Annotated in this window: 105 protein-coding genes and 1 other RNA gene (2 of these 106 cut by a window edge); 69 read left to right on the top strand and 37 right to left on the bottom strand. The window is 61.0% G+C overall.

Going from position 1 to position 115,343, the window contains the following annotated elements; translation table 11 throughout:
- Both GTP58_RS21590 and prfH read left to right on the top strand, forming a co-directional pair.
- On the top strand, positions 1-2 hold a 2-nt sliver of the coding sequence (locus GTP58_RS21590) for an RNA ligase RtcB family protein (RefSeq protein WP_161079189.1). The gene continues 1,192 nt to the left of window position 1, outside the view; just 2 of its 1,194 coding nucleotides fall inside the window; its start codon lies off the left edge, out of view; its stop codon straddles the left edge of the window (only 2 of its three bases are visible, at positions 1-2).
- A complete protein-coding gene (prfH, locus tag GTP58_RS21585) occupies positions 2-637 on the top strand; it encodes a peptide chain release factor H (RefSeq protein ID WP_161079188.1) in 636 nt (211 codons plus the stop codon). The genes GTP58_RS21590 and prfH overlap by 1 nt, the downstream gene beginning before the upstream one ends.
- Here the strand turns inward: prfH and GTP58_RS21580 are convergent.
- The 3 genes from GTP58_RS21580 to GTP58_RS21570 all read right to left on the bottom strand — a co-directional run bounded on the left by GTP58_RS21580 (position 624) and on the right by GTP58_RS21570 (position 2,900).
- A complete protein-coding gene (locus tag GTP58_RS21580; protein WP_161079187.1) occupies positions 624-968 on the bottom strand; it encodes a YqjD family protein in 345 nt (114 codons plus the stop codon). The genes prfH and GTP58_RS21580 overlap by 14 nt on opposite strands.
- Positions 969-1,054: 86 nt before the next feature.
- On the bottom strand, positions 1,055-1,909 hold the full coding sequence (gene ubiA / locus GTP58_RS21575; protein WP_161079186.1) for a 4-hydroxybenzoate octaprenyltransferase: 855 nt from the start codon (positions 1,907-1,909) through the stop codon (positions 1,055-1,057).
- A gap of 55 nt (positions 1,910-1,964) precedes the next feature.
- Positions 1,965-2,900: a hydrogen peroxide-inducible genes activator gene (locus GTP58_RS21570; RefSeq protein WP_161079185.1), complete on the bottom strand. Its 936-nt coding sequence runs from the start codon at positions 2,898-2,900 to the stop codon at positions 1,965-1,967.
- Positions 2,901-3,011: 111 nt separating this feature from the next.
- On the opposite strand from GTP58_RS21570, the gene GTP58_RS21565 reads away from it, so the two are divergent.
- From GTP58_RS21565 to GTP58_RS21545, 5 genes are read left to right on the top strand one after another with little or no spacing between them, the layout of a single operon-like run.
- Complete coding sequence (locus tag GTP58_RS21565; protein ID WP_161079184.1) at positions 3,012-4,193, top strand: PilT/PilU family type 4a pilus ATPase; 1,182 nt, start codon at positions 3,012-3,014, stop codon at positions 4,191-4,193.
- Between the two features lie 11 nt (positions 4,194-4,204).
- On the top strand, positions 4,205-4,684 hold the full coding sequence (rfaE2, locus tag GTP58_RS21560; RefSeq protein ID WP_072785386.1) for a D-glycero-beta-D-manno-heptose 1-phosphate adenylyltransferase: 480 nt from the start codon (positions 4,205-4,207) through the stop codon (positions 4,682-4,684).
- The gene (locus GTP58_RS21555; protein WP_072785384.1) at positions 4,681-4,968 is read left to right on the top strand and encodes a hypothetical protein; all 288 of its coding nucleotides are present in this window, start codon (positions 4,681-4,683) and stop codon (positions 4,966-4,968) included. The genes rfaE2 and GTP58_RS21555 overlap by 4 nt, the downstream gene beginning before the upstream one ends.
- A gap of 19 nt (positions 4,969-4,987) precedes the next feature.
- Positions 4,988-5,725: an AraC family transcriptional regulator gene (locus GTP58_RS21550; RefSeq protein ID WP_161079183.1), complete on the top strand. Its 738-nt coding sequence runs from the start codon at positions 4,988-4,990 to the stop codon at positions 5,723-5,725.
- Between the two features lie 60 nt (positions 5,726-5,785).
- A complete protein-coding gene (locus GTP58_RS21545) occupies positions 5,786-6,823 on the top strand; it encodes a DMT family transporter (RefSeq protein ID WP_161079182.1) in 1,038 nt (345 codons plus the stop codon).
- On the opposite strand, the gene GTP58_RS21540 is transcribed toward GTP58_RS21545, so the two are convergent.
- The 5 genes from GTP58_RS21540 to GTP58_RS21520 all read right to left on the bottom strand — a co-directional run bounded on the left by GTP58_RS21540 (position 6,706) and on the right by GTP58_RS21520 (position 14,680).
- Entirely contained in the window at positions 6,706-7,929 is a 1,224-nt protein-coding gene (locus GTP58_RS21540) for a sensor histidine kinase (protein WP_161079181.1), read from the bottom strand. The two genes, GTP58_RS21545 and GTP58_RS21540, sit on opposite strands and share 118 nt — an antisense overlap.
- On the bottom strand, positions 7,922-9,616 hold the full coding sequence (locus GTP58_RS21535) for a chemotaxis protein CheB (RefSeq protein ID WP_161079180.1): 1,695 nt from the start codon (positions 9,614-9,616) through the stop codon (positions 7,922-7,924). The genes GTP58_RS21540 and GTP58_RS21535 overlap by 8 nt, the downstream gene beginning before the upstream one ends.
- Positions 9,613-13,284, bottom strand: coding sequence for a response regulator (locus tag GTP58_RS21530; RefSeq protein WP_161079179.1), 3,672 nt, complete (start codon positions 13,282-13,284; stop codon positions 9,613-9,615). The genes GTP58_RS21535 and GTP58_RS21530 overlap by 4 nt, the downstream gene beginning before the upstream one ends.
- A 116-nt stretch (positions 13,285-13,400) precedes the next feature.
- Positions 13,401-13,871 carry a tRNA (uridine(34)/cytosine(34)/5-carboxymethylaminomethyluridine(34)-2'-O)-methyltransferase TrmL gene (gene trmL, locus GTP58_RS21525; RefSeq protein WP_161079178.1) on the bottom strand — a complete coding sequence of 157 codons (471 nt, stop codon included), beginning with the start codon at positions 13,869-13,871 and terminating at the stop codon, positions 13,401-13,403.
- Positions 13,872-13,897: 26 nt separating this feature from the next.
- Positions 13,898-14,680 carry a ComF family protein gene (locus GTP58_RS21520; protein WP_161079177.1) on the bottom strand — a complete coding sequence of 261 codons (783 nt, stop codon included), beginning with the start codon at positions 14,678-14,680 and terminating at the stop codon, positions 13,898-13,900.
- Between the two features lie 96 nt (positions 14,681-14,776).
- On the opposite strand from GTP58_RS21520, the gene GTP58_RS21515 reads away from it, so the two are divergent.
- From GTP58_RS21515 to GTP58_RS21490, 6 genes are all read left to right on the top strand, one after another.
- Positions 14,777-15,700, top strand: coding sequence for a methyltransferase domain-containing protein (locus GTP58_RS21515; RefSeq protein WP_161079176.1), 924 nt, complete (start codon positions 14,777-14,779; stop codon positions 15,698-15,700).
- A 341-nt stretch (positions 15,701-16,041) separates the two neighbouring features.
- Positions 16,042-17,265 carry a cytochrome c oxidase subunit II gene (coxB, locus tag GTP58_RS21510; RefSeq protein WP_072785372.1) on the top strand — a complete coding sequence of 408 codons (1,224 nt, stop codon included), beginning with the start codon at positions 16,042-16,044 and terminating at the stop codon, positions 17,263-17,265.
- A 16-nt stretch (positions 17,266-17,281) separates the two neighbouring features.
- Positions 17,282-18,877 (top strand): cytochrome c oxidase subunit I, encoded by a 1,596-nt coding sequence (ctaD, locus tag GTP58_RS21505; RefSeq protein WP_072785370.1) that lies wholly within the window; start codon positions 17,282-17,284, stop codon positions 18,875-18,877.
- 111 nt (positions 18,878-18,988) lie between these two features.
- On the top strand, positions 18,989-19,531 hold the full coding sequence (locus GTP58_RS21500; protein WP_072785368.1) for a cytochrome c oxidase assembly protein: 543 nt from the start codon (positions 18,989-18,991) through the stop codon (positions 19,529-19,531).
- On the top strand, positions 19,531-19,725 hold the full coding sequence (locus GTP58_RS21495) for a DUF2970 domain-containing protein (RefSeq protein WP_072785366.1): 195 nt from the start codon (positions 19,531-19,533) through the stop codon (positions 19,723-19,725). Before GTP58_RS21500 ends, GTP58_RS21495 begins: the two co-directional genes overlap by 1 nt.
- Before the next feature lie 21 nt (positions 19,726-19,746).
- Positions 19,747-20,616 carry a cytochrome c oxidase subunit 3 gene (locus GTP58_RS21490; protein ID WP_161079175.1) on the top strand — a complete coding sequence of 290 codons (870 nt, stop codon included), beginning with the start codon at positions 19,747-19,749 and terminating at the stop codon, positions 20,614-20,616.
- A gap of 122 nt (positions 20,617-20,738) precedes the next feature.
- On the opposite strand, the gene GTP58_RS21485 is transcribed toward GTP58_RS21490, so the two are convergent.
- Positions 20,739-20,945, bottom strand: coding sequence for a twin transmembrane helix small protein (locus GTP58_RS21485; RefSeq protein ID WP_072785362.1), 207 nt, complete (start codon positions 20,943-20,945; stop codon positions 20,739-20,741).
- A gap of 32 nt (positions 20,946-20,977) precedes the next feature.
- Here GTP58_RS21485 and GTP58_RS21480 point away from each other — a divergent pair, with 32 nt between their 5' ends.
- The 11 genes from GTP58_RS21480 (at position 20,978) to GTP58_RS21430 (ending at position 29,810) form a co-directional block, all read left to right on the top strand.
- Positions 20,978-21,715: an SURF1 family protein gene (locus tag GTP58_RS21480; RefSeq protein ID WP_161079348.1), complete on the top strand. Its 738-nt coding sequence runs from the start codon at positions 20,978-20,980 to the stop codon at positions 21,713-21,715.
- On the top strand, positions 21,693-22,307 hold the full coding sequence (locus tag GTP58_RS21475) for a redoxin domain-containing protein (protein WP_161079174.1): 615 nt from the start codon (positions 21,693-21,695) through the stop codon (positions 22,305-22,307). The genes GTP58_RS21480 and GTP58_RS21475 overlap by 23 nt, the downstream gene beginning before the upstream one ends.
- A 16-nt stretch (positions 22,308-22,323) precedes the next feature.
- On the top strand, positions 22,324-23,478 hold the full coding sequence (locus tag GTP58_RS21470) for a heme A synthase (protein ID WP_229215685.1): 1,155 nt from the start codon (positions 22,324-22,326) through the stop codon (positions 23,476-23,478).
- A 13-nt stretch (positions 23,479-23,491) separates the two neighbouring features.
- Complete coding sequence (cyoE, locus tag GTP58_RS21465; protein ID WP_072785354.1) at positions 23,492-24,388, top strand: heme o synthase; 897 nt, start codon at positions 23,492-23,494, stop codon at positions 24,386-24,388.
- A 124-nt stretch (positions 24,389-24,512) separates the two neighbouring features.
- Positions 24,513-25,139 carry a hypothetical protein gene (locus GTP58_RS21460; protein ID WP_161079173.1) on the top strand — a complete coding sequence of 209 codons (627 nt, stop codon included), beginning with the start codon at positions 24,513-24,515 and terminating at the stop codon, positions 25,137-25,139.
- A 42-nt stretch (positions 25,140-25,181) separates the two neighbouring features.
- Positions 25,182-25,646 (top strand): hypothetical protein, encoded by a 465-nt coding sequence (locus GTP58_RS21455; protein ID WP_161079172.1) that lies wholly within the window; start codon positions 25,182-25,184, stop codon positions 25,644-25,646.
- Complete coding sequence (locus tag GTP58_RS21450; RefSeq protein ID WP_161079171.1) at positions 25,643-26,332, top strand: TonB family protein; 690 nt, start codon at positions 25,643-25,645, stop codon at positions 26,330-26,332. The genes GTP58_RS21455 and GTP58_RS21450 overlap by 4 nt, the downstream gene beginning before the upstream one ends.
- A 145-nt stretch (positions 26,333-26,477) precedes the next feature.
- Complete coding sequence (locus tag GTP58_RS21445) at positions 26,478-26,960, top strand: hypothetical protein (RefSeq protein ID WP_161079170.1); 483 nt, start codon at positions 26,478-26,480, stop codon at positions 26,958-26,960.
- Positions 26,961-27,732: 772 nt separating this feature from the next.
- On the top strand, positions 27,733-28,176 hold the full coding sequence (locus tag GTP58_RS21440; RefSeq protein WP_161079169.1) for an FKBP-type peptidyl-prolyl cis-trans isomerase: 444 nt from the start codon (positions 27,733-27,735) through the stop codon (positions 28,174-28,176).
- A gap of 3 nt (positions 28,177-28,179) precedes the next feature.
- Complete coding sequence (locus GTP58_RS21435; protein ID WP_161079168.1) at positions 28,180-28,761, top strand: SCO family protein; 582 nt, start codon at positions 28,180-28,182, stop codon at positions 28,759-28,761.
- An 11-nt stretch (positions 28,762-28,772) separates the two neighbouring features.
- Complete coding sequence (locus GTP58_RS21430) at positions 28,773-29,810, top strand: AI-2E family transporter (RefSeq protein ID WP_161079167.1); 1,038 nt, start codon at positions 28,773-28,775, stop codon at positions 29,808-29,810.
- Here the strand turns inward: GTP58_RS21430 and GTP58_RS21425 are convergent.
- The 3 genes from GTP58_RS21425 to GTP58_RS21415 all read right to left on the bottom strand — a co-directional run bounded on the left by GTP58_RS21425 (position 29,807) and on the right by GTP58_RS21415 (position 34,308).
- On the bottom strand, positions 29,807-30,601 hold the full coding sequence (locus tag GTP58_RS21425) for an ABC transporter substrate-binding protein (protein ID WP_161079166.1): 795 nt from the start codon (positions 30,599-30,601) through the stop codon (positions 29,807-29,809). The two genes, GTP58_RS21430 and GTP58_RS21425, sit on opposite strands and share 4 nt — an antisense overlap.
- A 30-nt stretch (positions 30,602-30,631) precedes the next feature.
- The gene (locus GTP58_RS21420; RefSeq protein WP_161079165.1) at positions 30,632-31,969 is read right to left on the bottom strand and encodes a hemolysin family protein; all 1,338 of its coding nucleotides are present in this window, start codon (positions 31,967-31,969) and stop codon (positions 30,632-30,634) included.
- 122 nt (positions 31,970-32,091) lie between these two features.
- Positions 32,092-34,308, bottom strand: a complete 2,217-nt coding sequence (locus GTP58_RS21415; protein WP_161079164.1) for an endonuclease/exonuclease/phosphatase family protein — start codon at positions 34,306-34,308, stop codon at positions 32,092-32,094.
- Positions 34,309-34,502: 194 nt separating this feature from the next.
- Here GTP58_RS21415 and GTP58_RS21410 point away from each other — a divergent pair, with 194 nt between their 5' ends.
- Positions 34,503-35,996: a sigma 54-interacting transcriptional regulator gene (locus GTP58_RS21410; protein WP_161079163.1), complete on the top strand. Its 1,494-nt coding sequence runs from the start codon at positions 34,503-34,505 to the stop codon at positions 35,994-35,996.
- On the opposite strand, the gene GTP58_RS21405 is transcribed toward GTP58_RS21410, so the two are convergent.
- The 3 genes from GTP58_RS21405 to nhaR form a co-directional block, all read right to left on the bottom strand.
- Positions 35,988-36,413, bottom strand: coding sequence for a hypothetical protein (locus GTP58_RS21405; protein WP_161079162.1), 426 nt, complete (start codon positions 36,411-36,413; stop codon positions 35,988-35,990). The two genes, GTP58_RS21410 and GTP58_RS21405, sit on opposite strands and share 9 nt — an antisense overlap.
- Positions 36,414-36,428: 15 nt before the next feature.
- On the bottom strand, positions 36,429-38,531 hold the full coding sequence (locus GTP58_RS21400; protein WP_161079161.1) for a serine/threonine-protein kinase: 2,103 nt from the start codon (positions 38,529-38,531) through the stop codon (positions 36,429-36,431).
- A gap of 99 nt (positions 38,532-38,630) precedes the next feature.
- The gene (gene nhaR, locus GTP58_RS21395) at positions 38,631-39,554 is read right to left on the bottom strand and encodes a transcriptional activator NhaR (protein WP_161079160.1); all 924 of its coding nucleotides are present in this window, start codon (positions 39,552-39,554) and stop codon (positions 38,631-38,633) included.
- A gap of 102 nt (positions 39,555-39,656) precedes the next feature.
- On the opposite strand from nhaR, the gene GTP58_RS21390 reads away from it, so the two are divergent.
- The 6 genes from GTP58_RS21390 (at position 39,657) to GTP58_RS21365 (ending at position 43,554) form a co-directional block, all read left to right on the top strand.
- Positions 39,657-40,712, top strand: coding sequence for a DUF475 domain-containing protein (locus GTP58_RS21390; protein ID WP_161079159.1), 1,056 nt, complete (start codon positions 39,657-39,659; stop codon positions 40,710-40,712).
- A gap of 85 nt (positions 40,713-40,797) precedes the next feature.
- Positions 40,798-41,373: a TerD family protein gene (locus GTP58_RS21385; protein ID WP_072785339.1), complete on the top strand. Its 576-nt coding sequence runs from the start codon at positions 40,798-40,800 to the stop codon at positions 41,371-41,373.
- 24 nt (positions 41,374-41,397) lie between these two features.
- Positions 41,398-42,096, top strand: a complete 699-nt coding sequence (locus GTP58_RS21380) for a TIGR00266 family protein (protein ID WP_161079158.1) — start codon at positions 41,398-41,400, stop codon at positions 42,094-42,096.
- A 9-nt stretch (positions 42,097-42,105) separates the two neighbouring features.
- Positions 42,106-42,687, top strand: a complete 582-nt coding sequence (locus tag GTP58_RS21375) for a TerD family protein (protein WP_072785335.1) — start codon at positions 42,106-42,108, stop codon at positions 42,685-42,687.
- A gap of 113 nt (positions 42,688-42,800) precedes the next feature.
- Positions 42,801-43,103: a hypothetical protein gene (locus GTP58_RS21370; protein ID WP_161079157.1), complete on the top strand. Its 303-nt coding sequence runs from the start codon at positions 42,801-42,803 to the stop codon at positions 43,101-43,103.
- A gap of 103 nt (positions 43,104-43,206) precedes the next feature.
- Positions 43,207-43,554, top strand: a complete 348-nt coding sequence (locus tag GTP58_RS21365; RefSeq protein WP_161079156.1) for a DUF4351 domain-containing protein — start codon at positions 43,207-43,209, stop codon at positions 43,552-43,554.
- Between the two features lie 6 nt (positions 43,555-43,560).
- Here GTP58_RS21365 and GTP58_RS21360 read toward each other — a convergent pair whose 3' ends face one another.
- Positions 43,561-44,850 (bottom strand): porin, encoded by a 1,290-nt coding sequence (locus GTP58_RS21360; RefSeq protein ID WP_229215684.1) that lies wholly within the window; start codon positions 44,848-44,850, stop codon positions 43,561-43,563.
- A 241-nt stretch (positions 44,851-45,091) separates the two neighbouring features.
- Here GTP58_RS21360 and GTP58_RS21355 point away from each other — a divergent pair, with 241 nt between their 5' ends.
- The 6 genes from GTP58_RS21355 to GTP58_RS21330 all read left to right on the top strand — a co-directional run bounded on the left by GTP58_RS21355 (position 45,092) and on the right by GTP58_RS21330 (position 51,804).
- Positions 45,092-46,510 carry an MFS transporter gene (locus GTP58_RS21355; protein WP_161079155.1) on the top strand — a complete coding sequence of 473 codons (1,419 nt, stop codon included), beginning with the start codon at positions 45,092-45,094 and terminating at the stop codon, positions 46,508-46,510.
- Between the two features lie 17 nt (positions 46,511-46,527).
- Entirely contained in the window at positions 46,528-47,346 is an 819-nt protein-coding gene (locus GTP58_RS21350) for an HDOD domain-containing protein (protein WP_161079154.1), read from the top strand.
- 130 nt (positions 47,347-47,476) lie between these two features.
- Complete coding sequence (locus GTP58_RS21345) at positions 47,477-48,235, top strand: FadR/GntR family transcriptional regulator (protein ID WP_072785327.1); 759 nt, start codon at positions 47,477-47,479, stop codon at positions 48,233-48,235.
- Between the two features lie 142 nt (positions 48,236-48,377).
- The gene (kdgD, locus tag GTP58_RS21340) at positions 48,378-49,289 is read left to right on the top strand and encodes a 5-dehydro-4-deoxyglucarate dehydratase (RefSeq protein ID WP_072785324.1); all 912 of its coding nucleotides are present in this window, start codon (positions 48,378-48,380) and stop codon (positions 49,287-49,289) included.
- Positions 49,290-49,360: 71 nt separating this feature from the next.
- Positions 49,361-50,938 (top strand): aldehyde dehydrogenase (NADP(+)), encoded by a 1,578-nt coding sequence (locus tag GTP58_RS21335; protein WP_161079153.1) that lies wholly within the window; start codon positions 49,361-49,363, stop codon positions 50,936-50,938.
- On the top strand, positions 50,926-51,804 hold the full coding sequence (locus tag GTP58_RS21330) for an SMP-30/gluconolactonase/LRE family protein (RefSeq protein ID WP_161079152.1): 879 nt from the start codon (positions 50,926-50,928) through the stop codon (positions 51,802-51,804). The genes GTP58_RS21335 and GTP58_RS21330 overlap by 13 nt, the downstream gene beginning before the upstream one ends.
- An 82-nt stretch (positions 51,805-51,886) precedes the next feature.
- Here the strand turns inward: GTP58_RS21330 and GTP58_RS21325 are convergent, their stop codons facing one another.
- From GTP58_RS21325 to GTP58_RS21300, 6 genes are all read right to left on the bottom strand, one after another.
- Entirely contained in the window at positions 51,887-52,378 is a 492-nt protein-coding gene (locus GTP58_RS21325; protein ID WP_161079151.1) for a hypothetical protein, read from the bottom strand.
- Positions 52,379-52,454: 76 nt separating this feature from the next.
- Positions 52,455-54,293, bottom strand: a complete 1,839-nt coding sequence (locus tag GTP58_RS21320) for a glycoside hydrolase family 28 protein (RefSeq protein WP_161079150.1) — start codon at positions 54,291-54,293, stop codon at positions 52,455-52,457.
- Positions 54,294-54,303: 10 nt separating this feature from the next.
- Positions 54,304-56,919: a pectinesterase family protein gene (locus GTP58_RS21315; protein WP_373924765.1), complete on the bottom strand. Its 2,616-nt coding sequence runs from the start codon at positions 56,917-56,919 to the stop codon at positions 54,304-54,306.
- Positions 56,916-57,692 (bottom strand): rhamnogalacturonan acetylesterase, encoded by a 777-nt coding sequence (locus GTP58_RS21310; protein ID WP_161079149.1) that lies wholly within the window; start codon positions 57,690-57,692, stop codon positions 56,916-56,918. Before GTP58_RS21310 ends, GTP58_RS21315 begins: the two co-directional genes overlap by 4 nt.
- A gap of 93 nt (positions 57,693-57,785) precedes the next feature.
- Positions 57,786-60,509: a TonB-dependent siderophore receptor gene (locus tag GTP58_RS21305; protein WP_202413805.1), complete on the bottom strand. Its 2,724-nt coding sequence runs from the start codon at positions 60,507-60,509 to the stop codon at positions 57,786-57,788.
- Positions 60,510-60,715: 206 nt separating this feature from the next.
- Positions 60,716-61,420: a FadR/GntR family transcriptional regulator gene (locus tag GTP58_RS21300; RefSeq protein ID WP_161079148.1), complete on the bottom strand. Its 705-nt coding sequence runs from the start codon at positions 61,418-61,420 to the stop codon at positions 60,716-60,718.
- 279 nt (positions 61,421-61,699) lie between these two features.
- On the opposite strand from GTP58_RS21300, the gene garD reads away from it, so the two are divergent.
- Both garD and GTP58_RS21290 read left to right on the top strand, forming a co-directional pair.
- On the top strand, positions 61,700-63,262 hold the full coding sequence (gene garD / locus GTP58_RS21295) for a galactarate dehydratase (protein ID WP_161079147.1): 1,563 nt from the start codon (positions 61,700-61,702) through the stop codon (positions 63,260-63,262).
- A gap of 21 nt (positions 63,263-63,283) precedes the next feature.
- On the top strand, positions 63,284-64,090 hold the full coding sequence (locus GTP58_RS21290; RefSeq protein ID WP_161079146.1) for an NAD(P)-dependent oxidoreductase: 807 nt from the start codon (positions 63,284-63,286) through the stop codon (positions 64,088-64,090).
- Here GTP58_RS21290 and GTP58_RS21285 read toward each other — a convergent pair.
- Positions 64,087-64,986, bottom strand: coding sequence for a LysR family transcriptional regulator (locus tag GTP58_RS21285; protein WP_161079145.1), 900 nt, complete (start codon positions 64,984-64,986; stop codon positions 64,087-64,089). The two genes, GTP58_RS21290 and GTP58_RS21285, sit on opposite strands and share 4 nt — an antisense overlap.
- A gap of 105 nt (positions 64,987-65,091) precedes the next feature.
- On the opposite strand from GTP58_RS21285, the gene GTP58_RS21280 reads away from it, so the two are divergent.
- Positions 65,092-65,481 (top strand): RidA family protein, encoded by a 390-nt coding sequence (locus GTP58_RS21280; protein ID WP_161079144.1) that lies wholly within the window; start codon positions 65,092-65,094, stop codon positions 65,479-65,481.
- On the opposite strand, the gene GTP58_RS21275 is transcribed toward GTP58_RS21280, so the two are convergent.
- The 12 genes from GTP58_RS21275 to GTP58_RS21220 form a co-directional block, all read right to left on the bottom strand.
- On the bottom strand, positions 65,478-66,476 hold the full coding sequence (locus tag GTP58_RS21275) for a GlxA family transcriptional regulator (protein WP_161079143.1): 999 nt from the start codon (positions 66,474-66,476) through the stop codon (positions 65,478-65,480). The two genes, GTP58_RS21280 and GTP58_RS21275, sit on opposite strands and share 4 nt — an antisense overlap.
- The gene (locus tag GTP58_RS21270; RefSeq protein ID WP_161079142.1) at positions 66,473-67,540 is read right to left on the bottom strand and encodes a DJ-1/PfpI family protein; all 1,068 of its coding nucleotides are present in this window, start codon (positions 67,538-67,540) and stop codon (positions 66,473-66,475) included. The genes GTP58_RS21275 and GTP58_RS21270 overlap by 4 nt, the downstream gene beginning before the upstream one ends.
- Before the next feature lie 70 nt (positions 67,541-67,610).
- Positions 67,611-69,896 carry a type II CAAX endopeptidase family protein gene (locus tag GTP58_RS21265; RefSeq protein ID WP_161079141.1) on the bottom strand — a complete coding sequence of 762 codons (2,286 nt, stop codon included), beginning with the start codon at positions 69,894-69,896 and terminating at the stop codon, positions 67,611-67,613.
- Positions 69,893-70,633 carry an ABC transporter ATP-binding protein gene (locus GTP58_RS21260; RefSeq protein WP_072785291.1) on the bottom strand — a complete coding sequence of 247 codons (741 nt, stop codon included), beginning with the start codon at positions 70,631-70,633 and terminating at the stop codon, positions 69,893-69,895. The genes GTP58_RS21265 and GTP58_RS21260 overlap by 4 nt, the downstream gene beginning before the upstream one ends.
- A gap of 60 nt (positions 70,634-70,693) precedes the next feature.
- Positions 70,694-71,371, bottom strand: a complete 678-nt coding sequence (gene lepB, locus GTP58_RS21255) for a signal peptidase I (protein ID WP_161079140.1) — start codon at positions 71,369-71,371, stop codon at positions 70,694-70,696.
- Between the two features lie 64 nt (positions 71,372-71,435).
- Positions 71,436-73,178, bottom strand: coding sequence for a gamma-glutamyltransferase (gene ggt, locus GTP58_RS21250; RefSeq protein ID WP_161079139.1), 1,743 nt, complete (start codon positions 73,176-73,178; stop codon positions 71,436-71,438).
- Positions 73,179-73,189: 11 nt separating this feature from the next.
- The gene (locus GTP58_RS21245; RefSeq protein WP_161079138.1) at positions 73,190-73,669 is read right to left on the bottom strand and encodes a hypothetical protein; all 480 of its coding nucleotides are present in this window, start codon (positions 73,667-73,669) and stop codon (positions 73,190-73,192) included.
- 152 nt (positions 73,670-73,821) lie between these two features.
- A complete protein-coding gene (gene rpoH, locus GTP58_RS21240; protein ID WP_371851446.1) occupies positions 73,822-74,709 on the bottom strand; it encodes an RNA polymerase sigma factor RpoH in 888 nt (295 codons plus the stop codon).
- 244 nt (positions 74,710-74,953) lie between these two features.
- Entirely contained in the window at positions 74,954-75,874 is a 921-nt protein-coding gene (ftsX, locus tag GTP58_RS21235) for a permease-like cell division protein FtsX (RefSeq protein ID WP_072785281.1), read from the bottom strand.
- Complete coding sequence (gene ftsE / locus GTP58_RS21230) at positions 75,871-76,527, bottom strand: cell division ATP-binding protein FtsE (protein ID WP_161079137.1); 657 nt, start codon at positions 76,525-76,527, stop codon at positions 75,871-75,873. Before ftsE ends, ftsX begins: the two co-directional genes overlap by 4 nt.
- 10 nt (positions 76,528-76,537) lie before the next feature.
- Positions 76,538-77,569, bottom strand: a complete 1,032-nt coding sequence (gene ftsY / locus GTP58_RS21225; protein WP_161079136.1) for a signal recognition particle-docking protein FtsY — start codon at positions 77,567-77,569, stop codon at positions 76,538-76,540.
- A 109-nt stretch (positions 77,570-77,678) separates the two neighbouring features.
- Positions 77,679-78,623, bottom strand: a complete 945-nt coding sequence (locus tag GTP58_RS21220; protein ID WP_161079135.1) for a MerR family transcriptional regulator — start codon at positions 78,621-78,623, stop codon at positions 77,679-77,681.
- Between the two features lie 1,083 nt (positions 78,624-79,706).
- Here GTP58_RS21220 and GTP58_RS21215 point away from each other — a divergent pair.
- Positions 79,707-80,780, top strand: coding sequence for a porin (locus GTP58_RS21215; RefSeq protein WP_072785272.1), 1,074 nt, complete (start codon positions 79,707-79,709; stop codon positions 80,778-80,780).
- A gap of 79 nt (positions 80,781-80,859) precedes the next feature.
- Positions 80,860-81,396 (top strand): hypothetical protein, encoded by a 537-nt coding sequence (locus GTP58_RS21210; protein ID WP_161079134.1) that lies wholly within the window; start codon positions 80,860-80,862, stop codon positions 81,394-81,396.
- Between the two features lie 14 nt (positions 81,397-81,410).
- Here the strand turns inward: GTP58_RS21210 and GTP58_RS21205 are convergent, their stop codons facing one another.
- On the bottom strand, positions 81,411-83,114 hold the full coding sequence (locus GTP58_RS21205; RefSeq protein WP_161079133.1) for a thiamine pyrophosphate-binding protein: 1,704 nt from the start codon (positions 83,112-83,114) through the stop codon (positions 81,411-81,413).
- 118 nt (positions 83,115-83,232) lie between these two features.
- Between GTP58_RS21205 and rnpB the strand changes: the two genes are divergently transcribed.
- The 27 genes from rnpB (at position 83,233) to GTP58_RS21070 (ending at position 114,519) form a co-directional block, all read left to right on the top strand.
- An RNA gene (gene rnpB / locus GTP58_RS21200) (RNase P RNA component class A) lies at positions 83,233-83,588 on the top strand.
- A gap of 59 nt (positions 83,589-83,647) precedes the next feature.
- Positions 83,648-85,132, top strand: a complete 1,485-nt coding sequence (gene glpK, locus GTP58_RS21195; protein ID WP_161079132.1) for a glycerol kinase GlpK — start codon at positions 83,648-83,650, stop codon at positions 85,130-85,132.
- On the top strand, positions 85,132-85,578 hold the full coding sequence (locus GTP58_RS21190; RefSeq protein WP_161079131.1) for a DUF4262 domain-containing protein: 447 nt from the start codon (positions 85,132-85,134) through the stop codon (positions 85,576-85,578). The genes glpK and GTP58_RS21190 overlap by 1 nt, the downstream gene beginning before the upstream one ends.
- A gap of 47 nt (positions 85,579-85,625) precedes the next feature.
- Positions 85,626-86,381, top strand: a complete 756-nt coding sequence (locus GTP58_RS21185; RefSeq protein WP_161079130.1) for an AraC family transcriptional regulator — start codon at positions 85,626-85,628, stop codon at positions 86,379-86,381.
- Positions 86,382-86,563: 182 nt separating this feature from the next.
- Complete coding sequence (locus GTP58_RS21180) at positions 86,564-88,810, top strand: M9 family metallopeptidase (protein ID WP_161079129.1); 2,247 nt, start codon at positions 86,564-86,566, stop codon at positions 88,808-88,810.
- 599 nt (positions 88,811-89,409) lie between these two features.
- On the top strand, positions 89,410-89,838 hold the full coding sequence (gene mraZ / locus GTP58_RS21175) for a division/cell wall cluster transcriptional repressor MraZ (protein WP_161079128.1): 429 nt from the start codon (positions 89,410-89,412) through the stop codon (positions 89,836-89,838).
- Between the two features lie 12 nt (positions 89,839-89,850).
- Positions 89,851-90,813, top strand: a complete 963-nt coding sequence (gene rsmH, locus GTP58_RS21170) for a 16S rRNA (cytosine(1402)-N(4))-methyltransferase RsmH (protein ID WP_161079127.1) — start codon at positions 89,851-89,853, stop codon at positions 90,811-90,813.
- Complete coding sequence (gene ftsL, locus GTP58_RS21165) at positions 90,810-91,085, top strand: cell division protein FtsL (RefSeq protein ID WP_161079126.1); 276 nt, start codon at positions 90,810-90,812, stop codon at positions 91,083-91,085. The genes rsmH and ftsL overlap by 4 nt, the downstream gene beginning before the upstream one ends.
- Positions 91,082-92,857, top strand: coding sequence for a penicillin-binding protein 2 (locus GTP58_RS21160; RefSeq protein WP_161079125.1), 1,776 nt, complete (start codon positions 91,082-91,084; stop codon positions 92,855-92,857). Before ftsL ends, GTP58_RS21160 begins: the two co-directional genes overlap by 4 nt.
- The gene (locus tag GTP58_RS21155) at positions 92,854-94,422 is read left to right on the top strand and encodes a UDP-N-acetylmuramoyl-L-alanyl-D-glutamate--2,6-diaminopimelate ligase (RefSeq protein ID WP_161079124.1); all 1,569 of its coding nucleotides are present in this window, start codon (positions 92,854-92,856) and stop codon (positions 94,420-94,422) included. Before GTP58_RS21160 ends, GTP58_RS21155 begins: the two co-directional genes overlap by 4 nt.
- The gene (gene murF / locus GTP58_RS21150) at positions 94,422-95,819 is read left to right on the top strand and encodes a UDP-N-acetylmuramoyl-tripeptide--D-alanyl-D-alanine ligase (RefSeq protein ID WP_161079123.1); all 1,398 of its coding nucleotides are present in this window, start codon (positions 94,422-94,424) and stop codon (positions 95,817-95,819) included. Before GTP58_RS21155 ends, murF begins: the two co-directional genes overlap by 1 nt.
- Positions 95,820-95,821: 2 nt before the next feature.
- Entirely contained in the window at positions 95,822-96,991 is a 1,170-nt protein-coding gene (gene mraY, locus GTP58_RS21145; protein WP_072785246.1) for a phospho-N-acetylmuramoyl-pentapeptide-transferase, read from the top strand.
- Complete coding sequence (gene murD, locus GTP58_RS21140) at positions 96,991-98,574, top strand: UDP-N-acetylmuramoyl-L-alanine--D-glutamate ligase (protein ID WP_161079122.1); 1,584 nt, start codon at positions 96,991-96,993, stop codon at positions 98,572-98,574. Before mraY ends, murD begins: the two co-directional genes overlap by 1 nt.
- The gene (gene ftsW / locus GTP58_RS21135; RefSeq protein WP_072785242.1) at positions 98,575-99,795 is read left to right on the top strand and encodes a putative lipid II flippase FtsW; all 1,221 of its coding nucleotides are present in this window, start codon (positions 98,575-98,577) and stop codon (positions 99,793-99,795) included.
- Complete coding sequence (gene murG, locus GTP58_RS21130; RefSeq protein ID WP_161079121.1) at positions 99,792-100,871, top strand: undecaprenyldiphospho-muramoylpentapeptide beta-N-acetylglucosaminyltransferase; 1,080 nt, start codon at positions 99,792-99,794, stop codon at positions 100,869-100,871. Before ftsW ends, murG begins: the two co-directional genes overlap by 4 nt.
- Positions 100,868-102,259: a UDP-N-acetylmuramate--L-alanine ligase gene (gene murC, locus GTP58_RS21125; RefSeq protein WP_072785238.1), complete on the top strand. Its 1,392-nt coding sequence runs from the start codon at positions 100,868-100,870 to the stop codon at positions 102,257-102,259. The genes murG and murC overlap by 4 nt, the downstream gene beginning before the upstream one ends.
- A gap of 3 nt (positions 102,260-102,262) precedes the next feature.
- Complete coding sequence (locus tag GTP58_RS21120; protein WP_161079120.1) at positions 102,263-103,222, top strand: D-alanine--D-alanine ligase; 960 nt, start codon at positions 102,263-102,265, stop codon at positions 103,220-103,222.
- A 7-nt stretch (positions 103,223-103,229) separates the two neighbouring features.
- On the top strand, positions 103,230-104,048 hold the full coding sequence (locus GTP58_RS21115) for a cell division protein FtsQ/DivIB (RefSeq protein ID WP_072785235.1): 819 nt from the start codon (positions 103,230-103,232) through the stop codon (positions 104,046-104,048).
- Between the two features lie 13 nt (positions 104,049-104,061).
- Positions 104,062-105,294: a cell division protein FtsA gene (gene ftsA, locus GTP58_RS21110; protein WP_072785234.1), complete on the top strand. Its 1,233-nt coding sequence runs from the start codon at positions 104,062-104,064 to the stop codon at positions 105,292-105,294.
- Positions 105,295-105,408: 114 nt separating this feature from the next.
- The gene (ftsZ, locus tag GTP58_RS21105) at positions 105,409-106,635 is read left to right on the top strand and encodes a cell division protein FtsZ (RefSeq protein ID WP_072785233.1); all 1,227 of its coding nucleotides are present in this window, start codon (positions 105,409-105,411) and stop codon (positions 106,633-106,635) included.
- An 80-nt stretch (positions 106,636-106,715) separates the two neighbouring features.
- Positions 106,716-107,219, top strand: coding sequence for a peroxiredoxin (locus GTP58_RS21100; RefSeq protein WP_161079119.1), 504 nt, complete (start codon positions 106,716-106,718; stop codon positions 107,217-107,219).
- A 324-nt stretch (positions 107,220-107,543) separates the two neighbouring features.
- Entirely contained in the window at positions 107,544-107,711 is a 168-nt protein-coding gene (locus tag GTP58_RS21095) for a hypothetical protein (protein WP_161079118.1), read from the top strand.
- Between the two features lie 68 nt (positions 107,712-107,779).
- Positions 107,780-108,841 carry a RimK family alpha-L-glutamate ligase gene (locus GTP58_RS21090; RefSeq protein WP_161079117.1) on the top strand — a complete coding sequence of 354 codons (1,062 nt, stop codon included), beginning with the start codon at positions 107,780-107,782 and terminating at the stop codon, positions 108,839-108,841.
- Positions 108,838-110,106 (top strand): HlyD family secretion protein, encoded by a 1,269-nt coding sequence (locus tag GTP58_RS21085; RefSeq protein WP_161079116.1) that lies wholly within the window; start codon positions 108,838-108,840, stop codon positions 110,104-110,106. Before GTP58_RS21090 ends, GTP58_RS21085 begins: the two co-directional genes overlap by 4 nt.
- Positions 110,107-110,108: 2 nt before the next feature.
- Positions 110,109-112,283, top strand: a complete 2,175-nt coding sequence (locus GTP58_RS21080) for a peptidase domain-containing ABC transporter (RefSeq protein ID WP_229215683.1) — start codon at positions 110,109-110,111, stop codon at positions 112,281-112,283.
- Entirely contained in the window at positions 112,283-113,191 is a 909-nt protein-coding gene (locus GTP58_RS21075) for a hypothetical protein (RefSeq protein WP_161079114.1), read from the top strand. The genes GTP58_RS21080 and GTP58_RS21075 overlap by 1 nt, the downstream gene beginning before the upstream one ends.
- Positions 113,192-113,250: 59 nt before the next feature.
- On the top strand, positions 113,251-114,519 hold the full coding sequence (locus GTP58_RS21070; protein ID WP_161079113.1) for a hypothetical protein: 1,269 nt from the start codon (positions 113,251-113,253) through the stop codon (positions 114,517-114,519).
- Between the two features lie 244 nt (positions 114,520-114,763).
- Here the strand turns inward: GTP58_RS21070 and GTP58_RS21065 are convergent, their stop codons facing one another.
- On the bottom strand, positions 114,764-115,343 hold the 3' portion of the coding sequence (locus GTP58_RS21065) for a class I SAM-dependent methyltransferase (protein ID WP_161079112.1). Its footprint extends 191 nt past the window's final position; only the last 580 of its 771 coding nucleotides appear in the window; its start codon lies beyond the right edge, outside the window; the stop codon is at positions 114,764-114,766.

Genomic DNA, 115,343 nt, shown 5'->3' with positions numbered 1-115,343 from the left:
GATGCTATATCTGCAATTGTCGGCCAACACGGGGCCGGTGGAATGCTGCCTTGGCGTCAGGCACGCGCTGGCGCGGCTGATGGAGGAAGCGCGCAGTATGAGTGTTGCGATCGTGATGATTGAGCAGACGCCCGGTCCGGTACCCGGCACGCTGCGCTCGGTGCTGCTGCAGCTGGAGGGGGCTGCGGCGCCCGTGCTGGCACAGCGCTGGCGTGGCAGAATCCTGTGGGTTTGCGATAGTCCTTATCGTCCACGGCACAAGCGCAAAAACTGGTTTCTGTATGGCGCCTTGCCGGCGCCGCCGGATTTACTGCCTGATGATGGCGAGATACGCTACGAAGCAACGCGGGCCTCGGGGCCCGGTGGCCAGCACGTCAACAAAACCGATAGCGCTATCCGCGCGACCCATGTTGCGACCGGCTTGTCCGTGAAGGTGCAGTCTGAGCGTAGCCAGCATGCCAACAAGCGGCTGGCGGCGCAGCTATTGGCAGTCAAGCTTGCCAGCCTGGCGGAAGCGGAGGGCGAGCGCGTGCGTAGCGAGCGTCATCAGCAGCACCGGCAAGCCGAACGTGGCAACGCCCAGCGCACCTTTGTCGGTCCCGGCTTCCTGGAAAGGAGAACTGCTACTTCCGGGTGATGAGAACGCCGACGAGGACGCCAAGCGCAGCGCCCAGGCCGACGGCTTTCCAGGGATTTTCCTGGACATAGGCATTGGTGCATTCTGCAGCGTTGCGGCCGTGGGCCAGCAGGCTGTCTTCGAGTTTGCGCAGGTCGTCCCTGGCGGTGTGCAGCGCTTCGTCGAAACGGGCGCGGGTGGCGGAGGCGGCTGCGCTGACTTCCTCGGCGTGTTCGCTCAGCCACTTCTCCGCTTCGCTGATGGTGTGGGTAAGCTCGTCCATGAGCTTGCCGCGTGCATTGCTGGCGGCGTTCTGGCTGGTGGAGATGGTGTCGTGTTCGGTGGATTCCATGGTGACCTCGTCTGTATTCACTGGTGGGAAGGGATGACCAGTGTAAGTATCGACGATGTCACCATTTTGTGCCCGCTCAATTGGGCTTAGCGTAGCGCGTAGTCCAGCACCACGCCCGCAAACACGGCAAAGCCCAGCCAGTTGTTGTGGCGGAAGGCGTAGAAGCAGCCGTCACGGTCGCGGTTGCGGATCAGCGTGTAGTGGTAGGCCGCAATGCCTGCCGCAACCAGCAGCCCGGCCACGAACCAGAAGCGCAGGCCCTGCTGCCAGCCGCACAGCAGCAACAGCACCAGGTGCAGCGCGTAGCAGACCATCACGATGGCGACGTCATAGCGGCCGAAGGTAATGGCGGAGGTCTTGATGCCGATTTTCAGGTCATCGTCGCGGTCGACCATGGCGTATTCGGTGTCGTAGGCCAGGGTCCAGAAGATATTCCCGACCAGCAGTACCCAGGCGGTCAGCGGCACCTGGTTTTGCACGGCCGCATACGCCATCGGAATGCCAAAGCCGAACGCAATGCCGAGGTAAGCCTGCGGTATCGCGAAGAAGCGTTTGAAGTAGGGGTAGGTGCCGGCAATGATGACGGCGGCAACCGACATCTGCTTGGTCAGCGTATTCAGCGGCAGGATCAGGCAGAACGCCACGATGGACAGCAGCGCGGCAATCGCCAGCGCTTCCTTGCCGCTGATGCGGCCGCTGGTGATGGGGCGCTGCGCGGTACGTTTGACGTGTTTGTCAAAATCCTGGTCGGCATAGTCGTTGATGGCGCAGCCGGCCGAGCGCATCAGGAAGGTGCCCAGCGTGAAGATGAGGATGAGTTTCCAGTCCGGCACGCCGTCCGCTGCCAGCCACATCGCGTACAGCGTGGGCCACAGCAGCAGAACGGTACCAATTGGTTTGTCCAGCCTGATCAGGCGAAAGTAGAGCGCCAGCTTGTTCATATGCGACTTCGGGTAACAGGAAAGCAATGATTATCGCAAATCCTGGGACAGGACGTCATTCGTCGGCGCAGAGCGTGGTGATGCCGGGCAGGTTGCAGGAGGCCACCACTTCGCACACGGCATCGATGGCGGCCTTGCGCGTGAAGCTTTTGCGCCACACGATGACCACGCGGCGCGAGGGCGCCGGATCGTCAAACGGGCGGAATTGCAGCATGCCATCCTTGGCGTCCAGGTCCGGCACCGAGGCGCGCGGCAGCACAGTCAGGCCGATGCCGCTGGCCACCATGTGACGGATGGTTTCAAGCGACGAGCCTTCAAACGTGCGCTGCATGCCATTGCCCGGCGCAGAGAAACGGGCCATTTCAGGACATACTTCCAGTACCTGGTCGCGGAAGCAGTGGCCGTTGCCCAGCAATAGCATGTTCTCGGTCTTGAGGTCGTCGGCGGGGATGGTTTTGCGTTTGGTCCACGGGTGCTGGGCCGGCATGGCCACCACGAATGGTTCGTCATACAACACTTGCATGGCCATACCGTGTTCCGGTAGCGGCAGCGCCATGATGGCGGCGTCCAGGTCGCCCTGGCGCAGCATTTCCAGCAGCTTGACGGTGAAATTTTCCTGCAGGATCAGCGGCATCTGCGGCACTTTGTCGATCATGCCCTTGACCAGCGGCGGCAGCAGGTAGGGGCCGATGGTGTAGATCACGCCCAGACGCAACGGGCCGGCCAGCGGATCCTTGTTCTGTTTGGCGAGTTCCTTGATGGCGGCCGTTTGCTCCAGCACGCGTTCCGCTTGCGCAACGATTTGCGCGCCCAGCGGTGTGACGGAAATCTCTGCGCCGCCCCGTTCAAACAGGACCACGCCCAATTCGTCTTCCAGCTTTTTGATGGCAACCGAAAGCGTCGGCTGAGCGACGTAACAGGCCTCGGCCGCGTGTCCGAAGTGCTTCGCCCTTGCAACGGCGACTATATATTTCAGTTCGGTCAGTGTCATGAATATATTTGAACACAGGCGATGCTGAGATGCAATGAATGAACGCCAAGTTGCGCTATTGTAGCGGAATGGTGTCGATATAATGCAGCGTATTCCTGAAAGGCGCGATGTATGTCTTCCACATTTGGTCCTGAAGAAGCGCAGGCTTACCTGCACAAGCTGCTCAAGGTCATGCACCATACGGGCGGCTCCGACTTGTTCATTTCGGCCGACTTCCCGCCGAGCATGAAATCGCAAGGCGCCATGAAACCGCTGAGCCAGCAGAAGCTGACCGGCAGCGTGACCCGGGCCCTGGCGCTGTCCATCATGAACGAGAAGCAGCAGCGCGAATTCGAGGCTGAACTGGAGTGCAACTTTGCCATCTCGCTACCGGAAGTATGCCGCTTCCGCGTCAACGTTTTCGTGCAGCAGCAGAATGTGGCGATGGTGATACGCACTATCGCCTCGGAAATTCCGACGCTGGAAAAGCTTGACCTGCCCGAAGTGCTCAAGGACATCATCATGACCAAGCGCGGCCTGGTGCTGGTGGTGGGTGGCACCGGTTCCGGCAAGTCGACCACGCTGGCGGCCATGATCGATTACCGCAACGCCAACTCGGCCGGCCACATCATCACGGTGGAAGACCCGGTGGAATATGTGCATAAAAATAAAGGCTGCCTGATTACGCACCGCGAAGTGGGCGTGGACACGCTGTCCTGGCACAATGCGCTCAAGAACACGCTGCGGCAGGCGCCGGATGTGATCCTGATTGGCGAAATCCGCGATACGGAAACCATGGAGCACGCGATCGCGTTTGCCGAAACCGGCCACCTGTGCCTGGGTACGCTGCATGCGAACAACGCCAACCAGACCATGGACCGCATCATCAACTTCTTCCCGGAAGAGCGGCGCAACCAGCTGTTGATGGATCTGTCCTCCAATCTGCGCGCCATCGTCTCGCAGCGGCTGATCCGTACCGAGGACGGCAAGGGACGCAAGGCGGCGATTGAAATTCTGCTCAACACGCCGACGATTGCCGAGATGATCTTCAAGGGTAACTTCCAGTCGATCAAGGAAATCATGCACAAGTCGCGCGAGCTGGGCATGTGCACGTTCGACCAGGCGCTGTATGAACTTTATAATAAGGGCTATATCGCCTACGAAGAGGCGCTGCGCAATGCCGATTCGGCCAACGGCCTGCGCCTGCAGATCAAGCTGCATGGCGGCCGGCCTGAACCGGGCGAGGGCGGTGGCGCCTTTGGTGCGCTGAGTATCGAGGAAGACAAGCCGGAAGATGAAGAACCCAAGACTTAACGAAAGAACGCATGCCTCAATTTGAAGACAAGATCTGCACCCGCGAACAACTGGCCGCCCGCGTGGCGGCGCTGCCCAAGCCGGTGGTGCTGACCAACGGTGTATTCGACATCCTGCACCGTGGCCACGTGACCTATCTGGCGCAGGCGCGCGCGCTGGGGGCCTCGCTGGTGGTGGCCGCCAATACCGACGCGTCCGTCAAGCGCCTGGGCAAGGGCGATGATCGTCCGCTCAACACCTGCGGCGACCGCATGGCGGTGCTGGCGTCGCTGGAGTCGGTGAGCCTGGTGGTGGACTTTGACGAAGACACGGCGCTGGAAGTGGTGCAGCAGGCGCGTCCGGAAATCTATGCCAAGGGCGGCGATTACCAGATGGATGCCATCCCCGAAGGCAAGGCCGTGATTGCGTATGGCGGCGAAGCGGTGGCCATCGATTTTGAGCACGACCGCTCGACCACCAAGCTGCTGGCCAAGGTGCGTTCGTTCAAATGAGGATCGTCCTGATCCTGGTGGCGGTGCTGGCGTTCCTGATCGCGTTATGGGGACCGCCGCTCATGGTGGCGCGCAAATTCTGGCTGCGCGAGAATCCATGGGCTTTCCGCAACCTGCGTTTCGTGCTGCCGGCGCAGCTGATTACGGCCGTGGTGCTGGCGTTTGCAGCCGAGTTCTCCGGCCTGCGCAACCCGGCGGCCATCATGGCTGGCACCACGGTGATGGTCGGCCTGCTGGGCGCGGGCTTGCTGGCGCTGTTGGCGGTCTGGGGCGCACGCCGCTGAATGGTTTACACTGGGCGCCATGAGCTCTACCGAAATCGATCTGCGCAGCTATGACGTTCCATTCTCGGACGCGCACGATTTCGCCCAGATGGTGCTGCCGCTCAGCGGCCGGCTGACGCTGGACATCAACGGCCAGGGCGCAGTGCTGCATCCGCTGCGCGCGGCCTTCATTGCACCGGGCCTGGTGCACACCCAGTTTTCCCACGAACCGAATGCCTCGCTGATACTGGACTTTGACCTGGCGTCGGTGCCGGCGGAAACCGCGGGCCTGCTGGCGGAACGGCCATTCGCACCGGTCAGCGCGGCCACCGCCAAGCTGGTCGATTTCATGGGCATGCTGCAGGAGCAGGGCGCTGCCAGCACCGGTGTCCTGGCCAACTGGACGCCCTTGCTGCTGGCGTCGCTGACCGCGCAGCCGATCCGCCCCGCCTCGCGCCTGCAGGCGGCATTGACGCGCTTTGAAGCGCAGCCCGCCCAGCCATGGGATACCGGCAGCATGGCCAAGGTGGCCTGTCTGAGCGTGAGCAGCCTGCACCGCGTATTCCGCGAGGAGCTGGACACCACGCCGCTGGCCTGGCTCAACGCGATGCGCCTGCGCTTTGTGTGCCGCCAGCTGGTGGAATCGTCCTTGCCGATTGCACAACTGGCGACGCTGGCCGGTTACGCCGACCAGAGCGCGCTGACCCACGCCATGCGCCGCGCCATGGACATCACTCCGCTGGCCTACCGCAAGCAGAATCAGACAAAAATCCGCTAGTCCCACACAATCCTTGTGGCCCGCGACGGGCCAGAATGTGTGCCTCAAAAGGAGGCAAGTATGTGGTATGGCGTTTTATGCGGTCTGGCGGCCGGTGCGTTCTGGGGCATGATTTTCGTGATGCCGCGCTGGCTGGCGGAGTTCTCGCCGATGGAGCTGGCGCTGGGGCGCTATCTGGCCTACGGGCTGATTACCTTGCTGTTGCTGCTGCCGCGTCTGAGCGGCCTGCTGCGCCGGCTGACGCGTGCCGATGGCTGGATGCTGCTGCGCCATGCGCTGGCCGGGAATATCGTCTACTACCTGCTGCTGTCTAACGGCGTGCAACTGGCCGGCGTGGCGGCGGCGTCGCTGATTATCGGCCTGCTGCCGTTGAGTGTGACGCTGCTGGGCCGGCGCGACCACGGCGCGCTGCCCTTGCGGCAGCTGGCGTGGCCGTTGGTGCTGGTGGTGGCCGGCATCGTCTGCATCAACGTCGATGTATTCCTGCACGCGGCTGCGCAAAGCAAGCCCTGGCCACTGGTCGCGCTGGGTATGCTGTGCGCGTTTGGCGCGCTGCTGTGCTGGACCTGGTACGCGGTCGATAATGCGCGTTTTCTGAAAAGTAATCCGCGCTACAGCGGCGCCGAATGGGCCGGCTTGTATGGCCTCAGCACGGGTGTGGTGGCGCTGGTGATGGGCGTGGTGGTGCTGGCGCTGGGCGGGGCAGGCGGTCCGGACGCGCACGGCGTGGCACGCGACTGGCTGCGTTTCTGGAGCGTGGTGTCGGTAGTGGCGCTGGGCGCTTCGGTGATCGGCAACCAGTTATGGAATATCGCCAGCCGCCGCGTGCCGGTGACGCTGTCCGGCCAGCTGCTGTTGTTTGAAACCCTGTTTGGACTGCTGTATGGCTACATCTACCAGCAGCAGGCACCACGCCCGCTGGAGCTGGCGGCAATCGTGCTGCTGATTGCCGGTGTCGCCGGTTCGGTATGGCGCCACGCTCAGGGCGATGCCGCCAGCGGCGCCTTGCGTGCCAGGAGAATCGTGAACAGCGAACCGGACGGCTCGCCGTCGGCGACTTCAATGGTGCCGCCCAATAAACCCGTCACCAGGTTGTAGCAGATGCTCATGCCCAGGCCGCTGCCGCCTTTGCCCAGGCGCGTGGTGAAGAAGGGATCGAACACGTGCTGCTTGACTTCGTCGCTCATGCCGCAGCCATCGTCGTGGTACAGCAGGCGGATGTAGTCGCCATCTTCCTGCGCTTCAATCGAGATCAGGCCTTCTTTGCGGCCTTCAAAGCCGTGCAGCACGGAGTTGTTGATGAGGTTGGAAATGATCTGGTCGATGGGGCCGGGGTAGCTGTCCAGCCACAGGCTGCCGGGAATGTTGACCTGGATGCGGTAGGCGGTTTTGTGCAGGCTGGTGTTCATCAGCATCACCACGCCGCCGACGATGTCCTTCAGGTCAAAGGTGCGCCGCTGCGAGCTCGCATGGTCCACCGCCACCTGCTTGAAGTTGGATACCAGCTCGGCAGTGCGGAACATGCCGCGCAAGATGAGCTGGGAGGCGGTGCGCGCGCGCCCCAGGCTGTCCAGCAGCTGCGAGCGTTTCAGCGTCTCGCCTTTTTCGACGGCGGCATACAGCGTGCCGATATCCACGTCCAGCGTGGACGACACGGTCATGCAATTGCCGATCGGCGTGTTGAGTTCATGCGCGACGGCGGCGACGATGGGACTCAGCGCGGCCAGCTTTTCTGACTGCACCAGCTTGTCCTGCGTCACGCGCAGGCGGTCCAGCGCATCCTGCAAATCGCGGGCATGGCTTTCCAGCGTCGCCTCGCGCTCGTGCAGGCTCTGGTATAGCCGTACGCGGTTCAGCAGCAGATTGTCGTCGAGCGGCTTGGCCAGGTAGTCCACCGCGCCCAGGCCATAGCCACGGCGGCTGAATTCTTCCGCCTTGAGCGTGGCGGTGACGAACACGATCGGGATGTTGCGGGTGCGCTCGGTCATTTGCAGATGCAGCGCCGTTTCGAAACCATCCATCTCCGGCATCTGCACGTCGAGCAGGATCAGGTGGAAGATGTGCTCCACCGTCATCATCAGGCACTCGGCGCCGGAGCCCGCTTCCATCATGGCGATATTGGGCAGGCGGCCGAGCAGGGCACGCATGGTGATGCGGTTGTTGACGTTGTCGTCGACCACCAGGATGTTGAAGCATTCAGGCATGACACCCCTCCGCACGCCGATACACGCAGTTGCCGCTGCCATGTGGCACAAAGCCCTGTTCCCGGGCCGCGAGGTTGAGACCGTCCTGCGGACCCAGCACCAGGAAACCATCCACATGCAGCGAGCGGGCGAAGCACTGCAGCACCTGGCGCTGCAGTTCGGCATCAAAATAGATTAGCACATTGCGGCAGACGATCAGCTGGAACTCGTTGAAGCTGCCATCAGCCGTCAGCGAATGACGGTGGAACAGGACTTTCTGCCGCAGCGGCGGCGCAATATCGAGGAAGTGCCGGCCCGGCGCCACGTAGTCGTCAAAGCTGGCGGGGCCACCGCTGGCCAGATACTGGTGGCGGTTTAGTTCCAGCGCTTCGGCCGGGAACAGGCCGCTGCGGGCCTGTTCCAGCATATGCGGGTTGATGTCGGTGGCGAATAAGTGGCTGCGCTCCAGCAGCCCCAGTTCCTGCAGCAGGATGGCCAGCGAGTAGGCTTCCTCGCCGCTGGCGCAGCCGGCCGACCACAGTTTGAGCAGGGGGAAGCTGGCCAGGTAGGGCAGCACGTCCTGGCGCAGCTGGCGGAACTGTTCCGGGTGGCGGAAGAATGCCGTGACGCCCACCGGCAGTTCGGCCACCAGCCGTTCCAGGCGGCCGGTATCGGACAGTACGGCGCGCTGGAAGGCGGCAAAACTCGTATAGCCTCCTTGCGTCATCTGCAATTGCATGCGGCGTTCCAGGCTGGCCTGCTGATACTGGCGGAAGTCGAGGCCGTAATGCTGTTGCAGCGCTTCCAGAAACAACGCCAGCAGCGTGCCACGCGGCGGCGCCTTGATGCCTGCAACGGTGGCTGCCATAACGCTGGCCAGGCCCGCCAGCGGCAGCACCAGGTCGACATGGCCGGCGGTGCTGGCCGCTTCCGGCATCACGCGCGCCTCGGCGCAGTCGTCGCCGTCTTCGGCCAGCACGGTGGCGCCGGCGGCACGCAGCATCGCGCAGCCCTGCGTGCCGTCCTGGCCGAAGCCGCATAGCAGGATCGCCAGCGCTGCCGGGCCGTATTCGCCCGCCAGCGATTCAAACAGCAAATCGATGGATGGGCGGGAGTACTGGATCTTGCGGTCGCGTGTGAGATAGACCAGGCCGTGCGCAACCTTCATGTGGTGGCCGGGGGGCGCGATGTACAGCGTGCCGGGACGTATCGGCGTCAGCTGCTGCGGCATCAGCACCAGGTATTCGGTGCGGCTCTTGAGTAACTGGTCGAGCAGGTTTTCCTGGTTTTCGTCGATGTGCTGGACCACGAACACGGCAACGTCGGCCAGCGGCAGGCAGCTGATCAGATGCAGGATTTTGTCCAGGCTGCCGGCAGAACCAGCCAGCGCCAGTGCGCGGCAGGGCGTTGCTGCCGGTTGCGGCGCGCGCGGCGTGACCTGGCGCACCGGCAGCTTGAGCCGCAGCAGGCTGCGCGCCAGCAGCACATGGTAGGCGACGATTTTCAGGTCGGCGCCCTGGTCGAGCCGTTGGCCCAGCAGCAGGATCATGGCGCGCGGCAGCTGTTCGGCATCGTAAAACGTGAGTTCGACATCGGCGTGCGCCGGCAGCGCCAGCGCGTCGGCCAGCGCTGCGCAGTCGTCGTCCAGCGCCCGCCCCAGCACGGCGATGCGCCATTTGCTGCCTTGCTGTTGGACCGAGACGCTCATGGCTGGCGACCACCGCACCATTTGATGGCTTTGTCGATCAGCACATCATAGTCGACCGGCTTGGCCAGGTAGTCATCGGCGCCGCTGGCCATGATCTCGGCCATGTCGGCCTGCGCCGCGCGCGCCGAGATGGCGACCACCGGCATGCTGCTCAGCGAGGCGTCGGCGCGCAGCGCGGCGATGGTTTGCATGCCGTCCAGCTCCGGCATCATGATGTCCATCAGGATCAGGTCGACGCGCTGCTGGCGCAGCTGCTCCAGCGCGCGGCGGCCGTTGACGGCGTTGCTGATCTTGGCGCCGTGGCGTTCCAGCGCGGCCGTCATGACGAACAGGTTGCGCGGATCGTCGTCCACTACCAGGATGTGCTTGCCCACGAGTGGCTTGTTGTCACGCGCTGCTGGTGCGCGTGCGCCGGTCAGGCCGCGCTGCTGCGGTACTTCGCGCAGGAAGCGTTCGACGTTTTCCAGCAGCCGGCGTTCGGCCTGGCCGGTTTTGACGATCACGCATTCGGACCAGCGGCGCAAGGCAGCGCTGTCCTCCTCGCCCGGATGATGCAATGCATAAAACACCAGCGCGATCTGTTCGTTGGCGGCGCGCAGCCGGGCCGCCAGCGCCAGGCCTTCCTGCAAGGTGGCGGGCGACGGCCCGAGGTCGATCACGGCCAGCGGCCAGCGGCGCTGGCGCAGCTGCTGTTCCAGCGCCTCGCCATGCGCGGCTGTCTGCACCGGACCGTGGCCGTTGCCGATGATGGCGGCGACTTCCACGGTGGTGATGCCGCCGTTTTCGCACACCAGTACGCCGTCGCGCGCGTTCGCCACGGCACTGAGCAGCGCCGTTTCGGCTTGCTCCAGCAACTGGTCGTCGGCCGGTTTTTGCAGGAAGCCGATGGCGCCCTGGTTCAGCAAGGCGGCGTCGCGGTCACGCGCGGAGACGATGTGGACCGGGATGGTGGCCAGCGCGCGGTCGCTCTTGAGTTCATGCAGGACTGCGGCGCCATCCATGTCAGGCAAGCCCAGGTCCAGCAGGATGCCTTGCGGCCGGTGCCGGGCGGCCAGGCGCAGGCCTTCTTCACCGGTGGACGCGAGCAGTGTCTTGTAGCCCAGCCTGCGGTTCATGGCCACCACGCTGTGGCTGAAGGCGGCATCGTCGTCGATGAGCAGGATCAGCAGGTCGTCCGCGCCCAGTTGCGCGCGGTCGTCGGCGGGAAGTGCGAGGCCGGGCGCGGCGGGTGTGGTGCTGCCGGTTTCGGCTTCGGGCAGCAGGATGATGAATTCGCTGCCCTGGCCAGGCTCGCTGTGCAGTTCGATGCGGCCGCCCAGCATTTGCACGAAGCGCTGGCTGATGGTCAGGCCCAGGCCGGTGCCGCCAAACTCGCGCGAGGTGGAACCGTCGGCCTGCTGGAAGGCTTCAAAGATGACCGAGCGCTTGTCGTGGGCGATGCCGATGCCCGTGTCGCGCACGCTGAAGCGTAGCGGCAGGGCTGGATCGGCACGCCGGCTCAGCGTCAGGCTGACGCCGCCCTGGCGCGTGAACTTGACGGCGTTGGCCAGCAGGTTGCGCAGCACTTGCGACAGCTTGTCCCAGTCGGAAACGAAGCTGCCTTGCAGCTCGTCCGTCACCGACAGGCTGAGGCCTTTGTCGCGCGCCATGTGTTCGAACATGTTTTGCAGCTCGGTGCAGACGTCAGCGCTTTGGACGTGCGCCAGGTGGATTTCCATGCGGCCGGCTTCGACCTTGGACAAGTCCAGCACGTCGTTAATCAGCCGCAGCAGGTCCTGTCCGGAACGGTGGATCACTTGCGCCCATTTGGCCGCTTCGCCCTGTACGCTGTTGGTGTCGTCGTTGCACATCATCTTGGACAGCAGGATGATGGAGTTGAGCGGCGTGCGCAGCTCATGCGACATATTCGACAGGAACTCCGACTTGTAGCGGCTGGCCTGATCCAGCTGCTGGGCGCGGACTTCCTGCAGGCGGCGGGCTTCCTGCAGTTCGTCGTTTTGCTGGCGCAGTTGCTGCTGCTGTTCTTCCATTTGCGCGTTTGCCTGCTGCATTTCTTCGGCCTGCTGCTGCAACTGCTGTTGCTGCTCTTCGAGCTGGGCGTTGTTCTGCTGGAGTTCTTCGGTTTGCTGCTGCAGTTGCTGCTGCTGTTCGTGCATCTGGTTGTTGGCAGTGCGCAGCTGCTCGCTTTGGGCGCGCATCTCCCGTTCCGCGCCTTCGCTGGCCAGCAGCAGCTTGCGGATGTGGGCGCGCTGGTCGGCCACGAACAGCAGCGAAGACAGCATGCTGGCCACGCTGTTGAGGAATTCAATGTGGCGCTCGTCAAAGCGCTGCATGCTGGCCACTTCCAGCACGCCCACCAGTTCCTTCTCGTGCACCATGGGATAGGTGTAGGTGTGGCGCGGCGGCTGCTGCACGGTGCCGGTGACGATGGGCGCGGTGTCTTCGTCCACGGCCAGGATGATGGGCTTGCGTTCGCGCGCGACCTGGCCGATGGCGCCTTCTCCGAGCGCGTAGCTGGCGCCCGTGCGGTTGCGCTCGGTGTACATATAGCTGCCGATGAGTTCCAGTTGCTGGCTGGATTCGACGTAGCGGTAGAACACGCCACGGCCGGCGCCAAGGTAGCGGCCGACCATGGCGATGGCGGCGTCGGCCAGCTGCTCGGCGCTAAGGTCGCCGCTGAGCTGGGCTGACAGCTCGGCGTAGCCATCCTTGAGCCAGTTGCGGCGCTGGTCTTCGTCACGGCTGGCGCGCAGCATGCGCGTCATTTCGTTGAGGGCCTTGCCCAGCCGGTCGTGTTCCGAGGCCAGGGGCACTTGCTGGTCGAGATCGCCGCGGCCGATGGCTTCGGCGCGGCTGGCCAGGCGTTCCAGCGTGGCGATCATGTTCTTGATGCTGGCCATGACGCTGGTGCTGTCACCCGCGCGCAGTTCGATGCGGTCGCTGAGGTCGCCCGTGGCAAAGCGGTTGGCCACGGCGGCGACGTCCTGCGGGTCGCTGCCGAGCTGGCGGATGATGGAGCGTGCAGTGCCATAGCCGAAGCCACCGATCAGCAGCACCATGATGGCGCCGATGCCCAGCGTGATGTACAGCGCCTCGGTTTTGAGTTCGACCGCCTTGGCGGTGAAGTCGCTGGCGACATCGACGTTGTAGGCGATGTGTTTGGTAATCAGGCCATGCAGTTCGTCGGCGATGGGATCGGTGGCCAGCAGCAGCGCGTCGGCCTTGGTTTTGTCGGCCGCCCCGCCACGCGCCGCCGCCAGGATGGGATCGAGCAGGGCGTCGTAGCGGGTCCAGAGGGCTTTTTCCTTGTCCAGGAAGGACTTGTCGCTCCCGTCGGCATAGCAGTTGGTGCCCAGGCAGCCATTGCTGTCGTACTTGCTGATGGCGTCGATCACCGCCTGGCGCTGGGCGCGGATCTGCTGCTCTGATTCGGCGCTGAGGCCATTGTCGGTGCTGTTGACTTCGCGGCTGATCTGGACCCCCAGCTGCAGGAAGCTGCGGCGCATCTCGTCCAGGACAACCAGGCTGGGAGCGGCATTGACGTTGCCAAAGTTGGCGCCGTCATACACTTTTTCCATCTGGTAGCGGCCGATGGCGGTCACCATGACCAGGCCCAGCAATGCAGTGACGGTCAGTGCCGCCATCTTGGATGCGACGGTGCGCAGCATAGGTCATTCCTCTCAAGCCGGTAGGCTCATTTGGAAATTTCATTGTGCCTGCAAAACGGGCGCTGTGGCGGGGTTTGAGCTGCTTTTACAACACAAGTGTATCGATATGGAAAAACTCAGGCGCCGCCGGCGTAGCCGTTCTGGCGCCAGGCTTCAAACACCACCACGGCAACCGTATTGGACAAATTCATGCTGCGGTTATCCGGGCGCATTGGCAGACGGATGCGCTGGGCGGTGGGGAAGCTTTCGCGCAGGGCGGCCGGCAGGCCGGCGGTTTCCGAGCCGAACACGAACACATCGCCGGGCTGGAACTGGCATTGGGCGAATGGCGCGCTGCCATGGGTGGTCATGGCGTACATGCGCGCCGGGTCGGGCTGGGTTTCGGCCAGGAAGGCTTCCCAGTTCTTGTGCACCTTCATGCGCGCGTACTCATGGTAGTCGAGACCGGCGCGTTTGAGTTTGGCATCTTCCAGCGGGAAGCCGAGCGGCTCGATCAGGTGCAGCTGGGCGCCGGTATTGGCGCACAGGCGGATGACGTTGCCGGTGTTCGGCGGGATTTCTGGGTGGACCAGGACGACGTGGAACATGCTGTTTCCTCTTTTTTCAATCTTTTTCAATGGGGCGGCGTGCGGGCAAACACGAAGTTGCTTACGCGCGCGGCGCCGTGGCGTTTCAAGGTGGCCGCCAGCTCGTTCAGCGTGCGGCCGCTGGTCATCACATCATCCACCACGCCGATGTGGCGGCCGGCGACCAGCGCGGCATCGGGCACGGCAAACGCGCCGGCGATGTTATGCGCGCGCTGGTCCGGGCTGACGCTGCTCTGGGCCGCTGTCTCCCGCACCCGCGCGGCCAGGCGTGGATGCAGCGCGACACCCAGGCTGCGCGCCAGCGGCCGGGCGATTTCCAGCGCCTGGTTGTAGCCGCGCTCGGCCAGCCGGTGCGGGCTGAGCGGCACCGGACAGAGCAGGGCAGGCAGCGCACAATCCGGCGGCACGGCATCGCGCAGCAAGCGCGCGCATAACGGCGCCAGCGCCAGGCGATGGCCGAATTTTAGCTGCAATACCAGCTGGTCTACCGGTAAAGCGTAATCGGCAGCGACCACTGTGCGGTCAAACGCAGGCGGATCGGCCAGGCAAACGCCGCATAGCGCACCGCCGAGGCCGTGTAGAAATGACGGACCTGACCCCGGAATGGGGTTGGCGCAGCGCGGGCAGCGGGCGATGGCGGCGGCGGGGCCGAAGAACTGGGCGGCGCAGCCGGGGCACAGGGCGTCGTCGCTGTCGCTGCCGCTGCCACATAGGGCGCAGGCGCTGGGCAGTACGCTGCGCAGCAGGGCGCCGCTCCAGCGGTGCAGCAGTATGCGCAGCGGCGCGGTTTTGCCAATCTTGTTATTCATGCCACGCTCCTGCCCGGAAAACCGGGCCGGTGGTCGTCGCAATGGCGTTCTACCATGTACACTGCCAACATTATCGCATTACAACGACTCTTCATCATGCAAGTCCCCGCTAATCCCCCCAAACTCAGCGCGCCGATCGATCTGGAGCGCGTCCGCCAGCTGTTTTCCCGTCCTGAACGGGTGCAGGCCGCCGATTTCCTGCGCCGGGAGATATCTTCCCGCATGTTTGATCGCCTGGAATTGATTAAAATAGCGCCCTTGCGCGTTCTGGACGCCGGTTGTGGCGCTGGCGCCGATCTGCCGCTGTTGCAAAAAATGTATCCTGCGGCCCATATTCTGGGCCTGGATGCCGCCGAAGCCATGCTGCGCGCTGCCCAGGGGCCGGGCGCCAAATCCTCGTCGCTGAACCAGTTGCTGAGCAAGTTGCTGCCGTCCAAAAGCGGCGTCGATCTGCTGTGCGGTGATTTTGCCGAGCTGCCGCTGGGGCCGAATGCGCTGGATCTGGTCTGGTCGAATCTGGCTCTGCACTGGCATCCGCAGCCGGACCGCGTGTTTGCCGAGTGGCGCCGGGTGTTGCGCGTGAACAGCCTGCTGATGTTTTCCTGCTTCGGCCCGGATACGCTGCGCGAGGTGCGCAATGCGTTTGCGGAAGCGGATCTGTCACCCCATGCGCTGCCCTTCGTGGATATGCACGATTTCGGCGATCAGCTCGTGGAAGCGGGCTTTTCGACCCCGGTGCTGGACATGGAAACCATCACGGTGACCTATGAAACACCACAAGCGTTGTTGGCTGACGTGCGTGCGCTGGGCGGAAATCCGCTCACGACGTTGCGTCGCAGCATGATGGGCAAACAGGCCTGGCAACGCATGCTGGATACGCTCGAACGTGGTCGTCGTTCCGATGGGAAACTCGGCCTGAGCTTTGAAGTTATCTACGGTCACGCGTTCCGTCCGGCGCCCAAGGTCACTTCCAAGGGCGAAGCAATTATCCGTTTTGACCCGCCGCGCAAGCCGCGTTAAGTGGGGAAGGTATGTTGCCATGCGGCGTAACGCCCGTGGCAACAGCATAGTTGTGAAATCGATTATTTCTTGATGTGCCTCGTTTTTGTTCTATATAATCATTCACTAATTTTGCCAGCGTGTCACGTCGCCAGCTATAAATCCGCGACCCCAGGCGAAATCAGGTTATATCGAGCACGAACGAGCAGTTGAATTAAGCAGAATCGAGCGTCGGCGTTGTTCCGCAGAAGGTTGCGGGCAGGCAGGCGTCAGTTGTTTAAGGAGCGTCGCCGGTTCAGTTCACCGATCAGCCGGTAAGACGTTAAAAAAATATTTTAATTTCTTGGGCAGTTGGGGAAAACATGAAATATGCGAAGCGACTTCAAGCGTTGATGCTCGGGCTGTCGATGTTGGCAGCGGGTATGCCAGCGTGGGCAGCTGAAACCGCAGCAAGCACGGGCACCTATGCCGCAGCCACCGGCGGCACCGGCGGACCTATCGCCGGGGAACTGAATCTACAGCCTCCCGCCACCCAAATCGCCACCGAAGTCTACAGCCTGCACAACTGGATGATGGGCGTCTGCCTGGTCATCTTCGTCGCTGTGTTTGGCGTGATGTTCTATTCGATCATCAAGCACCGCAAGTCGCTGGGCCACAAGCCGGCCACCTTCCACGAATCCACCGCAGTTGAAATAGCCTGGACCATCGTGCCGTTCCTGATCGTGATTGGCATGGCGCTGCCTGCCACGCGCACGGTGGTGGGCATGAAGGACACCTCCAATGCCGACATCACCATCAAGGTCACCGGCATGCAGTGGAAGTGGGGCTACGATTACCTCAAGGGCGAGGGCGAGGGGATTTCCTTCCTGTCCAACCTGTCCACGCCGCGCGCACAAGTCGGCGCACCGGGCTTTGAACCGACCGAGAAGCGCGGCGACAACTACCTGATGGAAGTCGATAACGAGGTGGTGGTGCCGGTGCACCGCAAGATCCGCATGGTGACCACCGCCAATGACGTGATCCACTCGTGGTCGATTCCGGCGTTTGCGGTGAAGCAGGATGCGATTCCTGGCTTCGTGCGCGATACCTGGTTCAAGGCTGAACACACGGGTGTTTTCCGCGGCTACTGCTCGGAGCTGTGCGGCAAGGAGCACGCGTTCATGCCGATCGTGGTGCGCGTGGTCACGGATGCCGAGTACAAGACCTGGGTCGACGGCAAGAAAAAAGAAATGGCCGCGCTGGCTGATGATCCCAACAAAACCTGGACGATCGATGAGCTGAAAACCAAGGGTGAAAAAGTCTACAACACCAACTGCGTGGTCTGCCACCAGGCCAACGGCAAGGGTGTTGCGGGCGCGTTCGCACCGCTGGATGGCTCGGAAGTGGTCAACGGTCCCAAGGCGGAACAGATCAACGTTCTGCTGCACGGTAAGAAGAGCGGAAAATATTCCGCCGAAATGCCCGCTTGGAAGCAACTGTCGGATACGGATATCGCGGCTGTGATTACTTACACCCGCAATAGCTGGTCGAACAAGGCCGCCGAGAACATCGTTCAACCAGCCGAAGTCGTGGCTGCACGTAAGTAATCAGGAGCGTTACAACATGAGCACTAGCACTTTGGATCACGCACACGACCACGGGCACGATCACGCACATGACCATCCGCACGGTCTGTCGCGCTGGCTGTTCGCTACCAACCACAAGGACATCGGCACCTTGTACCTGTGGTTCTCCTTCATCATGCTGCTGTCCGGCGGCGTGCTGGCGCTGGCCATCCGTACCGAGCTGTTCAAACCTGGCCTGCAATTCTTCCAGCCGGAGTTCTTCAACCAGCTGACCACCATGCACGGCCTGGTGATGGTGTTTGGCGCCATCATGCCGGCCTTCGTCGGCTTCGCCAACTGGATGATCCCGCTGCAGATCGGCGCCTCGGACATGGCGTTTGCGCGCATGAACAACTTCTCGTTCTGGCTGCTGCCACCGGCAGCGCTGCTGCTGGCGACTTCGTTCCTGGTGCCAGGCGGCGCCACGGCGGCCGGCTGGACGCTGTATGCGCCACTGTCGACCCAGATGGGCATGGGCATGGACATGGGTATTTTCGCGATGCACCTGATGGGCGCGTCGTCGATCATGGGTTCGATCAACATTATCGTCACCATCCTGAACATGCGCGCACCGGGCATGACCTTGATGAAGATGCCGATGTTCTGCTGGACCTGGCTGATTACCGCCTACCTGCTGATCGCGGTGATGCCGGTACTGGCTGGCGCGATTACCATGACGCTGACCGACCGCCACTTTGGCACCTCCTTCTTTAACGCTGCCGCTGGCGGCGACCCGGTCATGTACCAGCACATCTTCTGGTTCTTCGGCCACCCGGAGGTGTACATCATGATTCTGCCGGCGTTCGGCATCGTCTCGCAGATCCTGCCAGCGTTCGCCCGCAAGCAGCTGTTCGGCTATGCCTCGATGGTGTACGCCACCGCGTCGATCGCGATCCTGTCCTTCATCGTCTGGGCGCACCACATGTTCACCACCGGCATGCCGGTGACCTCGCAGCTGTTCTTCATGTACGCGACCATGCTGATCGCGGTACCGACCGGCGTCAAAGTGTTCAACTGGATCGCTACCATGTGGCGCGGTTCGATGACGTTTGAAACCCCGATGCTGTTTGCGGTGGGCTTCATCTTCGTGTTCACGATCGGCGGCTTCACCGGCCTGATCCTGGCCGTGACCCCGATCGACATCCAGCTGCAGGATACCTACTACGTGGTGGCGCACTTCCACTACGTGCTGGTGGCCGGTTCGCTGTTCGCGCTGTTTGCCGGTTTCTACTACTGGTCGCCGAAATGGACCGGCCATATGTACAACGAAACCATGGGCAAGATCCACTTCTGGCTGTCGCTGATCACCTTCAACGTGACCTTCTTCCCGATGCACTTCCTGGGTCTGGCCGGCATGCCGCGCCGCTACGCCGACTACTCGGCGCAGTTCACCGACTTCAATATGATCGCCACCATCGGCGCGTTTGGTTTCGGCCTGTCGCAGGCGTTCTTCCTGTTTGGCGTGATCATCCCGACTATCCGTGGCGGCAAGAAGGCGGAAGCCAAGCCATGGGATGGTGCGGAAGGTCTGGAGTGGACTGTGCCGTCGCCGGCGCCGTTCCACACCTTTGAAACCCCACCGCAGTTCAAATAATCATGAACGGCCAAAAGAAGCCGAACAACCTGCGCACCGCCCTGTTCCTGGGCGGGGCAGCGCTGTTCTTCTTTGTCATGGTGTTCGTCAAGCGCATCTGGCTGAGCTGACATGACGCCCGCCAACCGCACCCTGCTGGGCAAGCTGATCGTCATTGCGGTGGCGATGTTCGGCTTTGCCTATGCGCTCAATCCGTTCTACCGCCAGATCTGCGAAGCGCTGGGGCTGAACGTGTTGACGCAGAAGGACGGCACCGTGGAATTCGACAAGAACACGCAGGTCGACAAGACCCGCAACGTGACCATCGAATTCGACGGGAATGCGCAAGGCCCATGGCGCTTCCGCCCGACGCAAGCCAGCATGACGGTGCATCCGGGCGAGTTGAACACGGTGATGTATGAAGTGGTCAACATGCAGCCGCGCGAGATGAATGCGCAGGCGATACCAAGCTATGCGCCGCAAAACGCGACGCCGTATTTCAAAAAAGTTGAGTGCTTCTGCTTCAAGCAGCAAACCTTGAAGGCCAGTGAAGCGCGGCAGATGCCGGTGGTGTTCTACATCGATCCGAAACTGCCCAGGGACGTTAAAACGATCACGCTGTCGTACACCTTCTTTGAGGTGGGCGGCGGCCTGGTCAAGACGGCGGCCAACTGATGAGTAAAAAGCCCGGCTTCCTGTATTCGATGAAGGCTGTGCTGTGGTCGTTTGTCGGCCTGCGCCGCAAGCGTGATTTTGATGAGGACCAGCAGGGCCTGAACCCGTTCCACATCATCCTCGCCGCCTTGCTGGCCGTGGCTGTGTTCATAGGATTACTGATATCAATCGTCAAACTCGTAGTAGCTAAATAAAAGTTGATTAGGGAGATGAAGATGAGTTCCACAAGTTCACATGGCGCCGCAGCACCGTATTACTTCGTGCCCGGCCCATCGCGCTGGCCGCTGCTGGCAGGCCTGTGCCTGCTGGTGACCATGGCAGGCGCATCTGCCTGGGTCAATGACGTGTCGTGGGGGCCGGTGGCCAACCTGCTGGGCATCGCTGGTACGCTGATCGTGCTGTATTTCTGGTTCGGCGACGCCATCAAGGAGTCCGAAGGCGGCTTGTACAGCCAGCGCATCGACCACTCCTATCGCTGGTCGATGGGCTGGTTCATCTTCTCCGAGGTGATGTTCTTCGGCGCGTTCTTCGGTGCGCTGTTCTATGCGCGGACCATTTCCATGCCGTGGCTGTCGGACCTGGACCATAAATTCATCTGGCCGGATTTTGCGCCGCACTGGGGGAATGTCGGCCCGGCCGGCACGGTGGAAGAGTTCAGGACCATGGGGCCGTTTCCGATCCCGACCATCAACACCGCGCTGCTGCTGACCTCGGGCGTGACGCTGACCATTTCCCACCACGCGCTGCGGGCCGGCCACCGCGCGCAGACGGCGTTTTGGCTGTTTGCCACCATCCTGCTGGGTGCCGTGTTCATGGGCTTCCAGGCATATGAGTATCACCATGCGTACACTGAGCTGAACCTGAAGCTGACCTCGGGCATCTACGGTTCGACCTTCTTCATGCTGACGGGCTTCCACGGCTTCCACGTGACGATGGGTGCGATCATGCTGTCGGTGGTGCTGTACCGGGTGCTGCGCGGCCACTTCACGCCGGATCACCACTTCGCGTTTGAAGGCGCGGCGTGGTACTGGCACTTTGTGGACGTGGTCTGGCTGGGACTGTACGTCGTGGTCTACTGGTTATAAAATCCAGATAGACAAAAGCCGCACTCCGGTGCGGCTTTTTTTATGCGTCAGACCCAAAGCGCAACGCCAGCCGCGGGGTCTGACCCCGTACGGGGTCAGACCCCTGCAGGCCGCAGTGCGGGTTAGGCGGTACGGATGCCTGTCGGATGGATATAGCCCAGGCGATAGGCCAGCAAGATCAGCAGGAACAGGGTAATTGACAGCGCCACGCGCACTGCCAGCGCGCGCACGGTGTTGTTGCTGCGGCCCTTGTCGCGCATCAGGAAAAAGAACGCCGCCCCCAGGCTGCCGAGTATCAGGATGAACGCGATGGCAACAGCAATTTTCATAGCATGAGGAGTGACGGTTTGATCGAGGTTCCATTGTAATGGCGTTCCGCTTTAAATTGATTCCTTTCGTGGCCACGGTGCTGGTGGTGGTCGTGGGCGTACAGCTCGGCAATTGGCAGCAGCGCCGCGCCGAGCAGAAAATAGCGCTGCAGGAAAAACTGGCGCAGGGCGCCCATGCCGCGCCTGTCATGCTGGACGGCGCTCCCGTCGCGGCCGATGCCGTGGACTGGCACCGCGTCACCGTCAGCGGCGAATTCGTGCGCGGCTGGCCGGTGTATCTGGACAACCGGCCATATCAGGGCAGGGCAGGCTTCTATCTGCTGATGCCATTCAAAATTGCCGGATCGAATATGCACGTGCTGGTGGAGCGTGGCTGGCTGCCGCGTGATCCGGCCGTGCGCGACAAGCTGCCTGTCTATGCCACGCCGGAAGGCACGGTCACGCTGCAAGGCATTGCGCGCCTGAATGCCGGCCATGTGCTGGAGCTGGGCAGCGCGCCGCCATTGACGCCCAACGCCATCGTACAGAACGCCGATCCGCTGCAACTGGCCAGGGACAGCGGCCTGACCATGCAGCCTTTCGTGATCGAGCAAGGCGCGCCAGCCCAGCCGTCCGGCGACGATGCGCAGATGGTACGCGACTGGCCGGCGCCGTCGCTGGGCGTGGAAAAACATCAAGGCTACGCCTTTCAGTGGTATGCACTGTCGGCGATGGCAGTTATCTTTTTTGTTGTGAACGGATTCAGACGTGGAAAAACCAAACAACCCTAAACGCGGCCGCTGGAAACTGATTGCGGTACTGGCGGTGTGCGCAGCGCCGCTGATTGCGTCATACTTCACCTATTACGTGATCAAGCCCAAAGGCGGGGCAACCAATTACGGCGCGCTCATCGATCCGCGCAACTATCCGATTCCCGCCATGGCCAGCACCACGCTGGACGGCAAGCCGGCCAGGCTGGAGGATTTCAAGGGTAAATGGATTATGCTGAAGGTAGGCCCGTCCGATTGCCAGCAGGACTGCCAGGACCAGCTGTTTGCCATGCGCCAGCTGCGCACCATGCAGGGCAAGGAGATGGAGCGTATCGAGCGCGTGTGGCTGATTACCGACGAGCAGCCGCTGGAAACCATGCTGTTGCGCGTGAACGACGGCACCCACATGCTGCGCGCACCGGCCGATGTGGTGGCCAAGTGGCTGCCGCTGGAGGGCAGTGGGGACCGTTTGTCCGACCATGTATATTTGATCGACCCGCTGGGCAATCTCATGATGCGCTTCCCGAAAGGGGCGGTGTCCAGCGATGTCGAGAAGGTCAAGCGGGTCCACAAGGACATCGCAAAATTGTTGAAGGCTTCGGCCATCGGTTAAAGAATAGGTAACGCAGATGCACCTCACCCTTGCTCAAATGGCTATCACGGCGCTGCTGATTGCGCTGCTGCCGGCCGCCATCGTCTGGACTTCATCGGACGCCAGTAAGTACCGCAAGCTGGTGTGGGTCTGCGTGTTCCTGACGTTCGACCTGATCGTGTTTGGTGCCTTCACGCGCCTGACCGATTCCGGCCTTGGCTGCCCGGACTGGCCGGGCTGCTATGGCGCCGCCAACCCGTTCCTGGCGCATGAGCAGATCGTGGCGGCCGAGGCGCTGATGCCGACCGGCCCGGTCACGGTGGTGAAGGCGTGGATCGAGATGATCCACCGCTACCTGGCCATGACCATCGGCGTGCTGATTGTCGCAATGATGGCGCAGTCCTGGTATCAATGGCGCAAGACGCGGCGTATCGAATACGCGCCTTGGCTGCCGACCGCCCTGTTTTTCTTCGTCTGCCTGCAGGGCGCGTTTGGCGCCTGGACCGTGACGCTGAAGCTGCAGCCGGTGATCGTCACCATCCACCTGCTGCTAGGCATGGGCTTGCTGTCCATGCTGGTGTGGTACGGCGGCCGCCAGAACCATCTGATCGCGCCGCGCACCGTGGTCAGCGCCTCGCCGCCGGCCATGCGCAACATCCGCATCCTGGCGGGCGTGACGGCCGCGCTGCTGCTGGCGCAGCTGGCGCTGGGCGGCTGGACCAGCACCAATTACGCGACGCTGGCGTGTACCGATTTCCCGCTGTGCGGCGGCCAGGTGATCCCGGACATGGACTTCGAACACGGCTTCACATTGTGGCGCGAGCTGGGCAAGACGGCCGCCGGCCACTACCTGCCATTCCAGGCGCTGACCGCGATCCACTGGGTGCACCGCAATTTCGGCATCATCGTGGCGCTGGTGGCGGGCTATACGGCGTGGCGTGCGTGGGGGCATGATGTGCTGCATAAAACCGCCCGCAACATCGCGCTGGCGCTGGCGGCGCAGATCCTGACGGGCATCGCCACCATCTACCTGAGCTTCCCGCTGACGATCGCCGTCTTGCACAACGCCGGGGCGGCGCTGCTGGTACTTTTGCTGACCATGTTAAACTACAAGGCTAAGTACCAGTACGACATTGCAAAAAAGGCAGCATTCGGCGCCTCGCATCCCTCCACGTCGACGGTACGGCATTGATTAAGTATCGCTCATGACCACGCAAACCGTAAGCAGCAAACAGCAGAACCGCGCCTCGCAATTTTGGGCGTTGACCAAACCGCGCGTCACCATGATGGCCGTGTTCTGTGCCGTCATCGGCATGTTCCTTGGCACCTCGGATGGCCTGCCGTCGCTGTCGCTGGTGCTGTACGCAACCGTCGGCATCTGGCTGCTCACGGGCGCGGCATTTGCCGTCAACTGCCTGGCCGAGCGCGAGATTGATGCGCGCATGGCGCGCACTGCGCGCCGTCCTATGGCGCTGGGGAATATCTCGGTGTCGCAGACCGTGGTGTTTGCGCTGGTGATTGGCGGCGCGGGCATGTGGGTGCTGTACTCGCTGGTCAATCCGCTGACCATGTGGCTGACCTTTGTGACCTTCCTCGGCTACGCCATCATCTACACCATGATTCTGAAGCCGTCGACGCCGCAAAATATTGTGATTGGCGGGTTGTCGGGCGCGATGCCGCCAGCACTGGGGTGGGCAGCCGTGGCCAATGACGTGCCGATGGAAGCATGGCTGCTGGTGCTGATCATCTTCGTCTGGACGCCGCCGCATTTCTGGGCGCTGGCCTTGTACCGCCGTGACGACTATGCGAAGTCCGGCCTGCCGATGCTGCCGGTCACGCACGGCATGAAGTTCACCCAGTTCCACGTCTGGCTGTATTCGATCGCACTGGCAGCAACCACGCTGCTGCCGTTTGCGGTGCAGATGAGCGGCCTGATCTATCTGGTCAGCGCGGTCATCCTGAATGCCGTCTTCCTGCGCCATGCGTGGAAGATCTACCGCCACTACACTGACCTGATCGCCCGTAAGGCGTTCACCTGGTCGATTGTCTATCTGGGCCTGCTGTTCCTGGCGCTGCTGGTGGATCACTACATCAAGCTCTAAGGCGTGACAAAGCGCGTATTTCTGTTTTGAACAAGATGTTATGCTGCGCGGCTGGTAACTACTTACTAGCCACATGCTTGTTCATCCACGCCGGAACTTTGCTGGTTTAACCGCAGTCGTCCTGTTGCACATGACGCTGCTGTGGTTTGCCACGCGTCCTGTGCCCAATCGGCAGACACAAGACGAGCGCGTGTGGATACAGCTGTTTCAAGCTGCGCCACCACTACCGAAGGCGGTGCCAGTCCAGACCATGCGGGTGCCAGCCGCGCCGACGTCACCGAAGCGGTTAGCAGAGGCCTCGCCAGCGACCGTTGTGCCAGCCACGCAATCAGCGCCGGCACCAGCACCGTCAGACACGCCTGAAGAACTTGCCTTGCTGGCCGATCCGCAGGCTGCACTGCCAGCAGACGTCAAACAGCAGATGCTGAAGATCGCTGGCGCCATTGACCGTGAACTGCGCGCCCAACAGCGGCAAGGCTTTAGCGTGCCCGTGGATACGCCAGCCACGCGGCTGGCCAAAGGCATGGCCGCAGCCCATGCGGCGGTCAAACCGAAATGGTATGAGGCCGCCCGCGTCGAACTGTTCAGCGCGCCCAACGACCCCAAGCGCATCTACCGCGTCATCACCGCCACTGGCGAGTACTGCCTGTTTTATCCCGACAAAGGCAGCATTTCGGCCAACAGCAATCCCAAATCAGGCTGGGCCAGTTTCGGTCAGCCGACCGCATCAAACTGCCCGATTCCGTTTTAACCCACTTGCACCTGTTTATCTGAAATCCCTATGAGTACAAAGATGTTTACAACTTCTAGCGTCAGCCGGGCAATCTGTTTTTCGATGTTCATTGCACTAAGCACTCAAGCTGCCCAGGTCTCTGAAGGAGGATCGGCATCCATTGGCGACTTCAAAGTGACTTGTGGATCAGGCCTCCTTCCTTTGGTGCTAGACGGTGATCTCAAGGGCGCGGTGGAGGTGCCGCTCGGTAAAGTCTCCTTCTCTGGCCGGCGCGTACGTTTGGGTTACTGTGGTTATCCCGTTGTCGGGAGCAATCCCTCGCTGGTCAATACCGGTAGGCGAACGGCTGGGGCCGACCCGACCTCGTTCGTTACCAGCCGAAACGGCTTCCAGCTTTCGTGTCTGAATGGCGAGTTGCCGTTTGTATTGAAAGGAAGTGCGGAAGGTTCGCTGAGCACCAGCAAGGGAGTGGTTAGTTTGCATGGCGATCACAACGACGTTGCTGTCTGCCTCAGGACTGTATGAAGATCATAATTTTTAGCGCTTCTTTTTCAACTGTATTGCTGTCTGCTCTATTATTGCTTTTTCCTACTCGCCAGGTAGCAGCTGACGAGATTGTCGTAAGGCAGCCACCTCCATTGCCAGGGGTTTACAAGGGAGGTAATGCCTATGAATGCCCGGCGACCGAGTACCCCCGCGAAGCACAGGCATATCAACTGGAAGGTGAGTCGATAGTGGAACTGCTAATTGGCAATGAGGGTAAGGTTTATGGACAGCGTATCGCCACCTCCAGCGGTTGGAAGATGCTGGACGATGCTGCGTTGGCTACCATGTCTGGGTGCAAGTTTTCTCCGATTACCCGTGATGGAAAGCCCGGTACTTTTTGGAAGAAGTATTCACTGGTATGGCAGCTTGATGATTTCAGTCCGGGTAGCCGCGCGTCGCGTCCGATTCTGATAGCTGATTCATGTGCCATTGGCGATCAGGTCCAATTCATTGACAGCGCCCGGAACGCGAAGGGAATTATCATGCGTTTCCTGACGACTGATAAGGGGGAGATTGGGGGCATCAAAATTGAAAAAGGCAGTGGGAATCGGGACTTTGACGAAGCCACGGTCAGCTCTTTGAAAAGTTGTCGAGTGATGCCGAGCCTTCTTGAGGGAAAACCTGTGTATGGCACTGCCGCCGCTCAATATGAGATGGGCCGCTAAGCTTTTGTTTCTGGATTCATCTACCGGCTGCTTCATTGATCCATCAGGAGCGGCACTTATGGTGCGGTCACTTTTATAAATAAATTCCTATACTCCTATGTCCATTAGAACAATCTACACTGCGATCGGACTGTCGATCTCCTTGATGAGCCCCTACGCCCAAGCAGGCCACAAAGAAGACTGCGATCGTCCCGAATATGCGCAGCAGTACGCGGCGGGCTTTAATGGTGAGTTGAATGGCGCACTAAACAAATTCAAAGACCAGGATAAACACTATCGCGCCAGATTGGATGGGATGAAATCTGCGCTGATTAAGGCAGGTGCCTGGACAGATGCGGAAGCCTCGGTATTTATGGTAAAGGCCAGTGTGACTGATGACGATGCTAAATCGCTGGAGGCAGAACGCAAGAAAGCTGCTAGCGATTTTAAGGTGCAGCTGTTGTCACTGGATGGCGTTCCTGTGATTGCTGGTGGAAATAAGGCTGCTGAATTACGTGCCACCTGCTTGCTTGGGCCTGCTGCTATCAACAAAGCTGATGTTTTATATGCTGCGGCAGAGCGATCATGGAAGCTGCTCGAATCCAAGGTCGCGGCAGAGGCGCAAATGAAAAACGTCGCCTTACCCTAATTTGTACTGGTTCGACTTGGTTATGCCAGATCGCATTAGTCCAAGAATAGCCATTGCGCTAAAAATTATTCAAGCTGTACCCGCTAAACCACGCCGGTTAATTCAATCACGTTGGAACATGAAAATTCTAGGGCAGCGCACGGCCAATATCTTTCTTATCCACCTGGTTGGCGCCTTTTCTTCTTTTATGGTGTACATGCCCAAGCTGCGCAGCGTCAGGCAGTTACCCTTTCTTCTCAGACGTTATGCGAGGCACCGGGCGACGCCTGTGTGCCGCGAACCTATCGGACCAATGTATGGCATGGCTGTAAGAACGAGCCCGGCGGATGCTATCTGAAAATATTTGAAATGACTGTGCCCCTAGGCGACACCGTCCAAATTGTTGGCGCAGACCGCTCAGGCGCATGGATCAAAGTGGTCGCAAGATGGTGCACTTCTACGTGCAAGGAAACTTTCTCCGGCTGGCTGAAGAGGCAAGACGTTGCCTACAGCGTACTCCGAATAGCACGGAGTTTCTCTTTATTCCTGCGATGGAGGGCAAGTACTGCTGGGCGGAAAATCCGAGCGAAGTGGTCTATGGAGATGAGCGATGGAACTGCTTTCCATCTCCATTCAAATGATCAAGAGAGGTTTTGGTCTCGAACCTGCATTCCAGTGCTGCCTTGGCCTCAACTTCATTGATGTTTGCCTCTTTTTGGCAATCGTTGATAATGGCGACATATTGCTTAGATTGTCTCAAGCAAAAACAAGTTCACCTGAAAGACACACACTGATGAAAAAAGTTCTCGCCCTGGCATTGATTTCGGTTTCCCTACTGGCTGGCTGTGAGCGCGCGAAGGCGCCGCAGCAAGCCTCGGCCTCAGCCTCAGCCTCGGTGGCGGCCCTGCAGAAGACCGATACGGTAGTTGGTACCGGCAAGGAAGCTGTGGCAGGGACGGAGGCGGTGGTGAACTACACGGGCTGGCTGTATGTGCCAGATGCGCCGCAGCAGCATGGCGCGCAGTTCGATTCTTCGATTGGCCGTGCGCCGTTCAGCTTCCCGGTCGGCGGCGGCCAGGTCATCAAGGGCTGGGACGATGGCGTGCAGGGTATGAAAGTCGGCGGCAAGCGTACGCTGATCGTACCGCCAAGCCTGGGCTATGGCGATAATGGCATCGGTCCGATCCCGCCCAACGCCACGCTGATCTTTGACGTTGAACTGCTGGACGTACGCTAAGCCATGAAAAAACTCTTTGCTTTTGCCTTGATCGCGTTATCGCTGCTGAGCGGTTGCGGCGAGAAGCCGGCGCCGGCGTTCAAGAGCACCGATCTCACCGGTGCATCGTTTGGCAAGGACTTCGCGCTGACCGACCACAACGGCAAGCCGCGCACCATGGCCGACTTCAAGGGCAAGGTGGTCATCATGTTCTTCGGCTATACCCAATGCCCGGATGTGTGCCCGACAACCATGGCCGAGATGTCGGAAATCATGAAGACGCTCGGTCCGCAGGCCGACCAGGTGCAGGTGCTGTTCGTGACGGTCGATCCTGAGCGCGATACGCAACAGCTGCTGGCGGAGTACGTGCCGGTGTTCGACAAGCGCTTCCTGGGGCTGTACGGCACGCCGGAACAGACTGCCGCCGTGGGCAAAGAGTTCAAGGTCATGTACAGCAAGGTGCCAGGAAAGGATCCGCGCAGCTATTCGATGGACCACACCGCCGCCAGCTATGTGTTCGACAAGCAGGGCAAGATACGCCTGCTGATCCGTCCGGGCCAGCCAGTGTCTATCACGGTTCAGGATCTTAAACTGCTGCTCTCGTGATCGGACAACGCATGCAACAGCGCTTCCAGCCTTTTACCCGCCTTGCCGCCGTCATCCTGCTGGTGATCGGCTGCCTGATTGTGCTGCGGCCGTTCCTGGCGGCGATCCTGTTTGCCGCAGCCATTACGATTTCCAGCTGGCCGTTGTACCTGCGCTTGCTCGGCAAACTCAGGCAGCGCCGCACGCTTGCCGCGCTGGTGATGAGCGTAGGACTGACCTTGCTCATCATCGTGCCATTGGCGCTGGTGACGTGGAATATCGCCGGCAACGCCTCCGATTTCTATGACCAGATCAAGGACGGCCTGGGTAGCGGCACGCTCGATCCACCTGCCTGGCTGAAGGACATCCCGGTGGTGGGGGAGGCAGCTTACACTTATCTGGGCAAGCTGCTGCACAGCCGTGAAGAGCTCATGAACGTGGCCAAGAATTTGCTGGAACCGGCGCGCCGTTTGCTGCTGGGCGGCGGCATGGTGCTGGGGAGTGGCGTGGCGCAGGTCAGCCTGGCGGTGTTTGTCAGCTTCTTTCTTTACCGTGATGGCCAGGCCATGTTGCAGGCACTGGCTACCGGCATGGACAAACTGATTGGCGAACAAAGCGTGACCGTGGCCGATACCGTCAGCCGCACTGTGCGCGGCGTGATGTATGGCTTGCTGGGCACCGCGCTGGCGCAAGCGGTGGTGGCGGCGATCGGTTTCCTGATCGCGGGTGTGCCGGCTGTGGCGCTGCTGTCAGTGGCTACTTTCCTGTTCTCGCTGATACCGGTTGGACCACCGCTGATCTGGGGCGGCGCGACCATCTGGCTGTTCAACCAGGGCAGCACCGGTTGGGCCATCTTCATGTTTGTGTGGGGGATGTTTGTCATCAGCGGCGTCGACAACGTGGTCAAGCCGGTGCTGATTTCGCGCGGCTCCAGCCTGCCATTCATCCTGGTGCTGCTGGGCGTAATGGGCGGCGTGCTGGCGTTTGGTTTCGTCGGCCTGTTCATCGGACCGACCCTGCTGGCAGTGGGCCTGGGCCTGCTGCGCAACTGGACCGGCAACGCGCTTTAGAAGTTGATGAGTCTGGCCGCCAGTTCGGGATCGAGGTGGCGTTCAAAGATGCGCTTCAGCGTACCGTCTTCGCGCATGGCGTGAATGGTCTGGCTGAAGCGCGCGGCCATCGCTGCATCCACGCGCTGGCGCGACAGGATCAGTCCACCCACCAGCGCTTCCTTCTGCGGCGACCAGTCCATCACGCGGTAGCTGCCCGCCACCTGCTGATGCTTGACCAGCGGGTACCAGCCGACGCTGAGCGCCATCATGGCCTGCACCCGTCCCACTTTGAACAGGCGCAGCAGGGCAGGATAGTCCGGCGCTTCGTAGACGCGTCCTTGCGCGCGCAAGCGGTCCAGCCAGGCGTCGTAGACTTTGCCGTGGCGGAAGGACTTGATGACGCCGATTTTGATGCTGGGATCCGCCAGGAAATCGTCCATGCTGCGGACGCTGGCATTGACGTCCTTGTGCAGCAGCACGTAATTGCGTTCGGCGATGTAGGGGACCACGCGGGCGAATTTTTCCCGGTCCGGCGTGGCCATGGCCGATACCGACATGTCGAGGCTGCCGCCTGTGAGGCCGGCCCAGATGCGTACACGGGAATCGGTAGACGCTTCGATGACGCAGCCCATGCGGCGCGCCACTTCATCAACGACATCCTTGTCGATGCCGGTCCAGCTGCCGTCGGCAGCCTTGTAGTAGAACGCGCCGTATTCGTAGAAGGCGCTGCGCAGGTGGCCGCAGTTTTCCGCGGCGGCGGCACCGCCCAGGCCGAGCAGGGCGCTGCACAGGATAAGCCGGACTAGCATAACTCCTCCCTGGCGCCCCCAGTGCGCCGGTCAGTCCTGGTCGGCGTTATCCTCGGTATCGTCTTTCGGGATCACCTTGACCAGCAGAATGCGCGGACCGTTCATTTTCTTGGCGACGATATCAAAACCGCGGAAGCTGATGCGTTGTCCCTGTTTCGGGATATCGCCCAGTTTCAGCATAATCAGGCCGCCTACCGATTCTACCTCTTCCAGGCCCAGTTCTTCATTTTCTATATCGATGCCCAACGTGCGTTCCAGCGAGAAGATCGGCAGGCTGGCTTTGCCGATCAGCGTGCCGTCCGGCTGCTTGAGCCAGTCGTTCTCGTTGAGGCGGAACTCGTCGTGGATCTCGCCGACCATGGCGCCCAGCAGATTGTCCAGCGTGACGAAGCCCAGCGGGCGCTTGCCTTTTTCGCCAATCATCGCAAAGTGCGGCGCGCCGTCGCGGAAGCGGCGGAACTGCTCCAGCGCCGGGGTGCGCGCGGAAATCGTTTCCACCGGCCGCAGAAACGGAATCAGGTCGGTGATCGGTTTGCCGGACTGCATGGCAAAGAATAAATCTTTCAAGTGCACCACGCCCAGCACGGTGTCGCCATCCTTGTCGTAATACGGGTAGCGGCTGAAGCGGTTGCGCAGCATCGCGTCCAGATTGTCCTTGAGCGAGCGGCTGGCGCTCAGGCTGATGACCTCATTAATCGGGCGCATCAGATCGGACACCGACAAATCGCTGAAGTCGAGCGAGTGGGCCAGGATATTGCGTTCGTCCTGATTGAATTTTTCGCCAGGCTGGCTGGTACGCAGTATCAGCTTGAGTTCTTCGACGGAGTAATGGCTGTCGTGGCTGCCTTTGCCCGCCAGGCCAGCCAGGCCCAGCACCATGTTGGCGCTGGCGTTCAGCACCCAGATGAATGGATACATGGCCCAGTAGAAGCCATACAGCGGCAGGGCGCTCCACAGGCCAACCACCTCGGGCATGCGGATCGCGAGCGACTTGGGCGCCAGTTCGCCGACTACGATGTGCAGGAACGAGATGACGCCAAATGCAAACACGAAAGCGATGCCGTGCACCAGCTCGGGCGACGTGATGCCAACCAGCGTCAGCAGTGGTTCCAGCAGGCCGGCAAAGGCCGGTTCACCGACCCAGCCCAGGCCCAGCGAGGCCAGCGTAATACCCAGCTGGCAAGCGGACAGATAAGCGTCCAGCTCGCCGTGCACCTTACCGAGGATGCGCCCCTTGAGTCCCTGAGTCTTGGCGATGGCGCGCACGCGCGTTTTTCGCAGAGTGACGATGCCAAATTCAGCAGCGACGAAGAAACCATTCAAAGCCACCAGAAAGATGGCGAGAACGACAAGCAGGAAGTTTTGCATAGGGGCCGAGCGGCGGTTTTCCGTAATTGAAACCCGCATCTTAAACGAGTCGGCGCTCCGGTAGTGAAAACTACCGTGCGCCGCCATGAAAGGACATGGTGTTTTATGCAACTGCTTTCAGGTTATGGCCAGGCGATATCCACTTGGTAAGGATAGTGGTCGGAAGCATCCAGCACCACGCCTGGCGGATACGACATATGGGCCAGCGCGCGCGGCTTGTAGAGCAGGGCGCCATCCGGATAGCTGGCGATACGGTCGATAAAATTGGTCGCGTTTTTCACCACAAATGAGAAGAACAGCGTGATCTTGTCGCCATCCGCCAATGGGCAGACTTCATCCATGGTGGCTTGGCCGCTATCGAAGTCCGGCTCGGACCAATGGATGCCATCTGCCGAGCTGCGGTGGAAGATGCCACCGCCCTTTGGTTCGCGGTAGAACACATGGAAGCGGCCGTTTTTGACGCAAATGCCCGGTGGACCAGAGGTCGTGATGCCATCCCCCATCTGCGCCGATTTCCACTGCTCGCCGTCGCGCGTCAGTGCACGCATCAAGCCCTGCGGGCTCTTGGCGCCGGCGTCGATACTGACGATGCACAGCTGGTTGTCGAGCACGGCTGCGGATATGTCGTGACGCGTATCGATGTTGGTCCACTTGCGCTCGGACCAGCGGTTGCTCCACTTGTGATAGCAGATCTGGTTGCCGTTTGGATCGCGGCAGAACACAAACAAGGTGTTCTGATAGACCACCGGGCATACGCCGCCGGAGCTGGTGAAGTCTTTGCCTTGCGCATCCTTGGCCGACCATGTGATGCCGTCGGTGGATTCCATTTTGTACACCTGCTTGTTCTTCTGGAAGAACAGGTGGAGGCAGTTGTTGAATAAGACGATGCCTGGTGCGCCATCGATCTTGAGTTCCTGGCCGCCATCTTTGACCATGCTGTGTACCCAGGTCTTGGCGTCGCGGTCAAACAGGGCCAATTGCAGGCGGTCGTCCTGCTGCCGGACAGCGACAATGATCTTGTTGCCGAAGGTGGCTGCGCTGGGCATGTTTTTGGTATCGCCCTCATGCACCCAGTACCAGTCCGGGCGGCTTTTATCGTCCAGATTGACTTTCCAGTCGCGCAGTACGGTGGCGGAAAACGGCCGCAGCGCGGCCGCCGTTGGTGCATCTTTCATGTTTTTGACATAGACATAGTCGATGCAATCGCCGGCCTCGGTATTGCGGTCAGGACTGAAGAACTGGCCCAGGTTGTTGCTGCGGGTGTCGTCGGTGTACGAGGTTTCGACGTGCTGGTTGCCATGAACCAGCGTCCAGGCATCTTCGGCGCCAGCCTCTTTCAGGATGATGTTCATGCGGTTCACCTGCGCCGTGTCACGCACCCGGTGGATATTGAAGTCGCCCAGGAACAGCGCCGGCAAGTTGCGGTCGCGGTGCGCCACCAGATCTTCGATGTTGCTGCAGGACGGGCCGCCCGCATCGGTCCAGGCATGGGTCATATTGATTTGCACCCGCTTGCCGTCGATCGTGGCGACAGCGCTCAGCACGCCTTTGGAGGCGGCCCGTTCTTCGTCGTCGGTAGGGCGGTCAAAGACGTGGAATTGGACGTCGCTGAGCGGATAGCGGCTCAGCAGCACGACGCCGGAACCGGCCGCGCGGTCGGGGACGCCGTGGTCGATATAGTTGTACAGGTCGGCGATCAGCGAGTCGTTGCCGGTGTTGCCGAGTGCGCTGTACGGATATTTGTGCTTGAGGTCGGCGCAGATCTGATGCATGCGGTTTTCCGACCAGACTTCCTGCAGCGCGACGATATCGGCGCCGCTGTTGAGGATGCGGGAGACGATGTACTGGTGCCGCAGGCCGTCATGGAAAATCACCGGCTGTTTATAGGCGAACCAGGCGCCTGCCGCGACGTTGGAGCCTTCCATGAGATGGGTGTTGTAGGTCAGCACGCGCAAGCTGCGGGCTGCCCATAGCAGCTTGTGTTCGCTGCCCTGCTGGTTGGTCGAGACGGTCAGGTTGTTGGCGTTGATCTCGGCGATAAACTGGCGGCTGCCCGTCTGCGGATGGTCGCCCGTTCCCCACACGTAAGCGCCGCGGTGTTCACGGTCCTTGCCTTGATAAACGCAGAGGTTGCCATCGCCTTGCATGATGGCGTAGTAGTCGTTATTGGGCAGACTGGCCGGCAAGGCGGCCCAGAAGCAGCCGCCGCCTTGGCCGGGACGGCCGGTGTACATGCAGAGGTTGCCGTCGCGTTGCATGATGAGGTAGCAGCTGCCGTCTTGCGCAACCAGGGTTTCATTGCTGCGCAAGACTTGGTCGGTTTGCAAAGTGTGGTTCATCGTAGTCTCTCGTAATGGGTTGCCGGTAGGGGAAGCGCCACCGGCTGAGGCGCGCATGCCTTCTTTTGCAAACCCCGTGCCATGCAACAAGGCCTGGTTTTTGTGGTCAAATACGCGCTTTCAGTTGTAAATGCCATGCGGGTTGACATGTCAACGCCAGGTCTTTACATCCTCTTTACACTTCATGGAATGCCATGCAGAACTCGGACTTCACGCTGACGTCGCCCATTTATGACGCCACGCCCCATCGTCATCCTTTGCTGGCGATTACCATCGCCTGGCATCCCGACCACACCCGCGTCGGCGAGCAGCATGTGGTCGCCACGCCGGTGACGGGGCTGGCGCTGTCGCGTTATTTGCCGTTGTTCCGTGCGCCGGGCGGCGAAGGCGCTGGCCTCGGTTATGGCGGCATTTCGCGCCAGCCGCTGACCATCGCGCAGCACGGAAGCGGCCTGGTACTGACGCCGCCGGTGAGCCGCATGGCGATACAAATCGATAGCCTGGAGATGGATGGTCCCGCCCATCTGAGCGCTGAGCAGATCGAGCGCGGCGTGGTGATTTGTCTCGGTGGCGCGGTACTGTTATGCCTGCACTGGATGCACTGTCTGCCGCAAGCGGATAGCGTGCCTGGTCTGCTCGGCGTCGGGGGCGCGGCAATCCGTCTGCGGGCCTTGATACGCCACGTAGCGGGCACCGGCAGCAATGTGCTGCTGCTGGGAGAGACCGGCACTGGCAAGGAAGTGGCGGCGCGCGCAATCCACGCACTGAGCCAGCGGGCGCACGCGCCTTTGGTGACGGTCAATATGGCGGCGTTGAACGAATCACTGGCGGCGTCTGATCTGTTTGGCGCCAGCCGTGGCGCCTATAGTGGCGCGCATACGGCGCGTGAAGGTCTGTTCACCGAAGCACAAGGGGCGACGCTGTTTCTGGACGAGATAGGCAATACGCCTGCGCCGGTGCAGCCGATGCTGTTGCGGGTCCTGGAGACCGGGGATTACCGGCCGCTGGGAGGACAGCGCGACCTGCACTCGACGGCCCGCCTGATTGCCGCCACCGACCAGGATTTATATGGCGGCGAATTCAATGTGGCGCTGTTGCGGCGGCTGGAGAGCTGCGTGATCAGCCTGCCACCATTGCGTGCGCGGCGCGAGGATATCGGCGTGCTGATGGTACATCTGCTCAAGCAGGCCGATGCGGCGGCGGTGGAACTCCCGGCGGGGCTGGTTGCAGGCTTTCTCTGCTACGACTGGCCGGGCAATATCCGCCAGCTGGCGCATGCGCTGCAGCGCGCGCTGATGTCGTTGCGGCTGGGGGACATGCCGCAGTTCGCAGCACTGGTGGATGCGCGGCCAGTGTCCAGTGTGGCGCAAGCCACGGCGGGGACGCCACCGGCGCCTGGCCTGCGCAGGCGGCTGAGCGAGGTCGGCAATGAACAAGTGCTGAAAGCGATGCAGGACAGTGGCTGGTATATTCAGGCGGCCGCGCAATTGCTGGGCGTATCGCGGCCGTCGATGTACAAGCTGCTGGCGGCGCATCCGCAGATCCGGCGCGTGGAACAGATTGCGCCGGAGGCGTTGCATGCAGCGTGGACGGCCAGCGGTGGCGACCTGGCGGCCTGTGCCGCCGAGGTGCAAACGCCCGTGGAAGCGCTGCGCCGCCACGTTCAAGGCCTGGGCTGGCTAGGTTGAGCCAGGATCAGCCGGGCCGGTGCCGACATGAAATTCCGGGTCGAAACTTTTGTGGCGCGTCCCGCACTCGATATTGAATTGCCAGAGGAAACCGCTCTCCTCGTTGATTGCAATGCGGAACATGCCGTTCCGCGGCTGTTTGTACGTTACGGTCGACTCGTCCTGGTGTTCTTCAAAAGGACTGCTCTGGTTGCCTAAGATGCTCCTGTTTTTGAAGAAGATTTTGTGCGGCCCCGGACATTCCAGGCCGCAGCCCGCCAGCCTTATCCGGATGAAATCGCCAGCCTTCAGCACAGGCCGCTGTTTGGGCAGTGGCAGCGTTTCATCGATCAGGCAGTTAGGGTGGTAATCCGCTGGTTGCCATTGCCAATGTTCGTCGTCGGTGATCACTGCGTCATACGGGAATTTCAGGGACATGCTGTGCTCCGTTGGTTATGGTTGCTGGTATGCCGTGTCGCGCCGCAGCGCGACCAGCTCTGGTGTTGCTTCAATAAATTTTGCTGGATAGCCTAGACGCAAAGCACGGTGAATCGCCGCCAGCGCGGGTTTGCGTTCTCCCAGCAGTTCATACCCAAGTGCTGCGCGAAACTGTACCTCGGCGTCTTTTGGTGCTAGCGTCAGCGATTGTTGTAGCAAGTTGAGTGCCTGCTCGCGGTTGCCGGTGCGGGAGGCATACATGCCCATTTGCGAGGCCAGCGTGGCGTCCTGCGGAGCCCGCGCCAGGCGCGGCGCCAGCAATTCGATGGCACGCGCATAGGCCCGGCGGGCGTCTTCGGCGCGGCCAGGCAGCCATAGCAAGGTATCCGCCAGATTGGCCCAGCCCAGATAGTCGGCGGGATTGCCTTTATCGGGGCTGACCGCAGCCGCGAAGGCGACGGCGGCGCCCTGGTAGTCTTCGCGTAAAAACAGCACATTCCCCAGGTTCCCATACAGCCAGGCGCTCGGACGAACCTCCAGGCCCTGCTGCAGTATATGGAGCGCATCATCGATTTTATTTTGACTGGCCAGTGCCGCAGCGAGATTGGCATAGGCCACCACCGCATCAGGCTGCAGCTGTATGCTGTGGCGGAACGCCTGCTCGGCTTGCGGATAGTGTGCCTGGGCATAGTGGATAGAACCAATATGGTCGGCAAAGACCCGCTCGCGTGGATAGCGCCGTGCACCGTCTTCGGCGGTTTGTAGCGCGCTGTCATAGTGGCGCAGGCGACGCAGTGCCAGAATTTTGCCATCCAATGCGTTGAGGTTGGCCGGATCCAGGCTCAAGGCCTGATTGAAGGCAGCCAATGCCGGTTCGGGTTTCCTTTCCCAGATCAAGACGCTCGCTTGCGCCACATGCGCCAGCGCCAGTTGTGGATTGAGCTGTAACGCCTGCTGCGCAGCTGCGGATGCTTTGCGCAACCAGATGTCGTCCATGTGGTCACTGTTGTAGCGGAATCCATAGGCGATCGCCAGGCCTGCCGCCGCCGCTGCACTGCCGGGCGTATGTTCCAGTACCTTGGCAAAATGGGCTTCCGCTTCGCCGGTTGCGCCCGGCCGGTCCCACTGTTTGAGCGCTTGCAGGCCCTGCTGCATTTCCTGGGCTTCCGAATATGGCTCGAGCAGGGTGTGCAACTGGCCGGATGTGGGCAGATGGGGCGTGGCCAGCCACGCACCGCCCAGCATGAGCACCAGCGCGCCCCCCCACAGTGCCAACCGGCTGCGGCGCAACCGGGAGGGCGCGGCTGGCGCGAGCCTGAAGTTCGGTCCATCGACTTGCGCGAGCAGTTCGCGGACCTTCTGCATGGTCTGCACGCGCTTATCCGCCGGGACAGCCGTCAGTGCCCGTACCAGTTGCACCAGGGCCGGCCGTACATGGTCTGGATAGGGCCAGTGGTCGGAGCAGGATTGCATCTGTGCTGCGGCCAATGCCAGTCCGTTCAGGTCGGCGAACGGACGGCTGCCCGTCAGCAGTTCGTACAGGATCACGCCGAGCGCATAGATGTCGCTTTGCGGCCGCAGTGGCGCCCCTTGCAGGCGTTCAGGCGCCATGTAGGCGATGGTGCCCTGCTGTTCAGAGGGGTGGAGCGACATGGTGGCTTGCGGATCGAACTGGGCCGCCAGTCCGAAGTCGAGTATGCGGACCGTGCCTGAGACATCCTGCATCAGATTGGACGGTTTGAGATCGCCATGGACCAGGCCGGAGTCATGCGCCTCGCACATCGCGTCGGCCAGTTGCCGCATGATGGCCAGGGCGGCTTTTTCAGGCAGGGGCGCCTGTGACAGCAGTTGCTTGAGTGTCTGGCCCTCCACCAGTTCCATCACGATGGCCTGGCCCTGCGGGCTTTGCTCCAGCGCGTAAATTTTGACGAAGGCAGCATGCTTCAGCGACGCCGCCAGGCGCGCTTCCCGCAGCAGATGCTCCGAATGCGTTGCATCCCCGAAGTTCCTGAGGCGCTTGATGGCGACGCTGCGCTGCAGTTGATGGTCCCATGCTTCAAAGACCTCGCCAAAACCGCCTGCACCCAGGCAGGGGCCGATTTCGTATTGCACAGACACTGACAGTCCTTTTCGTCACATTCAGTTTGCAAGATGAAGCTGTGCTGCATGGTCTAGCACATCAGTCAGTGTAGCAAAAAAAATAAGACAAAAATACCGTTAATCGGGATCTTGCGCTGTGTATGAAAACAGGCCGGAGTGGACTTCGTTGAGGATGGCTTCGATTGCCGGGTGGGTGATTTTGCGGGCGTTGGAGATGGCATAGAAGTGCTCGCGCAGTTCGGGCGCATCGCCGACCAGCACGGCGCCGAACTGGTCTTCGATGTCCTGCGCCAGTGCGGATGGCGCGAAGAACATGCCCAGGCCATTGCGGCCGAAGGTGTTCAACATGGCGTTGTCTTCGAATTCGGCGACGATTTCGGGGCGGACCTTGCGTTCTACCAGCCAGGCGTCGATGCGGCCGCGCAGTGCGTTGTTGCGCGTCGGCAGCAGCAGTGGCGCACCGTGCAGGCTCTCTGGAAAGTTGCGACGGTATTTGCGCGCCAGGCGCTGTACGCCAAACAGTTTCATGTCGCTTTCCCCCAGCAGGTGGCTGAATACCTTGAGGCTGCCTCCTGCGCGCACGGTGCGGTCGGTCAGTACGACATCCAGCTTGCCCAGCGCCAGGTCGGCCAGCAGGTTTTCAAATTCGTCTTCCATGCAGACCAGGCGTACTTGCGTGTCCATGGTCTGGGTGGCTTGCAGCAGGCGGTAGGCGATCAGCTTGGGCAGCGAGTCGGAGATGCCGACAGTGAGGCGCATCTTGCCGTTATCCGCTTCTTCCAGTGCGTCCTGCAACTGCTCGCCCAGCAGAAAGATCTGGTCGCAATAGCTCAGCGCCTTTCTGCCCGCCTCGGTGGGGACGAGTCGGCGCCCTTGCGGCTCCAGCAGCTGTTTTCCGATCGATTGTTCCAGCGATGCCAGCTGCATGCTGATGGTTTGCACGGCCAGGCCGAGACGCTCGGCAGCACGTGTGACGCCACCTTCTTTGGCGACCATCCAGAAGAAGTACAGGTGACGAAAGTTCAGTGTGCTGTTTTTCATGGTTCTGTTTTTGCGAAGTAATACTTCAATTATCTTCTATTTTTCAAAATGTCGGATTTCTTTACACTGCGTTGCATCGATTAATAACTACGAGAGAAAACGATGAAGCATTTCAGAATTTCTTTCCTCGTCAGCTTTATCTGCCTTGCGGTGGCTGGCTGGTGGGGCTATGCGCTGGCAGGGTGGGGCGGTGCGCTGTCCGCCTTTGGTATCGCGCTGATCCTGGCAGCCATGGAAGTCTCGCTGTCCTTCGATAACGCAGTGGTCAATGCCTCGGTATTGAAAAACTGGAACGAGTACTGGCAGAAGCTGTTCCTTGGCGTCGGCATCATCATCGCGGTGTTCGGTATGCGCTTGATCTTCCCGCTGGTGATTGTAGCGGTGGCCGCTGACATCAGCATCATGGATGTGTGGACGCTGGCCTTGAATGATCCGAAAACGTATTCGATGCACCTGACGAATCACCACGCTGAAGTGGCGGCATTCGGCGGCATGTTCCTGCTGCTAGTGTTCCTGAACTTCCTGCTGGACCACGAGAAGGAAACCCACTGGCTGGGCAACTTCGAGAAGAAACTGGGCTCGCTGGGCAAGATGTCCTCGATCTCCGTGATGATCGCGCTGGGCGTGCTGCTGGGCTGTATGGGCCTGGTCAGCGAAGGCCAGAAGCTGGTGGTGCTGATCTCGGGTCTGTGGGGCATTCTGATCTACGTCGGTGTTGACGGTATCAGCAGCCTGCTGGAGAAGGAAGAAGAAGGCGGCGGCAACGTCGGCGACATGGTCAAGAAGGGCGGTATTGGCGGCTTCCTGTATTTGGAAGTGCTGGATGCCTCGTTCAGTTTCGATGGTGTGATTGGCGCGTTTGCGATTACCACGGACGTTGTGATCATCATGCTGGGCCTGGCGATTGGCGCGATGTTTGTCCGCTCGATGACGATTTATCTGGTGAAGAAGGGCACGCTCGACCAGTTCCTGTACTTGGAACACGGCGCCCACTACGCGATCGGTATTCTGGCCGCGATCATGTTGGCGAGTATGAAGTACCACGTGCCTGAGATCTTCACTGGCTTGATTGGTGTGGCGTTTATCGGAGCGTCGGTGTGGTCGTCCATACGCCACCGCCGCAAGCAGGAAGCCACGGCTGCTATCGCAGCAGCGTAAAGAATCCGGCGGGCCGTTTTATACGGACAACGGCTCGCCGCCTGGTAGTACCCAAAGTCCGGTTTTCATTTAAGGAGTATCAAAAATGGCAATCAGTCTGCAAAAAGGCGGCAACGTCAATCTGAGCAAAGAAGCACCTGGCCTGACCAAGATCGTGGTCGGCCTGGGTTGGGATGTGCGTGCAACCGACGGTAACGCTTTCGACCTGGATGGCTCGGCCTTCCTGTTGAAAGTGGACGGCAAGGTCCGCACCGACAGTGACTTCATCTTCTACAACAACCTGAAATCGACCGACCAGTCGGTGGCCCACTCGGGTGACAACCGTACCGGCGACGGCGATGGCGACGACGAAACCGTCACCATCGACCTGACCAAGGTGCCGGCCGATGTGGAGCGTATCGCGATCTGCGCCACCATCCACGAAGGCGATGCACGCCGCCAGAACTTTGGCATGGTGCAGAAGGCTTTCATCCGCACGGTGAATGCTGGCAGTAATGCGGAAATCGCCCGCTACGACCTGTCGGAAGACAGTTCGACCGAGTCGGCCATGATCTTCGGCGAGGTATATCGCAACGGTGGCGATTGGAAGTTCAAGGCGGTCGGCCAGGGCTTTAAAGGCGGTCTCGGTCCCCTGGCCGGTTCGTTCGGCGTAGGCGTTTAATCATTCAGGAAAGGACTCGCAATCATGCCTGTATTTACGATCACTGGTGACGTCGATCCATTCCTGCATGTGTCGATGCGCCAGGGAGAAAAAATCTACTGCGAATCGGACGCGATGGTGATGATGGAATCGGCGCTCGACTTGAAGGGCAAGATCACTGGCGGCATCGGTGCGGCGATCATGCGCCGCTTCGCCAACGGCGAGTCCTTCTTCCAGCAGCATATCGAGGCGGTGCGTGGCGGTGGCGATTGTCTGCTGGCGCCGACCCTGCCGGGTGCAATGCAGGTGCTGGATGTCGGCAACCAGCAGTACATGCTGAGTGACGGCGCGTTTGTCGCCGCCACTTCCGGCGTGGAACTCAAGGTGCGTACGCAAAGCCTGGGCAATGCCCTGTTCGCGCAGAGCGGCGGCTTTTTCATCACCGAGACCAGCGGCGTCGGTCAGGTGGCGGTGTCCGGTTTCGGCGGCATCTCGCAGCTCGAGGTGGAGCCGGGGCGCGACATCATTATCGATAACTCGCATGTGGTGGCTTGGGATAGCGCTTTGCGCTACGAGATCTCGGTCACCACCGGCGGCAATAGCGGATTCCTCAGCAATCTGGTGAACAGCCAGACCAGCGGCGAGGGCATGGTGCTGCGATTTTCGGGCAAAGGCAAGGTGTTGATTTGCTCGCGTAACAGCACTTCGTTCCAGGCCTGGCTGCTGCGTCAATCCGCGCAATAAGGAGTAACTATGTCAGTCAATTTGAGCAAGGGCCAGAAGATCTCTCTGGAGAAGGAAGCTGGCGGCGCATTGGGCCGCGTGACGATGGGCCTGGGCTGGGATGCCATCAAGTCCAAGGGTTTCCTGGGTTTTGGCGCCAAGACCGAAGCGGTCGATCTGGATGCGTCCTGTGTGATGTTTGATGAGGGCCATCGTCCGGTGGACGTGATCTTCTTCCGTCAGCTGAAGAGCAAGGATGGCAGCATCGTGCACACGGGCGACAACCGCACCGGCGCTGGCGATGGCGACGATGAGCAGATCAATGTCGATCTGAACGCCGTACCTTCGAGCGTCAAGAGCCTGGTGTTCACGGTGAACAGCTTTACCGGCCAGACGTTTGCGCAGGTGGAGAACGCGTACTGCCGTCTGCTGGACGCGGCGAATGGCCGCGAAGTGGCGCGTTTCAATCTGTCGGTGCAAGGTCCGCACTCGGCGCAGATCATGGCCAAGGTCTACCGCCACAACGGCGAATGGAAGATGCACGCCATCGGCGAGAACGGCAATGGCCGCACCTTTGATGATCTGCTGCCGCAGATTGCGACCCACTTATAAGATTTTCGGCTGTGTGTCTTTAACGGAGTACTGTACCGGCAGTGCTCCGTTTTTTTTCGCCCGATTGTAGTACCTCAATACGGCGCGTTATGGCGCCGACGTAGACTGCGTGAATGACCAACGCACGCTACGATCTTCCCTGGAAACTCGCATTGACGCATGCTTTTCGTGCTTTCATGCGTTTCTTTTTTTACGGCTTATACAAAGAAATCGACTGGTCGGCGCGGCCACGCTTCTGCGACAAAGAATTGGCTGGAATCGGCTTTGGTGATGTACCTGATGGTATGGTGGCGGACAAGCTAGTGGAACTGCGACTGCATGATGGGCGTTTTCAGTGGGTGCTGGTCCACATAGAGGTTCAGGCTCAGCGCCTAGATCACGCTTGCGCATCTTCGCACACAGCAGGCACATCATAATCCAGATGAACTCTATGCCGCCAAGTGGCAGTTGACACGACTACTGTTCCAGCATGGTTGGCGCAAACGGCGCATAATTGTTTTGTTCAAAGTGATCAACTGGATGATGGCTTTGCCAGAGCCGTATCAGAAGCGCTACTGGCAGGCTGTTCTCAAGCTGGAAAAGGAGCGCAAAGTGGAATGGATCACGCCATTGGAGCAGTCCTTCATAGACAAGGGGCGCCAGGAAGGCGAACAGAAGGGGCGACAGAAAGGACTGCAAGAAGGACTGGAACAGGGCCGCAAGGAGGGGGCGGTCGCGCTGCTGGCGCGTCAGCTTATTCAGCGCTTTGGTCCACTGCCGCGCAGCGCCCTGAACAAGCTGGCCAGTGCTGACCTGGCCCAGCTGGAAATCTGGAGTGATGCGCTGCCAGCGGCGCAATCGTTGAAGCGCCTGCTGGGCAGCGGTTGAAGTGCTTTAGAACGAGTGGCGGATGCCGAGACTCAGCATCGTGGTGCGTGCGTCGATGTTTTGGCCGGCGCCAGAGAACAGCGGCACTTCCTGCGTCCCCAGCGGAATCAGGATCGCTGCCGGACCACCAGCCAGTGGCAGCGGCGTTGCGCTGCTCACCACCACGTTACCGCGCTTATCCTTGATGCCGCCGAAGCGCGTATAGATCGCCGTGCGTTTGGAGAAGTTATAGTCCACGCCCAGCATCACGCCGCGATCCTTGCCCCGGGTGTAGTTGGTGAATTTGGAATCGAGGAAGATCGCCGTCAGGTCAAACGCGCCAACCGGATGTTTGACGGTGGCTGACCAGGTACGCACTTCAGGATCGGTATTCCCGCGCAGGGTGAACTGGGCATTGTGGCCAGCGACAGCCACCGTGGTGCCGGCGCCCGGGAAGGTGTATTTGGCCGAGACCATGTAGGACGTGAAGTGTTCGCCGTAGAACAGCGGCACCAGCGTGGAGCCGGACACCACGCCAATCGGCACGTTGTCGAAGTTGTTGCGATGGTAGGAGCCCAGTGCTGTCAGGTTCTCGGTGCGGTAGGCCAGCATGGCGCCGGTGGTTTTACCGCGGCCGCTCGGCGTTTCGCTGCCGGCGGTCGCACCGCCGACAATCTGGCCTGTACCCGGCGTTGCCACTGGCGTCGACGATGTCGCGATCGAGCGCGCGGCGCTGATGCCGGTGCCGATACCGGAGTTGGTGGCATACGACAGGATCGCCGTCCATGGTCCCTGTTTGAGCGCATAGCTGATCTGGTTATCCTGCCAGGTCTGCACGGTGTTGACCACCAGGCCAGCGCCGAAGAAGTCCGTGCTGCCCAACGCTTCTGGCGTCACCAGATAGTAGGCGATCAGCATTGGGCTGGCCTGGCGGCCGATTTTGATTTCGCCGCCTGGCGTAGTCAGGCCGACATATGCCTGGCGGCCGAACAGCCGGCCATCGTTGGCAGTGCTGCCGTTATCGATGGTGACGCCGCCTTCCAGCACGAACAGGCCGCGGTAGCCGCCCCCCAGATCTTCCACCCCTTTAAAGCCGATATTGCTCTGACGCGTATGCGATGGACTGATGCGCGTGGCGACACTGGCTGGAGCGGCGATGCTGTTGGGGACTGGGGTAGAACCACTGACGCCGAATACGGTGCCCTGGACATTGCCTTGGCCTTTATCGATACGGTCCCAGCCCACATCAAGGGTGCCGTACATGGTGACTGAGGATTGCGCGGCGGCTTGGCCGGCAAACAGGGCGAGTGCGGACATGCATGCTGCGTAAGCGGCATTTCTCTTCATGAGTGGTTCTCCTGTCGTTGTTTATGCTTGTAGTACGACTCTATAGCAGAGTTGAGGAATTGGCACGTGTGTTCTTCTTTTAACGTGCATTGATCGTGGCATTAAAAACACACTAAACGATATGAACGATTACTTCGCCTTTGCAAGCGAGCGTGCGGAAAAAATTGTGCAGCGCGGCTAAAATGGCGCATTCACGCAATCAGGATGCGATATGCAGAGCAGCACGCAGTCGCCGGTGAACAGCAGGTGGATCGCCTTGCTGGTCGCTGGCGCATTCTTTATGGAGAATCTGGACGGCACGGTCATCACAACCGCCGTGCCGGACATCGCCCACGCGTTTGGTGTGGCGCCGCTGGCCTTGAATATCGGCGTCAGCGCATACCTGCTGACGCTGGGCGTATTCATTCCGATCAGCGGCTGGGTGGCGGAGCGCTTGGGCGCGCGCCGCGTATTCGCTGCGGCGCTGGCGATCTTCACGCTGGCTTCAGTGCTGTGCGGGATGGCGGACACGCTCACGGAATTCGTCTGGCTGCGCGTGCTGCAAGGCGCCGGTGGTGCGATGATGGTGCCGGTCGGCCGCCTGTTGGTGCTCAATAACACGCCCAAGGAAAAACTCATCGCAGTCATCGCCACGCTCACCTGGCCGGCGCTGGTGGCGCCGGTGCTGGGGCCGCCGGTGGGGGGCTTCATCACCAGCTATGCGAGCTGGCGCTGGATCTTTTATCTGAACCTGCCGCTGGGCGTGCTGGCACTGGCGGCAGCGTGGTGGCTGATCCCGGACACCCGCGCTGCCGGCAAGCGGCCGTTTGACTGGCCGGGTTTTCTGCTGAGCGGCAGCGCCTTGTTCCTGCTGACCTGGGGCGCGGAAGTGATCGGCGGCCAGCATCCCGACTGGCGCGAGGCAGGCGGCTGCCTGCTGATGGGCGTATTGCTGCTCATCGCGCTGGGCTGGCACTTGAAACGTGCCGCGCATCCGCTCATCGACTTGTCTTCGTTTGCGATTCCCACGTTCTCCATCACGATCATCGGCGGCTCGTTGTTCCGCATGGCGATAGGCGCTGTGCCTTTCCTGCTGCCGCTGATGTTCCAGCTGGGTTTTGGCCTGGACGCCTTCCATTCCGGCCTGCTGGTGATTGCCGTCTTTGCCGGCAATCTGATGATGAAGCCCGCCACCACGCCGGTCCTGCGCCGCTTCGGCTTCAAGCCGGTGATCCTGGTGAACGGCCTGACCAATGTGAGCGCGCTGGCCGCTTGCGCATGGCTGACGCCAGCCACGCCGGTGTGGCTGATCGCGGCCGTGCTGTTTGTCGGCGGCCTGACGCGCTCCATGCAATTCAGTGCGCTCAACACGATCGCGTTTGCCGATGTGCCGCAGGCGCGCATGGCAGCGGCCAATACCTTGTTCAGTACCGCCTTCCAGGTCGCGCTGGGATTGGGCGTGGCGCTGGGGGCGACGGGCGTGCGGGTCGGGCACTGGAGCGCGCAGCAGCTGGGCATCGCCGGCTGGCCTGCCATCGATTACCGGCTGGCCTTTCTGCTGGTGGCGCTGGTCAGTTTGCTGGGCCTGGCGGATGCGCTGCGGCTGGCGCCGGACGCCGGCGAGCAAGTTGCAAGGGGCGCAGGCCGGTAAAGCGTTATAATGTTTCCATGGAAAAACTAAGAGACTTCTCGCAGATCGTCGCGCAGGCTGCGCGTGGCGAGCTGGTCCTCCCGACCAGCGTGAATGCGGCCTTGCGCCTGCAGCTGGCGCTGGCCGATCCTGATTGCGAGATGGACGACGTGATCCGCAAGGTGCTGGGCGAGCCCTTGCTGGCCGCGCGCACCGTGGCGCTGGCCAATGCGGCCGTGTTCAACCGCAGCGGCGCGCCGGTCACCAGCGTGCGCGCGGCAGTGCAGCGCGTGGGGTATCGCAATCTGTACACCATGGCTGCGGCGATGGTGGTGCGCCAGTTCGGCGCCCGCATCCGCGACGACAAGCTGCGCGCGCAGGCGGATCTGCTGTGGCGCCACACGGCCCACGTGGCGGCGCTGGCGCATGTGGTAGGCCGCAAGCTGACCGCCACTGATCCCGATACGGCGCTGTTTGCCGGCATTGTGCATGAGGCCGGCGGTTTCTACCTGCTGTCGCGCGCCGACGAGATTCCCGGCCTGCTGGACGATCCGGCCGAGTGGATGGGCGCAGCGCAGGAGATCATCTCGCGCGAGATCATGAAAAAGATGGCGATACCGGAGCCGGTCGCCCAGGCCATCGTGTCGCTGCGCGGCGCCACGCTGACGCCACCGCCGCTGGGCCTGCGCGATACGCTGCTGATCGCCAAGCGCCTGGCGCCGGTACGTTCACAGTTCACGGCGGGCCAGGACAGTCCATCGCTGGCGGGCTTTGTCGACGACAACGCCTTGCTCGACCAGATCCTGCTGGAATCCTCCGACGAAGCCGCCTCCATGAGCGCAGCGCTACTAGTTTAAGTTTTCGCCTCTAAATTGTGGCGAAAATGATGTTGAAGATACAATTTGGTCCGAAACTCTGGCAATATGCGCAGCGCGGTACACATCAATGCGTGTATCCTAATAGTCGTCATACAACAGTAAAACAGCCATGAATCAGACCGTATCAGTATCCGCCGCGCCTGCCGCGCCAGCCCTTGTGCCTAAAAAGAAGCATCGCAACCTCGCCCAGGGCGTGGTGGAGAGCTTCACTTCCAGCATCCAGGCCGGCACGCTGAAGCCGGGCGAAAAGCTGCCGACCGAGTCCGTCATCATGGAAATGCACGGCGTCAGCCGCACCGTGGTGCGCGAGGCCATCTCGCATCTGCAGGCCGCCGGCCTGGTGCAAACCCGCCACGGCATCGGCACCTTTGTGCTGGAGCCGCAGCCGGCCAACCTGTTCTCGTCCGATACCATCCGCACCATCGGCGATGTACTGGCCATCCTGGAACTGCGTATCAGCCTGGAGACGGAAGCCGCCTGGCTGGCCGCCACGCGCCGTACGGAAGAGCAGGTGCAGCAGATGGAAGCGGCATTGAAGCGGATCGTCACGTCGCAAAACCGCGCCGGGGCAGTGGAGTCGGATAAGGCCTTTCACCTGCTGATCGCACAGGCTACTGGCAACCGTTACTTTGTCGATATCCTGAGCGACCTTGGCAACACCATCATTCCGCGGGCCCGTCTGGACTCGGCACAGCTGACGCATGACGATCCGGTGGCCTACCAGGAGCGCGTCAACCGCGAGCACGACGACATCTACAACGCCATCCTGCGCAAGGATGCGGAAGCGGCGCGCGCCGCCATGCGTACCCACTTGAGCAACAGCCGCGAGCGCCTTCGTCGCGCCCAGCAGGAAGCCGGCAACGCCTGATCCCTTTCACTTGCCGAGGTAGCGGTTTGACGGTTTTCGTTAAATCGCTTGCATCCTTACAGATCTAGTTGTACGATGTCATACAACGCGACACGGAATGGGTCGCCTTCATCCTCACCAGACGTCAATATTGGAGACTGTAATGCAACCGAATGACCTGAAAAAAATCCTTTCCTCCGGCCTGCTGTCGTTCCCGGTCACCGACTTTGACGCCGAAGGCAACTTCCGCAAGTCGACCTACATTGAACGTCTGGAATGGCTGGCTCCCTACGGCGCCAGCGCGCTGTTCGCCGCCGGCGGTACTGGCGAGTTCTTCTCGCTGACCCCGCAGGAGTTCCCGGAAATCATCAAGACCGCAGTGGACACCTGCCGTGGCCAGGTGCCGATTCTGGCTGGCGTTGGCGGCCCGACCCGTGTCGCTGCCGCGTACGCCAAGGAAGCCGAGAAGGCCGGCGCACAAGGCCTGCTGCTGCTGCCGCACTACCTGACCGAAGCCTCGCAGGATGGCCTGATCGAACACGTGGCGGAAGTCTGCAAAGCCACCAGCCTGGGCGTGGTGGTGTACAACCGCGCCAACTGCCGCCTGAGCCCAACCTCGCTGGCGATCCTGGCCGACCGTTGCCCGAACCTCATCGGCTTCAAGGACGGCATCGGTGACATCGAACTGATGGTGTCGATCTGGCGCAAGATGGGCGACCGCTTCAGCTACCTGGGCGGCCTGCCAACTGCGGAAGTGTATGCCGCTGCCTACAAGGCGCTGGGCACGCCGGTGTACTCGTCGGCCGTGTTCAACTTCATGCCGAAACTGGCGATGGATTTTTACCACGCTGTGGCGTCGGACAACAAAGCGGAACAAAACCGCATGCTGGACGAATTCTTCCTGCCGTACCTGGAAATCCGCAATCGCAAGGCCGGTTATGCCGTTTCCATCGTAAAAGCTGGTGCAAAACTCGCAGGCCACGATGCAGGCCCGGTCCGTGCGCCGCTGACCGATCTGAACGGCGAAGAAATCGAGATGCTGCATAAGCTGATGCTGAAGCAAGGCGCCCAGTAATCCGCTAAGCTTACGGAAAAATCAAATCAAAGCGCGGCTACGACCGCGCTTTTCATACATAAGGAGTCAACATGCAAGTAGTAGGCGAAATGATCATCGGCCGCAATGCAGTCCTGGGTAAGGAAGGCACGATGAAAGCCATCGACCCATCGCGTAACGCGGAAATCGAACCGGCGTTCGGCCTGGCCAGTGCCGCCGACCTGCAACGCGCCTGCGAACTGGCAGATGCCGCTTTCGATGCGTACCGCGCCACCGGTCTGGAAGCGCGCGCAAAATTCCTGGAAACCATCGCTGACCGCATCATGGATCTGGGTCCCGCCCTGATCGAGCGCGCCATGCAGGAAACCGGCCTGCCGCAAGCGCGCCTGGAAGGCGAGCGTGGCCGCACCTGCAACCAGCTGCGCCTGTTCGCCAAGGTGGTGCGCGATGGCCGCTTTCAATCCGCGACGCTGGATAGCGCGTTGCCTGACCGCGCACCGGCGCCACGCCCGGACCTGCGCCTGCGTAAAATCGGCCTTGGCCCGGTCGCAGTGTTCGGCGCGTCGAACTTCCCGCTGGCGTTCTCGGTGGCGGGCGGCGATACCGCGTCGGCACTGGCAGCCGGTTGCCCGGTCGTGGTGAAAGCTCACTCGGCGCACTTGGGCACGTCGGAACTGGTCGGCAAGGCTGTCGCCCAAGCCGCTGCTGAATGCAATATGCCGGAAGGCGTGTTCTCCATGCTGATCGGTTCGGGCCAGACCATCGGCCAGAACCTGGTGGCGCATCCGACGATCAAAGCCGTTGGCTTCACCGGCTCGCGCGCTGGCGGTATCGCACTCATGAAAACCGCCGCCGCACGTAAGGAACCTATCCCTGTGTACGCAGAAATGAGCTCGATCAATCCTGTGTTCCTGCTGCCAGGCGCACTGGATAACGCCAAGCTGCCGCAGGCGTTTGCCGATTCGCTGACGCTGGGCTCCGGCCAGTTCTGCACCAACCCGGGCCTGCTGATCGGCCTGAAGTCGGACAAGCTGCAAGCCTTCGTCGATGGCGCCGCCGGCACCATCGGCGCCAAGCCTGCGACCACCATGCTGACCCCTGGCATTCATAAGGCGTACACCAGCGGCGTGAAAGGCCTGGCGGGCGTGGACGGCGTGCAGCAGGTTGCGGCCGGCCAGACCAATGATCTGCCATGCGGCGCGCAAGCGTTCCTGTACCAGGTGGAAGCCAAGCGCTTCCTGAGCGACGCTGCGCTGGAAGGCGAAATCTTTGGCCCAGCCTCGCTGCTGGTGGTCGCTGATAACGAGGAAGAGCTGCTGGCGGTGGCGGAACACGTGGAAGGCCAGTTGACCGCCGCCGTGCACGCAACCGCTGACGACAAGGCGCTGGCGGCCAGGCTGCTGCCGGTGCTGGAACGTAAGGTTGGCCGCATCCTGTTCAATGGCTTTGGCACTGGGGTTGAGGTGTCGCACGCCATGGTGCATGGCGGTCCGTTCCCATCGACCTCGGACAGCCGTACGACGTCGGTAGGCGCATCGGCCATCGACCGCTTCCTGCGTCCGGTGTGCTATCAGGACGTGCCTGCGTACCTGCTGCCCGAAGCGCTGGCGGACAATAATCCGCAGCAGATTCCCCGTGTGGTCAACGGCGATCTGGTATGGAACGCGTAAGCGGCGTTAGCTGCACGGTGGGCGAAAGCCCCACCTGGAATGCGGCCGAAGGCGCCTGGTACTGGGTGGATATTCCGGCCAGGCGCGTATGGCGCATGGATGGCGCCAGCGGCGCCGCCCGCTCCTGGGACAACGCCGAGATGGTCGCCTGCGTGGCGGCCAAGGCCGGCGGTGGACTGATTGCGGGCATGGAGACGGGCATCTTCAGCCTGGAACTGGGCGCGGAGCCAGCCGCCAGGGCGATCAAGCTGGCGACGCCGGTTTCCGGCCTGGGCGAAGGCATGCGCTTCAACGATGGCCGTTGCGATCGTCAAGGTCGCTTCTGGAGCGGCACCATGTTCATGGACATGGGCGCCGCCCGGCCAGTGGGACAGTTGTTCCGCTACGATGCGGCGCGCGGTATTTCGGCGCCGTTTGTGTCGGAGCTGATTACGCAGAACGGCACGGCGTTTTCGCCGGATGGCCGCACCATGTATCTGTCAGACTCGCATCCCACGCGTCGCATGGTGTGGGCGTTCGACTATGACATCGACGACGGCGTGCCAGGCAATCGCCGCGTGTTTGCCGACATGACGTCCTATGCGGGCCGTCCTGACGGCGCGGCGGTGGATGCCGATGGCTGCTACTGGATCTGCGGGAACGATGGCGGCTGTGTGCTGCGCTTTACGCCGGACGGCAAGCTGGATCGCCGTATCGATGTGCCGATGCTGAAGCCGTCCATGTGTGCCTTCGGCGGCAAGGATCTGGAGACGCTGCTGGTCACCTCCATCGTCTCCGGCAAGCCGGAAGACGCGGAGTGGGGCGGCGCGGTCGTGATGCTGCGCCCTGGAGTGAAGGGCGTCGCTGAAACCTTGTTTGGTGCATGACGATGGGGCGGATACTGACACGGTGTCTGCCCTTTTTGTTTGCGGCCTTGCTGGCCGCCTGAGGCCCCGCGCCAGTCGCGCGTCAGTCCTTGATGCGCTTCAGCACCATCTTGAACTGGGTGATCCATTTGTCCTTGACGTACATTTCGCTAAAGGCTTCGTAGGAGTCGGTGGCGATGGTCCACTGCCCGCGATAGGGCAGCACCATGGCGCCGTTGATGTATTTCGCCTCGGGGAATTCGAGACCGTTGGCGGATGGTTTCATGGTGCCGTGACTGAAGCCGCCGCTATTTTCAACATACAGATAGGCGACGACCTTGGCCGCTGAGTCGTAGTAGTACAGCGTCTCGCCAACATAGTCCGGCTTGCCCGGTGTCCGCACGGTGTGGACATCGCGTAGCGCGTGTCCGTCCAGCGCCCACTGGAAGCAATGCTCGTCCGTCTGCTTCCCGTCCGGGAACTCTCCCTTCCAGCAATGACCTGCCAGAAAAGCCATCGGCTTCAAAGCCTCGGCAGGTGCCGCCTGCGCGATGGCGGCGGATGATAGCAACAGCAGTGGGAGCAGTGGACGCATGGCAGGCCTCTTGACGTTATCCGGCCCAAGTATATGCCAATGCCCCCGCGCTGCGGTTGCGGCGATGCGACGCCTGTCAGGCCGAAAGGGTCGTGTTATGCACCTTGTCGCCAATGGTCACATTCTTCAACGTCAGGCCTTTGACGTTGTACAGATACCATGGCGCTTCCGTGTTCACAGGTGTGCCGAAATCACAATCGGCGATGGTGACGTCAGTGACCGGGAACACCGGCGGCATTGGCTGCGGCCCGTTGTAGTCCGACGCCACCGGCCCCAGAATCACAATCGCCTGGAAGCAGGAAGCGGTCTTGCCATCCTTGGTCACGTTGCCGGCCTTGATGTTGGAGATGTGGATATTGCTCACCACCGGCGGCCGAATACGCACGTTGTCGCTGATCGGCGTGTAGTCGCAATCAAAGGTAACGATGGCGCCCGCTGCGGTAGCCACGGTCTTCGATTGAATCGGCGAACCAGGCAGGGAAGCATAGAACGAGGGCGAGATCTGTACGCCGTTCGGCACCGTGCAATCGCGGACGTAGAAGTTGCGCAGATAACCGCCACGGTTCATATTGGTCTTCATGCGAATGGCCGTGTTGAGCGGGTTGGTTTTCCAGTTCGCGTTTTCAAACACCAGCTTCTGTGCGAAGACGTTCTGGATGCCGCCAGCCATCTCGCTACCGAGCGTCACGCCGCCATGACCGCTGTGCATGATGCAGTTCTGGATAACGATGTTCTGCGAAGGGCCATACTGCGTATCCTGGTCCTTGCCCGCTTTGATGGCGATGCAATCGTCGCCGGTGTCGAAGGTGCAGCCATCCACCAGCACATGGTCGCATGCTTCAGGATCGAAGCCGTCGCTGTTAGGGCCGTGGCTATGGGCGTACACATTGCGGATGACGATGTTACGGCAGTGGACAGGGTGGTGCTGCCAGAACGGCGTGTTCTGTACCTTGTAGCCCTGCAGCAGAACGTTGGTGCAGCTGATGAACTGGATCATCGGCGCGCGCAGGTAGTGACCGGCGCCGAATATGCGCTTCGACAGTGGCACGCCGGCTTCGGACAAGGCCGGCAAATACTGCGCGTCGGCGCGCCACTTACTGCCTTCACCCTGAATCAGCTGGCGCTCTTCTTCCGTCAGTGCTGGCGCCACGCTGGCCAGCGAGGTGGCATTGATCGGGTTCTCGGTGTTCTCCGACATCTTGCCGGCTTTGAAGTTGGGCGTGGTGCCCTGGCCGATGGAGTTGATGGTTTTCTGTTTGCCTTTCCAGGTCCACCAGCAATCGCCGGCGTCGTTGAACGGCACGCCGCCCTGGCCGTCGAGGATCGCGGTCCAGTCGTCGCCAGTCAAAGCGATGTTGTCCTGGCCGTAGGCGTAGATCATCGGCGAGTAGTTGAGGCAGTCGTTGCTCTGCCAGCGCGAAATCGTCAGCCTGCCGTTCTTGCCGCAATCGATGTCGCCGTACTTTGCGAAGTCGGCAGGATTGTGGCTGAAGTAGACGTGCGCGCCTTTGGCCAGGTGAACGTTCACGTTCGACAGCAGCACGATAGGGCCGGCGCAGTACCAGTCGCCAGCAGGAATCAGTACGCGGCCACCACCTGCCTTGTGGCAGGCATGGATCGCGGCTTTGATGGCGGCGTAGCAGTCGGGTGAGCCTGGGGCTGGTGTGTTCAGGCTGTCCTGATCCTCATGCGAGATCCATGCTGTGACCTTGGTTAGCTTGCACGGCCTGGCGCCGTAGGCAGTGATGTTGAAGTCCTGTTTGCGGAAGTGCAGCGGCCTGGAGACGTAATCGACAATCGCCTGTGCTTGCAGCCATGGATCGGGCGCGGTAGCCGCAACGGCGGGAAGGCTGAACGACATGCCCGCAGCTGGCAGGGCTTTCATCAGATTGCGGCGCTGGGTGTTGATGGTCATGCTGTGATCCTTATTCATCCGAATTATTGAATTCACCGAGGAAGATGTCGGCTGGTGCCGCTGGTTTGCTGTAGCCCAGATCTTTCACCGGATCGATGCCAGCCTTTATCAGGTTATTCCAGTGATCGTCCGAGTTGTATTGGACCGGACGATAGGAGATCGTGCCTTTTTTGTTCCAGTCGGACCAAGGTTGCTGCTTGTTGATGTGAGCCCCGATACGCGAATTCAGGACCACCATTTTGCCGACCGCTTCCAGCGAGATGCGGGCCACGGTACCTACTGGCGCTTTGTAGCCGTTGCTTGGGCCGTAGGTGCAGCGGTAGCCCTCCAGTGGCAACGGTGCGTACGGGGTACAGCGCGAGCTGTGGAACCATTGACGCAGCAGGTAGAAGTTGTCGCTGCGTTTTCCTTCATGGGTGAAGCGGACGCTGTCGAAGACGAAGCCGTATTTGGTGTTCAGGTGGGTATCAGGAGCGGCCACGTAGGAGACGCCACGGTCGCCCAGCGTACGGATCTCGCTCTGATAGAAATAAGCCGTGCTGTCGCCGAAGATGAAATCGACATCGCCCTCAATGTAGGACTTGTTGAAGAAGCTGCGCACGGTGCTGCCGATTTGCGGCGACTTCAGATAGAGCGTGTCCTGGAAGCCGAGCAGGCGAATGTTTTCGAATTGCGCCTTGTCCGCACCATCCACTTGCAGCGCGAGGGCCTGGTGGTGGATGTTGTTGATGTTCGGGAGCGCTTCAGCGCGGGCATTGCCGGTGTCCTTGTTGTAGCCGTTTTCAAAAGTCAGGTTGCGCGCCTGGAAACCGCTGTTCCTGATCCAGACGGTGGCGGTACCGAAGGTGCCGATCTGCTCGCGGGCGTTGACGCCGGCGTACATGGCTTGAATCTCGGCCGGGGCATTTGCGAACTGCGCGCCATGTGCTGCGTCATATGCGGCGCCGGTCATGGAGGCTTCCAGTTTTGCGGTGATACGGGTAGACGCTGGCTCTTTGCCTTCGCCGTATAGCGTGATGGGAGCGGCGGAAGCGGGGATGTAGACCAGTTCCGGATACACGCCTGGCTTCAACAGTACATAGAGGCGCTCGGCCGGCTTCACGGCGCTGTCGATGATCGCACGGTTGATGGCTTCCTGGACGGTGTTGAAACTCCGCTTGCCATCGGCGGGAGCATTCTTATCGACGATGTAGTCGGGCGTGAATGACGCGCCTTTTGCCAGCGGATCGGACAGTGGATCCCAAGGGTCGACAGTTTCTTTGCCGGCGATGCCGACGTACTTCAGCACTTCGCTGTAGGCATACTGCCTGGCTTGTTCCTGCGTCAGCTGTGGGCGCGTGCTGGGCGCGGCCTCGGGGAAGGCGATAAAACGGCAGGTGCCGCTGCCGATGCTGCCGATGGCATCGCCGGACAGGTTGGCGAATTCAATCTTGCGTTCTGCCTTGCCAGCGATGCTGACGTTGCGCAGTGTCGCCTGCACCGGGCGCTGTTCGTCATAACCTTGCACGATAACGCGGCCAGGCGTGACGCTATGCACATCGTCAAAATGGATGTTGGTGTAGACGGGAACTTGCGCGCCGTCGGCTTTCTTGTTGTAGCTGGTGCTGATGTCGATGGGCGCTTTTACATCGCGCAGACAGATGTTGCGGTAGTTGACCTGATCGACCACACCGCCGCGCGAGACGTCGCTCTTGATGCGCAGGCCGGACGTGGTGCCATCCATGGTCAGATCCTCCACCAGCACGCGCCGCACGCCGCCATTGGTTTCGCTGCCGATGGACATGCCATGGCCGCTGTAGAAGTGGTTGTGCAAGACCGAGATATTTTCCGTGCCGCCGTTGTTGCCTGCTTTGATGGCGACGTTGTCGTCGCCAGTGCGGATATAGCTATGGGCGATGGTGATATTGCGCGAAGAGATGGGATCGATGCCGTCGGTGTTGCGCGCCGTGGCTGGCGTATTAATGCGTACGCCCCAAGCCGTGAAGCCATCTACTTTGTTCAGCGTTACGTGAAAGTTGGGCGAATTGCGTAGCGTGATGTTGTGCAGGGTGATGTCCTGCGAGTTGGTCACTTCGAGCAGGCGTGGAACGTTCTGGCGGGCGTCCTCTTTCTGCGCGCGGCGGGCAAGCTGCCACCAGGATTCTGAGCCGCCATCAACCACGCGGCCACCCTGGCCATCAATAGCGCCCGGGCCGTAGATGCCGCTGGAGCTGGCGTTGTCGATGGTGATGAAGGGCTTGCAGCCGCGGCCTTGCTGGTCGATGGTGCCGCAGGTATTGGCGCCGCGGTCATACAGTTTTGGATTGGCGCTGGCTTGCAGGACGGCGTTGGCGTCAATGATGAGACTTACGCCGCTGCGCAGTTTCAATGGGCCGGTAGTGAAGACGCCGGACAGGCGCACGGCGCGGCCAGCGGGGCACTGGTCAATCGCGGACTGGATGCGCGCGGTATCATCGCCGCCTGGCTCCGTGGCGGTCAGCTGGATGCAAGACGGTGGCGCGACCGGCTCCGTGACCTTGCGTGAGTCCTGCGCGCAGGCTGGCGCGGTGCATAGCGCGGAGAGCAATGCTGCGGTGATGATTATCGCCGCATGGTGTCGAGCTGCAGGCGTTGCGCTCCTTGTCACTGCTCGTTCTCCGGTTTGAACTGGTCGGACGTTTCGGGGATGGCGCGCTTGACCTCTTCCATCACCATGCGCGAGAAATAGGCTGCACCTTTGACCCCGAGGTGAGTGCGGTCAAAAGCTGTCCTGGCGGCGCCCGCAACCTCCACTTTGCCGGCGGCTGGGGTGTCGTAATCGGCTGGGCGCGGCACCATGGCCAGCGTGTCCGCTTCATCCTGACCCATGGGCTGAACGGCTGCATAGCTTTCTGCATTCAGATCCAGCAGCGGCGTTTTTTGCGCGTTGGCGGTGGCGCGAATTACGTCGGCCCACGGCGCCAGGTTGTTCTCCAAAATGCCGTCCTTGAAGGTTCGGCGGGTCAATGGCGTCAACAGCACCGGTATGCCGCCGAGTGCTTTCACTTCCTGCGCATAGCGTGCCATATTGACGGGGAATTCGGTTTTCAGGTCGGTAGATCGGCCTGGCTTGCCCGGCTGATCGTTATGGCCGAACTGGATCAGCACGTAGGTTGTACGGTAGGCAGCTGCACCGCGCAGCAAGCCTTCCACTTCGTCCCAGCGGCCTTCGGCGCGGAAGCTGCCGGAACTACGGCCACCCTTGGCCAGGTTGATGCAAGTATTGGCATGGTTCACACGCGCGCAGAATGCATCGCCGTAGCCGCTGCTACTGGCCATGGTGGAATCGCCAACCAGAATAAAACGTATAGGCTTGTCGGCGGCGTGAGCCGCGCTGGCGAGCAGGGTGGCAGCGGCGAGAGACGTAATGAGGTGTTTCATATGTTGTCCGGATAAAAAAGGGCGCCGGCCGTGATCGCGGTCCGGCGCCCAATGCTCAGGCGGAGAGGTTCAATTTATGCGACCAGGTTTCCATCAGAAGTTGTAGGTTGCACGGACGTTGTATGCGCGGCCGATAGGGCTGGCTGCGCTGCTCAGGTAACCGTAGGTGTACAAGCTGCTGTTGGTGGCTGGCGGCGGTACGTTGAACAGATTGGTGATGCCGCCGGTCAGCTGAATGTTCTTGAAGCCGTTGTACGTGGTCGTGAAGTTCCATACCTTGTACGAGTTGATGTTACGCCAGTATGGCTTGGCCACCAGATTCTGGTCGGTGTACTTCGAGTTGTAGTTCTGGGTCAGTTGCGTGTTCCAGTTGCCGGTCGCCCAGTTCAGCTTCAGCGTGTGCTTCCAGCGATAGGTGATGATCGGGAAGCTGGACGTGGTGCCGTTGCTGGCCAGGCCAAACTGGCCGATATTCGACGCGAACGGGCTGCCGTCATACAGCTGGTTGTCGAACTGGGTCAGGTAGGTGCCATCCAGCGCAACCTTGAATTCGCCGTATGGCGTTTTCGGGAAGGTGTACGAACCCGAAACGTCCACACCTGCTGCACGCTGGCCGCCCAGGTTCATCGTGGTGTTGTTGATGTAGTTGATAGTGCCATCGGCATTGCGCACGAAGTACGATGCATACTTCACCGGATCCAGGAAGTAGACCTGTTCTGGCAAGTTGGCCAGCATATTGGTCATCTTGATGTTCCAGTAGTCGAACGACACCATCGCATTCTTCACCGGTTCCATTACCACACCCAGCGTGTAGCCCTTCGACTTCTCTGGTACCAGGCTGGCGTTGGAGCCGGTCTGTTTAGGCAAGGTGGTGTTGCAGACGGTTGACGCGACAAGGCCAGGCAGCGCGGTGCCGGTGCCAGCCACGCCTGGCGTACCACCAGGGCACAGTACCGGATCATCCCACTTCGCTGCCGTGGTGGTGGTGGCGCCTGGCAGACGGTAGCCGTAGCGGTCGAACAGGGTCGGTGCACGGAAGCCGGTATTGGCCGAGCCACGGAACATCAAGGTCTTGGATGGCTCCCAGCGGAAACTGAGCTTGGGATTGACGGTGGTGCCGAAGTCGCTGAATTTGTCGGCACGCACGGCGCCGTTCAGTTCCAGCGTTTTGGTGACAGGCGCGTTCACCTCGGCAAACAGCGCAGCGACATTGCGCGCGCCTTCACCATGCGCCGGCGAGGCGTTGGCGTAAGTGACCTCGCCGCCGATTGGCAGTTTGGTGTCTTCGGTGGTGTCGCGATGGAAGTCGGCACCCAGTGCCAGTGCCAGCGAACCGCCTTGCAGGTCCATCAGCGCGCGGCTGGCGGTAACGTCGACACCGGTGAAGGTCGATTTGGAGGTGCGGTTTTTGGCGCCGTCGACGCTGATGGTAGCCAGGTAGGCTTTGCCGTCCGCATCCTGCAGGCCGAATGGATTCAGCTTGCCGTTCTTCAGGCCGTCCAGAAGGCCCTGGCCTTTGACATAGCCCGAGTAGTAGTAGTTGTCGCGCTGAGACACACCGATGACCAGGCCAGCCTTGTAGTCCCAGCCTGCGATCACGCCTTCGTCGCTGATGGCCAGGCGCTGGTTGAGCTGCACGTCTTTGGTGGTGGCCAGACCCAGATCGGCCACGGCCCAGGTCAGGGTCAACGGAGCATTGTTCAGGCCTGCCACTGCGGGCACGCCACCGCTGCCGCCCGGGTACCATTTGCTGGTCGATGGCAGAATCGCTGCCACGCCGTTGACGTTGACGGCGTTGGTCGGGTTCTTGGTGCCGAGGATGAACTCTTCACCACGCGAATAGTCGACGGTGACGATATGGTCATCGCTGATTTTCTTGGCGCCGCGTGCGTAGAAGGTAACCTGCTGGTTGGCATACAGCGCGGTGCCGTATTCATTGTTATCCAGGACGCAGGTATTTTTCTGGCCGGTGATCGAGTACGGCGCCAGGCAGCCCTTGGTGCCGTAGGGGTTCTGCGCGGTCTTGTTGGTTGGCGTGGTGAAGTTGGCCGGTGTGGCATTGCCGCCGGTGCCCAGCGTCGGTGCGCGACCCAGTGCGGTCAGCTGATCGGCGGAACTCAGATAGGCGCGGTCCGATTGTGCCAGGCGCGTACGCTGGTGCGCGTCGATGGTGGCGTAGAAGCTCCAGCCATCGCGTTCCAGGTTACCCTTGCCCCAGGTGGCGCTCAGACGCTGTTCATCGCCACCGCCTTTTTTCTCAGGCTGCACGGCTTGCGCAGTAATCGATGCGCCTTCGGACGATGTCTTGGTGATGAAGTTGACCACGCCGCCGATGGCATCCGAGCCGTAGATCGAGGAGGCGCCGTCGCGCAGGATCTCGATACGCGCTATCGCGCTGATCGGAATGACATCGAGATTGGCGTAGCCGTCGGCGATTGCTTCATTGGCCAGGCGGCGGCCGTTCAGCAGCACCAGGGTGCGGTTCACACCCAGGCCGCGCAGGTTGATGTTGGTACCGGAGCCGGCGTTGGAAGGCGCCAGCGATGCCGACTGCGGCAGCGCCATCATGACGTCTGCCAGCGTGGTCATGCCTTGCTTGACCAGGTCTTCTGCTTTAATGGTGCTGACCGGCAGAGAAGCTTCGCTGGCCACGCGCTTGATGCTGGAGCCGGTGACTTCGATACGGGTCATGTTTGCATCGTCGCTGGCGGTTTGTGCTGCGGCCTGATTGGCCAGCGTGAGCACGGCCAGGCTAATGGCGGTGAGCAGCAGGCGTGGCTGGGCGTAACGGTTCTGGACCGAGTGCGCGGACTTCATGATGTTGTCTCCTTCGTCTCTTGAATAAAGTTATACGCCGCGTTGGAAACGCTTGCGTGAGTGGAGTACCTCGCGTACTCCGTGCCGCTGAGACGAGGACCGCTGCGCTGAAAGCGCAGGCCGGACGAGGTCAAGCCGGTCATAACTTGATTACTTTATGCGCGGTCCGGCATCGAGGCCGGACCTGCGTTTGCTACAGATGCTGCTTATCCTCGCGAGAATGTACGGGTCACGCGTTCAAGGTGGGCGCGCATGGCTTTGCGCGCCGCCGCCGGATCGTGGGCGGCAATCGCCTCCAGGATGCGGCGGTGGTCCTTCAGCGTTTCCTGACGCAGTTCTTCGGTCTGGAAGTGTTCCTTGAGCTTGTGCCACAGGCGGCCGCGCTGATCCCACAGGTAGTTCAGCGATCCGACCAGCGCGCTATTGCCGGTGGCGCGCGCGATGGCCAGGTGGAAGTTGCGGTCGGCCTGTTCATTGCTCGAATAATTGGCGTGGTGTTTTTCCATCTCTTCCACCGCCTTGAGGATGGCGTCGATGGCGCTGTCGGTTGCTACCCGTGCGGCGATCGCGGCGATCTCCGATTCGATCAGGCGGCGTGCGGACAGCACTTCAAATGGACCTGGGCCTGCTTCCGGCAGGTCGGTTTCCGCAGGTTCCGGCAGTTCGCTGACGTAGACGCCGGAGCCGCCGCGCACTTCGATCACGCCACCCAGTTCCAATGCGATCAGTGCTTCGCGCAGGGAAGCGCGGCTGACACTGAGCTTGGTGGCGAGGTCGCGCTCGGACGGCAGGCGCTCGCCGGCGGCGATGTTTTCGTTGCGGATCAATTCCTGAATGCGGTCCGCCACCACGCGGTACAGGCGCGGTTCGTGCGTATTGCCATCAGCAGGAAGTGCAGTCTTTTTCAACATTGATGTCTCGTCTATATCGGTGGCTTATTGAATTGCCATCTGGTCAGGCCATTCTAAGGTGGTCAGACCAAATACGCAATGTGGACTAGCCAAATTAATTTTTAACTGGCATACTGAATTCATGGAGCAGCCATCTTCAGCCCCTGTTTACAGGGCTAAACCCTGGCTAACCATGGGGGTTTCAGAGTGTAGCATGCAGGCCACAGATCGAGCTGGCCAACCAATAACAGAAGTGGTCAGGCCACTTTGCGAGACTAAAAAACAACGTAGGAAAGCCAGATGACGACATCGCCGAGCGCCAATACGCCGCGCTACATCCTCATGCACGACAACGATAACGTTGCGATTGTCGTCAACGACGGCGGCTTGCCTGCCGGCGCTGTTTTCGCCAACGGTCTGACGCTGCTGGAAGCGGTCCCGCAAGGTCACAAGGTGGGCCTGCGCGATCTGGCCAAGGGCGATGATGTGGTCCGCTACAACGTGACCATTGGCTTTGCGGCCAAGGACCTGCCGGCGGGCAGCTGGCTGGCCGAGCACAATGTCGAGATGCCGGCGGCGCGCGAGCTGACCGGCCTGCCGATTTCCACGCGCGTGCCGCCGGCGATGGAACCGCTGGAAGGCTATAGCTTCGAGGGCTACCGCAATCCGGATGGCAGCGTCGGTACGCGCAACATCCTGGCGATTACCACCACCGTGCAATGCGTATCGGGCGTGGTGGATTTTGCGGTGGAGCGCATCAGGAACGAACTGCTGCCGAAGTATCCCAACGTTGATGACGTGGTAGGGCTGGAGCACACCTATGGCTGCGGCGTGGCGATTGATGCGCCGGGCGCCAACATCCCGATTCGCACCATCCGCAATATCGCGCTCAATCCCAATTTCGGCGGGCAGGCGATGGTGGTCAGCCTGGGTTGCGAGAAGCTGCAGCCAACGCGCCTTTTCCCCAAAGGTTCGATCCCGATCCAGAACGCGGGCGGCGCCGACCCTGGCCTGGTCTGTTTGCAGGATGCGCAGCATGTGGGCTTCATGTCGATGATTGACTCGATCATGAAGCAGGCGGAAATCAATCTGGCGGAGCTGAACAAGCGTCAACGCGAAACCGTGCCTGCATCGGAGCTGGTGGTCGGCGTGCAGTGCGGCGGCAGCGATGCGTTTTCCGGCGTGACCGCCAATCCGGCAGTGGGCTTTGCTACCGACCTGCTGGTGCGCGCAGGCGCCACCGTGATGTTCTCGGAAGTGACGGAAGTCCGCGACGGCATCGATCAGCTGACGTCGCGCGCCACCACGCCGGATGTGGCGGAAGCCATGATCCGCGAGATGGACTGGTACGACAATTACCTGAAAAGCGGCGGCGCGGACCGCAGCGCCAACACCACGCCGGGCAACAAGAAGGGCGGCTTGTCCAACATCGTCGAGAAGGCGATGGGTTCTATTGTCAAATCGGGCAGCGCACCGATCTCCGGCGTGCTGTCGCCCGGCGACAAGCTGACACAGAAAGGCCTGATCTACGCCGCCACGCCAGCCAGCGATTTCATTTGCGGCACGCTGCAACTGGCGGCGGGCATGAACCTGCACATTTTTACCACGGGCCGCGGTACGCCGTATGGCCTGGCTGAAGTGCCGGTGATTAAAGTCGCCACGCGCAATGATCTGGCCAGGCGCTGGCACGATCTGATGGACATTAACGCCGGCCGCATCGCCAGCGGCGAAGCCACCATCGCGGAAGTAGGGTGGGAGATGTTTCAGCTGATGCTGGACGTCGCCAGCGGCCGCGAAACCTGGGCGGAAAAATGGAAACTGCATAACGCACTGGTGCTGTTCAACCCGGCCCCAGTGACCTGATTAAAAACATCTGAGACGACCATGGCAAAACCATTTAAACGATTACTGCTGACCGGCGCCGCCGGCGGCCTGGGCAAGATTCTGCGCGACCGCATCAAGCCGTGGGCCGATGTGGTGGTGCTGTCCGATATCGCCGATCTGGGCGAGGCACGCGAGGGTGAGGAAATCGTCCAGTGCGACCTGGCCGACAAGGCTGCGGTCATGAAGATGATGGAGGGCGTGGAAGCGGTGCTGCATTTCGGCGGCATCTCGACCGAAAACACCTTCGAGAACATCATGCACGCGAATATTCTGGGCACGGCCAATGTCTACGAGGCCGCGCACAAGCAGGGCGTGAAGCGCATCATCTTCGCCAGCTCGAATCACACGGTGGGCTTCTACCGCAACACGGACTATATCGATGCAAGCGCACCGACCCGTCCTGATTCGTTCTATGGCGTGAGCAAATGCTTTGGCGAGCAGCTGGCCAGCTACTACTGGGACCGCACTGGCCTGGAAACGGTGAGCTTGCGTATCGGCTCTTCGTTCCCTGAACCGAAAGACCGCCGCATGATGGTCACCTGGCTGAGTTACGACGACCTGGTGGAGGCGCTGCGACGTTCATTGTTTGCGACGCGGGTGGGCTACACCATCCTGTTTGGCATGTCGGACAACGACGTCGCTTGGTGGGACAACAGCAAGGCTGCGCACCTGGGCTACCAGGCCAAGGACAGCTCCAGCCAGTTCGACGCCCACTTCCCCGATACTGGCGAATACCCGGATCCTGACGCTGCGGTGACTTACCACGGTGGCGCCTTCGCGCTAGCCGAAATGCGCTACAAGGACTAGATCTTCGCCATCAACTCGTCTATCCATGCCATGAACACGCGCAGCTTGGCGCTGACGTGGCGATTCTGCGGATAGGCGAGATACATCGGCATGGCGTCCGCCTGCCAGTCATCAAATAACGGTATCAGCTCGCCGCGCGCTACATGGTCTCTGGCCATGTAGCGTGGCAGCCAGAGCACGCCCATGCCTGCCAGTCCGGCGGCGAGATAGGCGTTACCGTCATCTGCGGCGACGGTGTGGCGGGCATGAATCTGCAGCGATTCGGCCTCGCGCCGGATTTGTATTGGTGCGATGGTGCCACTGCTGGAGCGCAGAAAACCGACGATGCGGTGTTGTGCCGTCTCCAGTTCCTGAGGATGCGCGGGCGTGCCTTGTTCCTGCAGATAGCCTGGCGCGGCGTAGACGCCCAGCGGCAGATCGCCAACGTGGCGCGCGACCAGTGACGGCACGGTGATCTCACCGCCGCGCACGACGCAATCGACGTTCTCGCCGATGACATCAATGTTACGGTCGCTGACGCCCATGTCGATTTGAATGTCGGGGTAGCGACGGTGGAAGTCCGGCAGCGCCGGCATCAGCACGAAGCGGGCGAACGGGCTGGGAACATCAATGCGTAAGCGGCCGCGTGGTACGGCCAGTTCACCAGTGATGCCGCTATCTGCCTCTTCCAGGTCGCCCAGTACGCGCACCACGCGCTGGTAGTAGGCGGCGCCTTCCGGCGTTACCTTGACCTGGCGCGTGGTGCGGTTGAGCAGCTTGACCTGCAAGCGCGCTTCCAGCTGCTGCACCAGCTGCGATACCGTGGTCTTGCTCATGTGGAGCGTCTGTGCTGCCTTGGTGAAGCTGCCTGCTTCCACCACGCGTACAAACGCCAACAGGGTGTCGAATCGGTCCATGGGATTGTGTGGAAATACCAAACAGTCATTGTACGACTTGCCTGTTTATCGGGTGGCGCGATGTTTATACAGTCTCGTTACCGCTTTATTCAACAAGGAGTTTTTATGTCTGTACGTGACGTTGTTTTCCCGCCGGGCCGCCAGGATCTGTATGAGCGCAACCGCTATTCACCGGCCGTGCGTTCGAATGGTTTGCTGTTCGTCTCGGGGCAAGTGGGTAGTCGGCCGGATGGTTCGCCTGAGCCGGAACTGGAAGCGCAGGTGCGCCTGGCCTTCCAGAACCTAAACGCCATCCTGGCGGCAGCTGGTTGCACCTTTGACGATGTGATCGACGTGACAGTGTTCATCGTCGATCCGGAGTCGAAGTTTGAACGTATCTGGTCGGTGGTCGGTGAATTCTGGGGCGGGGCGCCTCATCCGACCGTGACTGCTGTTGGCGTGACCTGGCTGTATGGCTTTGACTTCGAGATCAAGGTGATTGCCAGGGCGGCCTAATGTTGGCCGGCAGTGCCATGGCTGGAAAAGCGGCTGCGGTACTGTCCCGGGCTGATGCCCAACTGGCGCTGGAAGACGCGCCGCAGATTCTGTTCTTCCATGTAGCCCATATTGGCCGCGATGGTTTTCAGCGGCAGGGCAGTTTTCTCCAGTGCGCGGCAAGCCGCTTCCAGCCGCATGGCTTCTACCATGCGGGCTGGCGTGCGTCCCATCTGGCTGGCGTAAGTGCGGGCGAACGTGCGCGGCGTCATGCCGGCTTGTTCTGCCAGCCGTTCTACTGTCAGGTTTTCATGCAGGTGGGCGGCTACCCAGGTGTGTAGTGCGTCGAAACGGCCGCCTTCCTGTGTCTGTGCCGCCAGTGGTACGCTGAATTGCGACTGCCCGCCTGAACGCTTGATGAACATGACCATCTGCCGAGCCGTTTCGATGGCGACGTGATGGCCGTAGTCTTCCTCGATGAGCGCCAATGTCAGATCGATGCCGGCGCTGACGCCGGCCGACGTCCATATGGCGCCGTCCTTGATAAAGATTTTGTCGGCATCGATGTCCACCTGGGGATACAGCTGGCGCAAACGTTCCACCCATTCCCAATGCGTGGCGACACGTTTGCCTTGCAGTTGGCCGGCGGCGGCCAGCAAAAAAGCGCCCGTGCACACAGAGCACAAGCGCCGTGCATGCGGCGCTTGCCGCACTATCCATTTGACCAATGCCGGATGAGCGTAGAACTCCTGGCCTTTGCACCCGCCTGCGGCGATGATGGTGTCGATTGCCATGCCGTCCAGCGTGGCGATGGGTACGGTCATCACCGGCAGGCCGGCGCTGGTGTTGATCAAGCCACCTTCCGCAGACGCGACGATGGTGTCGTACAACGGCCCTGCGCTGCCGCCATGGCGCTTGCTGGCGGTCGTCAGCGCCTGCAGTGGGCCGCTCAGGTCCAGCAGGTTCATATCGTCGTAAGCCAGCAAGACGACGCGCAGGGTGGTGTGGGCTTTCATCGATAAGAAGGATACTCGAATTCCAGCGCCACGAAGAATGCTGTGCGCTGGCCGTAGCGCTGCGCCAGTTCGGCCAGTGTGCGGTCCAGTGCCTGCCCGGGCAGCGTGGATGCCGGCGATGGCAGGGTTGGCGGCGCTTCGGCATCCGTCGCCGCGTAGTCGGGAAGGATGGTCAGGCCATTCTGTGATTGCAGCGCATTGGTGCTGCTGGCGACGGCATATACTCGGCTGCGTTTGGAGCGCGCCCACGCATCCGCGCTGAAGGCCAGCACAATCTCATCGACGCCTGCCGCGACAGGCACGCCAACCCGGTCCGGTGCATGGAACCATTGATTGGTGTAGCGAGTGATATAGGCGCCCAGATTGACACCCAGCGTGGGGTGGAAGACGTCGCTGTTGTGCGTGGTGCTCCAGTCGCTGACGCCGATGCCGCGTGCCAGCGTTGCCGCGCGCTCGTTGCCAGCGATGGCTTCCACCAGGGCGAGCGCCGTAGGCATGGCGGCACTGATGCCGGCGCTGGATACAACGCGGCCATCGGCTACATAACGGACATTGGTTTGCCAAATGGTGTCGGGGTAGTGCTCCTTGCGGTAGGATTCGCTGGCCCAGTGCGCGGTGGCACGGCGGCCTTTGAACAAGCCGGCGTTGGCGACCACCACCGCACCGTCGCAGATGCTGACGATGGTCGCGCCTTTGCTGCTTTGGGCTGCTATCCACGCCACCAGCGTTGCATCGTCCGGTTTGACGACGGCCGGCACGATGACGTAGTCAGCGCCACCGGAGAAGCTGGCGTCAAACTCTGCGGTGGTTTTGTCTGGCTGGATGCGCAGGGCCGGCTGCATTTTCAGCGGACCGGCTTGCGTGGCGACCGTCAGCACCTGCGCGACACCGGAGCGCGCCAGCACGCCGTAGGGAATCGCAAAGTCGGTCAGTTCGGTGCCGCCGTTATAACCAACGACAGCAATCACAGGCTGGGTGCGGCCATGCGGATTCTGATAGCGGGGAATCTCGCCAGCAGTGGCAAAGCGGCAGAGCAGCAGCAGGGATAGGAGTAATGTACGCATGCATACATTATCTGGCTGCTGCTTCGTGGCGGAATGACATAAAACAGTCAATTCCTGCCACCAGGTGCGATCAGGATTGCTGTGAGAGGATCATGGCGTTGTACACCGCGTGGACCAGCATGGGCGCCAGCAGGGTCTTGCTGCGTTCATAGGTCCAGGCGGTGCACAGGCCCAGCATGAATACCGGCAGCATCGATAGCGGCGGGTGGACCACTGCGAAGACCGCTGCACTCATCAGCATCGCTTGCGGCGCTTTCATCGAGCGGCGCAGACCGCCGTAAATCAGGCCACGGAAGATGAATTCTTCGCACAGTGGCGCTGCCACCACGGCCAGTGCCCATATCCAGCTACGCGCACCTTGCAGTGCCGTGGCGCTTTTGCTGATCTCTTGCCATAACGCGGTGTGCTGCAGGATCTGCATATAACCCAGGCCCACAACGCCGGCGACAGCGGTTGCGATGGCGGCGCTGCCCAGTGTTTGTTTGAGCTCCATGCCGCGCCAGATGGCCGGCACGCCGGTCGTCCTGCTGCGCCAGTAGACCAGCCGCATCAGCCCATACACCGTGATGCCCGCGATACCGAAGGCGATGCTGATGGTCTGTATATTGGCATTGCCGAAAAATAGCAGCACGATGCCTTGCAGGATAAAGAATGCAGTGGCGGCGATCAGGCCATCCGCAGTGGATACGCGCGATGGCGGCGCGGCGGCGGGATCGAGCAGGTAGGGCAGGGAGTCGCGCGCTTTCTGCCACAGGGCCAGTGCCATCGATGCGGTCAGCACCATTACCACCAGCTTTTGCGACCATACGCTGCTGTAAATCGACCAGGTGTAGAAGCTGGCCAGCAGCATGTACAGATACACATAGGTCGGCCTGACGCGCGTACGGACATCGACTGCCTGCGGATCGCACGCGAACACACCCAGCGATACGGCGATCATCGAATAGATCGGAATGCCGATGGCGACTGTCAGCACGAGCACCAGCATGTACCAGTCGTAGTGCGGGGAGTACCAGGCACAGATGCCCAGCACAATGGCGGGATACAACAGCGTCAGCATGCCCCACAGCTGCGCCTTCTCTTTCAATACACTTTCGATGGAACGCGGCACCGTGTACAGCAGCCAGAGTACCTGGCCCTCGTTGTTGAGCGTCTGGAAGGCTGACAGCATCAGCACATATACGCCGATGCCGAACGCGATGGCGGCGGCCAGGGTGTGATGTTCGCCCAGTTCGGCGAGGCTATTCAGTTTGCCATTGAAGACCATCTGGCTGCCGACGATAATCACCGGCAGCAGCAAGGTCTGGAACAGGAAATTGCGGTCGCGGCCAAGCAGGCGCAATTCACGGCGCTTGACCGGCGACAGCAGCGCGTGCCAGCCAGCGCTGTTTGTCGCGCTCACCACCTGCTTGCGCCGCGCACTTTCGCGTGCACCGGAATTGACCACGCCATGCCGCAATTGATAACGCAGCAGCTGCATGCCCGCCCATACCATCACAACGATTTCGGCCAGCAGCAGCGCGCTGTGCATCGCCAGCTCACCCAGGCCATGCGCCTGTATCGCTTGCAGCACCTGTCCGGGCGGCAGCCAGCTCACCCACACCGGAAAGCCTCGCGCCCACTCCATGACAAAGCCATTCGCTTGCGGCATGCCGAGCGCCATGACGAAGTAGATCAGCGGCAGGTTGAACAAGCCGGTCACCGCTTGCAGATTGCGCAGCTGTGAGGCGGGTAGCCACATGCGCAGCCCGGTGTCGGCCAGTGTGTGCAGCATCGCTGCCAGCGGCAGCAGGACGACGGTGGACAACAAGGCCACCGGCAGTACGGCCCATGTGTGGCCTGAATGCCAGGCGATGACCCCATATGCCGGCATCAACGCAAACCAGCCGCTGATGTTGCTGACACTGCGTTCCAGCACGCGTCCCCACAGCAGCAGGGAGCGTTCCACCGGCATGGTCACCAGCCATTCCAGATCCCAGTCCGGTTGCGCCATTTCCTTGTTCCCCAAGGGGAGCAGCACGGCGATCAGGAACAGGGTGCTGAGCTCCATCGTCAGGCCGTTCATCAGCGCCGGCGCGAATGCGGTGGGGATCGCTGTGTGCGGCGCGTCGCGGCAGACGCTGTCCGCATCGAGATGACAGTACATATTTGTCACCACGTTGTCGGACATGCTGACAAACGAGAACGACATGAACACCACCATCAGCGCGGTCAGTATCCACAGGTTGCTGCGCTTGCCGGCGATGCCATCGCGCGATTTTTTCTTCTTGAAGCGGAACAGGTTATTTGCCAGCATATTGCGCTGGCGCGTCAGCCGCATTCTGGTCATGAGCCAGATGGTGTGGGCTGCGCTCATTGCGCTGTCTCTTCAGCTGCTTCGTCGGTAATTTTGAGAAACACGTCTTCCAGCGAACCGCTGGCCGAAGACTCGGCGCGGATTTCGTCGAGCGTGCCGGTGGCGACCAGTTCGCCGCGATGGATGATGCCGACGCGGTCGCATAGCTTTTCCGCCATGTCCAGCAAGTGGGTGGAAACAAAGATGGTGACGCCGCGCGCCGCCGCTGCCAGCAGGCGCTCCTGCACATCGCGCGAGGCGCGCGGATCGAGGCCGTTGATGGGTTCATCCAGTATCAGCACGGCGGGATCGTGTATCAAGGCGCAGGCCAGGCCCAAGCGTTTTTTCATGCCCAGCGAGTAGTTGACGGCGTAGTCTTCGCCCGCTTCTTCCAGGCCGAATTCCGCCAGCAGGCGCGCGCTGCGCTGGGCCGATTCGGCGCGTGAGTAGCCGTGCATCTCGCCGACGAATTGCAGTATCTCGCGGCCGCGCAGGTAGTCGTAGAAGATGGGCGTGTCGGGCAGATAGCCGACGCGGCGCTTTACTTCCGCCGGCTCGGCGTGGCAATCGAGGCCGTCGATGCGGACCTGGCCGCCGCTGGGCACCAATATGCCCATCATCATGCGGATGGTGGTGGTCTTGCCGGCGCCGTTGGGACCTAGGAAGCCGAACACTTCGCCGCGCTGGACGGTGAGTGTCAGCGGCTTGACTGCGTTGAAACTGCCATAGACTTTGGACAGTCCTTGAAACTCGATCATGAGGGCACCGGCAACGTTATGAATTTACTACCCCATCATAACACTGCGCGGCGCCTGCTCTTACTGCCTGGGATAGAGGCTCATGCCGAAACGTTCGGTGCGTGGCATCCAGTTGCCGGTGATGTCGGCGGAAGCCAGCACCCGTTCGGCGCGGCCGATCAGCAGGGCGCGCGGCACCAGCCCGATATAGCGCGAGTCTTCGCTGTTGTCGCGGTTATCGCCCAACATCATGTACTGGCCGGCAGGCACAACGATGGTGTCGAAATCGCGGCGCGCCTTGACCTGCGGCAGGAACTGGATGGCGTGGCTGTGCTGGCCCAGTGATTCATCGACGCGGACCGCGGCCAGTTCGCCCACGCCCTGGATGTTTTCAGTCGTGTGGCCCATGGCGGTATAGCCGGCCTGCTGGCCATTGATGATGAGCTGTTCGTTGTGCATGGCGACGCGGTCGCCGGGCAAGGCGATCACGCGCTTGATGAGGCGCATGCTGTTGACCGGCGAGGAAAAGGTGACGATGTCGCCACGCTGCGGTTCGCCGGTGGCGCTGATGACGATGTCGGTCAGCGGCACTTTCACGTTGTAAGCCAGGCGGTTGACGAACACCACGTCGCCCTCCAGCAGATTGGGATGCATGGAGGCGGACGGAATCGGATTCCAGTCGGCGACCGCCGTGCGGAACACGCCAAACAGTGCCAGGAACAGCAGGAATCCTTTGTTGGCGCGTACCCAGTTTTTCATCGTTTGTTCTCCCAAGTGAGTGGTGGTGGCGCACTCATATTGTGAGCAGATTCTTAACGATGGCTTAGTGCGCGGTTTTTTGTACCAGCGCGCTGCCGACGCCGTGGCGATGGCCTTCGCTGACGGCGGTCACCGTGCCGTCCTGGTTGAACACCAGGGCATTGGCGGCGCCGATTTCCTCGGGCGTCTTGCTCCAGTGCTGGCCGGTTTTCTCCAGCGCGAGTGCTTGTGCGGTGCCGGCGAAACCGGGTTCGATATCGGTGTTCATGCCGTTGCGTTCGGACAGACGCGGTGCGTTCACGGCATCCGGCATCGACATGCCAAGGTCCACATGGTTGAAGATGGTTTGCAGCACCGTGGTGATGATGGTTGAGCCGCCCGGGCTGCCGATCGAGAATGCCGGCTTGCCGTTCCGGAAGGCGATGGTCGGCGACATGCTGCTACGTGGGCGCTTGCCCGCTTCCGGTACGTTGGGAGCAGGGCCGGAGAAATCGAAATCGGTCATCTCGTTATTGAGCAGGAAGCCATAGCCCGGCACCACGATGCCGCTGCCGCCCCATGCTTCAATCGTAAAGGTGTAGGCGACGATGTTGCCGTCCTTGTCGGACACCGTGAGATGGGTGGTGTGCGCGCTTTCTGCAATCAGCTTGTTGGCGTTGGGACGCAGCGGGATGCTGCTGTCGTTCTGGAACGGGTAGGGATCGCCCACCGGCGCCTGCACGCTGGCCTGCTCAGGGTTGATCAGCTCACGGCGGCGCGCGGCGTATTCCTTGCTCAGCAGGCCGGTCACCGGGGCATCCACAAATTCGGGATCGGCCAGGTAGGCGTTGCGGTCAGCGAAAGCCAGACGGCTCGCTTCCAGATACAGGTGTTCGGCCTTCTCGCGCGGCATCGACTTGAGGTCATAGCCCTCCAGAATATTGAGCGCTTCGGCGATCGCGATGCCGCCACTGCCAGGCAGCGGCATACCGTATAAATCATAACCACGATAGGTGCTGTGTACTGGCTGGCGCAGGCGCGCTTCATAGTTGGACAGATCGGCCAGCGTCATCTGGCCGCTGTGGGCGTTGACCGTATCGACGATCGCGCGCGCCATTTTGCCGCTGTAGAAAGCCTTGACGCCGCCCGCTGCCAGCGTGCGATAAGCGTTGGCCAGATCGGGATTGCGCAGCAGCGTGCCTTCGCTGATGGCTTTGCCGTTCCGCAGATACAGCGCGGCAGTGGCGGGGAACATGGCGAACTTGGCTTCATTCTCCTGCGCCAGATGGGAAAAATTGGTGCTCACCTTGAATCCCTTGTCGGCCAAGACGGTGGCTGGCGCCAGCACTTGCCGGAAGCTCATGCTGCCGTAGCGGTCCAGCGCCTCATGCCAGCCACGCACGGTGCCCGGCACACCCACCGACCTGCCGCTGGCGACCACCGTATCGAAATCCATCGGCTTGCCGTCCTGCTGGAACACGGTGGGCGTAAAACTGGCCGGCGCCGTTTCGCGGTGATCGATGGTGATGACGCGTTTTTCCTTGGCCAGGTAAATCACCATGAAGCCGCCACCGCCTATGCCGCAGCTGAACGGATCGGTCACACCCAGCGTGGCCGCCGCCGCGACTGCCGCATCGACCGCATTGCCGCCCTGGTTGAGGATGGCAATTGCGGCCTGCGATGCAGGCTCGCTGATGGTGGCCACGGCGCCGCCCGTGCCGGTGGCAACCGGTGTCTTGGCGGCGGCCGGCAAGGCCAGGGAAACCAGGATGGAAAGGGTGAACGAAGCGGCGAGAACGGTGCGGGTGGGACGTATCAACGTGGTCATGTGGGCAAGGTTCAAGGTGAGTTAGTGTTGCTCACCTTTAAGCTTACCCGATAATCCGGCGTTGTTTCATTTTTTGCAGGGACTTCCTTGGGATCAAATTCGACCAGCGTGAAGTTGAGGCCACCCTGGTTGATCGTAGTCGTGCCGTTGGGCATGTTATCTGACAGAACGAAATTACTGGTGCTGCCATCAGGCTGGACCAGCGCGAAACTGAAGCTGATGTAGCCCGCCCAGACACAGACCGCGTCCTTGCGGCAGCGGCTATCGTTGACCCGGTCCAGCTTGAGCGCGGGCGCGCTGGACGCCACACCCGCGCCGCCCGTTGCGGCCGACGTGAGGGCAACGCTGCCGCCCTGGTGCAGCACGTAGGTGGTGGTGAACGGGGCCGGTGCGCGCACGCTGCCCGTGGCGCTGCCGCAAGCATGTAGCGCGGCCATGACGGCTACCAGTAGCGGTAGCACGAACAGCTGCCGTAGTATATTTTTTTTCATTAGAGCGCTCCTGCATCCTTTGAAAGCAAGCTTAGCAAAAAGACCATAGGCGCGGCGCACGAACGGCACGTGGTCAGCGCCACGTCAAAGGAGGGGCAAAAAAAATGCCGCTCGGCTTGCGCCGGCGGCATTCCGGGGGAAGCGGGGAGGTCTTACACGTACGCGGCCAGCGCACCTTTCATTTTCTTGAGCGCAGCGGCTTCGATCTGGCGGATACGCTCAGCAGACACGCCGAATTCATCGGCCAGCGTGTGCAGCGTGGCGCCCGAACCGTCGTCGTTGGCCAGCCAGCGCGCTTCGATGATGCGGCGCGAACGGGCGTCCAGCTTGCCCAGCGCTTCTTCCAGGCCTTCGGACTGCAGACGGGTGACCTGTTCGGCTTCCAGCACGCGGGTCGGTTCGGAGGCTTCCGACGACAGATAGGCGATGGGCGCGAACTTGTCATCTTCATCATCCGTCGGCGACTCCAGCGCAATGTCACGGCCGCTCAGACGGGTTTCCATTTCGATCACTTCTTCGCGCTTCACATCCAGCGTTTTCGCCAGCTGATCGATCTGGGCAGGCGTCATCGCGTCCAGACCTTGCTTGTGGCTGCGCAGGTTGAAGAACAGCTTGCGCTGGGCTTTGGTGGTTGCCACCTTGACCAGACGCCAGTTCTTCAGGATGTATTCGTGCATCTCGGCCTTGATCCAGTGCATGGCGTAAGACACCAGGCGCACATTCTGATCAGGGTCGAAGCGTTTGACGGCTTTCATCAGGCCGATATTGCCTTCCTGGATCAGGTCGCCATGTGGCAGGCCATAGCCCAGGTAGCCGCGCGCGATCGACACCACCAGGCGCAGATGGGACATCACCAGTTTCTGGGCGGCGCCCAGGTCGGCTTGGTCTTTGAGGCGCTTGGCCAGCGAGATTTCTTCTTCGTGCGTCAGCATCGGCAGGCGATTGACGGCCGAAATGTAGGCATCCAGGTTACCCAGGCTGCCGCTGAACCCGAGTTCCAGAGCGCTGTTATTGGCAGGTACCACGGACATCATAGTCATTTTCGTTCCCTTCGCTTGAGATTGCTTATGAGCACTAACGTACTCTTTCGAACATATATTAGCACTCTCTGTCGTTGAGTGCCAATCGTTCAAAATTTATGAGCCTGATAGTAAAAATGCTATCAAGACTTTGGATGCATTTAGGATGCTGGATGGATCTTAGGTCTGACTTAACGATGGAAAACATCGTAGACCTGCATTAGGGCGCGGTTCCGTACGCGGACGCACGGAACCGGGAGAGGACTTAGTTGAGACGGGCGGTATGGCGCTTGACCGACAGGCGGGCGCCAATCAGGCCCAGCGTCGCCGACAGCGCCAGCAGGGCGGCAATCGCTATGGCCGGCAGCGGCGCCAGCTGGAATTCCGATGCGTACAATTTTGCAAATTCGGCAATCGCGGTGTTCAGCGGGCGCAGCGCCAGCGTCACTGCGCCGAGCGCCACCGCGCCAGCACTCAGGCCCAGCAAGGCGCCCGTGTAATAGAAGGGCCGGTGGATGAAGCTGTCCGTCGCGCCGATCAGCTTGGACACCAGGATTTCCTCGCGCTGGGTCAGCACCTGCAGGCGGATGGTGTTAAAGATCACCGCCACCACCACCGTGCCCAAGGTAGCTGCGAGCAGCAGCAGCGCCAGGCGCAGGATGTTCAGCAGTGCGGCCAGGCGTTTGACCCAGGCCGAATCCACCTGCACGGTATCCACGCCGGGCAGGCTGCGGATCTGTTCGGCCAGCTGGTCGACATCGCCGCCGGCCTGGGCGTTGCGGAAGGCATCGAGCTTCAGCACATAGCTGTCCGGCAGCGGATTGTCGCCCAGGGTGGCCAGCACATCGGCCAAGCCGTTCTTGTCTTTCAGGTTTTCCAGCGCCTTTTCGCGCGGCGTGAAGATGATCTTCGCTTGCCGGTCTTTCACGGCCTGGCGCAGTTGTACCGCCAGCGCTTCGGCGTTTTCACGCGAAGTTTCCTGTTTCAGAAACACGCTGATTTCCGGATCGACCGACAGCGATTCCGACATCGGACGCACATTGTCCAGCAGCGTCACGCCCATGAAGGGCAGGGCCAGTGCAATCGCCACCACCAGAATATTGAACAGGAAACCACCGGGCGAACGGCGCAGGTGCACCAGTGCCGCGCTCAGCGCGTAGCGGTGTTGGCGGAACCAGTAGGTCATGCTGCCACCTCCAGCTGACCCTGGTTGAGGTGGATCACACGCGCGGCGGCATCCAGCATCTGTTCATCGTGGCTGGAGATCAGGCAGGTCACGCCCACCGAGTTGAACGCCTTGAGCGCATCCAGCACCTTGTTGGCGCTGGCGCGGTCCAGATTGGCAGTCGGCTCGTCGGCCAGGATCACTTGCGGACGGTTGACGATGGCGCGCGCGATCGACACGCGCTGCTGCTCGCCGCCCGACAAGGCCAGCGGCTGCGCATCGGCGCGGTCGCCCAGGCCAACCTTGCCCAGTGCGGCGCGGGCGCGCTGCTCGGCCTGCGTCTTGGAGGCGCCGGTCACCAGCAGCGGCAGCATGACGTTGGCCAGCACGCTGCGGTCGGTCAGCAGACGCTGTTGTTGAAAGATGAGTCCGAGATTACGGCGCAGGAAGGGCACGGCAGCCGGCTTGATGCGGGCGATGTCCTGGCCATTGACGATCACCTGCCCGGAGCTGGGACGCTCCATGGCGGCAATCATTTTCATCAGGGTGGATTTGCCGGCCCCGGATGGGCCGGCCAGAAAGACCAGTTCGCCTTTATTTACCGTCAGCGAGATGTCGCGCAGCGCCATCACATCGGAAGAGTATTGTTTCGAGACGTTCCGGAATTCGATCATAGAGGTCTGATTATCCAAGCAGTGCTTCTACAAATTCGGCAGCCACAAACGGCTGCAGGTCTTCAATCTTCTCGCCCACGCCGATGAAATACACCGGCACTGGACGCACACGCGCAATCGCTGCCAGGATGCCGCCCTTGGCAGTGCCGTCCAGCTTGGTAATCACCAGGCCGGTCAGCTTGAGGGCGTCGTCAAAGGCTTTGACTTGCGCCAGCGCATTTTGCCCGGTATTGCCGTCGATCACCAGCAGAGTTTCGTGCGGTGCGCCGTCCATGCCTTTGCCAATCACGCGCTGGACCTTTTTGAGTTCTTCCATCAGGTGCAGCTGGGTCGGCAGGCGGCCGGCGGTGTCGATCATGACCACGTCCACGCCCTTGGCTTTGCCGGACTGCACGGCGTCAAACGACACGGCTGCCGGATCGCCCGACGCTTGCGAGATCACGGTGATGTTGTTGCGCTGGCCCCAGACCATGAGCTGCTCGCGCGCGGCGGCGCGGAAGGTATCGCCGGCTGCCAGCAGCACCGACTGGCCGTGCGTCTGCATATGCTTGGCCAGCTTGCCGATGGTGGTGGTCTTGCCAGCGCCGTTGACGCCGGAAATCATCATCACGGTGGGCGTGTGGCGGCCCAGCTCGAAGGGATGTTGCAGCGGGGTCAGCAGTTCGATCAGCAGCTGTTTGAGCGCGGCCTTGACGGCGGCGGCGTCCAGCAGCTTGTCTTCCTTGACCTTGCGTTTGAGTGCATCGAGCAGGTATTCGGTGGCGTCGACGCCAGCGTCGGACATCAGTAGCGCCGCTTCCAGTTCATCGTACAGGTCGTCGTCGATCTTGGCGCCGACAAACAGGATGGACAGGTTGTTGGAGGTTTTGGACAGGCCAGCCTTCAGGCGCGCCATCCACGACTGTTTTTTCTCGGCCGGTTCTTCGATCGGCAGCAGGTCAGGGACTTGGATGGCGGCAGGCGCCTCGGCTGGGGTAGGGGCGACGACAGGCGCCGCAGGCGCTTCGGGAGCGACAGGTTTTTTCTTGAAGAAGCTGAACATGGATATGTAGTTGGGGTGCTGGCCAGCACGAAGTTTGCCTATTTTACCAGAGCGCCACCGCGCACCCCTAACCAAAGGGGTCTGACCCCATGCGGGGTCAGACCCCGGGCTATGCGGTGTGCGGGGTGCTGCGCGCGCGCCACTCGGCAATCGCGCCGGCCAGATGCGCCAGCTCAAACACGCGCACATACGGCGGCCGCCGGCGTTTCAACGCAGCATTGGTGCCACCGGCCCACAGCTCGGCGCAGCCATTCAGGCGTTGATGCAGTTCCGCCAGACCATCGAGCGCCTGGCGCGGATTCATGGCTACCGAGAACGACAGCGCAATGATATCGACGCGCTGCACGCGTGCCGCTTCGACGATATCCAGCAGCGGCGTTTGCACGCCCAGCGAAATACAGTGGGCGCCTTCCGCCACGCACATGGCTTCGGCCATCAGCAGGCCCAGGCCATGCCGTTCCTGCGGCAGCGTGGTCAGCAGGATGCGTGGCGCACTGATATGGTTGCCATTGGCCTGCGGCATGGCAAAGATCGCGCTGCGCATCACCACGGTCAGTGATTCGGTATATAAGTGTTCTTCAAATGTCGCCAGCTGGCCGCTGGCCCAGGCTTCGCCGATCAGCGTGGTCAGCGGCGCCACCAGCTCGATCACAAAACTCTTCAGCCCCATCATGAGCAACGCCTGCGACAGCTTGCGGCGCAGCGCTTCCATTTGATGGCTCTTGCATAAATCCAGATAGGTCTGCAGCTCCGGCGCAGGCGTGGCCGGGCCGTTGCCCAGGCCGGTAGCCTTGCCGGTCAGCGCCTGTAATTCCGCTGCACTGTATTGAATCACCTTGCCCGGACGGAAGCCGAGGTCGATGAGGCGTTTGACCAGCCGCAGCTTGTGCACCTGTTCAATCGGATAGACCCGTTCGCCATGGGGATCGCGCAGCGGTTGCGGAAAATCGTAACGCCGTTCCCACACGCGCAAGGTTTCCTTGGCCACGCCGGTGTCGCGTTCGACGTCGCTGATCGTGCTCGGAACAGATTGTGATGGAACTGTATTCGTCATCAGGCTTTAGCGGCTGCGATTTTTGGGGCAGCTGCGTGGGTTGGCACAGGGACCGGGTGCACACACATCTGAAGCCCTTGCCGCCTCAGTGCGACCTGCATTTTACATTCGTTTTTCGCCAGCAAGCACCGTGGCTGTATTGACGTTTTCGCTCATTTCAGCGGGCGCCGGGAAGCTTGTCCACGACACACAGTTGGCATACGGAACTATTTAACCGAATATCGTTTTTGCCCCGCCTTTGTCCATGACAAAAATGTTTGAGAAAGTTGAAAAATAATGAAGGCAGTTGTTGTAGACAGCAGAATTTCTGGCAAGACCGATGTCAGGCTTGTAACTTTCGGTGGCGAACGCCGAAAACAGCGGTGCTGGAGCGCTTAACCTGGATGAAGTGAATCAATTTCATGCACCAAACCGGTGCGATTGTGCAAGAAAATGCACTATTTTGTCTCCTAAACACAACAGGTAGCAATTTCTTACAAATCAGTAACGGGATGCAAGTGAGCGCTGTTTTTGCAGAATTTACTACACTAATAAAGCTGTAATACTAGGGGCAAAGTTGGTTTCGGGGCCATTTTGAGCCGAAAAGCCACCTGAACAAAGTCTGGAGGCGTTAGCTTATTACCATTCGGTAGAGGCAAGGGATTCCAGGGTTCAGTATAAAATAACGTCAGAAATAGCAATGTAGCTATTTTTACTTGGTCCGTCGAAGAAGTGGTACACCCACCGTGTTCATCGTGCGGAAAGACTGGCCTGTTTCGCTTGATCGGCAGGAAATATTGCGATGCGGTAAAATACCGCTGCTTTTGAAAAAAACAAGAGTGCAGACTGTTCAGTATGAATGGTTTTACACTTGTTGAAGTTTCTCAGCATCAGTATAGTGCCGCCTCCAGCGCTCCGGGAGAGCGCTGCGATAAAGCCGGCGTAGATTTATCGGCCGCAATACAGTGAACGCATCCCACCGGGATGCACAGTGGCAGCTGGGGAGTTTGCCCTCACGCACAAAACGGCACAAAGCCGAGAAGCACCGAACACGCCGTACTACTGGCTCAATTTTTACAGCAACACAACTGAAGGAAACACGTAATGAAAAAATCCCTTATCGCTATCGCCGTACTGGCAGCTACCAGCTCCGCTGCGTTCGCTCAATCGAACGTCACCATCTACGGTATCCTGGATGCCGGTATCGTCAGCGAGCGCGGCGGCGCAGTTGGCAACACCACCAAAGTAACCAGCGGTGCCGCTTCGGCTTCCCGTCTGGGCTTCAAAGGCACCGAAGATCTGGGCGGCGGTCTGAGCGCAGTCTTCAAGCTGGAAGCTGGCGTGAAGATCGACGACGGTACCCTGGACAACACCGCGAACCGTCTGTTCAACCGCGAAGCTTACGTTGGTCTGTCGTCGAAAACCGCTGGTACCCTGACCCTGGGCCGTCAGTACACTCCGTACTACGAAACCCTGCGTGACGTAGGTGACCCGTTCGCAATGGGCTACGCTGGTACCGCTAAAAACCTGTTCCCAGTCGCTAGCTACATGACCCGCAACGACAACGCTGTTGTCTACAAAACGCCTAACCTGAGCGGCTTCACCGGCGCTGTTTCGTACAGCCTGGGCGAACAAGCTGGCGACGCTTCGGCACAACGTCAGATCGGTGGCTCGCTGGGTTACAACAACGGTCCTCTGAACGTTGCCGTTGCTTACAACAGCAAAAACAACGACACCACCACCCTGAAAACCGCTGGTGTTGGCCACAACGCTCTGATCGCTGCTAACTACGACTTCCAAGTTGTTAAAGTGTACGGCGCTTACTCGAAAGACAAAGGTCTGGGTTCGGCTCCTCTGAACAGCACCACCAACGCTTTCGGCTACACCTTCGCTCCGTCGACCGACAGCAGCGACGCTCTGATCGGTCTGACCGCTCCAGTTGGCGCGGCTGGCACCGTGATGGCTTCGTTCATCCGCAAAAACGACAAAGAAGTTGCTAACCGTGATGCTGACCAATGGGCAATCGGCTACAGCTACGCTCTGTCGAAACGCACCAGCACCTACGTTGCTTACGCTAAAATCAAAAACAAAAACGGCGCAGGCTACACCGTTGGTAACAACACCGAAGCTGGTTCGGGCGACAAAGCCTTCAACCTGGGTCTGAAGCACTCCTTCTAATCTGATTATTCAGGTTTAGATGCAACAACGGCTGCCCAGTGCAGCCGTTGTTCTTTTCTGAAAGCGTTTTATGACGAAGATGACACGACGTACTTTGCTGGCCGGTGCGATCCTGCTGGCTTCCTGCGCCGTGCTGGCTGCGCCTAAATCCAAAGCCAAGCCTGGCGCGTTGCCGCGTTACGGCATGCTGGTGTTTTCCGATCTGTGCGTCCATCCCGACAGTGGCGAATTTGGCGGCCAGCGCATCACGCTGCAGCGCTTTGCCGAAGTCGATACGATTTTGTACGAATACACCGCCGGCGGCTTGAGCTGGCCGGTAGTGGCCAGCGACGTGACGATTGATCCGCGCGGCCAGCAGTTTTATTTCACGGTGCAGCCGCCCGATGAGGAAGAGCGCACCATCAACGCCAAAGTGGTCGATAACGGCAAAGCCGTGGTGCTGGACGGTGGCTATTGCGGCGATGAATCGGTGCCGATGCGCTTGCCGCTGGTGACGGACTTCGGCCGCAAGACCGGCACCTGCCGCGCCTGCCCTGCGCCAAAAATCAAGCAGGAAAAAGAAGAGGAAGAAAAGCCGGTGCTGGACGCCGGCTCCACGCGCACCGCCGGTTTATAAGCCGGCGGCCTGGCTTACTTCGCCGCCTTGGCGGCTTGCGCCGTCTTGCGGATGGTTTCCAGCGTCGCGCCCGGCGTGATCAGGTTGCCGTCGTAGCGCAGCTCAATCACCGCTGGCAGATGCTTGTCGCGCGTGAAGGCCAGCGCGCGTTCCAGTGCGGGCGCAAATTCCTCGGTCCTGGTCACCACTTCACCAGCGCCGCCATACGCCACCGACAGCGCGGCAAAGTCCGGGTTGTGCAGCGTGGTGCCGGACACGCGGCCTGGATAGTCGCGCTCCTGGTGCATGCGGATGGTGCCGAACATGCCGTTGTTGAACACGATGATGACGACGCCGGCCTGATACTGCACCGCCGTGGCCAGCTCCTGGCCATTCATCATGTACTCGCCGTCGCCAGCAAAGGTGACCACCGTGCGTTCCGGCGCGATGATCTTCGCCGCCACGCCGGCCGGCACGCTGTAGCCCATGGCGCCGCTGGTTGGCGCCAGCTGCGTACGCATGCCGCCGTAGCTGTGGAAGCGGTGCGCCCAGGTGGCGTAGTTGCCGGCGCCGTTGGTGATGATGACATCATGCGGCGTCAGCTTGTCGATCTGCTGCACTACCTGCCACAGGTCCAGCGGCGCCTTGCCGTCCTTGAAGATGGCCGGCTGCTGCTGCCATGCGTGCAGATCGGCCTTGGCCTCGGCCACGCTGGTCTGCCATGCGCTGGCGTTCACCGGTTCCATTGCCGCCAGCATCGAAGCGACTTGCGGCATGCCGCTGTTGATCATCAACTCGGCCTGGTACACACTGCCCAGTTCCTCGGTATCCGCATGCACGTGGATCAGGCGCTGCGCCGGTACTGGGGACGCCAGCAGCGAGTAGCCGCTGGTGGTCATCTCGCCCAGGCGTGGGCCGATCGCCAGAATCACATCCGCCTCGCGCACGCGCGCCGCCAGCTTGGGATTGATGCCGATGCCGACGTCGCCGATGTAGTTGGGATGCTCATTGTCCAGCAGGTCCTGGAAGCGGAAGGCGCACGATACCGGCAGGTCATTGGCTTCGGCAAAGCGCTGGATGTCGGCGCAGGCCTGTTCATTCCAGCCGCCGCCGCCCAGCAGCACCAGTGGCTTCTTCGCTTCGGCCAGCATTGAGCGCACGGTGGCGATCTGCGCGGCGGAAGGCGAGGCTTGCACGGTCTGGTAGCTGCGCGTGTCGGCGACGGCGGCCAGGGTGGTCAGCATATCTTCCGGCAGGGCCAGCACCACCGGGCCAGGGCGGCCACTGGTAGCGATCTGGAAGGCGCGTGCGATGTATTCCGGCATGCGGTCGGCGCGGTCGATCTGCGCTACCCACTTGGCCATCTGGCCGTACATGCGGCGGTAGTCGATTTCCTGGAAGGCTTCACGGTCCATGAAGTCGCTGCCCACCTGGCCGATGAACAGAATCATCGGGGTCGAATCCTGGAACGCCGTGTGCACACCGATCGACGCATTGGTCGCGCCCGGGCCACGGGTGACGAAGCAGATCCCCGGCTTGCCCGTCATTTTGCCGTAGGCGTCGGCCATGAACGCGGCGCCGCCTTCCTGGCGGTTGATGATGAAGCGGATGTCGGAATCGTGCAGGGCATCGAGTACGTCCAGATAGCTTTCGCCGGGTACGCCGAAAGCGGTGTCCACGCCGTGGATCTTCAGGGCGTCGACCAGGATCTGGCCGCCGGTGCGGGATGGTTGCGTCATTATTGTGAGCCTCGTGGGTGAATTATCAGAGCATTCTAAGGCGGAGTGCGAAGGGCGGCTTTTGGAATGGCGACACCAAATTTCAGATTTGGAGGCCCGGACTGGTACAATACCGCCTGAAGCAAGCCAGACAGCCGCTGGTCAGTGCGTAAGGCCTGACGGGAGGAAGGTCCGGACTCCATAGAGCGGGGTGACGGTTAACGGCCGTCCGCCGAAAGCCTAGTCCAGCGCACTTGTGTGCTGGAGGCGGTATAAGGCGAGGAATAGGGCCACAGAGACGAGCGTATTAAGTTACGGTGAAACGCGGTAACCTCCACCTGGTGCAATTCCAAATAGGCACGCGATGATGTTGCTCGCGGAGCGTGCGGGTAGGAAGCTTGAGCGCTGGAGTAATCCAGCGCCTAGAGGAATGGCTGTCATAGCGCAGGTTCGCCTGTGCCGTAACAAAATCCGGCCTATCGGCTTGCTTCATCTAACAACGTATTCGCGGCGGACGCGGACCCAGGCGCACGCCGCGCTGGGGACTACTGCCGATGAAGAAATACATATTGGCCCTGGATCAGGGCACTACAAGTTCGCGCGCCATCCTGTTCGACCATCAGGGTCAGATCTGTGGCAGCGCGGCGCAAGAATTCCCGCAGCATTTCCCGCAATCCGGCTGGGTCGAGCATGACCCCAACGACATCTGGCAAAGCCAGCTCGCCGTCGCCCGCAAGGTCCTGCACGACAATCAGATCGACGCGCACCAGGTGCTGGCCATCGGCGTCACCAACCAGCGCGAGACCACGCTGATCTGGGACCGAAAGACGGGCGAACCACTGGCGCCAGCCATCGTCTGGCAGGACCGCCGCACGGCCGACCTGTGTGATGCCTTGCGCGCCGCCGGCAAGGCAAAAAAGATCAGCGACATCTCCGGGCTGGAACTGGATGCCTACTTTTCCGCCTCCAAACTGAAATGGCTGCTGGACCATGTGCCCGGCGCGCGCGCGAAGGCGAAGCATGGCGGTCTGGCGTTCGGCACGGTCGACAGCTGGCTGGTGTACAAACTCACCGGCCAGCATGTGACGGACGTCAGCAACGCTTCACGCACCATGCTGTTCAACATCCACCTGATGCGCTGGGACTACGACCTGCTGCACCTGTTCGATATTCCGGAGTCGGTGCTGCCGCAGATCGTCTCGTCCAGCGAGGAAGTGGGCAATACGCATCCGGGCCTGTTTGGCGCAGCGATTCCCGTGGCCGGCATCGCTGGCGACCAGCAGGCCGCTACGTTCGGCCAGGCTTGCCACAAGCCGGGCATGGTCAAGAACACCTATGGTACGGGATGTTTCATGCTGATGCATCTGGGGCGCCATCCGGTGGCCTCGCATAACCGGCTGCTGACCACTGTGGGCTGGCGCGTGGATGGCGAGACCGACTATCTGCTCGAAGGCAGCGTGTTCATGGGCGGCGCCACCGTGCAGTGGCTGCGCGATGGCTTGGGCATCATCCGCTCGTCGGCGGAAGTAGAGGAGCTGGCGGCCAGCGTGCCGGATAGCGGCGGCGTGTTCATGGTGCCGGCCTTTGTCGGACTCGGCGCCCCGCATTGGGATGCCTACGCGCGCGGCTCGCTGTTTGGCCTGAGCCGCGGCAGCACGCGCGCCCACATCGCCCGCGCTGCGCTGGAAGCCATCGCCTACCAGAGCGCGGAGCTGATGACGGCGATGCAGAAGGATGCATCGATCCCGCTGACCGAAGTGCGCGCCGACGGTGGCGCCGCCCGCAATGATCTGCTGATGCAGTTCCAGGCCGACCTGCTGGGCGTTCCCGTGGTCCGGCCGCTGGTGACTGAAACCACTGCGCTGGGCGCTGCCTACCTGGCCGGCCTGGCTGTCGGTTTCTGGGACACGCAGGAAGAAATCGCCGCGCAATGGCGCTGCGGCCGCCGCTTCGAACCAGCCATGGGCGCCGATCAGCGCGCCGACCTGTTATCTACCTGGGCGCGTGCAGTTGAGCGCTCCAAATCCTGGACCGACTGATGGATCAAAGCGAACAAAAGGCGTTGGCCAATATCGCAACGTATGGCCTGCATATTCTGAATGTGATGGGGGAGGACGAGCTGCCGCCGTTTTCCTATTCGATCGGTATCGAAAAATCATTGGGCCTGCCCGAGCTGATTGTGGTGGGACTGGGTGCCGACGTTGCGCAGCCGGTCATCAACGAGTGCTATCGTCAGATGAAGGAGGGCGGCGCCATCGCACCGGGCGCGCGCGTGGCCGATTTGCTGGGTGGCGATTTCGAGTGCGTGATCGGCGAAGTCGATCCGCGCCACTATGAGGAGTACATGGGGTGGGCGCTGTGGCTGCACAAGGGGCCGCACTTCCGCGCCTGGCAGATCATCTTCCCGAGCACCGCTGGCGTCTTCCCATGGGAGCCGCAAGCCAGCGACGGATTCCGTAACTGGCAGCCATTGCTGAACGCCTGAGCTAAAGGTAAGATTGCCTATCTTGCTAAAAGAGCATGGGGGCAGGGATGCAGAATGTCGAACTGGCGGCCATCGAAATCCTGTTTGATGAGCTGAGCGACGTCGCGTTTTTCGTCAAGGATCGCGCAGGGCGCTATCTGGCGGCCAACCGCACACTGGTGCGGCGCTGCGGCCTGCGCACGAAGCAGGAGATCGTCGGCAAAACCGTGATGGAGGTGCACCCGCGCCACCTTGCGCAGACCTATATGGCGCAGGACCGCGAGGTCATTGAAGCCGGCAGCACGATCAAGAAGCATCTTGAACTGCACCTTTATCCCAACCGCTGTCACGGCTGGTGCCTGACCCACAAGACGCCGCTGCGCGACGCGGCAGGCGTCATCGTTGGCCTGGTCGGCACGTCGCATGACCTGGGGCTGGCCGACGCGCAGCATCCCGAGTACCGCAAGATCGCCAGCATTGCGCAGCATATCCGCGACCATTACCGTGAATCCCTGTCCCTGAATGATCTGGCGCAGGACGCGGGCATGCCGCTGGCGCGCGTGGAGCGCCTGTTCCAGCGCGTGTTCCATTACAGCCCGCGCCAGCTGCTGCTGCAATCGCGCCTGAGCGGTGCGCTGGCGATGATCGAGTCGGACCAGTACCGCAGCATCGCCGATATCGCCAATGAGTGCGGCTACACCGACCACAGCGCCTTCAGCCGCCAGTTCAAGTCTTTCACCGGCATGACGCCGGTGCAGTATCGCGCCTCCCATCATGCAAGGCCGGAGACCTCGGTCGCCGCGCTGTGGGAAATGCGGCCCTGAATGTCGTTTTTTCGTGCGGCGGCTGTGCTGATTGCGCGAGCTCCTGCCTCTAAATCTACCGAACCGCCAGTCTCCGCAGGGCCGCTGGCCCGTTCGGCAAGCTTATCAAGATAGTATTTTTCCTGCCGCTCGCCGGCAAATAAAAACACAAATAACACCCCTATCTTGAAGGAGAGGCAGACATGTCTTTGTCGAGAAATACCCTGTACTTTACCGCTTTGCTGGCCACCAGCCTGTCGCTCGGCGCCCGCGCCGACCAGAGCGCCGATCCCGCCGCAGACCAGCAAGGACGCCTGAAACAGGCGCCCATGCCGCACCAGCGTCAAAGCTTGCCACCGACGGCGGAACAGTCGCAGTTCAAGCTGCCGGCCACCACCAAGCCGCGCTACGACCTGCTGCCCAAGGAGCAGCGCAGCCGGCTGAAAGCACAACTGGCCACGCCTGAATGCAAGGACATGAACAAGCTGGCGTCCTACAGCGGCGCGGCGCTGGCCGATTATCTGGTCAACCTGCCGGATTATGAGTGTACGTATGGCCTGTTCTCGCTGAGCGCAGCCCAGGGCGCCACCGTGTACTCGGCCAGCAACTGGAGCGCCATCGCCAGCCGCTTCACGCAGGAAGCGGGCAATTACAACGCCACCAATCTGGCGCTGGTGAACCTGGCGCTGTATCTGCGCGCCGGCTACTACCTGTCCAGCGGCGGCACCATTCCGGAACCTGCGCAGACGCTCAAGATGTCGCTGCGCGCACCGATCAAGCAGTTGGCGGATGGCACCCAGCTGTATGCGCCCAACGCCACCGGCTATACCACGGCGGGAGAGGTGATCCGGCTGATCACCAATATGCATGACGAGCCTTACTACCTGTCCAGCGTGAAAGCGCTGGTGCAGCGCTACACCAATCGTCCGGACGCACCCAACGCGGTGAATGGCTTGCGTGACGCCAGCGCCAGTGGCGGCTTCACCTCGGCGCTGACGGTGATCTTTTACGCTCACTATCGTCCGGAAGGTACGCCGCTGCTGCAGAATGACCTGTCCTACGCGACGGCGCTGAACAACTTCGTCACCGCCAACAAGGCGGCGCTGCTGGGCGGCGACTATGGCTACCAGCTGACCGATGCGACCAATGAGGCATTCCGCTTCATGCAGTATCCGGCGCTGAAAAACAGCATCAAGCCGATGGTCAAGAATATGCTGGCCACCAGCACCATGACCGGCGCTGATAGCGGCTTATGGCTGGCCGCCGCCAGTGCCGTCAAATACTACGACAACGCCAGCTGTGCGGAATACGGCACCTGCGACTACACCAGCAAGCTGGCCGACGCGGTGCTCAAGTACTCCAAGTCGTGCAGCCCGACGCTGCATGTGCGCGCACAGGAGATGACGCCCGCCCAGCTGCAGGAAATCTGCGACAAGCTGGCGCGCGAAGAGAACTATGTGCACGACATGCTGCAGACCAAGCGCACGCCGGTCGCCAACGACGGCAATACCTCGCTGGAGCTGGTGGTGTTCGACGACTATGCCAACTACAGCAAGTACGCGTCTGTCATCTACGATATCAGCACCGACAATGGCGGCATGTATCTGGAAGGCGAGCCTGACGTGCCTGGCAACCAGGCCCGCTTCATCGCGCATGAAGCATCGTGGCTGCGTCCCGTCTTCCAGGTCTGGAACCTCGAGCATGAATATGTCCACTACCTGGACGGCCGCTTCGACATGGAAGGCGACTTTGCCGCCGCCACCGCCAAGCCCACCGTCTGGTGGATCGAGGGCATTGCCGAGTACCTGTCGCTGAAAAACGATAACCAGGCTGCCATCGACATGGCCAAAACCGGCACCTATCGCCTGAGCGACATCTTCGGCAACACCTACGGCATGGCTGACTATGTGAACCGCGCCTATCGCTGGGGTTACATGGCCACGCGCTTCATGATGGAGAAGCACCGCGCCGACGTGGACGTGGTGCTGGGCGACTTCCGCGTTGGCGACTACGATCGCTATCAGAACTTCATGGGCCTGATCGGCACCCGTTACGACGCCGAGTTTTCCGACTGGGTCGCCAGCGCTACCACGGCCGGCGAGCCGCCGATGCCGAATCCTGCTCTGCCGGCGTGCTCCTCCACTTCCTACCTGGGCAAGAACTGCGGCATTGGCAACCTGGCGTCGTCAGGCCAGGCATACGCCTATCTGATGCTGCCCGCCGGCGCGAAAAATGTGCGGGTGTTCACCAAGGGCGGCACGGGCGACGTCGACCTGTACGTGGCGCTGGACCGCTACCCGACCATCGCCTCGCATGACCTGGCATCGGCCACCGCCGGCAACGCGGAAGCGGTGAACCTGACCACGCCGGTCAGCGGCCGCTGGTACTACATCCTGCTGCAGGCCCGCCAGCCATTCAGCGGCGTGACGCTGTACGCGACGTACGATTAAGGCGGTCCGGCAGCGCGTATAATGGCGCTGAAGCAGTCGTGGTGCAGTGCAAAATTTGTATATACAACTTGCGCTGCACCCGTTGCTGAGAAGTAAATTTTGTCCTGGCTTGCCGCTGTTTTGTGAAGGTTCTGCATTCCGCCTGAGCGCGCTGTTGGCGCGCCGTCCGGCATTTCCCCTCCTTAATACCCGCATTTTCCACCCTCATTTCCCTGTTGCTCATTTGATACCGCAATGTTGGCTGTTTGCAACTTTATGCTTTTCATTCAATTTTTTTATATAAGCATTTTCACGTTCAAACACATGGGTACAGATGAAGTAGCACCTTCACAACCTTACATAAGTACTTAATTTATTAGGTAATTTTATTTCTAGCTGGCTTCAAGGAATCGCGCTAAGTCCTTAATTTCATTACTAAAATCCGTGTTTCGATTGGCTGAAAGCGCTTGACCACTGTTATTGCTTCCTCTAAAGTGGGCATCTGTGTGAAAAAGTGTCTTTTTGTGGGAAATTTTGCCTGACTTAGCGGACAGGGGAGATGAAAAGCAAATCGCCATCATTTCATGCTCCGCTAACCAACTGAGGTAAAAGGTAATCACGTGTTTCAAGGCGCGTCCGCAATCAATCTCGATGCCAAAGGCAGGATGTCCATTCCTGCCAAGCACCGTGACGCGCTCTCGATCCAGTGCGAAGGCCGCCTCACCCTGACGCGCCACCCCGACGGCTGCGTCATGCTGTTCCCCCGTCCTGTGTGGGAACAACACCGTCAACAAATCTCCAGCTGGCCCATGCAAGCACGCGCCTGGCAGCGCATTTTCCTCGGTTACGCGACCGACGTGGAAATGGACGCCGCCGGCCGCATCCTCATCTCGCCCGAACTCCGCGCCGCCGTCGGCCTGGACAAAGAGGTCATGATGATGGGCATGGGCTCCCACTTCGAGATCTGGGACGCCGCCAAGATGGCGGAAAAAGAAGCGCTGGCCATGGAAGCCGGCACTCCCGATGTACTCGCTAATTTCTCTTTCTAAGGCCCCGCCATCATGACCACGACAACGGTGCCTGAATTCCAGCATCGCACGGTGCTGTTAGACGAAGCGGTGGATGCGCTGGCGCTGGATGGCGCGCGCGCCAACGGCGTGTTCGTCGACGGCACGTTCGGCCGTGGCGGCCACTCGCGTCTGATCCTTTCCAGGCTGGGTCCTAAGGCCCGCTTAATCGCTTTCGATAAAGATCCGCAGGCCATCGCCACTGCAGAACAAATCAATGACCCGCGTTTCACGATTGTCCACGACAGCTTTGCCACCATGCGTGAAGCGCTGGCCGAACGCGGCGTGAACCAGGTCGACGGCATCCTGCTCGATCTGGGCATCTCGTCGCCGCAGGTGGACGATGCCGCGCGCGGCTTCAGTTTCCGTAACGACGGCCCGCTCGACATGCGTATGGATACCACACGCGGCATGTCGGCGGCGGAGTGGCTCGCCACTGAAAACGAACAGACACTGGAAAAGGTGATAAAGGAATATGGGGAAGAACGGTTTGCTTTTCAGATTGCAAAGGCGATTGTTGCTCGCAGGGCAGTCGAGCCAATTTCAACCACACGACAGCTTGCCGGCATCGTGGCAGGCGCGGTCAAGACTCGGGAAAAGGGCAAGGATCCGGCAACCCGCACCTTTCAGGCTATCCGGATTTTCATCAATAAAGAGCTTGAAGACCTCGAAGTCGGTTTGAACCACGCTTACGACAGTCTGGCTGCCGGCGCCATCATCGCGATCATCAGCTTCCATTCGCTGGAAGACCGCATGGTGAAGCGCTTCTTCGCGTCCAAGGCCAACGTTGAGCAGCCGGACCGCCGCTTGCCGATCCGCGCGGTAGACCTGCCGCAGCCGGAACTCAAGCTGCTGTCGAAAATGAAGCCGTCCGACCGCGAGGTCGACGAAAATCCGCGCGCCCGTTCGGCGGTGATGCGCGTCGCCCGCCGTCTGCCGGTTCCGGAGGGCGTGTGAGCAATAAGGTCAACCTGGTCCTGACGTTGCTGCTGGTCGCTTGCGGCCTGTCGCTGGTTAACGCGCAGTATCAGGCCCGCCATCTGTTCATTGAACTGGAGCGTGCGCAATCGCAGGCACGCCAGCTGGATATCGAATGGGCGCAGCTGCAGCTGGATCAGTCGACGCTGGGCAAGCATGCCCGTATCGAGGAAATCGCACGCCGCGACCTGAACATGACGCCGCTGACCGCAGCGCGCACGCAGTACCTGACGCCAGAGGCCACCAAATGAGCCGCGGCAGCAATCTGAACACCTCCCGTGTGGCCGCCTCCAAAGGTGTGGCCTTCTCCAAGAGCCCAGTGCTGGCAGTGCGTCTGCCAACCTGGCGTTCGCGCGTGGTGCTGTTTGTATTGTTTGCCGCCTTTGCCGCACTGGCCGGCCGCGCATTGTGGCTGCAAGGCCTGTCGACCCAGTTCCTGCAGAAGCAGGGTGAAATCCGTTACGCACGTACGCTGGAACTGCCGGCCACGCGCGGCAAGATCACCGACCGCGATGGCCAGGTGCTGGCGTCGTCGGTGCCGGTCAAAGCTATCTGGGCGATCCCTGACGATGTGCAGGAAGCTCCGCCGGCCAAGCTGAAACAGCTGGCCAGGCTGCTTGAGATGAGCGACGCCGAACTGCAAAAGAAACTGGATTCGGACCGCAGCTTCGTTTACCTGAAACGCCAGGTGGAGCAGGACGTGGCCGAGCAAATCACCAAGCTTGGCATCGAAGGTATCCAGACCCGCAAGGAATACAAGCGTTTCTATCCGCAGGGCGAAGTGACGACCCACGTGGTGGGCTTCACCAACGTGGAAGACCAGGGCCAGGAATCGATGGAACTGGCGCAGCAGAAGACCTTGCAAGGTGTGCCGGGCAGCCGCCGCGTCATCAAGGACCGCCTGGGCCGCATCGTGGAAGATATCGAGTCGGTGCGCGAGCCGCACGATGGCAAGGATCTCACCCTGTCGATCGATAGCAAGATCCAGTACATCGCTTTCACCCAGATCAAGGACGCGGTTGAGAAATTCCGCGCCAAGGCTGGCGCCGCGCTGGTGCTGGATGTTCACACCGGCGAAGTGCTGGCGCTGGCCAACTGGCCGAGCTATAACCCGAATGACCGCTCCAAGCTGACCGGTGAACAGCTGCGTAACCGCGTGATGACCGATACCTTCGAGCCGGGATCTTCGATGAAGCCATTCCCGGTTGCGATGGCGCTGGATGCCAAGAAAATCACGCCGCACACCATGTTCGACACGGGTAATGGCTCGATGGTCATTGGCGACCGTGTGATCCACGACACGCACGCGCACTACATGATCGACGTGCAGACCATCATCCAGAAATCGTCCAATATCGGCACCACCAAGATCGCCTTCGGCATGCCGGCGCAGGACCTGTGGGAGATGTTCACCAAGCTCGGTTTTGGCCAGCAGCCCAAGTGGGGCTTCCCGGGGGCAGTGGCAGGCCGCGTGCGTCCTTACAAATCATGGCGTCCGATCGAACACGCCAACATGAGTTTCGGCCAGGGTATCTCGGTATCGCTGATCCAGCTGGCACGCGCCTATATGGTGCTGGCGCGTGATGGCGACATTATTCCGCTGTCGTTTCAGAAGGTGCATGAAGCGCCGCATGGAACGCAGGTCATCAGTCCTAAAACCGCAGCCGAGATGCGTGAGATGCTGGAAATGGTGACGCTGCCTGGCGGTTCTGCCGTCAAGGCGCAGGTGCCAGGCTACCGCGTGGGCGGCAAGACCGGTACCGCGCAGAAGTTTATCGGCGGCCGCTATTCGCACACCAAATACATTGGCAACTTCGTCGGCATGGCGCCGATGTCGGATCCGCGTTTCATCATCGCCGTCATGATCGACGAGCCGGGCGGCCCGGTGACCTACGGCGGCGACGTGGCAGGTCCTGTGTTTTCGGCACTGGCAGCGCAGGCACTGCGCGCCAAGAACATTGCGCCGGACTCGGACCTGACCCATATCATCATTCCTGAATCTGCAGCACAGGGGAACATGTGACGACTTCTACTTTCGACCCGTTGGCTATTGCAGCCGCAATCCGCAAGCTGGCGCCAACGGCGAACCTGGCTTCGGACTCGCGCCGCATCAAGCTGGGCGATGTGTTCTTTGCTTTTGCACCCGTCGCCGGTGAAACCGCCGACGGGCGTAACTTTATTGATGGCGCCATCGAGCAGGGCGCCTCGCTGATCGTGCTTGATCCCGCCGGCTTCACCTGGAACGACAAGTGGACCGTGCCTTACCTGACGGTCGAGAACCTGAAGAAGAATGCCGGCGACATTGCCCATGCTTTCTATGCGCAGCCGGATGCCGCCATGTTCACCGTCGCCGTCACGGGCACCAACGGCAAGACCTCCAGCGCTGTCTGGTTGGGCCAGGCCCTGTCGCGTGCTGGCGAACCAGCCGCCGTCATCGGCACGCTGGGCGTTGGCGTGTTCCGTCCACGCGGCGAAGTGGAATACGACGTCACCGGCTATACCACGCCGGATGCAGTGCTGCTGGCGCGCTCGCTGGCGGACCTGCGCGAGAAGGGCGCGGCGTCGCTGGCGATTGAAGCGTCGTCCATCGGCCTGGAACAAGGCCGCCTGTCCGGCATGCACTTCGACGTGGCGCTGTTCACCAACCTGACCCGCGACCATCTGGATTATCACGGCACCATGGAAGCCTACGAGGCGGCCAAGCTCAAACTGTTCGACTGGCCAGGCCTGAAAACGGCGGTCGTCAATCTGGACGATCCTGCCGGTGTACGCATCATCGACCACCTGAAAGCCAAGCCTGCGCCGCTGGCAGGCGAATTCCCGCTGATCGGCTACACGCTGCACGACAGCACCGCGCGTCCCGACATCGAAGGCGTGACGCTGCTGCGCGCCAGCCAGCTGCGCGCCGGCCGCAGTGGCGGCACCGAATTCCATCTGGAGTGCCCGCTGGGCATTGCACAAGTGCGTACGCACCTGGTCGGCGCCTTCAACATCAGCAATGCACTGGGCGTAATGGGGGCGGTGCTGGCAAAAGGCCTGGGCCTGCGCGCCGCGATCGAAGCAGTCGAAGCGCTGGAATCGGCGCCTGGCCGCATGCAGCAAGTTGGCGGCCACGATGCTCCGTTGATCGTGATCGACTACGCCCATACACCGGATGCACTGGAAAAAACCCTGGCCGCGCTGCGCCCTGTGGCGAATGACCGCGGCGGCCAGCTGTGGTGCGTGTTCGGCTGCGGCGGCGACCGCGATCCCGGCAAGCGTCCGCAGATGGGCAAGCTCTCGCAAGCAGCGGACCACGTGCTGGTCACCAGCGACAATCCGCGCAGCGAAGATCCGCACTCGATCATCGAGCAGATTTTGGCTGGCATGGAACAGAACAATCCGGCATCGACGGTGCAGGCGCTGGACGACCGCGCTGCCGCCATCCTGTCGGCGATCAAGCACGCCGCCAAGCCGGACGTGATTCTGCTGGCAGGTAAGGGCCACGAGCCGTATCAGGAAATCAAAGGCAAGAAACTGCCATTCTCCGACGCTGACCACGCCCAGCTGGCGTTGTCGGCACGTTTAACCATGATGAGGACGAATTAATGCGTGCAGCAGTTGCACAAATTCTGCCTTCTCTGACCGGCGCACGTCTCGTGAACGCCGGCGCGCAGTTGCTCGACCTGGTATTCAGCGGCGTCTCGACCGACAGCCGTAGCGTCACTGCAGGTGCTTTGTTCGTCGCCTTGCGCGGCGAAGTGTTTGACGCCCACAACTTCCTGAACGAAGTGGCAGGCAAGGGCGTGGCCGCTGTCGTTGTAGAAGAAGTGCCGGAGGGCTGGACCCTGCCTGCCATCGTTGTACCGGATACGCTGGTGGCCCTGGGCCAGATCGCCAACTACTGGCGCAGGCAGTTCACGATGCCGGTCATCGGCGTCACGGGCAGCAATGGCAAGACCACGGTCAAGGAGATGATTTCCGCGATCCTGTCGGCAGCCTATGGCGACGAAGGCCGTCTGGCGACGCGTGGCAATCTGAATAATGAAATTGGTGTGCCGCTCACGTTGTTCCGCATGGACGCTGGGCAGCAAGCCGCGGTGATCGAAATGGGCATGAACCATCCGGGTGAAATCGGCCGTCTAGCGTTGATCGCTGGCGCCAATATCGCCATGGTCAACAACGCCCAGCGCGAGCACCAGGAGTTCATGCATACCGTGGAAGCGGTGGCGCGCGAGAATGGCTCGGTGCTGTCCGCGCTGCCGACCGATGGCGTGGCCGTCTTCCCGTATGGCGACGAGTTCACACCGGTCTGGGAAGAGTTGTCCGCCGGCCGCCGTTTGCTGCGCTTTGGTACGACCAAGGATGCTGAAGTGAGCTGCACCTTCCGCGCCAATGATTTTGGCAGCGAAGTGTTCATCACGATCTGCGAAAGCGAAGCGGATCCGCAGCAGTTCTTCGTGCGCCTGCAAGCCGCAGGTGAGCACAACGTACGCAACGCGCTGGCCGCAGTGGCATGCACCTACGCTGCCGGCGTATCGCTGGAAAAAATCAAGCTGGGACTGGATACGTTTGCACCGGTCAGCGGCCGTTTGCAGAAGAAAGCAGCGTTCAACGGCGCCGTCGTGATCGACGACACCTATAACGCAAACCCGGATTCTGTACGTGCTGCCATCGACGTGCTGGCCAAGGCTGCCGCCCCGCGCGTGCTGGTGCTGGGCGACATGGGCGAAGTTGGCACGCAGGGCCGTGAGTTCCACGAAGAGATTGGCGCGTATGCGCAGGATAAAGGCATCGATGCGGTGCTGGTAACAGGCGAACTGGCCGCGCACATCAAAGGCGCCAACATTCGTCATTTTGAAAACTTTGGCGATCTGCTGTCTGCGGTTGACGCAGCGGTGTCGCCTGATGCAACTGTATTAATCAAGGGCTCCCGTTTCATGAAGATGGAGCGGGTCGTGCAGCATTTGATTGGGTCGCAACAAGCTAACAAGGAAAGTCACTAATCATGCTGCTCTGGCTCGCACAATTCTTCCAGCAGGACGTCGGATTACTCCGCGTCTTCAACTTCATTACCTTCCGCGCGGTGTTTGCCACCGCGACGGCGCTGTTCATTGGCCTGGCGGCTGGCCCGTTCGTGATCCGCAAGCTGACCGCCATGAAGTATGGCCAGGCTGTGCGTACCGATGGTCCGCAGACCCACCTGAAAAAACATGGCACGCCAACCATGGGCGGTGTGCTGATTCTGCTGTCGATCGCGATTTCCACGCTGCTGTGGTGCGACCTGTCGAACCGCCTGATCTGGCCAGTGCTGATCGTCACGCTGGGCTTTGGCGCGGTAGGCTGGGTGGATGATTACCGCAAGGTGGTGTACCAGGACCCGGAAGGCATGCGTTCGCGCGAAAAGTATTTCTGGCAGTCGCTGGTCGGCATCGCTGCGGCGCTGTATCTGGCGTTCTCGGTATCCGCGCCGGGCACTTCTCAGGTGTTTGAGCTGTTCTTTGCCTGGGTGCGCTCCGGCTTCTCGATGGATCTGCCGCCCAAGGCCGACCTGATTGTGCCGTTCTTCAAGACCATCAGCTATCCGCTGGGCGTGTGGGGTTTCATCGCGCTGACATATTGCGTCATCGTTGGCTCGTCGAATGCGGTTAACTTTACTGATGGTCTGGATGGCCTGGCGATCATGCCGACGATTATGGTCGGTTCGGCACTGGGCCTGTTTGCCTACCTGACTGGTAGCTCGACGTATTCGAAGTATCTGTTCTTGCCGCATATTCCGGGCGCGGGCGAGTTGATTATTTTCTGCGGTGCGCTGGCTGGTGCCGGTCTGGCGTTCCTGTGGTTTAACACCCATCCTGCGCAGGTGTTCATGGGCGACGTCGGCGCGCTGGCACTGGGCGGCGCACTGGGGACCATCGCGGTGATCGTGCGTCAGGAAATCGTGTTGTTCATCATGGGCGGCATCTTCGTTGCGGAGACGGTGTCGGTGATGATTCAGGTGACGTGGTTCAAGTACACCAAGAAGCGTTATGGCACTGGCCGTCGCGTGTTCCTGATGGCGCCACTGCACCATCACTTTGAACAAAAAGGCTGGAAAGAGACCCAGGTTGTCGTCCGCTTCTGGATTGTGACGATGATTCTGGTACTGGTTGGACTCTCGACGTTGAAGCTGCGCTGATGATTTACGAAGGCAAAAACGCGCTGGTATTAGGGCTGGGGGAATCCGGCCTGGCGATGGCGCTGTGGCTCGCCCGCAGCGGCGCGCGCGTGCGCGTGGCCGATACGCGTGAGGCTCCTGATCGTCTGCCGGCGTTGCGTGCTGCCGTGCCTGACGTGGAATTCATCGCCGGTGCGTTTGGTGCTTCGCTGCTGGATGGCGTGGACTTTGTGGCCGTCAGCCCTGGCCTGGCGCCGAACCGTGAGCTGGCAGAGATCAATCCGGCCGCCATGGCCGCCGGTATTCCGGTATGGGGCGAGATTGAGTTGTTCGCGCAGGCGCTGGAATCGCTGAAAGAAGCGCGCGGTTATACGCCGAAGATCATCGCCATCACTGGCACCAACGGCAAGACCACCGTGACCACGCTGGTAGGCCAGTTGTGCGAGCGCGCCGGCAAGACCGTGCGCGTTGCCGGTAATATCAGCCCGGCCGCGCTGGACGTGCTGCGTGAAGTCCTCGACGCCGCCGGCCCGGTCACCGCGCCAACCGATGCCGCGCAGCCCGACGACGCCGTGTCCGAAGTCACCGCTGCTGCGCCGGCTGCGCTGCCGGATGTCTGGGTACTGGAGCTGTCGAGCTTCCAACTGCAGACCACCTTCACGCTGGAAGCCGACGCGGCGACCGTGTTGAACGTCACGCAGGACCACCTGGACTGGCACGGCGACATGCCGTCCTACGCCGCCGCCAAGCACCGCATCTTCGCCGCCAACACCGTCCGCGTCCTGAACCGCGAGGACGCAACGACCATGCGGATGGCCAGTGCCACCGGCAATAACGTCACCTTCGGCACCGACGCGCCGACGTTGCGCGACGACCTTGGCCTGAACAACGAGCGTGGCATCCTGTGGCTGGCTACCGCCATCCCGGCCGAAGAAGAGGGCGAGCCGAAGAAACGCAAAAAGAACGATCCGCCACCACCGCCGGTGGAATGCATCGTCAAAAACCTGATGCCTGCGGACGCGCTGCAAATTCGTGGCATCCACAACGCCGCCAATGCACTGGCCGCGCTGGCCCTGTGCCGCGCCATCGACCTGCCACTGGCGCCACTGCTGCACGGCCTGCGCGAATACCGCGGCCAGCCGCATCGCGTTGAACTGGTCAGCGCCATCAATGACGTCGAATACTACGACGACAGCAAAGGCACCAACGTCGGCGCCACCGTGGCCGCACTGAGTGGCCTGGGCAAAGCCTTCACCGGCGACAACCAGCGCCTGCTGGTCATCATGGGAGGCGATGGCAAGGGCCAGGACTTCACGCCATTGGCCGAGCCAACCGGACGCTATGCGCGCGCCGTGCTGCTCATCGGCCGCGACGCCCCGCAGATCCGCGTCGCGCTGGCCAACACCGGCGTCACGCTGGAAGACTGCGGCACCGACCTGCCGCACGCGGTCAAGCGCGCGAGCGAACTGGCGCAAGCCGGCGACGCCGTGCTGCTGTCCCCGGCCTGCGCCAGCATGGACATGTTCAAGAACTACGCGCATCGCGCCCAGGTGTTCATCGACACCGTGCGCGATATCGCGCTCGACGCTGGACAGGAGATCTAAATGGCCTTGCAGCTGCCGTTCCGCTTTGGCGCCAAGTCGGCTGAAACGCCGATGGAGAGCCGCGCGCGGCAGTCGAAGATGATGGAGTACGACCAGCCCCTGGTCTGGGTCACGCTGTTGCTGATGCTGCTCGGGATGGTGATGGTGTACTCGGCGTCGATCTCGCTGCCGGATTCGCCCAAGTTCGCCAACTACGTCCGCTGGCAGAACACCTACTTCCTGCAACGCCAGGCGATGTTCATTGCCGTGTCCCTGCTGGTGGGGCTGTTCGTCTTCCGCGTGCGCGTCGCCGACCTGCAGAAGGCCGCGCCGTACCTGTTTATCGGCACGCTGGTGCTGCTGGTGCTGGTGCTGATTCCGGGCGTCGGCGTCGTCGTGAACGGTGGCCGCCGCTGGTTGTCGCTCAAGGTATTCAACGTGCAGCCATCGGAACTGATGAAAGTCGTGGCCGTGCTGTACGCCGCCGATTACACCGTGCGCAAACAGGAATACATGCACAAGCTGACCAAAGGCTTCATGCCGATGGCGGCCGCGGTTGGTTTCGTCGGCCTGTTGCTGCTGCTGGAGCCGGACCTTGGCGCCTTCGGCGTCATCGTCTGCATCGCCATGGGCATCCTGTTCCTGGGCGGGATCAACGCGATCTGGTTCGGCGGCATTGGCGCCGTGCTGGTGCTGCTCTTCGGCTCTATCATCGCGCTGTCGAAATTCCGCCGCGAGCGTTATTTCGCCTACCTGAATCCGTGGGAAGAAGACAATGCGCTGAACAAGGCTTACCAGCTGACCCACTCGCTGATCGCTTTCGGGCGCGGCGAGATTTTTGGCGTTGGCCTGGGCGGCAGCGTGGAAAAACTGCACTACCTGCCGGAAGCGCATACCGACTTCCTGCTGGCGGTGATCGGCGAAGAACTAGGCCTGGCCGGTGTGCTGGTGGTGATCGCGCTGTTCTACTGGATCATCAAGCGCGCCTTCGACATCGGCCGCCAGGCCATCGCCATTGACCAGACCTTTGCCGGCCTGACGGCCAAAGGCATCGGCATCTGGATCGGCGTGCAGACCTTTATCAATATGGGTGTGAACCTGGGCTTACTGCCAACCAAGGGCTTGACCCTGCCGCTGATGAGCTATGGCGGCACGGGCGTTGTAATTAACTGCATCGGACTCGCGATCCTGCTCCGGATCGATTACGAGAACCGGGTCCTGATGCGCGGTGGCAGACTATGAAACGATTAATGATTATGGCGGCCGGTACGGGCGGTCATATTTTCCCGGGCCTGGCGATTGCGCAAACCATGCGCGCGCGCGGCTGGGAAGTGAGCTGGCTGGGTACGTCGGCCGGCATGGAACAGGATCTGGTGCCGAAACACGGCATCGCGATGGACAGCATCGACTTCACCGGCATGCGCGGCAAAGGCCTGAAGCATACGGTGTCTGGTGCGTTCAAGATGGTGAAGGCGTTTGCCGACTGCTTCAGCTTTATTGGCCGCCGCAAGCCGGACGTGGTGATGGGAATGGGCGGTTATGTGACTGTGCCTGGCGGCTTCATGGCGCGTCTGCGCCGCACGCCGCTGGTGCTGGTGAATGCCGATGCCGCCCTGCTGCTGTCGAATAAAACGCTGGTGCCGGTCGCAAGCCGTGTGTGCTTCGGCTTTCCGGCCAACTTTGGCAGTGCGGCCAGCAAGGCTATCGTCACCGGCAATCCGGTACGCAAGGAGATTCTGGACCTGCCGTCGCCAGCCCAGCGCTTTGCAGGCCGCGAAGGTCCGTTGCGCATCCTGGTGGTGGGCGGCAGCCTGGGCGCGAAAGCGCTGAACGACAGCCTGCCTGCGGCGCTGGCGCTGATCCCTGAAGGTCAGCGTCCGCAAGTGACGCACCAGTCGGGCAAGAAGAATATCGATGCGCTGCGTGCGGCGTATCAGCAGGCCGGTGTGACGGCCAACGTGGTCGATTTCATCGACGACATGGCGGCGGCATACAGCGCCGCCGACCTGGTGATCTGCCGTGCCGGCGCGATCACGGTGTCTGAACTGACGGCCGCCGGCGTGGCCAGCGTGCTGGTGCCGTTCATGGCATCGACCACCAGCCACCAGCGCGACAACGCGCAATGGATGGCGAAGCAGAAGGCGGCGATTCATATGCCGCAAACGGAACTGAGCGCGCAATCCGTTGCGACGCTGCTGGAAACGCTGACCCGCGCATCGTGCCTGGCCATGGCCAACGCCGCGCGCGAAGTCGGCAAGCGCGATTCGAATGAAGCCATCGCGCAGGTATTGGAACAATTAGCATTGGATAAGCTGTGAAACATAAAGTACAGAACATACACTTCGTCGGCATCGGCGGCAGCGGTATGAGCGGCATTGCAGAAGTGCTGCTCACGCTGGGCTACACCGTGTCCGGCTCGGACCTGGGCAGCAATATTGTCACCCAGCGCCTGGCCGGCATGGGAGCGATTGTGTATCAGGGCCACGCGGCGGAAAACATCGGCAAGGCCGATGCTGTCGTCACCTCGACCGCTGTACAGCAGGACAATCCTGAAGTGGTCGCAGCCCGCAGCCGTAAAATTCCTATCGTCCCGCGCGCAGTGATGCTGGGCGAGTTGATGCGCCTGAAGCGCGGCATCGCCATCGCCGGCACGCACGGTAAAACCACCACCACCAGCCTGGTGGCGTCGGTGCTGGCACAGGGCGGTCTCGATCCGACCTTCGTCATCGGCGGCCGGCTGACTGCGGCTGGCGCCAACGCCAAGCTGGGTACCGGCGACTATCTGGTTGCCGAAGCGGACGAGTCGGACGCCTCGTTCCTGAATCTGACGCCGATGATCGAAGTCATTACGAACATCGACGCCGATCACATGGAAACCTACGAGCACGATTTCGAGAAGCTCAAGCAGGCCTTCGTCCACTTCACGCACCGCCTGCCGTTCTACGGCCGCGCCATGCTGTGCATCGACGACCCGCACGTGCGTGCCATCCTGCCGCAAGTGACCAAGCCTGTGACGACCTACGGTTTTGCAGAAGACGCCGAAGTGCGCGCCGTGAACGCGCGCGCCGTTGGCGTGGAAATGCACTTCACCGTGAAGCAGGAGGGCTACCCGGACCTGGACGTGGTACTGAACCAGCCAGGCCTGCATAACGTGCAGAACGCCTGCTCCGCTGTGGCGATCGCGCGCGAAATCGGCATCGCCGACAGCGCCACGCAAGCCGGTCTGGCCGGCTTCGCAGGTGTCGGCCGCCGCTTCACCAAGTATGGCGACGTAGCGATTCCTGGCGGCGGGGCCTTCACGCTGGTGGACGACTTCGGCCACCATCCGCTGGAAATGGACGTGACCATGGCTGCCGCACGCGCTGCTTATCCGGGCCGCCGTCTGGTGCTGGCTTTCCAGCCGCACCGCTACAGCCGTACCCGCGACCTGTTTGAAGATTTCGTCAAGGTGCTGGGCGCACCGGACGTGCTGGTGCTGGGCGAAGTGTACGCCGCAGGCGAGACGCCAGTGGTGGCCGCCGATGGCCGCTCGCTGGCGCATGCTGTGCGCGCACGCGGCAAGACCGAACCAATTTTTGTTGAGGCCATCGGCGACATGCCGGAGACCATCATGGGCGTGGTACGCGACGGCGATGTCGTGATGACCATGGGCGCAGGCTCGATCAGCGGCGTCCCGGCCAAACTGACTAATTATCCAAAGGTCTGAATCGTGAGCACACTGAATCCACAAGACGCAAAAGCATTCGGTAAGGTCGGCGTGCTGTTTGGCGGCCGCTCGGCAGAGCGCGAAGTATCCAATATGTCCGGCGCCGGTGTGCTGGCTGCGCTGAAAAGCAAAGGCATTGACGCTCACCCCTTCGATCCGGGCCAGCGTTCGCTGGCTGAACTGGCGGCAGAAAAATTCGATCGCGTGTTTATCGCGCTGCACGGCCGCTTCGGCGAAGACGGCAGCCTGCAAGGCGCCCTGGAACTGCTGGGCATTCCCTACACCGGCAGCGGTGTGATGGCCAGTTCGGTCGGCATGGACAAGATCACCACCAAGATCGTGTGGCTGCACCAAGGTTTGCCAACGCCTCGCTACGCCGTGCTGAATGCGCAATCGGATCTGGCGGCCACCGCCGCCGATCTGGGCCTGCCGCTGATCGTCAAGCCGCCGCATGAGGGTTCGACCATCGGTATCACCAAGGTCAGCGAGGCAACTGGCTTCAAGGCTGCCTACGACATCGCCGCCGCGCTGGATGATTCGGTGATGGCGGAAGAATTTGTCACCGGCCGTGAATTCACGGTGGCGATCCTGGGCGGCGGCGCCACCGCGCGCGCATTGCCTGTGGTGGAAATCGTCGCGCCGGAAGGCAATTACGACTATCAGAACAAGTACTTCACGGACGACACCAAGTATCACTGCCCAGCCGCGCTGCCGGATGCGCTGGCCGCGGAGATGCAGCGTATCGCCGTGCAGGCTTACCGTGCACTGGGTTGCGAGGGCTGGGGCCGGGTTGACGTGCTGCTGCGCGAAACCGACCAGAAGCCGTTCCTGCTCGAGGTGAACACCTCGCCAGGCATGACCAGCCACTCGCTGGTGCCGATGGCGGCGCGCGCGGAAGGCATCAGTTATGAAGACCTGTGCGTGGAAATCCTGCGCACTGCACGTTTGAAAATGAAGGGTTGAGTGGTCGATGTGGCATGACGTGAGGGCTTTGAATGCTACCGCCAGCGGACTGTTCGCGCTGACGATACTGGCATGCATCGCGTCCGGCGTGTGGTGGGTGTCGCAGCGGCCGATGTTCAACCTGCGCACCATTCGGATTGAGACGATTAGCAATAACGAAGAACTGAAGCATGTGAATCACCTGACGCTGCGTAACAACGCGCTGGGCCGGATCAAGGGCAACTTCTTCACCACCAACCTGGATGCAGTACGCCAGGCGTTTGAGTCGGTGCCCTGGGTACGCCGCGCCACGGTACGCCGCGAATGGCCGGACCAGTTGATTGTGGCGCTGGAGGAGCATGAAGCGCTCGGCACCTGGGGCGAGGACGGCAGGCTGTTGTCGACCAAGGGCGATGTGTTTACCGCCAATCTGGCCGAAGCGGAAGAGGATCATGCGCTGCCGGAGTTTGAAGGGCCGGATGGCAGCGAGAAGGAAGTATTGTCGCGTTACGACGAGTTGCGGAAATGGTTTGCGCCGCTCCAGCTGGTGCCGCAAACGTTATCGCTTTCAAGCCGGTACGCGTGGACGGTGAAACTGAATAATGGCATGAGCGTGGCGCTGGGCCGGGAACAGACCAGCGCGACGTTGAAGGAGAGGGTGGACCGCCTGATCGGGATTTATCCGCAACTGGTGGAACACCTGCCGAATATTGACACGATAGACATGCGGTACCAGAACGGTTTGGCGTTGAGCGCACAGGGGCTGAAGATGCCCGTGGAAGGCGCAAAACCCAAATCACTCATCAAGAAACCTACGGCCAAAAAACCGGATACAAAGCACACATAGCAGGCAAAGAGAAATGACAAAAGACGCTAAAAACCTGATCGTCGGCCTCGATATCGGTACCTCGAAGGTGGTGGCCGTGGTGGCCGAGGTGATGGGCGATGGACGCCACGAAGTAATTGGCCTGGGCCAGCATGAATCGCGCGGCCTGAAAAAAGGTGTGGTGGTCAACATCGAAGCGACCGTGGAATCGATTCAGCGCGCGCTGGAAGAAGCCGAGCTGATGGCCGACTGCAAGATCCGCAACGTGTACGCGGGTATCGCGGGCAGCCATATCCGCAGCTTCAATTCCAGCGGCATGGTGGCGATCAAGGACAAGGAAGTGACGGCGACCGACGTAGCGCGCGTCATTGAAACGGCAAAGGCGGTTAACATTCCGACCGACCAGCAATTGCTGCATACGGTACCGCAAGAATTCATCGTCGACAGCCAGGAAGATGTGCGTGAGCCGATCGGCATGAGCGGCATCCGGCTGGAAGTGAAAGTGCACATCGTCACCGGCGCCGTGTCGGCGGTGCAGAACATCGTCAAGTGCGTGCGCCGCTGTGGCCTGGAAGTATCGGACCTGATCCTGCAGCCGATGGCCTCGGCCGATGCGGTACTGACCCGCGATGAAAAAGAACTGGGCGTGGTGCTGATCGATATTGGCGGCGGCACCACCGACGTGGCCGTGTTCTCGGACGGCGCGATCCGTCACACCGCAGTGATTCCAATTGCCGGTGACCAGATCACCAACGACATCGCCATGGCGTTGCGTACGCCGACCACGGAAGCGGAAGAGATCAAGATCCGCTACGGCGTGGCCAAGCAGGTGCTGGCTGATCCGGGCGAATCGCTGGAAGTGCCGGGACTGGGCGACCGTGGTCCGCGCAACCTGTCGCGTCAGGCGCTGGCGGCGGTGATCGAGCCGCGCGTGGAAGAGCTGTTCGCGATGGTGCACCAGGTGGTGCGCGAGTCGGGCTACGAAGGCGTGCTGTCCTCGGGCATCGTGCTGACCGGCGGCACCTCGATCATGCCGGGCATGGTGGAGATGGCGGAAGACATATTCCTCAAGCCGGCGCGTCTGGGCACGCCGGATTACCGTGGCCAGTTGGCAGACGTGGTGCGCAGCCCGCGCTACGCGACCGTACTGGGCCTGTTGTTGGAAGCGAAAAAGCAGTACCTGCGTGGCCACATCGTCACGCGGCAGGATGGATCGGTAAAAGCAGTCTGGCAGCGTATGAAGGAATGGTTCCTCGGGAATTTCTGAGGCCTGTCTCTAACTAACACAAATTTTTATATTAAACCGCAGTTTTCAATCTCCAGTTCTCCTACAATTATGAGGACTGGCGCTTGAAAACCGCATTCTGATAGGAGTCACATCATGGAGTTCGATATGGTCGATAACGCAGCTTTGGGTACTGTCATCAAGGTCGTTGGGGTCGGCGGTGCGGGTGGCAATGCGGTACAACACATGATCAACAAAGGTATGTCCGGCGTCGAGTTCATCGCCGCCAATACCGACGCGCAGGCGCTGTCGACCTCCAAGGCCGACAACATCATCCAGATCGGCGAGACCGGTCTGGGCGCAGGCATGAAACCTGACGTCGGCCGCAAGCTGGCGGAAGAATCGCGCCAGCGCATCGAAGACTCGCTGCGCGGCGCGCACATGGTCTTCATCGCTGCCGGCATGGGCGGCGGCACCGGCACCGGCGCCGCCCCTATCGTGGCGGAAGTCGCCAAGTCGCTGGGCGCGCTGACCGTGGCAGTGGTATCGAAGCCGTTCTCGCACGAAGGCCAGAAGTGCATGGACATCGCCGACGAAGGCCTGGAACAGCTGTCGGCCAACGTCGACTCGCTGATCGTGATTCTGAACGAGAAGCTGGAAGAGATCTACGAAGACGAATCGCTGATCGAATGGCTGCAACACGCTGACGATGTGCTCAACAACGCGGTGGCCGGTATCGCCGAGATCATCAACGTGCCGGGCCACATCAACGTCGACTTCAACGACGTCAAGACCATCATGGGCGAGCAGGGCAAGGCGATGATGGGGACCGCCACCGCTGCTGGCGTGGACCGCGCGCGCATCGCTGCCGAGCAGGCCGTGGCATCGCCGCTGCTGGATGGCGTTGACCTGTCGGGCGCACGCGGCGTGCTGGTGAACGTCACCGCATCGCGTGGCCTGAAAGGTAAGGAGATCAAGGAAGTCATGGCGGCGGTGCGCGCGTTTGCCGCGCCGGACGCCTCGATCGCACAAGGTATCGCTTACGACGACGAGATGGGCGACAGCATCCGCGTGACCGTGGTGGCCACGGGTCTGGGCAAAGCCAAGAAACACGTGCAGCTGGTACCTCAGCAGATGCTGCGTACCGGCACCCACAACAGCCCGATGATGCCATCGGCTGCCATGGGTGGCGCGGCGGCGGCGCAAGGCCTGTCGATGGGCGCGGCCGGCGGCATGGGCGGCGGCGCATCGCCAGCGTTCGACGGCATGAAAGCCCCGGCCGTATGGCGCCGCGAATCGGCTTCCGAGCAGGTGCGCGCAATGGAAAAGAACGGCATGGAAACCTACGACATTCCTGCTTTCCTGCGCAAACAGGCCGATTAAGGCATACTGCCGGTTCTATCCGGGGAAAAAGCCGCACCTCGGTGCGGCTTTTTACATTCAACATATAAAAGGAGTCATCCATGACCATCAAGATTGGCGATAAACTGCCAGAAGGCACCCTGTCCGAATTCATCGAAACCGAAACCGAAGGCTGTTCGCTCGGCCCGAACACCTTCAATGTACAAGACCTGGTCAAGGGCAAGAAGATCGCGATCTTCGGTCTGCCAGGCGCCTACACCCCGACCTGCTCGGCACAGCACGTGCCGGGTTACGTCAAGCACGCCGCCGAGCTCAAAGCCAAGGGCGTGGATGAGATCTGGTGCATCTCGGTCAACGATGCTTTCGTCATGGGCGCATGGGGCCGCGACCAGAAAGCCACCGGCACTGTACGCATGATGGCCGACGGTAACGCCGCTTACTCGAAAGCGCTGGGCCTGGACGCCGACTTCAGCAAATTCGGCATGGGCACCCGCTCGCAGCGCTACTCGCTGCTGGTGGAAGACGGTGTGGTCACCCAGCTCAATATCGAACAGGGTGGCAAGTTCGAAGTATCGAACGCAGAAACCCTGCTGAGCCAAGCCTGATCACCCTACTGCTTTATCGATGTCAATAAACGGCGCTGCGGCGCCGTTTTTCATTTTCGCCAGCGTTCTCCACGTCAGCGCTGCATTCCTTCTCGCATGATGCTCCGGCCTTGGCATGCCGCCTGCGTCGTCATACGTTTTTTATTCTAGTTAATAATTAAATATTATACGTATTTTCTCTGGTTTGTTACATTTCTATAGAATTCATCAATTACTTGCAAATAGAATAGCTGCGTTGCCGGATGTATTAATCGATATTTCCGGCCTGCGTTTTTTTAGCTATAACGCGGGTAATAACAAAGCTTAAATATACTAGGACTTAAAATGGAAATTGTTCAACGCATTATGGCCAAGGTGGTTGGCCAGGAAATCAGTAAAGAAGAGCTGGAAAAAGTAGCCGGTGCCGGCAAGGGCAAGGACGTTCCTTGTGAGGGTACCAGTGGTCCTCCTACCTATTACAGCAGCGGCAAAGTGGTTTGCAAAGATACGTAATATTTAATGCTAGACCCCGTGCTGCAAGCATGGGGTTTTAGCTGGCAGGCTTTGATTTTGGTACTGGTATGAAAAAGATTTTAATTATTACGCAGCTTAACGATATCCATGCGCATGCTGTGTACTGGGGCCTACGCCAGCGCGGAGCACAGCCAGTGCTGTGGTACTGGGCTGACTTTCCGGAAAAGAATGTGTCGACGTTTCAGATTGGTAACCACACCAAGGCCAGTGCCCGGTTTGAATCAGTGGCTGGGCCGGTTGCCGGCCCCTTCGATGTGATCTGGGTACGCCGCAAAGGTATGCCACAAGCCAGGAAGGGCGCGCATCCAGATGATCTGGAGGCTATCAAGTCGGAATCCGAGGACTATCTTCAGAGTATCTTGCCGACCTTGGCGCACGGTAAAACCGCATGGATTAATGACCAGGCCTCTGATCTGCGCGCCGGCAATAAAATCGAGCAGCTGGTTGTCGCAAAAAAAATAGGTTTTAAAATACCAGAAACCTTGATTGGAAATGATTATAACGAAATACGGGAATTCTTCCGGAAACATAATAAAAATGTGATTGTCAAAGCATTTTATCTATGGGATTGGGATAATCCTGACGGATCAAAAACCGTCGCCAGAACCTCACGTGTCACGTCCGTGCATTTTGAAAGCCGTTACCCTATCGAAGGTTGCCCGGCAATCTATCAGGAATTAATTGAAAAGACTATCGAATTACGCATCACCGTGATGGGCGAAAAAGTCATTGCTGCGGCGATTGACAGCCAGCGGGATGGCCCGACGATAGACTGGCGCTGCGAGGGGGGACGCGGACAAACCAATCTGTTGCCTTACGAGCTAGATAGCGCACTGGAACAGCGCTGCGTACGTCTATGCCGCGAGCTGGATATTGTTTTTGGCTGCATTGATATGATCGTTGATAAGAAAGGCGATTTTATATTCCTTGAAGTGAACAAGATGGGGCAATTCCTGTGGAAGGAAGATGCCATGCCGGCGCTGGCCATGCTGGAGCATTTCTGCCACTTCGTGCTGGGCAGCGCGGCGCCAGCCCAGCACGCTCCCCTGAAACTGGCCGATTTTTACCGCTCCGAGCACTATCGCCAAGTCATGGCCGCGCTGCCATGAAGCAGGGCCTGTTCCGCGAAGAAGTGCTGGCGGCGAAACAGACTTCGCCGTTGGGCGCCGTCTTTATCATGCAGCCCTTGTCGCTAAAGCTGCTGGCCGGCCTGGCCTGTGCCTGCGCGGTCGGTTTGATACTGTTTCTGGGCTTAAGCCAATACGCGGCACGCGTGACAGCCTTCGGCATCATTGCACCCAGCATGGGACTGCTGAAAGTACAGAGTCCCAATAGCGGCATTGTGCTGCGCCGTAGTGTCCAGGCCGGCCAGCAGGTGCGTGCCGGCCAGGTGCTGTACACGGTGTCCAGCGAGATGCTGTATAGCGGTGGCCGGGTGGGCGCGCTGGCAGAGGGACTGCAGAGTATTGCCGCGCGCGCGGGCAGCCTGGCGGCAGAGCAGGGCAACACCACGCGCGCACTGGAGCGCGACATGGACAACAATGCCGGCATCGTGGCCAGCCTGGCTGCTGAAATCCGGCAAAGCGAGGTGGAATTGGCGATTCAGGAAGAGCGGTTTGCCGTGGCAGGGCAGCAGTATCAAAAGCATGTGGAGGCGCAGGCCCAGGGGTATATCTCGTCCTCCGCCTTGCAGTTGAAATATGAGCTCGTGCTTGAACAAAAAGCCAGGTTGCAGAGCATGCGGCGCGAGCAGCTGACACTGCGCCGTTCACTGGCGGGCGCCGAGCACGATGCAGTCACGCTGCGCAGCAAGAAGACCAATGTGCTGGAGCAGTTTGAACGCCAGCAACTGGCGCTGGAACAGGAGCGCGTCACCATGTCGCTGGCCAAGGAAAGCCTGGTGACGGCGCCGGGCGCGGGAACGGTGGCCAGCGTGCTGATCGAACCTGGCCAGCGTATCGACAAGCAGGTGCTGCTGACCATCTTGCCTGACGGCGCGCGCTACGAGGCGGTGGTGTATTTGCCGAGCAAGGCCATCGCCCATGTCCGGCCCAACGATGCGGTGCGCCTGCGGATAGCGGCCTTTCCCTACCTGCAGTTCGGCAGCCTGAGCGGCACTGTGCTGGAGGTATCGAATGTCGCCATGTCGTTGCAGGAGATTGCCGACGAAGTCACGCCCAACAATATTCCGGTGGCGAAGAATGACGGTCTGTTCCGTGTGCGCGTGGCCTTGCCGGGAACGCAACTGCTGTTGGCGGGGAAGACCTATCCCTTCCGCACCGGCATGCAGATTGAAGCGGAATTTTTGCATGAGCGTTTGAGCCTGCTGCGCTGGATTTTCCGCCCGCTCTATGAATTGCAAGCAAAAGGATGACCATGGCGCTGGATCTGAGTAAATTGAACTTGAGCTTCCGCAAACGCCTGCCCGTGGTGTTGCAGAGCGAATCCGCCGAGTGCGGGCTGGCTTGCCTGGCGATGGTGCTGGGCTACCATGGCCACATGATCGACCTGAGTGTGCTGCGCAGCACGTATTCCGGTGGCGCGCGCGGGCTGAGCATGAAACATCTGGTGGATATTGCCGAACATCTCAAGCTGGATACGCGGGCGGTCAAGGTGACGCTGGATGACCTGGCGTACTTGAAAAAACCGGCGCTGCTGCACTGGAATCTGGACCACTTCGTCGTATTGAAATCGGTGTCTGCCACGGCCGATGGCCGTTTGCTGTCGGCCTGCGTTCATGACCCGGCACATGGCGAGCTGCGGCTCGACCGTGCAGCCATTTCGGCAGCGTTTACGGGCATCGCCTTGGAACTCGCGCCCGGCCTGGCGTTCACTCCGAAGGTCGAGCGCAGGCGCATGGCCCTGGCCGATCTGCTGCGCGGGGTGGGCGGACTGGGGAAATCGCTGCTGACCGTGTTTGGCCTGGCGGTTTCGCTGGAGCTGTTTGCGCTGACGGCGCCCTTGCTGATGCAACTGGTGGTCGATGGCGTCGTCCCTGCGTCCGACCGCGAATTGCTGGCTGTCGCCTGTCTTGGATTTGCCTGCCTGGCTGCGCTGCAGGTTGGCGTGGGCGCATTGCGTTCGTGGACCATACTGTATATCAGCTCGCAGTTGAATCTGCAGATGACGAGCGGAATTTTCCGCCATTTGCTGCACCTGCCGCTGTCTTATTTTGAACGGCGCCATCTGGGTGACGTGGCCTCGCGCTTTGCCGCCATCCACGAAATCCAGGACAAGCTGTCGACCCGATTTATTGAAGCGGTGATCGATGGTGTGCTGGCCGCGACGTCGCTGCTGGTGCTGTGCTATTACCGTCCGCTCCTGGCTGCTGTTGTGCTGGCGTTTTTCCTGGTCTATCTGCTGTTTCGCTGGACCACGCAGAGCGTGCTGCGCGAAGCTGGCGCCCGGCATCTGGTGCTGCAGGGCCGGGAACAGTCGCTGTTTCTTGAGTCGGTACGCGGCATACAGACCATCAAACTGTTCAACCACGAGCGTGGCCGGCTGGCGCGCTGGCAGGGCGCGGCAGTGGATGTGGCCAACCAGAATATCCGGCTCAGCAAGCTGGGGCTGTATTTTTCTTCCGCCAGCGCGCTGTTGGCAGCGGTGGAAAATATTCTGGTGATATGGCTGGCCGCGCTGGCGATCCTGGATAGCCGGTTCACGCTGGGCATGCTGTACGCCTTCATCGCTTACAAGATGATTTTTACCGCGCGTGCTTACGCGCTGGTGGACAAGCTGCTGGAGTTTCGCATGCTGGGTTTGCAGACGGAGCGGCTGTCGGACATCGTGCTGGCGCAGCGCGAGGAACACGATGGTGTCGCTGCCGCAGGCCAGCTCGCGCCCCTGGTTGCCAGCGCCGCGCCCAATGTGATCGAATTGAGGAATGTGTCGTTCCGCTATTCCGAGGCGGAGCCTTGGGTGCTGTACCGGGTCAGCCTGGTGGTGCGGCGCGGCGAATCGCTGGCCATCACGGGGCGTTCGGGGTGCGGAAAAACCACCTTGCTCAAGCTGCTGACTGGCATATTGCCGCCATCTTCCGGTGACATCCTGGTATTTGGCAAGCCGCTGGCGACGCTGGGTGCCAGAGAGTACCGCCGATACATCGCAACTGTGATGCAGGAAGACCAGCTGTTTGCCGGTTCCATCGAAGAAAATATCGCTTTCTTTGACAGCACGCCCGACCGCGAACGCGTGCGCGAGTGCGCACGGTTTGCCGCGATCGAAGAAGACATCGAAGCGATGGTGATGGGCTACCAAAGCCTGATTGGCGATATGGCCAGCGGCCTGTCCGGCGGCCAGAAGCAGCGTTTGCTGTTGGCGCGCGCGCTGTACAAGCAGCCTGAGCTGATCTTGCTGGATGAAGCCACCAGCCACCTGGACAGCGAGAATGAACGGCTGGTCAATCACGCCATCAGCCAACTGCAAATGACGAAAATTATTATCGCTCACCGGCGCGAAACCATCGCATCGGCCGGGCGTGTGGTGGAGCTGGCGGATGGCGGCATCGTGCGCGACTTCCGCCAGAACTATGAAGCAGAAAGGTTGGCCTGATGAACGGTTCAGATGTCCCGGTGCTGATGGCCGGCGTATCGATGGCCATGGTGTTCCAGATCTTTGCGCTGGCTGGCATCGGCCAGATCTTTTATTGTGGCGGCCAGAGTGCGCTGATTTGCCGGCGCGCCGTGTTTCACTTGCTGTTCGCTGTGCTGGCTGGCGTGAGCAGCGCGCCATGGATGCAGCTGGCGTGCGCCGCGGCGGCGCTGTTGCTTGGCGCGGGTGGCCTGCTCAGCAAGGCCTTGCTGCCGCAGCGGCCATGCAACTGCTTTGGCGTATTGTCGTATCACCTGGAACCGTGGGTGCCTGCCATCCGGCTGGGTTTGCTGGGTTTTGGCGGGCTTGCCTGCGCCACTCTGGCCGGCCTTGACCGTACCCAGCTCGACGGCGCGGCGTATCAGCAGGCCGCTTGCTGGACGCTTAAACTGGGTTTGCTGGCCCAGGCGTTCTGGCTCATAAGGGTGATGGTCGCGCGCGATGCGCTGGCACAAGCAGCGCTGGCTGCGGCGCCGAAAGAAGTCGCCTTGGCGGATACGGTATTGGCGGGCTATGCCGAGGGGCAGCGCGCCCTGGATGTCGGCGCCATGCTGTCTGCCGTGCCAGCTGTGGCGGTGCTGATGGTGTCGCCGGCGTGCGAGTCCTGCGCGCAGGTCACGCGGCAGGTGGCGGCACTGGCAGCTGCCGGCCGTTTGCCGCTGCCGCTGTACTTGCATTCCAGCGCGCCTTACGCCGGCAAGGATGGCGCCCTGTTGCTCAGCGATCCTCGCGGCGTTTTTGGTGCTGCGCTGGGCATTTCGGCGACCCCATTGCTGGCGGTGCTCAGCCGCGAGCCAGCCTCGGTGGTGGCGCGGCTGGCGCTGGGCGAAGATGAGATCCGCCGTGTCCTGCTTGATTTAATGGTTTAAATGCTGTGTCAGCGTTGCCGCTGGCGCAGCAATACTGTGTGAAAGGAAGTGAGATGCCGATGCAGTTATCTTGGTGCCGTAGTGCATTGTATGTGATGGTGCTGGGCTGGCAGGCCATGGCCGGTGCGGCCGAGGCGGATCCATTGACCTGGCGCTGGACGCCAACCTGGCGCACGCTGGAGGCGGCTGTTGGCCAGTATGCCCAGGCGCAGCGATGGCGCACGCCAGCGCAGCGCGAGGCCGTCGCCGATATGAACAAACGCGCCACCGATCTGGCTGCGCTTGGTACCTACCGCGTCTTTACTGGCGACGAAGCGGGAGCGATGCGCGCCATGGATGCCAGTGCTGTGATGCGCGGGGAGACTGCGGCATCGGAAGCGGCGGACTTGACGGCGCTTGACGGCGCTGAGCCGGTCGAGGCGCTGGCCGCCATCGTGGAAGAGGCCAGGTCGCACCAGATCGTCATGCTGAACGAAGCACACCACGTGCAGATGAACCGCGCCTTTGGCATGCTGCTGGCGCGCGAGCTGAAGAAGATTGGGTTCGAGGTGCTGGCGTTTGAAGCCGTCTACCAGGCGCCTGCGCCTGGCGCGCCTATCCTGGGCAAGGCCGGGTTTTATGCGCGCGATCCGCAACTGGCCAATTTCCTGCGTGAGGCCGGCGCTAACGGCTGGCGCATCATCAGCTACGACAACGAAATTGAACAGAGCGACAACGGCAAGGTCCCTTTCCAGTTATGGCGCGAAACCACCGCCGCTCAGCAGATCCTGAAAAAGAGCATCAAAAATGGCCGGCAGCAGAAAGTCTTCATCTATGCCGGTTATAGCCACATTGCCGAACAGCCCGACAGAAAAGGCCAGACTTGGCTGGCGCGCCTGATCAAACAGAGCTCGGGGATTGATCCGCTCACCATCGATCAATCCGGATTCTTCGCGCACCCCGAGCCAGAAGATGAACAGCCTTTGTATGCGCAGATACCGGGAATCGGCACGTCTGGACTGCCGTTTGTGTTAAAACGCGGTGCCCATTCCTACGCCGTGCTCGGCGATTATGCCGGACGGGTCGATATGCAGGTGTTCTTCCCCAGGGCCTTGTCTGCACCGGGCGTAGGGGGGCGTAGCGGCTGGCGCTCGACGCTGCTGGGGCTGACGCCGCGCGCCATCCCTGCTGCATTGCTGCCGGCAAACGGGCAGCGCGTGGTATCGGCATTCAAGAAGAATGAGACGGTCGCCGCCACGCCGGTCGATAGCGTGCTGGTTGAAGCTGGCAAAACGCCGCCGAGCTTCATGCTGCCGCCCGGTGACTTCTATTTCCGCGTCAAGCAGTAAGGCATTGCCGCCTTCATCGTCGGCCAGCGCCTGGCCATCTTTTTCAACCATCACCTCGTCGCCGACCAGCGTATTGAAGACTTCCGACCCTGAGTACACCACCGCGTAGCCATCGCGTACCGCTCACGCTCTGCCGCAGCAAACAGTTAATGGCGTATCTTCATGATGATCTGCTGCCCCACCTTTTCGTTGTAAGCCTTGCATATAGCGCATGGTAAGCTGAATGTAGACCGAGGCCGATAGATCAACCTGTTGAGAACTGCGTGGACACGAACATGGTGGAATCGATGGTGACGGAGTCGTCAGCTTGCACGGCAAAGTATTGGCGCGTCTCTTCAGGTGCGCTGTGCAGCAGGCTGCGGATGGCGATGACGCGGTCGGCGGGCGTGCGCATGCGGGCGGTCCAGTCATCGAACTGCATCGGCAGTTTCCAACTGGTGGTTTTCCTTGCGAAGAAGCCGGCATCATTCAGCATCTGCAGCCATTCCGTAGCGCGATAATCGCGCACATGCGAGGCGTCGCGCAGCAGTTCTACGGCTTGCAGCGTGGTGTCGTGCAGCGCTTGTTCCGGCGCGGTGATATCGATGATGACCACGATACCGTCTGGCTTCAGCACGCGCCTTACTTCGCGCAGTGCGCCAGGGACATCCAGCCAGTGGTGAGCTGAGAAGCGCGTCACCACCATGCTGAACGAAGCATCGATAAAGGGCAGGCTGGCGACGTTGCCTTGCTGCGTGCCGATGTTGTGGTGGCCACGTTCACGCGCGGCGTTGCGGACCACGGTCAGCATTTCGGCGGACAGGTCAAATGCCGTCACGGATTCC

Source organism: Duganella sp. CY15W, assembly GCF_009857555.1.
Taxonomy (GTDB): domain Bacteria; phylum Pseudomonadota; class Gammaproteobacteria; order Burkholderiales; family Burkholderiaceae_D; genus Rugamonas; species Rugamonas sacchari.
Note: the sequence above shows the minus strand (reverse complement) of the source record. Positions and strands in the feature narration are given on the sequence as shown.

Coding starts and splice junctions, on each gene's coding strand:
- mraY (WP_072785246.1), top strand. CDS start 95,822: ATGCTGCTCTGGCTCGCACAATTCTTCCAGCAGGACGTCGGATTACTC.
- GTP58_RS21540 (WP_161079181.1), bottom strand. CDS start 7,929: ATGCCTGAATGCTTCAACATCCTGGTGGTCGACGACAACGTCAACAAC.
- GTP58_RS21335 (WP_161079153.1), top strand. CDS start 49,361: ATGCAAGTAGTAGGCGAAATGATCATCGGCCGCAATGCAGTCCTGGGT.
- GTP58_RS21280 (WP_161079144.1), top strand. CDS start 65,092: ATGTCTGTACGTGACGTTGTTTTCCCGCCGGGCCGCCAGGATCTGTAT.
- GTP58_RS21365 (WP_161079156.1), top strand. CDS start 43,207: ATGATGGCTTTGCCAGAGCCGTATCAGAAGCGCTACTGGCAGGCTGTT.
- GTP58_RS21490 (WP_161079175.1), top strand. CDS start 19,747: ATGAGTTCCACAAGTTCACATGGCGCCGCAGCACCGTATTACTTCGTG.
- ggt (WP_161079139.1), bottom strand. CDS start 73,178: ATGACCACGTTGATACGTCCCACCCGCACCGTTCTCGCCGCTTCGTTC.
- GTP58_RS21450 (WP_161079171.1), top strand. CDS start 25,643: ATGAAGATCATAATTTTTAGCGCTTCTTTTTCAACTGTATTGCTGTCT.
- GTP58_RS21070 (WP_161079113.1), top strand. CDS start 113,251: ATGCAGTTATCTTGGTGCCGTAGTGCATTGTATGTGATGGTGCTGGGC.
- GTP58_RS21555 (WP_072785384.1), top strand. CDS start 4,681: ATGAGGATCGTCCTGATCCTGGTGGCGGTGCTGGCGTTCCTGATCGCG.
- ctaD (WP_072785370.1), top strand. CDS start 17,282: ATGAGCACTAGCACTTTGGATCACGCACACGACCACGGGCACGATCAC.
- GTP58_RS21290 (WP_161079146.1), top strand. CDS start 63,284: ATGGCAAAACCATTTAAACGATTACTGCTGACCGGCGCCGCCGGCGGC.
- GTP58_RS21530 (WP_161079179.1), bottom strand. CDS start 13,284: ATGCTGCGCACCGTCGCATCCAAGATGGCGGCACTGACCGTCACTGCA.
- murF (WP_161079123.1), top strand. CDS start 94,422: ATGCGTGCAGCAGTTGCACAAATTCTGCCTTCTCTGACCGGCGCACGT.
- garD (WP_161079147.1), top strand. CDS start 61,700: ATGACGACATCGCCGAGCGCCAATACGCCGCGCTACATCCTCATGCAC.
- coxB (WP_072785372.1), top strand. CDS start 16,042: ATGAAATATGCGAAGCGACTTCAAGCGTTGATGCTCGGGCTGTCGATG.
- GTP58_RS21205 (WP_161079133.1), bottom strand. CDS start 83,114: ATGACGCAACCATCCCGCACCGGCGGCCAGATCCTGGTCGACGCCCTG.
- GTP58_RS21520 (WP_161079177.1), bottom strand. CDS start 14,680: ATGAATAACAAGATTGGCAAAACCGCGCCGCTGCGCATACTGCTGCAC.
- ubiA (WP_161079186.1), bottom strand. CDS start 1,909: ATGAACAAGCTGGCGCTCTACTTTCGCCTGATCAGGCTGGACAAACCA.
- ftsW (WP_072785242.1), top strand. CDS start 98,575: ATGGCCTTGCAGCTGCCGTTCCGCTTTGGCGCCAAGTCGGCTGAAACG.
- rsmH (WP_161079127.1), top strand. CDS start 89,851: ATGACCACGACAACGGTGCCTGAATTCCAGCATCGCACGGTGCTGTTA.
- GTP58_RS21485 (WP_072785362.1), bottom strand. CDS start 20,945: ATGAAAATTGCTGTTGCCATCGCGTTCATCCTGATACTCGGCAGCCTG.
- GTP58_RS21445 (WP_161079170.1), top strand. CDS start 26,478: ATGAGCCCCTACGCCCAAGCAGGCCACAAAGAAGACTGCGATCGTCCC.
- rfaE2 (WP_072785386.1), top strand. CDS start 4,205: ATGCCTCAATTTGAAGACAAGATCTGCACCCGCGAACAACTGGCCGCC.
- GTP58_RS21580 (WP_161079187.1), bottom strand. CDS start 968: ATGGAATCCACCGAACACGACACCATCTCCACCAGCCAGAACGCCGCC.
- GTP58_RS21410 (WP_161079163.1), top strand. CDS start 34,503: ATGCAGAACTCGGACTTCACGCTGACGTCGCCCATTTATGACGCCACG.
- ftsE (WP_161079137.1), bottom strand. CDS start 76,527: ATGATCGAATTCCGGAACGTCTCGAAACAATACTCTTCCGATGTGATG.
- GTP58_RS21495 (WP_072785366.1), top strand. CDS start 19,531: ATGAGTAAAAAGCCCGGCTTCCTGTATTCGATGAAGGCTGTGCTGTGG.
- GTP58_RS21270 (WP_161079142.1), bottom strand. CDS start 67,540: ATGCGTACATTACTCCTATCCCTGCTGCTGCTCTGCCGCTTTGCCACT.
- GTP58_RS21345 (WP_072785327.1), top strand. CDS start 47,477: ATGAATCAGACCGTATCAGTATCCGCCGCGCCTGCCGCGCCAGCCCTT.
- GTP58_RS21535 (WP_161079180.1), bottom strand. CDS start 9,616: ATGAGCGTCTCGGTCCAACAGCAAGGCAGCAAATGGCGCATCGCCGTG.
- GTP58_RS21405 (WP_161079162.1), bottom strand. CDS start 36,413: ATGTCCCTGAAATTCCCGTATGACGCAGTGATCACCGACGACGAACAT.
- murD (WP_161079122.1), top strand. CDS start 96,991: ATGATTTACGAAGGCAAAAACGCGCTGGTATTAGGGCTGGGGGAATCC.
- GTP58_RS21390 (WP_161079159.1), top strand. CDS start 39,657: ATGAAGCATTTCAGAATTTCTTTCCTCGTCAGCTTTATCTGCCTTGCG.
- GTP58_RS21080 (WP_229215683.1), top strand. CDS start 110,109: ATGGCGCTGGATCTGAGTAAATTGAACTTGAGCTTCCGCAAACGCCTG.
- GTP58_RS21310 (WP_161079149.1), bottom strand. CDS start 57,692: ATGAAACACCTCATTACGTCTCTCGCCGCTGCCACCCTGCTCGCCAGC.
- GTP58_RS21330 (WP_161079152.1), top strand. CDS start 50,926: ATGGAACGCGTAAGCGGCGTTAGCTGCACGGTGGGCGAAAGCCCCACC.
- GTP58_RS21570 (WP_161079185.1), bottom strand. CDS start 2,900: ATGACACTGACCGAACTGAAATATATAGTCGCCGTTGCAAGGGCGAAG.
- GTP58_RS21160 (WP_161079125.1), top strand. CDS start 91,082: ATGAGCCGCGGCAGCAATCTGAACACCTCCCGTGTGGCCGCCTCCAAA.
- GTP58_RS21190 (WP_161079131.1), top strand. CDS start 85,132: ATGGATCAAAGCGAACAAAAGGCGTTGGCCAATATCGCAACGTATGGC.
- GTP58_RS21515 (WP_161079176.1), top strand. CDS start 14,777: ATGCAAGTCCCCGCTAATCCCCCCAAACTCAGCGCGCCGATCGATCTG.
- GTP58_RS21100 (WP_161079119.1), top strand. CDS start 106,716: ATGACCATCAAGATTGGCGATAAACTGCCAGAAGGCACCCTGTCCGAA.
- GTP58_RS21435 (WP_161079168.1), top strand. CDS start 28,180: ATGAAAAAACTCTTTGCTTTTGCCTTGATCGCGTTATCGCTGCTGAGC.
- GTP58_RS21550 (WP_161079183.1), top strand. CDS start 4,988: ATGAGCTCTACCGAAATCGATCTGCGCAGCTATGACGTTCCATTCTCG.
- GTP58_RS21180 (WP_161079129.1), top strand. CDS start 86,564: ATGTCTTTGTCGAGAAATACCCTGTACTTTACCGCTTTGCTGGCCACC.
- ftsA (WP_072785234.1), top strand. CDS start 104,062: ATGACAAAAGACGCTAAAAACCTGATCGTCGGCCTCGATATCGGTACC.
- GTP58_RS21470 (WP_229215685.1), top strand. CDS start 22,324: ATGCACCTCACCCTTGCTCAAATGGCTATCACGGCGCTGCTGATTGCG.
- GTP58_RS21095 (WP_161079118.1), top strand. CDS start 107,544: ATGGAAATTGTTCAACGCATTATGGCCAAGGTGGTTGGCCAGGAAATC.
- GTP58_RS21440 (WP_161079169.1), top strand. CDS start 27,733: ATGAAAAAAGTTCTCGCCCTGGCATTGATTTCGGTTTCCCTACTGGCT.
- GTP58_RS21545 (WP_161079182.1), top strand. CDS start 5,786: ATGTGGTATGGCGTTTTATGCGGTCTGGCGGCCGGTGCGTTCTGGGGC.
- GTP58_RS21285 (WP_161079145.1), bottom strand. CDS start 64,986: ATGGACCGATTCGACACCCTGTTGGCGTTTGTACGCGTGGTGGAAGCA.
- cyoE (WP_072785354.1), top strand. CDS start 23,492: ATGACCACGCAAACCGTAAGCAGCAAACAGCAGAACCGCGCCTCGCAA.
- lepB (WP_161079140.1), bottom strand. CDS start 71,371: ATGAAAAACTGGGTACGCGCCAACAAAGGATTCCTGCTGTTCCTGGCA.
- ftsZ (WP_072785233.1), top strand. CDS start 105,409: ATGGAGTTCGATATGGTCGATAACGCAGCTTTGGGTACTGTCATCAAG.
- GTP58_RS21375 (WP_072785335.1), top strand. CDS start 42,106: ATGTCAGTCAATTTGAGCAAGGGCCAGAAGATCTCTCTGGAGAAGGAA.
- glpK (WP_161079132.1), top strand. CDS start 83,648: ATGAAGAAATACATATTGGCCCTGGATCAGGGCACTACAAGTTCGCGC.
- GTP58_RS21380 (WP_161079158.1), top strand. CDS start 41,398: ATGCCTGTATTTACGATCACTGGTGACGTCGATCCATTCCTGCATGTG.
- GTP58_RS21350 (WP_161079154.1), top strand. CDS start 46,528: ATGGAAAAACTAAGAGACTTCTCGCAGATCGTCGCGCAGGCTGCGCGT.
- GTP58_RS21320 (WP_161079150.1), bottom strand. CDS start 54,293: ATGACCATCAACACCCAGCGCCGCAATCTGATGAAAGCCCTGCCAGCT.
- GTP58_RS21210 (WP_161079134.1), top strand. CDS start 80,860: ATGACACGACGTACTTTGCTGGCCGGTGCGATCCTGCTGGCTTCCTGC.
- trmL (WP_161079178.1), bottom strand. CDS start 13,871: ATGTTCCACGTCGTCCTGGTCCACCCAGAAATCCCGCCGAACACCGGC.
- GTP58_RS21185 (WP_161079130.1), top strand. CDS start 85,626: ATGCAGAATGTCGAACTGGCGGCCATCGAAATCCTGTTTGATGAGCTG.
- GTP58_RS21260 (WP_072785291.1), bottom strand. CDS start 70,633: ATGATCGAGTTTCAAGGACTGTCCAAAGTCTATGGCAGTTTCAACGCA.
- GTP58_RS21245 (WP_161079138.1), bottom strand. CDS start 73,669: ATGAAAAAAAATATACTACGGCAGCTGTTCGTGCTACCGCTACTGGTA.
- GTP58_RS21355 (WP_161079155.1), top strand. CDS start 45,092: ATGCAGAGCAGCACGCAGTCGCCGGTGAACAGCAGGTGGATCGCCTTG.
- rpoH (WP_371851446.1), bottom strand. CDS start 74,709: ATGACTATGATGTCCGTGGTACCTGCCAATAACAGCGCTCTGGAACTC.
- GTP58_RS21370 (WP_161079157.1), top strand. CDS start 42,801: ATGACCAACGCACGCTACGATCTTCCCTGGAAACTCGCATTGACGCAT.
- GTP58_RS21455 (WP_161079172.1), top strand. CDS start 25,182: ATGTTTACAACTTCTAGCGTCAGCCGGGCAATCTGTTTTTCGATGTTC.
- GTP58_RS21360 (WP_229215684.1), bottom strand. CDS start 44,850: ATGTCCGCACTCGCCCTGTTTGCCGGCCAAGCCGCCGCGCAATCCTCA.
- ftsX (WP_072785281.1), bottom strand. CDS start 75,874: ATGACCTACTGGTTCCGCCAACACCGCTACGCGCTGAGCGCGGCACTG.
- GTP58_RS21430 (WP_161079167.1), top strand. CDS start 28,773: ATGCAACAGCGCTTCCAGCCTTTTACCCGCCTTGCCGCCGTCATCCTG.
- GTP58_RS21220 (WP_161079135.1), bottom strand. CDS start 78,623: ATGACGAATACAGTTCCATCACAATCTGTTCCGAGCACGATCAGCGAC.
- GTP58_RS21565 (WP_161079184.1), top strand. CDS start 3,012: ATGTCTTCCACATTTGGTCCTGAAGAAGCGCAGGCTTACCTGCACAAG.
- GTP58_RS21325 (WP_161079151.1), bottom strand. CDS start 52,378: ATGCGTCCACTGCTCCCACTGCTGTTGCTATCATCCGCCGCCATCGCG.
- GTP58_RS21075 (WP_161079114.1), top strand. CDS start 112,283: ATGAACGGTTCAGATGTCCCGGTGCTGATGGCCGGCGTATCGATGGCC.
- ftsY (WP_161079136.1), bottom strand. CDS start 77,569: ATGTTCAGCTTCTTCAAGAAAAAACCTGTCGCTCCCGAAGCGCCTGCG.
- GTP58_RS21500 (WP_072785368.1), top strand. CDS start 18,989: ATGACGCCCGCCAACCGCACCCTGCTGGGCAAGCTGATCGTCATTGCG.
- GTP58_RS21305 (WP_202413805.1), bottom strand. CDS start 60,509: ATGAAGTCCGCGCACTCGGTCCAGAACCGTTACGCCCAGCCACGCCTG.
- GTP58_RS21215 (WP_072785272.1), top strand. CDS start 79,707: ATGAAAAAATCCCTTATCGCTATCGCCGTACTGGCAGCTACCAGCTCC.
- GTP58_RS21415 (WP_161079164.1), bottom strand. CDS start 34,308: ATGAACCACACTTTGCAAACCGACCAAGTCTTGCGCAGCAATGAAACC.
- GTP58_RS21115 (WP_072785235.1), top strand. CDS start 103,230: ATGTGGCATGACGTGAGGGCTTTGAATGCTACCGCCAGCGGACTGTTC.
- kdgD (WP_072785324.1), top strand. CDS start 48,378: ATGCAACCGAATGACCTGAAAAAAATCCTTTCCTCCGGCCTGCTGTCG.
- GTP58_RS21090 (WP_161079117.1), top strand. CDS start 107,780: ATGAAAAAGATTTTAATTATTACGCAGCTTAACGATATCCATGCGCAT.
- prfH (WP_161079188.1), top strand. CDS start 2: ATGCTATATCTGCAATTGTCGGCCAACACGGGGCCGGTGGAATGCTGC.
- GTP58_RS21385 (WP_072785339.1), top strand. CDS start 40,798: ATGGCAATCAGTCTGCAAAAAGGCGGCAACGTCAATCTGAGCAAAGAA.
- GTP58_RS21420 (WP_161079165.1), bottom strand. CDS start 31,969: ATGCAAAACTTCCTGCTTGTCGTTCTCGCCATCTTTCTGGTGGCTTTG.
- murG (WP_161079121.1), top strand. CDS start 99,792: ATGAAACGATTAATGATTATGGCGGCCGGTACGGGCGGTCATATTTTC.
- GTP58_RS21085 (WP_161079116.1), top strand. CDS start 108,838: ATGAAGCAGGGCCTGTTCCGCGAAGAAGTGCTGGCGGCGAAACAGACT.
- GTP58_RS21300 (WP_161079148.1), bottom strand. CDS start 61,420: ATGTTGAAAAAGACTGCACTTCCTGCTGATGGCAATACGCACGAACCG.
- GTP58_RS21265 (WP_161079141.1), bottom strand. CDS start 69,896: ATGAGCGCAGCCCACACCATCTGGCTCATGACCAGAATGCGGCTGACG.
- GTP58_RS21275 (WP_161079143.1), bottom strand. CDS start 66,476: ATGAAAGCCCACACCACCCTGCGCGTCGTCTTGCTGGCTTACGACGAT.
- nhaR (WP_161079160.1), bottom strand. CDS start 39,554: ATGAAAAACAGCACACTGAACTTTCGTCACCTGTACTTCTTCTGGATG.
- GTP58_RS21425 (WP_161079166.1), bottom strand. CDS start 30,601: ATGCTAGTCCGGCTTATCCTGTGCAGCGCCCTGCTCGGCCTGGGCGGT.